At 62.1% G+C, this 94,625-nt stretch carries 83 protein-coding genes, 1 tRNA gene, 2 rRNA genes and 1 pseudogene (2 of these 87 running past the window's edge); 58 read left to right on the top strand and 29 right to left on the bottom strand.

Annotation, left to right across the window (positions count from 1 at the left end):
• The 5 genes from QA637_RS13210 to QA637_RS13190 form a co-directional block, all read left to right on the top strand.
• Positions 1-2,349, top strand: a 23S ribosomal RNA gene (locus QA637_RS13210) (it extends 546 nt beyond the left edge of the window).
• 227 nt (positions 2,350-2,576) lie between these two features.
• Positions 2,577-2,691: ribosomal RNA gene (gene rrf, locus QA637_RS13205) — 5S ribosomal RNA — on the top strand.
• Between the two features lie 81 nt (positions 2,692-2,772).
• A tRNA-Met gene (locus QA637_RS13200) sits at positions 2,773-2,849 on the top strand.
• Between the two features lie 493 nt (positions 2,850-3,342).
• Positions 3,343-4,047: a GntR family transcriptional regulator gene (locus tag QA637_RS13195; protein WP_283061679.1), complete on the top strand. Its 705-nt coding sequence runs from the start codon at positions 3,343-3,345 to the stop codon at positions 4,045-4,047.
• A gap of 120 nt (positions 4,048-4,167) precedes the next feature.
• The gene (locus tag QA637_RS13190) at positions 4,168-5,130 is read left to right on the top strand and encodes a dihydrodipicolinate synthase family protein (RefSeq protein WP_153441831.1); all 963 of its coding nucleotides are present in this window, start codon (positions 4,168-4,170) and stop codon (positions 5,128-5,130) included.
• A gap of 161 nt (positions 5,131-5,291) precedes the next feature.
• Here the strand turns inward: QA637_RS13190 and QA637_RS13185 are convergent, their stop codons facing one another.
• Entirely contained in the window at positions 5,292-6,329 is a 1,038-nt protein-coding gene (locus QA637_RS13185; RefSeq protein WP_153441830.1) for an Ldh family oxidoreductase, read from the bottom strand.
• Between the two features lie 134 nt (positions 6,330-6,463).
• Between QA637_RS13185 and QA637_RS13180 the strand changes: the two genes are divergently transcribed.
• The 8 genes from QA637_RS13180 to QA637_RS13145 all read left to right on the top strand — a co-directional run bounded on the left by QA637_RS13180 (position 6,464) and on the right by QA637_RS13145 (position 15,227).
• On the top strand, positions 6,464-7,981 hold the full coding sequence (locus QA637_RS13180) for an aldehyde dehydrogenase (NADP(+)) (protein WP_153441829.1): 1,518 nt from the start codon (positions 6,464-6,466) through the stop codon (positions 7,979-7,981).
• A 183-nt stretch (positions 7,982-8,164) separates the two neighbouring features.
• Positions 8,165-8,971: an ABC transporter substrate-binding protein gene (locus QA637_RS13175; protein WP_153441828.1), complete on the top strand. Its 807-nt coding sequence runs from the start codon at positions 8,165-8,167 to the stop codon at positions 8,969-8,971.
• Positions 8,972-9,144: 173 nt separating this feature from the next.
• Positions 9,145-9,810 (top strand): amino acid ABC transporter permease, encoded by a 666-nt coding sequence (locus QA637_RS13170; protein ID WP_153441827.1) that lies wholly within the window; start codon positions 9,145-9,147, stop codon positions 9,808-9,810.
• Between the two features lie 12 nt (positions 9,811-9,822).
• Complete coding sequence (locus QA637_RS13165; RefSeq protein ID WP_153441826.1) at positions 9,823-10,473, top strand: amino acid ABC transporter permease; 651 nt, start codon at positions 9,823-9,825, stop codon at positions 10,471-10,473.
• Entirely contained in the window at positions 10,466-11,188 is a 723-nt protein-coding gene (locus QA637_RS13160) for an amino acid ABC transporter ATP-binding protein (RefSeq protein ID WP_153441825.1), read from the top strand. The genes QA637_RS13165 and QA637_RS13160 overlap by 8 nt, the downstream gene beginning before the upstream one ends.
• Before the next feature lie 7 nt (positions 11,189-11,195).
• Positions 11,196-12,446, top strand: coding sequence for an NAD(P)/FAD-dependent oxidoreductase (locus tag QA637_RS13155; protein WP_153441824.1), 1,251 nt, complete (start codon positions 11,196-11,198; stop codon positions 12,444-12,446).
• A gap of 41 nt (positions 12,447-12,487) precedes the next feature.
• Positions 12,488-14,179 (top strand): cis-3-hydroxy-L-proline dehydratase, encoded by a 1,692-nt coding sequence (gene lhpI / locus QA637_RS13150; protein ID WP_153441823.1) that lies wholly within the window; start codon positions 12,488-12,490, stop codon positions 14,177-14,179.
• A 19-nt stretch (positions 14,180-14,198) separates the two neighbouring features.
• A complete protein-coding gene (locus tag QA637_RS13145; protein WP_153441822.1) occupies positions 14,199-15,227 on the top strand; it encodes a trans-3-hydroxy-L-proline dehydratase in 1,029 nt (342 codons plus the stop codon).
• Positions 15,228-15,248: 21 nt separating this feature from the next.
• On the opposite strand, the gene QA637_RS13140 is transcribed toward QA637_RS13145, so the two are convergent.
• On the bottom strand, positions 15,249-17,525 hold the full coding sequence (locus tag QA637_RS13140) for a CDC48 family AAA ATPase (RefSeq protein WP_153441821.1): 2,277 nt from the start codon (positions 17,523-17,525) through the stop codon (positions 15,249-15,251).
• Positions 17,526-17,831: 306 nt separating this feature from the next.
• Here QA637_RS13140 and QA637_RS13135 point away from each other — a divergent pair, with 306 nt between their 5' ends.
• From QA637_RS13135 to QA637_RS13110, 6 genes are all read left to right on the top strand, one after another.
• On the top strand, positions 17,832-18,473 hold the full coding sequence (locus tag QA637_RS13135; RefSeq protein ID WP_153441820.1) for a response regulator transcription factor: 642 nt from the start codon (positions 17,832-17,834) through the stop codon (positions 18,471-18,473).
• A 364-nt stretch (positions 18,474-18,837) separates the two neighbouring features.
• A complete protein-coding gene (locus QA637_RS13130) occupies positions 18,838-20,028 on the top strand; it encodes an aminotransferase class V-fold PLP-dependent enzyme (protein WP_153441819.1) in 1,191 nt (396 codons plus the stop codon).
• Positions 20,029-20,046: 18 nt separating this feature from the next.
• A complete protein-coding gene (locus QA637_RS13125) occupies positions 20,047-20,988 on the top strand; it encodes an HpcH/HpaI aldolase/citrate lyase family protein (RefSeq protein WP_153441818.1) in 942 nt (313 codons plus the stop codon).
• Positions 20,989-20,999: 11 nt separating this feature from the next.
• The gene (locus QA637_RS13120) at positions 21,000-22,184 is read left to right on the top strand and encodes a malate--CoA ligase subunit beta (protein ID WP_153441817.1); all 1,185 of its coding nucleotides are present in this window, start codon (positions 21,000-21,002) and stop codon (positions 22,182-22,184) included.
• Positions 22,185-22,197: 13 nt separating this feature from the next.
• Positions 22,198-23,097, top strand: coding sequence for a succinate--CoA ligase subunit alpha (sucD, locus tag QA637_RS13115; RefSeq protein ID WP_153441816.1), 900 nt, complete (start codon positions 22,198-22,200; stop codon positions 23,095-23,097).
• A gap of 319 nt (positions 23,098-23,416) precedes the next feature.
• Positions 23,417-25,009, top strand: coding sequence for a BCCT family transporter (locus tag QA637_RS13110; RefSeq protein ID WP_283061676.1), 1,593 nt, complete (start codon positions 23,417-23,419; stop codon positions 25,007-25,009).
• A 142-nt stretch (positions 25,010-25,151) separates the two neighbouring features.
• Here the strand turns inward: QA637_RS13110 and QA637_RS13105 are convergent, their stop codons facing one another.
• A complete protein-coding gene (locus QA637_RS13105; protein WP_153441814.1) occupies positions 25,152-26,177 on the bottom strand; it encodes a GlxA family transcriptional regulator in 1,026 nt (341 codons plus the stop codon).
• A 148-nt stretch (positions 26,178-26,325) separates the two neighbouring features.
• Between QA637_RS13105 and QA637_RS13100 the strand changes: the two genes are divergently transcribed.
• Together QA637_RS13100 and QA637_RS13095 are read left to right on the top strand one after the other, a co-directional pair.
• On the top strand, positions 26,326-27,333 hold the full coding sequence (locus tag QA637_RS13100) for a GlxA family transcriptional regulator (protein ID WP_283061674.1): 1,008 nt from the start codon (positions 26,326-26,328) through the stop codon (positions 27,331-27,333).
• Positions 27,334-27,553: 220 nt separating this feature from the next.
• A complete protein-coding gene (locus tag QA637_RS13095) occupies positions 27,554-30,529 on the top strand; it encodes an NAD(P)-dependent oxidoreductase (protein ID WP_153441813.1) in 2,976 nt (991 codons plus the stop codon).
• A 93-nt stretch (positions 30,530-30,622) separates the two neighbouring features.
• On the opposite strand, the gene QA637_RS13090 is transcribed toward QA637_RS13095, so the two are convergent.
• From QA637_RS13090 to QA637_RS13075, 4 genes are all read right to left on the bottom strand, one after another.
• The gene (locus QA637_RS13090; protein ID WP_153441812.1) at positions 30,623-31,099 is read right to left on the bottom strand and encodes a hypothetical protein; all 477 of its coding nucleotides are present in this window, start codon (positions 31,097-31,099) and stop codon (positions 30,623-30,625) included.
• Between the two features lie 343 nt (positions 31,100-31,442).
• A complete protein-coding gene (locus tag QA637_RS13085) occupies positions 31,443-32,114 on the bottom strand; it encodes a response regulator transcription factor (protein ID WP_153441811.1) in 672 nt (223 codons plus the stop codon).
• On the bottom strand, positions 32,075-33,709 hold the full coding sequence (locus QA637_RS13080) for a sensor histidine kinase (protein WP_234913259.1): 1,635 nt from the start codon (positions 33,707-33,709) through the stop codon (positions 32,075-32,077). Before QA637_RS13080 ends, QA637_RS13085 begins: the two co-directional genes overlap by 40 nt.
• Before the next feature lie 464 nt (positions 33,710-34,173).
• Entirely contained in the window at positions 34,174-34,392 is a 219-nt protein-coding gene (locus QA637_RS13075) for a hypothetical protein (RefSeq protein ID WP_153441809.1), read from the bottom strand.
• Positions 34,393-34,506: 114 nt separating this feature from the next.
• Here QA637_RS13075 and QA637_RS13070 point away from each other — a divergent pair, with 114 nt between their 5' ends.
• Genes QA637_RS13070 through QA637_RS13060 form a run of 3 tightly spaced genes read left to right on the top strand, consistent with a single transcriptional unit; the run spans position 34,507 to position 36,954 of the window.
• Positions 34,507-34,938, top strand: coding sequence for an SxtJ family membrane protein (locus QA637_RS13070; RefSeq protein ID WP_153441808.1), 432 nt, complete (start codon positions 34,507-34,509; stop codon positions 34,936-34,938).
• Positions 34,939-34,958: 20 nt separating this feature from the next.
• Positions 34,959-35,108: a DUF5989 family protein gene (locus QA637_RS13065; RefSeq protein ID WP_153441807.1), complete on the top strand. Its 150-nt coding sequence runs from the start codon at positions 34,959-34,961 to the stop codon at positions 35,106-35,108.
• A 13-nt stretch (positions 35,109-35,121) separates the two neighbouring features.
• A complete protein-coding gene (locus tag QA637_RS13060; RefSeq protein WP_184108984.1) occupies positions 35,122-36,954 on the top strand; it encodes a carbamoyltransferase family protein in 1,833 nt (610 codons plus the stop codon).
• Between the two features lie 55 nt (positions 36,955-37,009).
• Here QA637_RS13060 and QA637_RS13055 read toward each other — a convergent pair whose 3' ends face one another.
• Positions 37,010-38,029 (bottom strand): LacI family DNA-binding transcriptional regulator, encoded by a 1,020-nt coding sequence (locus QA637_RS13055; protein WP_283061668.1) that lies wholly within the window; start codon positions 38,027-38,029, stop codon positions 37,010-37,012.
• A gap of 326 nt (positions 38,030-38,355) precedes the next feature.
• Here QA637_RS13055 and QA637_RS13050 point away from each other — a divergent pair, with 326 nt between their 5' ends.
• The 5 genes from QA637_RS13050 to QA637_RS13030 all read left to right on the top strand — a co-directional run bounded on the left by QA637_RS13050 (position 38,356) and on the right by QA637_RS13030 (position 44,219).
• Positions 38,356-39,402, top strand: coding sequence for an ABC transporter substrate-binding protein (locus QA637_RS13050; RefSeq protein WP_283061666.1), 1,047 nt, complete (start codon positions 38,356-38,358; stop codon positions 39,400-39,402).
• A 280-nt stretch (positions 39,403-39,682) separates the two neighbouring features.
• A complete protein-coding gene (locus QA637_RS13045) occupies positions 39,683-40,504 on the top strand; it encodes an ATP-binding cassette domain-containing protein (protein WP_153441804.1) in 822 nt (273 codons plus the stop codon).
• Complete coding sequence (locus QA637_RS13040) at positions 40,501-41,763, top strand: sugar ABC transporter permease (RefSeq protein WP_153441803.1); 1,263 nt, start codon at positions 40,501-40,503, stop codon at positions 41,761-41,763. The genes QA637_RS13045 and QA637_RS13040 overlap by 4 nt, the downstream gene beginning before the upstream one ends.
• A gap of 28 nt (positions 41,764-41,791) precedes the next feature.
• The gene (locus tag QA637_RS13035) at positions 41,792-42,520 is read left to right on the top strand and encodes an SDR family oxidoreductase (RefSeq protein WP_153441802.1); all 729 of its coding nucleotides are present in this window, start codon (positions 41,792-41,794) and stop codon (positions 42,518-42,520) included.
• Positions 42,521-42,587: 67 nt separating this feature from the next.
• Positions 42,588-44,219 carry an FGGY-family carbohydrate kinase gene (locus QA637_RS13030; RefSeq protein ID WP_153441801.1) on the top strand — a complete coding sequence of 544 codons (1,632 nt, stop codon included), beginning with the start codon at positions 42,588-42,590 and terminating at the stop codon, positions 44,217-44,219.
• A 66-nt stretch (positions 44,220-44,285) separates the two neighbouring features.
• On the opposite strand, the gene QA637_RS13025 is transcribed toward QA637_RS13030, so the two are convergent.
• Positions 44,286-45,308 carry an LLM class flavin-dependent oxidoreductase gene (locus tag QA637_RS13025; RefSeq protein ID WP_153441800.1) on the bottom strand — a complete coding sequence of 341 codons (1,023 nt, stop codon included), beginning with the start codon at positions 45,306-45,308 and terminating at the stop codon, positions 44,286-44,288.
• Between the two features lie 119 nt (positions 45,309-45,427).
• Positions 45,428-46,486 (bottom strand): adenylate/guanylate cyclase domain-containing protein, encoded by a 1,059-nt coding sequence (locus QA637_RS13020; protein WP_153441799.1) that lies wholly within the window; start codon positions 46,484-46,486, stop codon positions 45,428-45,430.
• A gap of 250 nt (positions 46,487-46,736) precedes the next feature.
• Between QA637_RS13020 and QA637_RS13015 the strand changes: the two genes are divergently transcribed.
• From QA637_RS13015 to QA637_RS13005, 3 genes are all read left to right on the top strand, one after another.
• Entirely contained in the window at positions 46,737-47,186 is a 450-nt protein-coding gene (locus QA637_RS13015) for an SRPBCC family protein (RefSeq protein WP_153441798.1), read from the top strand.
• A 241-nt stretch (positions 47,187-47,427) separates the two neighbouring features.
• Positions 47,428-48,372 (top strand): glutathione synthase, encoded by a 945-nt coding sequence (gene gshB, locus QA637_RS13010; protein WP_153441797.1) that lies wholly within the window; start codon positions 47,428-47,430, stop codon positions 48,370-48,372.
• A gap of 343 nt (positions 48,373-48,715) precedes the next feature.
• Positions 48,716-49,723 (top strand): serine hydrolase domain-containing protein, encoded by a 1,008-nt coding sequence (locus tag QA637_RS13005; protein WP_283061662.1) that lies wholly within the window; start codon positions 48,716-48,718, stop codon positions 49,721-49,723.
• A 40-nt stretch (positions 49,724-49,763) separates the two neighbouring features.
• Here the strand turns inward: QA637_RS13005 and QA637_RS13000 are convergent, their stop codons facing one another.
• From QA637_RS13000 to QA637_RS12945, 12 genes are all read right to left on the bottom strand, one after another.
• Positions 49,764-50,108 carry a cytochrome C oxidase subunit IV family protein gene (locus QA637_RS13000; RefSeq protein ID WP_153441796.1) on the bottom strand — a complete coding sequence of 115 codons (345 nt, stop codon included), beginning with the start codon at positions 50,106-50,108 and terminating at the stop codon, positions 49,764-49,766.
• Positions 50,109-50,118: 10 nt separating this feature from the next.
• Positions 50,119-50,841 carry a heme-copper oxidase subunit III family protein gene (locus QA637_RS12995; RefSeq protein ID WP_153441795.1) on the bottom strand — a complete coding sequence of 241 codons (723 nt, stop codon included), beginning with the start codon at positions 50,839-50,841 and terminating at the stop codon, positions 50,119-50,121.
• A gap of 10 nt (positions 50,842-50,851) precedes the next feature.
• On the bottom strand, positions 50,852-51,550 hold the full coding sequence (locus tag QA637_RS12990; protein WP_153441794.1) for a cytochrome c oxidase subunit 3: 699 nt from the start codon (positions 51,548-51,550) through the stop codon (positions 50,852-50,854).
• Positions 51,547-53,328 carry a cytochrome c oxidase subunit I gene (gene ctaD / locus QA637_RS12985; RefSeq protein WP_153441793.1) on the bottom strand — a complete coding sequence of 594 codons (1,782 nt, stop codon included), beginning with the start codon at positions 53,326-53,328 and terminating at the stop codon, positions 51,547-51,549. The genes QA637_RS12990 and ctaD overlap by 4 nt, the downstream gene beginning before the upstream one ends.
• Before the next feature lie 34 nt (positions 53,329-53,362).
• Positions 53,363-54,205, bottom strand: a complete 843-nt coding sequence (locus QA637_RS12980) for a cytochrome c oxidase subunit II (protein WP_153441792.1) — start codon at positions 54,203-54,205, stop codon at positions 53,363-53,365.
• Between the two features lie 143 nt (positions 54,206-54,348).
• The gene (locus QA637_RS12975; protein WP_153441791.1) at positions 54,349-54,735 is read right to left on the bottom strand and encodes a c-type cytochrome; all 387 of its coding nucleotides are present in this window, start codon (positions 54,733-54,735) and stop codon (positions 54,349-54,351) included.
• Between the two features lie 231 nt (positions 54,736-54,966).
• Positions 54,967-56,034, bottom strand: a complete 1,068-nt coding sequence (locus QA637_RS12970) for an ABC transporter ATP-binding protein (RefSeq protein ID WP_153441790.1) — start codon at positions 56,032-56,034, stop codon at positions 54,967-54,969.
• Positions 56,035-56,040: 6 nt separating this feature from the next.
• Entirely contained in the window at positions 56,041-56,874 is an 834-nt protein-coding gene (locus tag QA637_RS12965) for a carbohydrate ABC transporter permease (RefSeq protein WP_153441789.1), read from the bottom strand.
• Positions 56,875-56,879: 5 nt separating this feature from the next.
• Entirely contained in the window at positions 56,880-57,815 is a 936-nt protein-coding gene (locus QA637_RS12960; protein ID WP_153441788.1) for a carbohydrate ABC transporter permease, read from the bottom strand.
• Positions 57,816-57,919: 104 nt separating this feature from the next.
• The gene (locus tag QA637_RS12955; RefSeq protein ID WP_283061656.1) at positions 57,920-59,182 is read right to left on the bottom strand and encodes an ABC transporter substrate-binding protein; all 1,263 of its coding nucleotides are present in this window, start codon (positions 59,180-59,182) and stop codon (positions 57,920-57,922) included.
• Between the two features lie 50 nt (positions 59,183-59,232).
• Positions 59,233-60,399 (bottom strand): PLP-dependent transferase, encoded by a 1,167-nt coding sequence (locus QA637_RS12950; RefSeq protein WP_153441786.1) that lies wholly within the window; start codon positions 60,397-60,399, stop codon positions 59,233-59,235.
• On the bottom strand, positions 60,396-61,112 hold the full coding sequence (locus QA637_RS12945; RefSeq protein WP_153441785.1) for a FadR/GntR family transcriptional regulator: 717 nt from the start codon (positions 61,110-61,112) through the stop codon (positions 60,396-60,398). The genes QA637_RS12950 and QA637_RS12945 overlap by 4 nt, the downstream gene beginning before the upstream one ends.
• A gap of 187 nt (positions 61,113-61,299) precedes the next feature.
• Between QA637_RS12945 and QA637_RS12940 the strand changes: the two genes are divergently transcribed.
• Complete coding sequence (locus QA637_RS12940) at positions 61,300-61,542, top strand: hypothetical protein (protein WP_153441784.1); 243 nt, start codon at positions 61,300-61,302, stop codon at positions 61,540-61,542.
• A 72-nt stretch (positions 61,543-61,614) separates the two neighbouring features.
• On the opposite strand, the gene QA637_RS12935 is transcribed toward QA637_RS12940, so the two are convergent.
• On the bottom strand, positions 61,615-62,589 hold the full coding sequence (locus QA637_RS12935) for a GlxA family transcriptional regulator (RefSeq protein WP_283061654.1): 975 nt from the start codon (positions 62,587-62,589) through the stop codon (positions 61,615-61,617).
• Positions 62,590-62,799: 210 nt separating this feature from the next.
• Between QA637_RS12935 and QA637_RS12930 the strand changes: the two genes are divergently transcribed.
• Together QA637_RS12930 and QA637_RS12925 are read left to right on the top strand one after the other, a co-directional pair.
• Positions 62,800-63,441, top strand: a complete 642-nt coding sequence (locus tag QA637_RS12930) for an HD domain-containing protein (protein WP_153441782.1) — start codon at positions 62,800-62,802, stop codon at positions 63,439-63,441.
• Positions 63,442-63,545: 104 nt separating this feature from the next.
• Positions 63,546-64,195: pseudogene (locus tag QA637_RS12925) on the top strand (HD domain-containing protein).
• A 128-nt stretch (positions 64,196-64,323) separates the two neighbouring features.
• Here the strand turns inward: QA637_RS12925 and QA637_RS12920 are convergent.
• A complete protein-coding gene (locus QA637_RS12920; protein ID WP_153441781.1) occupies positions 64,324-65,016 on the bottom strand; it encodes a GntR family transcriptional regulator in 693 nt (230 codons plus the stop codon).
• Between the two features lie 118 nt (positions 65,017-65,134).
• On the opposite strand from QA637_RS12920, the gene QA637_RS12915 reads away from it, so the two are divergent.
• The 6 genes from QA637_RS12915 to QA637_RS12890 all read left to right on the top strand — a co-directional run bounded on the left by QA637_RS12915 (position 65,135) and on the right by QA637_RS12890 (position 72,057).
• Complete coding sequence (locus QA637_RS12915; RefSeq protein ID WP_153441780.1) at positions 65,135-66,502, top strand: glutamine synthetase family protein; 1,368 nt, start codon at positions 65,135-65,137, stop codon at positions 66,500-66,502.
• Positions 66,499-67,812, top strand: a complete 1,314-nt coding sequence (locus tag QA637_RS12910) for an NAD(P)/FAD-dependent oxidoreductase (RefSeq protein ID WP_283061649.1) — start codon at positions 66,499-66,501, stop codon at positions 67,810-67,812. The genes QA637_RS12915 and QA637_RS12910 overlap by 4 nt, the downstream gene beginning before the upstream one ends.
• Before the next feature lie 292 nt (positions 67,813-68,104).
• Positions 68,105-69,019 carry a transglutaminase-like domain-containing protein gene (locus QA637_RS12905; protein ID WP_153440119.1) on the top strand — a complete coding sequence of 305 codons (915 nt, stop codon included), beginning with the start codon at positions 68,105-68,107 and terminating at the stop codon, positions 69,017-69,019.
• Between the two features lie 122 nt (positions 69,020-69,141).
• A complete protein-coding gene (locus QA637_RS12900) occupies positions 69,142-69,291 on the top strand; it encodes a hypothetical protein (protein ID WP_167528267.1) in 150 nt (49 codons plus the stop codon).
• Between the two features lie 282 nt (positions 69,292-69,573).
• The gene (locus QA637_RS12895) at positions 69,574-71,007 is read left to right on the top strand and encodes an aldehyde dehydrogenase family protein (protein ID WP_283061647.1); all 1,434 of its coding nucleotides are present in this window, start codon (positions 69,574-69,576) and stop codon (positions 71,005-71,007) included.
• Positions 71,008-71,169: 162 nt separating this feature from the next.
• Positions 71,170-72,057, top strand: a complete 888-nt coding sequence (locus QA637_RS12890; RefSeq protein ID WP_380784555.1) for a DMT family transporter — start codon at positions 71,170-71,172, stop codon at positions 72,055-72,057.
• 6 nt (positions 72,058-72,063) lie between these two features.
• Here the strand turns inward: QA637_RS12890 and QA637_RS12885 are convergent, their stop codons facing one another.
• Both QA637_RS12885 and QA637_RS12880 read right to left on the bottom strand, forming a co-directional pair.
• Positions 72,064-73,242 carry an aminotransferase gene (locus QA637_RS12885; protein WP_153440117.1) on the bottom strand — a complete coding sequence of 393 codons (1,179 nt, stop codon included), beginning with the start codon at positions 73,240-73,242 and terminating at the stop codon, positions 72,064-72,066.
• 66 nt (positions 73,243-73,308) lie between these two features.
• Complete coding sequence (locus QA637_RS12880) at positions 73,309-74,352, bottom strand: LysR substrate-binding domain-containing protein (RefSeq protein ID WP_153440116.1); 1,044 nt, start codon at positions 74,350-74,352, stop codon at positions 73,309-73,311.
• A 218-nt stretch (positions 74,353-74,570) separates the two neighbouring features.
• Here QA637_RS12880 and speB point away from each other — a divergent pair, with 218 nt between their 5' ends.
• The 11 genes from speB to QA637_RS12825 all read left to right on the top strand — a co-directional run bounded on the left by speB (position 74,571) and on the right by QA637_RS12825 (position 84,647).
• On the top strand, positions 74,571-75,632 hold the full coding sequence (gene speB, locus QA637_RS12875; RefSeq protein ID WP_153440115.1) for an agmatinase: 1,062 nt from the start codon (positions 74,571-74,573) through the stop codon (positions 75,630-75,632).
• Positions 75,633-75,719: 87 nt separating this feature from the next.
• Complete coding sequence (locus QA637_RS12870; RefSeq protein WP_153440114.1) at positions 75,720-76,514, top strand: transporter substrate-binding domain-containing protein; 795 nt, start codon at positions 75,720-75,722, stop codon at positions 76,512-76,514.
• 74 nt (positions 76,515-76,588) lie between these two features.
• Complete coding sequence (locus QA637_RS12865; RefSeq protein ID WP_153440113.1) at positions 76,589-77,257, top strand: amino acid ABC transporter permease; 669 nt, start codon at positions 76,589-76,591, stop codon at positions 77,255-77,257.
• A complete protein-coding gene (locus QA637_RS12860; protein ID WP_184108988.1) occupies positions 77,254-77,901 on the top strand; it encodes an amino acid ABC transporter permease in 648 nt (215 codons plus the stop codon). The genes QA637_RS12865 and QA637_RS12860 overlap by 4 nt, the downstream gene beginning before the upstream one ends.
• Positions 77,902-77,973: 72 nt before the next feature.
• Positions 77,974-79,053 carry an ABC transporter substrate-binding protein gene (locus tag QA637_RS12855; RefSeq protein ID WP_153440112.1) on the top strand — a complete coding sequence of 360 codons (1,080 nt, stop codon included), beginning with the start codon at positions 77,974-77,976 and terminating at the stop codon, positions 79,051-79,053.
• Between the two features lie 232 nt (positions 79,054-79,285).
• Positions 79,286-80,323 (top strand): ABC transporter ATP-binding protein, encoded by a 1,038-nt coding sequence (locus QA637_RS12850; protein ID WP_153440111.1) that lies wholly within the window; start codon positions 79,286-79,288, stop codon positions 80,321-80,323.
• On the top strand, positions 80,320-81,174 hold the full coding sequence (locus tag QA637_RS12845; protein ID WP_153440110.1) for an ABC transporter permease: 855 nt from the start codon (positions 80,320-80,322) through the stop codon (positions 81,172-81,174). The genes QA637_RS12850 and QA637_RS12845 overlap by 4 nt, the downstream gene beginning before the upstream one ends.
• Positions 81,171-81,971 carry an ABC transporter permease gene (locus tag QA637_RS12840; protein WP_153440109.1) on the top strand — a complete coding sequence of 267 codons (801 nt, stop codon included), beginning with the start codon at positions 81,171-81,173 and terminating at the stop codon, positions 81,969-81,971. The genes QA637_RS12845 and QA637_RS12840 overlap by 4 nt, the downstream gene beginning before the upstream one ends.
• On the top strand, positions 81,968-82,753 hold the full coding sequence (locus tag QA637_RS12835; protein WP_283061641.1) for a carbon-nitrogen hydrolase family protein: 786 nt from the start codon (positions 81,968-81,970) through the stop codon (positions 82,751-82,753). Before QA637_RS12840 ends, QA637_RS12835 begins: the two co-directional genes overlap by 4 nt.
• 258 nt (positions 82,754-83,011) lie before the next feature.
• Positions 83,012-83,965, top strand: a complete 954-nt coding sequence (locus QA637_RS12830) for a ring-cleaving dioxygenase (protein ID WP_153440107.1) — start codon at positions 83,012-83,014, stop codon at positions 83,963-83,965.
• 118 nt (positions 83,966-84,083) lie between these two features.
• Positions 84,084-84,647: an NADPH-dependent FMN reductase gene (locus tag QA637_RS12825; protein WP_153440106.1), complete on the top strand. Its 564-nt coding sequence runs from the start codon at positions 84,084-84,086 to the stop codon at positions 84,645-84,647.
• Positions 84,648-84,665: 18 nt separating this feature from the next.
• Here QA637_RS12825 and QA637_RS12820 read toward each other — a convergent pair whose 3' ends face one another.
• Entirely contained in the window at positions 84,666-86,222 is a 1,557-nt protein-coding gene (locus tag QA637_RS12820; RefSeq protein WP_184108855.1) for a VOC family protein, read from the bottom strand.
• Between the two features lie 92 nt (positions 86,223-86,314).
• Positions 86,315-87,172: an SDR family NAD(P)-dependent oxidoreductase gene (locus QA637_RS12815; protein ID WP_153440105.1), complete on the bottom strand. Its 858-nt coding sequence runs from the start codon at positions 87,170-87,172 to the stop codon at positions 86,315-86,317.
• 209 nt (positions 87,173-87,381) lie between these two features.
• Here QA637_RS12815 and QA637_RS12810 point away from each other — a divergent pair, with 209 nt between their 5' ends.
• Positions 87,382-88,137, top strand: coding sequence for a Crp/Fnr family transcriptional regulator (locus tag QA637_RS12810; protein WP_153440104.1), 756 nt, complete (start codon positions 87,382-87,384; stop codon positions 88,135-88,137).
• A gap of 107 nt (positions 88,138-88,244) precedes the next feature.
• Positions 88,245-88,631, top strand: a complete 387-nt coding sequence (locus QA637_RS12805; protein WP_184108857.1) for a response regulator — start codon at positions 88,245-88,247, stop codon at positions 88,629-88,631.
• An 11-nt stretch (positions 88,632-88,642) separates the two neighbouring features.
• Here the strand turns inward: QA637_RS12805 and cysQ are convergent, their stop codons facing one another.
• Positions 88,643-89,419 (bottom strand): 3'(2'),5'-bisphosphate nucleotidase CysQ, encoded by a 777-nt coding sequence (gene cysQ, locus QA637_RS12800; protein ID WP_153440103.1) that lies wholly within the window; start codon positions 89,417-89,419, stop codon positions 88,643-88,645.
• Positions 89,420-89,651: 232 nt separating this feature from the next.
• On the opposite strand from cysQ, the gene QA637_RS12795 reads away from it, so the two are divergent.
• The 4 genes from QA637_RS12795 to QA637_RS12780 all read left to right on the top strand — a co-directional run.
• The gene (locus QA637_RS12795) at positions 89,652-90,902 is read left to right on the top strand and encodes a sarcosine oxidase subunit beta family protein (RefSeq protein WP_153440102.1); all 1,251 of its coding nucleotides are present in this window, start codon (positions 89,652-89,654) and stop codon (positions 90,900-90,902) included.
• 77 nt (positions 90,903-90,979) lie between these two features.
• Positions 90,980-91,258: a sarcosine oxidase subunit delta gene (locus QA637_RS12790; protein ID WP_153440101.1), complete on the top strand. Its 279-nt coding sequence runs from the start codon at positions 90,980-90,982 to the stop codon at positions 91,256-91,258.
• On the top strand, positions 91,255-94,212 hold the full coding sequence (locus QA637_RS12785) for a sarcosine oxidase subunit alpha family protein (RefSeq protein ID WP_283061636.1): 2,958 nt from the start codon (positions 91,255-91,257) through the stop codon (positions 94,210-94,212). Before QA637_RS12790 ends, QA637_RS12785 begins: the two co-directional genes overlap by 4 nt.
• A gap of 10 nt (positions 94,213-94,222) precedes the next feature.
• Positions 94,223-94,625: the 5' portion of a sarcosine oxidase subunit gamma gene (locus tag QA637_RS12780; RefSeq protein ID WP_153440099.1), read on the top strand. It continues 152 nt past the right edge of the window; only the first 403 of its 555 coding nucleotides appear in the window; its start codon is at positions 94,223-94,225; its stop codon lies off the right edge, out of view.

The raw sequence follows: 94,625 nt of genomic DNA, 5'->3' as shown, positions 1-94,625 counted from the left end.
TGGGGAGACCACTCTCCAAGCCTAAGTACTCGTGCATGACCGATAGCGAACAAGTACCGTGAGGGAAAGGTGAAAAGCACCCCGACAAGGGGAGTGAAATAGAACCTGAAACCGGATGCCTACAAACAGTCGGAGCCCGCAAGGGTGACGGCGTACCTTTTGTATAATGGGTCAACGACTTAGTGTGACGAGCAAGCTTAAGCCGATAGGTGAAGGCGCAGCGAAAGCGAGTCTGAACAGGGCGTTCAGTTCGTCGCATTAGACCCGAAACCGAGTGATCTAGCCATGAGCAGGTTGAAGGTTGGGTAACACCAACTGGAGGACCGAACCCGCATCTGTTGCAATAGATTGGGATGACTTGTGGCTAGGGGTGAAAGGCCAATCAAACTCGGAAATAGCTGGTTCTCCGCGAAATCTATTTAGGTAGAGCGTCGACCGAATATTGGGGGTAGAGCACTGGATGGGCTATGGGGACTCACCGTCTTACTGATCCTAACCAAACTCCGAATACCGGGGAGTACTAGTCGGCAGACACACGGCGGGTGCTAACGTCCGTCGTGAAAAGGGCAACAACCCTGACCTCCAGCTAAGGTCCCCAAGTCATGGCTAAGTGGGAAAGGATGTGAGGATCCCAAAACAACCAGGATGTTGGCTTAGAAGCAGCCATCATTTAAAGAAAGCGTAACAGCTCACTGGTCTAAATAAGGGTCTTTGCGCCGAAAATGTAACGGGGCTAAAGCCATGCACCGAAGCTGAGGATGTGCCGCAAGGCACGTGGTAGCGGAGCGTTCCGTAAGCCTGTGAAGGGATACCCGTGAGGGGTCCTGGAGGTATCGGAAGTGCGAATGTTGACATGAGTAACGATAAAGAGGGTGAGAGACCCTCTCGCCGAAAGACCAAGGGTTCCTGCTTAAAGTTAATCTGAGCAGGGTTAGCCGGCCCCTAAGACGAGGCGGACACGCGTAGTCGATGGGAACCACGTTAATATTCGTGGGCCTGGTGGTAGTGACGGATCGCTTAACTTGTCTGGACTTATTGGATTGTCCAGGCCTGGACGCGGTCCCGGGAAATAGCTCCACCGTATAGACCGTACCCGAAACCGACACAGGTGGTCAGGTAGAGTATACCAAGGCGCTTGAGAGAACTGCGTTGAAGGAACTCGGCAAATTGCACGCGTAACTTCGGAAGAAGCGTGACCCTTTTGTACGCAAGTATGATGGGGTGGCACAGACCAGGGGTAGCGACTGTTTATCAAAAACACAGGGCTCTGCGAAGTCGCAAGACGACGTATAGGGTCTGACGCCTGCCCGGTGCTGGAAGGTTAAGAGGAGGGGTGCAAGCTCTGAATCGAAGCCCCAGTAAACGGCGGCCGTAACTATAACGGTCCTAAGGTAGCGAAATTCCTTGTCGGGTAAGTTCCGACCTGCACGAATGGCGTAACGACTTCCCCGCTGTCTCCAACGCAGACTCAGTGAAATTGAATTCCCCGTGAAGATGCGGGGTTCCTGCGGTCAGACGGAAAGACCCCGTGCACCTTTACTATAGCTTTACACTGGCATTCGTGTCGGCATGTGTAGGATAGGTGGTAGGCTTTGAAGCAGGGACGCCAGTTCCTGTGGAGCCGTCCTTGAAATACCACCCTTATCGTCATGGATGTCTAACCGCGGTCCGTCATCCGGATCCGGGACAGTGTATGGTGGGTAGTTTGACTGGGGCGGTCGCCTCCGAAAGAGTAACGGAGGCGCGCGATGGTGGGCTCAGAGCGGTCGGAAATCGCTCGTCGAGTGCAATGGCATAAGCCCGCCTGACTGCGAGACTGACAAGTCGAGCAGAGACGAAAGTCGGTCATAGTGATCCGGTGGTCCCGCGTGGAAGGGCCATCGCTCAACGGATAAAAGGTACGCCGGGGATAACAGGCTGATGACCCCCAAGAGTCCATATCGACGGGGTTGTTTGGCACCTCGATGTCGGCTCATCGCATCCTGGGGCTGGAGCAGGTCCCAAGGGTTTGGCTGTTCGCCAATTAAAGCGGTACGTGAGCTGGGTTCAGAACGTCGTGAGACAGTTCGGTCCCTATCTGCCGTGGGTGTAGGAATATTGACAGGATCTGTCCCTAGTACGAGAGGACCGGGATGGACATATCTCTGGTGGACCTGTTGTCCTGCCAAGGGCATAGCAGGGTAGCTATATATGGAAGGGATAACCGCTGAAGGCATCTAAGCGGGAAACCCACCTGAAAACGAGTATTCCCTTGAGAACCGTGGAAGACGACCACGTTGATAGGCCGGGTGTGGAAGTGCGGCAACGCATGAAGCTTACCGGTACTAATCGTTCGATCGGCTTGATCGTTCCCATTGCTTATGCTCATCATGGATGCGCATCGCAATTCTTTGTCCTCACGCTGTCGGCCTTCGGCCGACGCTGCGGACGGCGCGCCAGACGACTGGCGGCTCGGTCTCTGCCGGCTGCTGGAGTTGTTCGGATAAGACGCATGACGTGTTCAAAACGAAGCAATCGCTTCACCAGCTTCTCGACAATTTGCTCCCCTCCGGGGAGCAACGCTTGCGCTTTGCCGACCTGGTGGTTCTGGCGGGGTGGCTGCACCCGTTCCCATTCCGAACACGGCCGTGAAACGCCCCAGCGCCGATGGTACTTCGTCTTAAGACGCGGGAGAGTAGGTCGCTGCCAGGTCTGCAAATCGCAAGATAAAACATCTTCTCTCACAAACGCCGGCAAACGGCGAAAACAACACAAAACAAAAACGAAAGTTGACGCGGGGTGGAGCAGCCCGGTAGCTCGTCAGGCTCATAACCTGAAGGCCGCAGGTTCAAATCCTGCCCCCGCAACCAACAAAAACCCCCGGTGCCCAAACGCCCCGGGGGTTTTGTCGTTCCCCCGCAGCCACCGCGCAGACCTCCGCACAGACCGACCACATCGCGGTCGATGCGCTCTTGTGTTTGCCTCAGCACTCAACCCCAGCCTCTCTGCACGTTTCTCAGCCGCCGCAGGAAGCATCGCCCATCGATGCCATGATGCTGGCGATCGTCCGCCGAAGCGATGGCCGGCGTCTGGCGAACTCGCCAGATTTGTTCGTGGGATCGTTGAGGCTGGCTTGGCGGCTTCCGTTGTGTGATCCTTTCGATACGTCCTCCTTTTCCAGAACGGCGATCGCCGTGGCGCTCGTTGCTGAGATGCCCCGGAAATTTGCGGCCGCGAATGGCAGTGTTGAAGCAGGGCAGCAAGCCTAATACTTCCTGTTAAGCTGCCGCGCGGCGCGTCCCGAAATTGTTGATCCTGCTGTCGGGTCAAAGTATTCCTTTTGTCGACAAGAGGATTTGCCAAATGACCGACACCGACAACAATTCCCTTCCAGAACGAAAGCGCGGCTCCGGCGTGAAGATGGTCTACGACGTCCTCCGCGACGAGATCCTCGATCTGGTTCTGCCGCCCGGCAGCCCGATTGACGAGGTGCAACTGGCCGAGCGTTTCAAGCTCTCACGCACCCCGATCCGTGAGGCACTGGTGCGGCTGGCAGGGGAGGGGCTGATCGACACCCTGCCGAACCGATCGACGATGGTGTCGAACATCGATTTCCTCAACCTGCACACTTTCTTCGAGGCGCTGGTGCTGATGTATCGGGTGACGACCCGGCTTGCGGCGGAGAATCACCGTCCGGAAGACCTGCCGGTCATCCGCGGGTTCCACGAAGATTATGCGGCTGCCGTCCAGTCGCGTGACGCGCTGGCCATGATCGCCACCAATGCGGCATTTCACGCGGCAATCGCGGAGGCCGGCCGCAATCCCTATTTTACCGGCCTGTTTCGCCGTCTACTCGATGAAGGACGGCGGATTCTCCGCCTTTACTACCAATCCTATGAGGAACAGTTCCCACAGCGCTTCGTCGACGAGCACGCGGAACTCATCGCGGCGATTGAAACGCGCGACGTCGAGGCGGCAGATCGTCTCGGCAAGGCGCACGCCGAGCAGATCGTCGAACAGGTGCAGAAGCTGTTCACCCGAACCAACAAGCTCGACATCGCCCTGTAGTGGCCTTGTATGTTTCTTGTCGACAAATAAAATACAAGACGCTATTGTCAGTTTCGAAGGCACGGAAGCGGAGCCCGTAGGCTCGCCGGTGCCAGCGAGACAAGCCAAGAGGAGTTTCAAATGAAGGCGAAGATTTTCTCCGGCGTCATCCCTGCGCTGATGACCCCCTGCAAGGACGACCGCACCCCGGATTTCGACGCGCTCGTGCGCAAGGGCAAGGAGCTGATCGGCCAAGGCATGTCCGCCGTCGTCTATTGTGGCTCGATGGGTGACTGGCCGCTCCTGACGGACGCACAACGGATGGAAGGCGTCGAGCGTCTGGTCAAAGCCGGCATCCCGGTCATTGTCGGCACGGGCGCCGTCAACACCGCTTCGGCTGTTGCTCATGCGGCCCACGCCCAGAAGGTTGGTGCGAAGGGCCTGATGGTCATCCCGCGCGTGCTTTCGCGCGGCACGGTTGTCGCCGCGCAGAAGAACCACTTCAAGGCCATTCTCTCGGCTGCTCCGGATCTACCGGCGGTCATCTATAACAGCCCCTATTATGGCTTCGCCACCCGCGCCGACCTGTTCTTCGCACTGCGCGCCGAGCATCCGAACCTCGTCGGGTTCAAGGAATTCGGCGGCGCCGCCGACATGCGCTATGCGGCCGAGAACATTACCAGCCGTGACGACGGCGTCTCGCTGATGATCGGGGTCGACACCGCCGTGTTCCACGGCTTCGTCAACTGCGGTGCAACCGGCGCGATCACCGGCATCGGCTGCGTGCTGCCGAAAGAAGTCATCCATCTGTGCAACCTGTCTCAGGCAGCCGCCGAGGGCGACGTCGACGCACGCCAGCGGGCGCTGGAACTGGAGCAGGCGCTCGCCGTGCTTTCCTCCTTCGATGAAGGCCCGGATCTGGTTCTCTACTTCAAGCACATGATGGTGCTGAAGGGCGACAAGGAATACACGCTGCACTTCAACGAGACCGACGTGCTGTCGGAAAGCCAGCGAGGCTATGTCGAAGCCCAGTTCAAGCTCTTCAACACCTGGTACGCCGAGTGGTGCAAGCTTCCGGGCGCCGTACAGAAGTACAAAGCCTGATCGCCGCATCGGCCCTCAAAACAGAAGGCCCTCCAATCGGAGGGCCTTCTCGTTGGTGGCTTCGATTTCGAAATCGATCATCGTGCAGCAATTCAAAATGCCACAGCGACCTTTACGCGTCCGATGGACGCGCCCCGCAGTAGACGTGCAGACGCATTATCTTACGCGACGGCGTCCAGTCCAAGGGCGAGGAGTCGGTCGAGCTGGTCGATCTCGGCCTGTGTCAGGACGACGCCCTCTGCCTCGGACGTGGCGCGCGCCGCGAAGCGCCGCTGCGAGGGGAGGCGGGCCCCCTGGCCGGCGATCGCCTCGAACAGAACCTCCGCGCGTGCAAAGGGATTGCCCGGCCGCCCGGCCGCGAAGGCCTCCGGCGAGAAGGCGACGATGAGTTCGCCGTGGAACGGTGCCAAGGTGGTCGTGCCGAGGTAGTCGAGCACTTCGGGGCTCGTCAGGTCGCCGATCATGATGCCTGCGAGAAGCTCGATCATCGTTCCGATCGCCGAGCCCTTGTGGCCGCCGAACGGCAACATGGCGCCGGCGAGCGCCGCATCAGGATCGGTCGTCGGCTTGCCTTCCGCATCGATCGCCCAACCTTCGGGCAAGGGCTTGCCCGCCCGCCGGTGCAACTCGATCTCGCCGCGCGCTGCAACCGAGGTCGCGAAGTCGAAGACATAGGGCGGCTTGCCTTCGCGCGGCCAGCCGAAGGCGAAGGGATTGGTGCCGAGCAGCGGTTTGTTGCCGCCGGTGGGTGCCACGGTCGCATAGCTCGGGCACATGACGAGGCCGGCTAGTCCTTCTCCCGTCAGTCCTTCGACTTCGGGCCAAAGCGCCGAGAAATGCGTGCAATCATTGATGACGAGTGCGGCGAGGCCGAGCGCCCGGGCACGTTCGGCCAGCACCGGCAGGCCGAGTTCGAAGGCCGGATTGGCGAAGCCGCCCTTGGCGTTCACCTTGACAATGGCGGAGCCCTCATGCTTTTCCAGCTCCGGCACAGCTTCCGGCTTCACTTTGCCCGCCTTCACTGTCCGCAGAGCCCCTTCGATGCGATAGATACCGTGCGATTTGCAGGCATCGCGCTCACCGGCGACGATCACGCGAGCGAGCGCCCCGGCCTGAACGCTGTTGAGCCCCGCCCTGCGGAAGATCGCCTCGACGCGCTCGTGCAGTACACTGATCGAAAGGGTTGTGGTCTCGCTCATGATATTGCCTCTTGTCGCTACGCCGGCGGCGGTTGATATCATGCATACAAACAGTATACAAGGTTTCGACAGCTGCAATTCGTTCGCGGGTTGATCTTTGCGAAGCACCCGATTTTCTGAGAAAGGAACGTCAGATGGCCTTTACCCCAAAAGGAAAACACCTCGTCGCCGGCGAATGGCTCGAGGGGGCGGGCACCTTCGCCTCCGCCCCGGCCCACGGCCCGGTGCATCACTTTGCCGTTGGCACCGTCGAAATGGTGAACCGGGCCTGCGAGGCGGCCGAGGAAGCCTTCTGGAGCTTCGGCTATTCCTTGAGGGCGGAGCGCGCGGCCTTCCTGCGCGCCATTGCCGATGAGATCGAAGCCCGCGCCGATGCCATCACCGAGATCGGCAGCCAGGAGACCGGCCTGCCCGAGGCTCGTCTGCAGGGTGAACGGGGACGCACCACCGGGCAATTGCGGTTGTTTGCCGACCACATCGAAAAGGGCGAGCACCTGGACCGCCGCTTCGACGCGGCGATGCCGGACCGCCAGCCGGCGCCGCGTCCGGAGATCCGGCTCATCCAGCGGCCCATCGGTCCGGTCGCCGTCTTCGGCGCCTCGAACTTCCCGCTCGCATTCTCGACAGCCGGCGGCGACACCGCCGCGGCGCTTGCCGCAGGCTGCCCCGTGGTCGTGAAGGGCCATTCGGCGCATCCGGGCACCGGTGAAATCGTCGCCCAAGCCATCGAGGCGGCGATCCGCACGACCGGCGTTCATCCCGGCGTGTTCTCGCTGATCCAGGGCGGCAGCCGCGAAGTCGGCCACGGCCTGGTGCAGCACCCACTGATCAAGGCCGTCGGCTTCACCGGTTCGCTGGCTGGCGGCCGTGCGCTCTTCGACCTCTGCGCGGCGCGGCCCGAGCCGATCCCGTTCTTCGGCGAACTCGGCTCGGTCAACCCGATGTTCCTGCTGCCGGAAGCGCTGAACGCCCGGGCGGAGACGCTCGGCCAAGGCTGGGCCGGCTCGCTGACCATGGGCGCCGGCCAGTTCTGCACCAATCCCGGTATTGCCGTGGTCGTCGATGGTGCTGCCGCGAACCGCTTCACGACAGCCGCCGTAGAGGCGCTCGCCAAGGTCGCGCCGCAGACGATGCTCACCGACGGCATCGCGAAGGCCTATCAGGACGGGCAGGCGCGCTTCGCAAGCCGAAACGCCGTCAAGCCGCTACTCGTCACTCAGTCCTCCGGTCGTGCCGCATCGCCCAACCTTTTCGAGACGACCGGCGCGCGGTTCCTCTCGGATCATGCGCTCGGCGAGGAGGTCTTCGGACCGCTCGGTCTCGTGGTCCGGGTGGGCTCGCTCGACGAGATGGAGCAACTCGCGCGCGGTTTCGAGGGACAGCTGACCGCGACCATCCACATGGATTCCGCTGACCTGGACGCGGCCCGGCGCCTGCGCCCGGTGCTTGAGCGCAAGGCGGGGCGGGTGCTGGTCAACGGCTTCCCGACCGGGGTCGAAGTGGTCGATTCGATGGTGCACGGCGGACCCTATCCGGCCTCGACCAACTTCGGGGCAACCAGCGTCGGCACTCTGTCGATTCGACGTTTCCTGCGTCCGGTGGCCTACCAAAACATGCCGGAAGGCCTGCTGCCGGAGGACTTCCTCGGCTGATCCAAACGGCGCGCAAGCAATAAAAGGAGCTTTTCCACAAGGGAAAGCTCCCTTTAATTGCGTCTGGATGCCAGGCTATATACTTTTTGTATTTTTCTTGTATTTTTACAATTGATTTGTGCTCTCCAATGCGGAATAGTGCGCCGCCGTAAGACGGCACACCATTCCAGGGAGAGAGAGATAATGAAGACCTCGGTGCTTGCGTTCGGCCTCGTTGCGGCCACAGCTTTGACCAGCCCGGCCCATGCCGACAAACTTGACGACATCATTGGCTCGGGGACCCTGCGCTGTGCAGTTGTGCTCGACTTCCCGCCGATGGGTTCTCGCGACGAGAACAACAATCCGATCGGCTTCGACGTCGACTACTGCAACGACCTTGCCAAGGCACTCGGCGTAACGGCAGAGATCGTGGAAACCCCGTTCCCGGACCGAATCCCCGCTCTCATGTCCGACCGTGTCGACGTCGGCGTTGCCTCGACCTCGGACACGCTGGAGCGGGCCAAGACCGTCGGCATGACGATGCCGTACTTTGCCTTCGAAATGGCCGTCACCGCCAACGACAAGTCGGGCATCAAGTCCTTCGAAGACATGAAGGGCAAGGTCGTCGGTGCGACGGCAGGCACATTCGAAGCGATCGCGCTGGAAAACCAGGTCAAGGCGTGGGGCGCCGGTGAGTTCCGTCCGTACCAGACGCAGGCTGATGTCTTCCTGGCGCTGAGCCAGGGGCAGATCGATGCAACGGTCTCCACCTCGACGGTGGCGCAGGCCAATGTGAAGACCGGAAAGTTCCCGGGCATCTCCGTGGTCGGCAAGGCGCCGTTCGATACCGATTATGTGGCGCTCTTCACCAACCGTGAAGAATACGGCCTGATCAACTACCTCAACCTGTTCATCAATCAGCAGGTTCGCACTGGCCGCTACAAGGAACTCTACGAAAAGTGGGTTGGCGGCGAGGTGCCGGAGCTGACGGTCAACGGCGTTTATCGCTGATCTAGCCGCTTCTCTGGCGGCGCGAGGCCTGCTGCATGGTTCCTTGAATCGTAGCCGATTTAAGGAAAAAACATGCAGCAATTCAAAGTGCTACAGCGTCCTTTGCGCGTCTCATAAGACGCGCGGCGCTGTAGCCTCGCGCCGCTATTCGTTTCCGAAAAGGCGAGACGAAAATGTTCAGTTATACCTTCCATTGGAACCAGGCGCTGAAGGCCCTGCCGCAGATGCTCGACGGAGCGCTGATCACCTTGCAGGTGGCGCTGCTGTCGATGGCCATCGGCCTGGCACTGGCGCTCGCGCTGACGGCCTGCCGCCTGTCCGGGAACCGCGTACTCGGTGGCTTTGCCACCGCCTGGGTCGAGATCGCCCGCAACACCCCGGCACTGTTCCAGATCTACATGGCCCATTTCGGCCTCGGCAATTTCGGCATCCATCTCAGCCCCTATACGGCGCTGCTCGTCGGGATCGCCTTCAACAATGCCGGCTACCTTGCCGAGAACTTCCGCGGTGCGCTGAAAGCCATTCCGGACACCCAGACGCGCGCCAGTCGCTCGCTCGGGATGACCCCGGTGCAGGCCTTCCGCTACATCGTCCTGCCGCAGATGCTGCGCGTTGCATTCCTGCCCGTCACCAACCAGATGGTCTGGGCGATCCTGATGACGTCGCTCGGCGTCACCGTCGGCATGAATTCCGATCTCGCCGGTGTCACCCAGGAGCTGAACGCGCGGTCGTTCCGCACATTCGAATTCTTCGCCCTTGCTGCCGTGATCTACTATGTCATCGCCAAGGCCGTGACGCTGGCGGCGCGCGCGCTCGCCTCGCGCATGTTCCGCTACTGAGAAAGGTGAGAGATGTTCAATACCGCCCTCACCATAAGTGACCTCGGCTTTCTCGCGCAGGGTGCGTTGATGACGCTCGCGGTCACGGCCGTCTCGGTCGCGGCCGGCACCGTGCTCGGTGTCATCTTCGGCGTCGTGCGTAACCAGCTCGGCACCTACTGGTCGGCGCCGCTCACCTTCGTGCTCGACGTCTTCCGCTCTGTGCCGCTGCTGATCCAGCTCGTCCTTGGCAACGCGTTCCAGTCGATCGCCAAGCTCGGCTGGCCTCCGTTCACGACGTCCTGCGTGGTGCTGTCGCTCTATACGGCGGCCTATTGCACCGAGATCGTGCGCGGCGGTATCGCCTCGGTGCCGCCGACGACGCGGCGCGCCGCCCGGTCGCTCGGCATGACCTGGTGGCAGGACATGCGCTATATCGTGGCGCCGCTCGCCACCCGCGTTTCGCTGCCGTCCTGGATCGGACTGACGCTCGGTGTCATGAAGGACTCCGCGCTCGTGCTCTGGCTCGGTCTGATCGAGCTACTGCGCGCCTCGCAGGTGCTCGTCACCCGCCTGCAGGAACCGCTTCTCATCCTCATGATCTGCGGTGCGATCTACTTCCTCATCAGCTTCCCAATCGCCCGGCTCGGCGGTTATCTTGAAAAACGGTGGTCCAATGATTGAGATCCAAAACGTCCGCAAATCCTTCGGCTCGCTGGAGGTTCTCAAAGGCATCGACCTCACCGTCAAGAAGGGTGAAGTCGTGACGGTCATCGGCGGCTCCGGCTCCGGCAAATCGACGCTGCTCACCTGCATCAACGGCCTCGAGCCGATCGATGCGGGCCGCATCCTGGTCGATGGTACCGAGGTCCACGCCAAGACGACCGACCTCAACAAACTGCGCCGCAAGATTGGCATCGTCTTTCAGCAGTGGAACGCCTTCCCGCACCTGACCGTTCTCGAGAACGTCATGCTGGCGCCGCGCAAGGTGCTCGGCATTTCCAAGGAGAAGGCCGAGGAGATTGCCGTCAAGCAGCTCACCCATGTCGGCCTGGGCGAGAAGCTCTCGGTCTACCCGACCCGCATGTCGGGCGGCCAGCAGCAGCGCATGGCAATCGCCCGTGCGCTCGCCATGTCGCCGGAATACATGCTGTTCGACGAAGTGACCTCGGCGCTCGATCCCCAGCTCGTCGGCGAAGTGCTCGATACGCTGCGCATGCTCGCCTCCGAGGGCATGACGATGATCTGCGTCACGCACGAGATGAAGTTCGCCCGCGAGGTTTCCGACCGGGTGGCCTTCTTCCACAAGGGCGTCATGGCGGAAATCGCGCCGCCGGAAGCGCTCTTCGGTGCGCCGAAGGATCCCGAACTGCAGAAGTTCCTCGCGGCGACGCACTGAGGCGATCATGAAAGATGCTGCTCAGCCTGACGTCATCGTGATCGGCGCCGGCGTTGTCGGCCTTTCCGCTGCAATCGCGGGCCAGACACGGGGGCTTTCCGTCGCCGTGCTCGACCGGGAGGGCCCCGCCGCCGGAGCGTCGGCGGGCAACGCCGGGGCTTTTGCCTTCACCGACATCCTGCCGCTTGCCTCGCCCGGCATCCTCAAGAAGGCGCCGAAGTGGCTGCTCGACCCGCTCGGGCCGCTGACCGTTCCGCCCGCCTACGCCGCACAGATCGCGCCGTGGATGTTCCGCTTCTGGCGCGCCTGCGCGCCGAAGCGGGTGGCGCATTCCACTGCAGCACAAACGGCGATGATGGACTTGTCGAAGGCGGAGCTGGAGCCCTTCCTTGCGGCGACCGGAACCTTGCCGATGCTGCGCAAGGAAGGCAATCTTCAGGTCTATGAGAGCGAGGCTGAACTGAAGGCTTCGCTGCCCGGCTGGAAGGCGCGGGCGGAGCACGGCATCGAGTTCCGTCACCTTGACGCCTCCGCCATGCGCCAGATCCAGCCCGGTCTTGCGCCGCGCTTCACCCACGGCACCTTCACGCCCGGCTGGTACTCGATCGCCGATCCGAAGCTTTATACGCTGGCGCTTGCCGACCATTTCGGCGCCCAGGGCGGGACGATCGAGCGCACTGAGATTGTGGCATTGAGACCGGTCGAGGGCGGGGTCGAGCTGACGGCGGCGGACGGCAAGACGCGGCGCGCCCGCCACGTGGTGCTTGCGGCCGGCGCCTTCTCGCACCGCATCGCCCGTACCCTTGGCGAGCGCATTCCGCTCGAGACCGAGCGCGGCTACAACACCACGCTTCCCTCAAACGCCTTCGACCTGCGCACCCAGATCACCTTCGGCGGCCACGGCTTCGTCGTCACGCGGCTTTCAACCGGCGTCAGGGTCGGTGGTGCCGTGGAACTCGGTGGCTTGAAGCTGCCGCCGAACTATCGTCGCGCGGAAGCCATGCTGAAGAAGGCGCAGACCTTCCTGCCAGGGCTGAAAGGCGAAGGCGGTGTGCAGTGGATGGGCTTCCGTCCGTCGCTGCCAGACAGCCTGCCGGCGATCGGCCGCGCCCGCGCCACGCCGCAGGTGATCTACGCCTTCGGCCACGGTCACCTCGGCCTGACGCAGTCGGCGGGGACGGCCCGGCTTGTCGCCGATCTCTTGACCGGCCAGAGGCCGGCCATCGACATCCAATCCTTCTCGCCTCAACGATTCTGACAGGGCGCCGATCACCCCTTTGCTCATGGATTTGTCGTAAAATGACCCAGCCGATCTCCGCTCGCACCATTCTGGGCGGCACCGCCCGTGGCCCCATCGTCGCCACCGGGGAGGCGCTGAGCTTCTGGGGCGGGGTCGACCCGGCGACTGGCCGCGTAATTGATGTGCACCATCCGCTGCATGGCCGCTGTCTGACCGGCAGCATCCTGCTGATGCCGTCGAGCCGCGGCTCCTGCACCGGCTCCGGCGTGCTGCTCGATCTCGCGCTGACGGGGCGCGCCCCGGCCGCGGTGGTGTTCTGCGAGGCTGAGGACGTCCTGACCCTCGGCGCGCTGATCGCCGCTGAAATGTTTGGCAAGCCGCTGCCGGTATTGCGGGTTTCGCGCGAGGCCTTTGAAGCGCTTTCGCAAGCAAAGACAGCGCAGATCAGCGACACAGCAATCAGGGCCGATGGTCTGACGATCACGGTCGAACCACCGGCCACGGCCGCGCTCGATCTCTCCGAGACTGATCGCGCCATGCTGGATGGCCGCGACGGCGTCGCGGTCCAGCAGGCCATGCGCATCATCTGCGCCATGGCAGCGCAGCAGGGGGCAGAGACGCTCGTGGACGTGGTGCAGGGCCATATCGACGGCTGCATCTATGCGAGCCCCGCGAACCTGACCTTCGCCGAGAAGATGGCGGAGATGGGTGCTGAGGTCCGGGTGCCGACGACCATGAACGCCATTTCGGTCGACCGGGCCAATTGGCAGGTGCAGGGCGTGCCGGCTGCCTTCGGCGACCCGGCGGCGCGACTGGCCGACGCCTATGTCCGCATGGGCTGCCGTCCGACCTTCACCTGTTCGCCCTATCTGCTCGACAGCGCACCGCGCGCCGGCGAATCCATCGCCTGGGCGGAATCCAATGCCGTGATCTTCGCCAACAGCGTGCTCGGCGCACGGACGGCGAAGCATCCCGATTTTCTCGACCTTTGCATCGCGCTCACCGGCCGCGCGCCGCGCTCCGGCGTTTATCTGAACGAACACAGGAAGGCCCGACGCGTGATCGACGTGGAGCTGCCTGAAGACGTAGACGACGCGTTCTGGCCGCTGATCGGTTATCTCGCCGGTCGCGTCGCGCCGGATCGCATACCGCTCCTGCGCGGGCTCGCCTCCGCGCAGCCGACGGGCGACGACCTCAAGGCGCTCTGTGCCGCGTTCGGCACCACCTCCGCTGCACCGATGCTGCATGTGGAGGGCGTCACGCCCGAGGCGGATGGCGCGGCGGCCGAAGACGCCGACTTCGCGACCATCACCCGTGCCGACATGGTGGCCGCCTGGTCGAGCTTGAACGAGGGACCGGACGAGGTGGAACTCGTCGCCATCGGCAGCCCGCATGCCTCGCTCGGCGAATGTCGCGCGCTCGCCGATGCGCTCGGTGGACGCAAGCGGCATGCCGAGGTCGCGGTGATCGTCACGGCTGCGCATCAGGTCATCGCCGAGGCGCGCAGCGAAGGTACGCTCGCCCGGCTCGAGTCAAGCGGTGTGCAGGTCCTTCCGGATCTCTGCTGGTGCTCGATTTCCGAGCCGGTGTTCCCGACCAAGACCCGCGCGCTGATGACCAATTCGGGTAAATACGCCCATTATGGTCCCGGTCTCTCCGGCCGCATTGTGCGCTTCGGCAGCCTCGCCGACTGCGTCAACGCGGCTCTGACCGGGCGCGTCCCGGCACGGCTGCCGGACTGGTTATCCTGAAACCTGAAAGGAGTTCGCGATGCGCAGCACGAAAACCATTCATGTCATCTCAGCCCACGCCGAGGGCGAGGTGGGCGATGTGATCGTCGGCGGCGTCGCGCCTCCGCCGGGTGAGACGATCTGGGAGCAGAGCCGCTGGATCGCCCGCGACCAGACCTTGCGCAACTTCGTCCTCAACGAACCGCGCGGCGGCGTCTTTCGCCACGTCAACCTGCTGGTTCCGCCAAAGCACCCGGAGGCCGATGCCGCCTTCATCATCATGGAACCGGAAGACACGCCGCCCATGTCCGGTTCGAATTCGATCTGCGTCTCCACAGTGCTCCTCGACAGCGGCATCGTCCCGATGCGGGAGCCGGTGACGGAGATGACGCTCGAAGCACCGGGCGGCCTCGTGCGCGTCCGTGCCGAATGCCGCAACGGCAAGGCCGAACGCATCTTCGTGCAGAACCTGCCGAGCTTTGCGGAGCGGCTGGACTCGAAGCTTGAGGTCGAGGGCCTTGGCACGCTCACGGTCGACACCGCCTATGGCGGCGACAGCTTCGTTATCGTCGACGCCGCTGCGATGGGCTTCAGCCTCAAGCCGGACGAGGCCCATGATATAGCGCGCCTCGGCGTGAGGATCACCAATGCCGCCAATGCGCAGCTCGGCTTTCACCACCCCGAAAATCCCGATTGGCGGCATTTCTCCTTCTGCCTCTTCGCGGGCCCCGTGGTGCGTACGGCAGAGGGCCTGCGCGCCGGAGCGGCCGTCGCCATCCAGCCGGGCAAGGTCGATCGCTCGCCCACCGGCACGGCGCTTTCGGCACGCATGGCCGTTTTGCACGCCCGCGGCGAGATGGGCCCCGAGGACAGGCTGACGGCAGTATCGCTGATCGGTTCGACCTTCACAGGCCGTATCGTCGGCACCGCCGAGGTCGGCGGTCGGCCGGCGATCCTGCCGGAAATCTCGGGCCGCGCCTGGATCACAGGCGTTCACCAGCACATGCTCGACCCTTCCGATCCCTGGCCCGAGGGTTACCGGCTGACCGACACCTGGGGCGCTCGCTGAGCCGGTTCGACCGCGGCAGGTTCAGCCGCCTTTTCTGGGCAAGAATCCGATCTGTTGCCGCTGCGGGTCTTCCTGTTTCAGCGTGCGGAGCATCGACTCGTATTCCCGCTCGACTTCGGGCGTCACGGACGGGCGGATTTCATCGAACGCCTTGTTGAAATGCTCAGGCGTGACGTCCTCAGCGTCGAGATTTTCTCTGAGCGCGATAAGGCCCGCGCGCCTTGTGAGGTCTTCAAGGTCGGCACCCGTGAACCGCTCGGTCCTTTGCGCGAGATCGTCGAGGTCGACGTCCTTGGCGAGCGGCATCTTGCGCGTGTGAATGCCGAGAATCTTGCGCCGCCCTTTTTGGTCCGGAACCGGGACATAGACAAGCTCGTCAAAACGGCCCGGTCGAAGCAGGGCGGGGTCGAGGAGGTTCGGCCGATTGGTCGCCGCCATGACGACGACGCCTTGCATGTCTTCCAACCCGTCCATTTCCGCCAGCAGGGTGTTTACCACGCGTTCGGTCACGGCGGGCTCGCCGATGCCGCCACCCCGCGCCGGCGCAAGGGAATCGATCTCGTCAATAAAGATCACCGTCGGCGCGACCTGCCTCGCCCGTTCGAAGAGTTGCGATACCTGCTGCTCCGACTCGCCGTACCATTTCGAAAGCAGGTCTGACGACTTGGTCGCAACGAAATTCGCCTCCGCTTCCCGTGCGACGGCCTTTGCCAGCAAGGTTTTCCCGGTCCCCGGCGGGCCGAACAGAAGGAACCCCTTGGCCGGGCGAATGCCCATTCGCTTGAATGATTGCGGAGATCGCAACGGCAATTCGACGCCTTCGCGAAGGCGCATCTGCGCTTCGTCCAGCCCACCGATGTCATCCCAGCGAACGTCGGGGGCCTGGATCATGATTTCGCGGAGTGCCGAAGGCTGTATCCGCTTCAGGGCGCTCAGGAAGTCGGCCTGGTTGACGCTCAGGTTTTCGAGGACCTCGGTCGGGATGCCCTCTCTGAGATTGATGTCGGGCAAGATTCTGCGAAGCGCATCCATCGCCGCCTCGCGCGCGAGCGCGCCGACATCCGCGCCGACAAATCCGTAGGTGGTTCTTGCGATTTCGTCGAGGTCGACGTCTTCCGCCAGAGGCATGCCGCGCGTGTGGATGGCAAGGACCTCGCGCCGGCCTTTCTGATCCGGCACTCCGATGACGATCTCGCGATCGAAGCGGCCTGGACGTCTCAGCGCTTCGTCAATGGAATCACGGCGATTGGTGGCACCGATGACCACGATGTTCTGCCTGGGCTCGAGACCGTCCATCAAAGTCAAAAGCTGCGCGACGATCCGGCGTTCCACTTCGCCGGTCACTTTCTCCCGTTTCGGCGCGATCGAGTCGATCTCGTCGAGAAAGATGATGGAAGGAGCGTTCTTGGCCGCCTCCTCGAATACCTGCCGCAGCCGTTGTTCGGATTCGCCATATTGGCTCCCCATGATTTCCGGCCCGGCGATATGAAAGAAATGGGCTTCGGTTTCGTTTGCAACCGCCCGCGCCAGAAGTGTCTTGCCGGTTCCCGGAGGGCCGTGAAGCAGCACGCCTTTCGGCGGATCGATGCCAAGACGCTGGAACAGCTCGGGATGGCGAAGCGGCAGCTCCACCATTTCCCGTACCTGATCGACCGCGTTTCCGAGGCCGCCGATGTCATCATAGGTGACGTCGGCCCGTCTGGCCTCCTTAGGCTCTTCGTATTCCGGCCGCAGTTCGACGACGGTATTTTCTCCCATCATGACGATGCCGCGCGGCTGGGTCGACACGACGACCAGACGGATCTCCTGAAGCCCATAGGCCGGAAGCTCGACCAGGCCGCGCATGATGTCATGCTCCGTGCGCACGTTGCGACTAATGCGCTGCTGCACAGATGTCGAGATCACATCCCCGGCAGCCATCGGGCGGCGAAAGAACGTACGCTGAAGCGCTTCGCCGGATCCCTGCAGGCGCAGGTTTTTCTGGGCTGGAGCGAGAACGACCCGCTGGGCGGGTTTCGCCTCCACCTTGTGAACCTCCACATAGTCGCCGCTGGTTGCGCCGGCGTTCACGCGCTGCAGGCCGTCCAATCTGATGATGTTGAGGCCCTCGTCTTCGCCATAGCCGCGGAAAGCGATCGCACCCGTATGACGTTTCCCGACAATCTCGATTATGTCGCCTTCTTCGACTCCGAGCGCCGACATGATCCTCGGCGTAATTCTCGCGAATGGTCCTCCTGAGTCTTCGGGACGGGTGTTGGCGACCTGAAGCTTGACGGTGTTGTCTTGGGATTGTGCCATTGAACTCTCCGGGGTCGGACATGGTCTGAAGGAGGGACGAGTGCAGTGCAGATCAATTATACGACCAAACATATGGTTGAGGACAGGCATTTCCAGCTCGCCCGTCAGCGTTTCGGCATGGCCTCGAACAAGCTGATTTCACGTTGGGCACTGCAAATTGGTCAAGAGAGCCTGAAGTATACTGAGCGGTCTTCCCGGGGCGAATAAGCCAAGTTTCGTCGCTGGTCGAAAAAACCAAAACAGATGGGAGTGATAGGTTTCGGCCGCTGAAATCGGGGCTGTCAGCGTCAAATGAGGATATGGCGCATGGTGATACTGACACCGCAGGAAGCCGGAGGACGCGTGCTGATTGCAGAACGCAATCCACTTGTCATTGCGGCACTGCGCGGGCTCTTTTCGGAGAACACCAAGTTCTCGATCGTCGGCACCGCCAGCTCCTCTGCGGAATTATGTGAGAAGCTTGGGTCGGTCGAAGCGGATTGCGTGTTGCTTAGCTGGCAACTCATCGACGCGGAGGCGCCAGATGTGCTCGCCGACCTGGAACGGCTCGGTTTCGACCCGAGGATCGTGCTCTTCGCTGAAAGCCACAACCCGGCTGTCGTAAGCGAAACAATCCGGCTGGGCGTGAATGGGCTTTGTTATCAGTTCGAAGATCCGGAAATCCTTTTCGCCACGCTCACGGCCGTGATGAAAGGGCGCATTTGTATCCCTTATACCGTTCTCGCGAAGGTGCCGCATTCACCGTTTTCGCAACTCACGTCCCGTGAGAACGAGCTTTTGTCCATGCTGGCCGACGGCTGGAGCAATACGCAGATCGCAGCGCGGACCGGCATATCCGAAAACACCGTGAAATATCACCTCAAGAATCTCTACGACAAGCTCCAGGTCCGGAACCGGGCGATGGCGGTCGCGATCTACGCCAAGGAACGGCGTCGCATTCAAACATAAGCGCCCAATTTCCATCCCGGTCGTTTGGAGTCGACCTGGAGATCCGTGCGCTGTCAGGTGTCGATACACCCGGCGACGGGTGCCGACATTTCCTATGCGCTGCGCATACTCATGCGTCGTCGGCGAGAGCTTCGCCCGAACTGGTGGCGGGTCAGCCTCGTGTCGAGAGTAGGGCCATCATTCGCCAGGATTGGCTTTCCGGGTAGGGATTACCTACCCACCCTCCGAAACTGCCACCCGCCTGGGCCGACATTGCGCTGCCCGTCCGGCAATCCTTTCTGCCTGAGCGAGTGTTGTGCGGTGACCGCCCGAAAGGCAGCCTAAGCGCGGCAATCAAATCCCGTCCGCAGTCACTGGAGGATCCATGTCAGGCTACAATCATCTCTTCATTCCCGGCCCCACCAACATTCCCGAGCAGGTTCGCCAGGCCATGAACCTGCCGATGGAAGACATGCGCTCTCCGCGATTTCCCGAGCTGACGCTGCCGCTCTTCGCCGACTTGAAAAAGGTCTTCAAGAACCAAAATGGTCGCGTCTTCATCTTTCCTTCGTCGGGCACCGGCGCGTGGGAAGCAGCGATGACCAACGTGCTCTCCCCGGGCGACCGGGTACTGATGAGCCGCTTCGGTCAGTTCTCTCATCTCTGGGTCGACATGGCCGAGCGCCTCGGCTTCGAGGTCGATTGCCTCGACAGGGAATGGGGAACGGGCGTGCCAATCGAGCTCTATGCCGAGCGGCTCGCCGCCGACAAGGCGCACAGGATCAAGGCCGTCTTCGTCACGCATAACGAAACCGCGACCGGCGTGACCTCGGACGTCGCGGCCGTTCGCACGGCGCTCGACGCTTGCGGCCACCCGGCGCTGCTTTTTGTCGATGGCGTCTCCTCGATCGGCTCCATCGATTTTCGCCAGGACGAATGGGGCGTCGACTGCGCCGTTTCCGGCTCGCAGAAGGGCTTCATGCTGCCCGCCGGCCTCGGCTTCCTCTCGGTCAGCCAGAAGGCGCTGGAAGCGGCGAAGACGGCTCGTCACATGCGCTGCTACTTCTCCTTCGAGGACATGATCAAGACCAACGACACCGGCTACTTTCCCTATACGCCGCCGACACAACTCCTGCGGGGCTTGCGCGCCGCGCTCGACGTGATCTTCGAGGAAGGCCTCGAGAATATCTTCGCGCGTCACCACCATCTCGCCAATGGCGTGCGGGCCGCAGTCTCCGCCTGGGGGCTCAGGCTCTGCGCGACGGAGCCGAAGTGGCATTCCGACACGGTATCGGCGATCCGGCTGCCGGAAGGGATCGATGGCGCCGAGGTCATCCGCCACGCCTATCAAACCTACAGTACCTCGCTCGGTAGCGGGCTCAGCAAGGTGGCGGGCAAGGTCTTCCGGATCGGCCATCTGGGATCGCTGAACGAGGTGATGGTGCTCGGTGCGCTCTCGGCCGCCGAACTCACGCTGCTCGATTGCGGCGTGGCGATCGAGCCCGGTTCCGGCGTCGGTGCCGCGATCAAGCAGTTTCGTTCCGCTGCCACGACGGCAACCGCCAAGGCGGCCTGAACAGGAGAGGGAGCATTCATGAGTCATACGATAAACCACCTCCGCCGGCTCCGCCTGCAGCGCAGCGAACTCGCGGTTCCGGGCTCGAATCCGGAGATGATCGAGAAGGCGGCCAATTCGGAGGCCGATTATATTTTCCTCGACATCGAGGATGCCGTGGCGCCGCCGGACAAGGAGCGAGCCCGCGCCAACATCGTCGCCGCGCTCAATCAGATCGACTGGCGCGGCCGCGGCAAGACCATCTCCGTCCGCATCAACGGCCTCGATACGCACTACATGTACCGCGACGTCGTTGACCTCATGGAACAGGCGGGTGACCGGATCGACACGTTGCTTGTGCCGAAGGTCGGCGTGCCGGCCGATCTCTACATGGTCGAAGCCATGGTCAACCAGATCGAGATTGCCAAGGGCTACAAGACCCGCGTCGGTCTCGAAGCGCTGATCGAGACCGCGCTCGGCATGGCCAATGTCGAAGCCATCGCCTCCTTCGGCGGACGCCTCGAAGCGCTGCATTTCGGCGTCGCGGACTATGCCGCGAGCCTCAAGGCGCGCACGGTCAATATCGGCGGGCTCAACCCGGATTACCCCGGCGACCAGTGGCATTTCGGCCTGTCGCGCATGACGGTCGCATGCCGCGCCTATGGCCTGCGGGCGATCGACGGACCCTTCGGCGACTTCTCCGATCCCGAAGGCTACAGGGCTGCTGCGCGTCGTGCCGCCGCTCTTGGGATCGAGGGCAAATGGGCGATCCATCCGAGCCAGATCGCGCTCGCCAACGACATCTTCTCCCCGCCGGAGAAGGAAGTCGATCGCGCTCGCCGCATCATCGACGCGCTGAAGCTTGCCGAGAGCCAGGGCAAGGGTGCGGCATCGCTCGACGGCAAGATGATCGACGCCGCATCCGAGCGCATGGCACGCAACGTGCTCGCCACCCATGAAGCAATCATCGCCAGCCGCTGAGGGAGGCAGACATGGACATTCACGAATATCAGGCCAAGGAACTTCTGTCCCGCTACCAGATCCACATTCCACGCGGCGGGCTGGCCTACAGCCCGGAACAGGCGGCCTATCGCGCGAGCGAGATCGGCGGCGACCGCTGGGTCGTGAAAGCGCAGATCCATTCCGGCGCGCGCGGCAAGGCGGGCGGCATCAAGCTCTGCGCGTCCGACCACGAGATCGTCGCGGCTGCCGACGCCATGCTCGGTGCCAAGCTGGTGACGCACCAGACCGGCCCGCAGGGCAAGCTGGTGAGCCGTCTCTACGTCGAGGAGGCGATGGACATCGAGCGTGAGATCTATCTCGGCTTCGTGCTCGACCGCAAATCCGAGCGTATCATGATCGTCGCGTCGTCTTCGGGCGGTATGGAGATCGAAGAGATCGCCGAGGCCGAACCGGACTCAATCATCCGCGCCACGGTTGATCCCGGCGTCGGCATGCGGGATTTCCAGGCGCGCGAGATCGCATTCGGTCTGGGTATCGACAATGCCCTCGTCGGTCGCGCCACTCAGACGCTCATGGGCTGCTACCGCGCCTTCGTCGACTATGATGCGTCGATGCTGGAGATCAATCCGCTGGTCGTGACCCGCCGGGGCGACCTCGTGGCCCTCGACGCCAAGATGAGCTTCGACGAGAACGCACTCTTTCGCCGGCCTCAAATCGCGGAGATGCGCGACAAGAGCCAGGAGGACCCGCGCGAGACATACGCATCCGATCGCGGCCTCTCCTATGTCGGCCTCGACGGCAATATCGGCTGCATCATCAACGGTGCGGGCCTGGCGATGGCGACCATGGACATGATCAAGATCGCCGGCGGCGAGCCCGCGAACTTCCTCGACATCGGAGGTGGCGCTTCGCCCGAGCGCGTGGCGAAATCGTTCCGTGCAGTGCTCAGGGACAACAACGTCGAGACGATCCTCGTCAACATCTTTGCCGGCATCAACCGCTGCGACTGGGTGGCAGAGGGCGTGATCAAGGCATTGCGCGAGGTCGGCGTGCCGGTGCCGCTCGTTGTCCGCCTCTCCGGTACCAACATGGAAGAGGGCCGGCGCATCCTCGCCGAGTCAGGCGAGAACATCATCATCGCGGAGACGCTGGCGGAAGCCGCCGAAAAGGCGGTCGGCGCATGGCGTTCCTATACTGCCACCAAGGCTGCTTGAGGGAGTCCGATACATGTCCATTCTTCTCGACAGGAACACCCCCGTCATCGTGCAGGGCTTCACCGGCAAGATCGGCAGCTTCCACGCCGAAGACATGAAGCGCTACGGCACCAATGTCGTCGGCGGCGTGACCCCCGGAAAGGGGGGCCATACCCATCTCGGCTTGCCGGTCTTCAATACAGTGAAGGGCGCAGTGCAGGAGACCGGCGCGGAGGCTTCGATCGTGTTCGTGCCGCCGCCCTTTGCTGCCGACTCCATCATGGAGGCGGCGGACGCCGGTATTCGGCTCTGCGTCTGCATCACCGATGGCATTCCCTCCCAGGACATGACCAGGGTCAAACGATATATGAGGCGTTATCGCTTTGAGGATCGCATGACGCTGATCGGCCCGAACTGCGCCGGCATGATCACGCCCGGCGAGGCGCTCATGGGCATCATGCCGGGTTCGATCTACCTGCCGGGCCGCATCGGCATCGTCGGCCGATCCGGCACGCTCGGCTATGAGGCGGCAAGCCAGATGAAGGCGCTGGGCATCGGCGTGTCGACATCGGTCGGCATCGGCGGCGACCCGGTCAACGGATCCTCCTTCAAGGACATGCTGGAACTCTTCGAGAAAGATCCCGACACCGATGCGGTCCTGATGATCGGCGAGATCGGTGGCCCTCAGGAAGCGGAGGCAGCGCTTTGGGCGCGGGACCACATGAAGAAGCCGCTGATCGCCTATATCGCCGGCCTTTCAGCACCGAAGGGCCGCCGCATGGGCCATGCCGGCGCGATCATCTCCGCCTTCGGGGAATCGGCCCAGGAAAAGGTCGAGATCCTCAAGGGTGCGGGCGTCACGATCGTGCCGACGCCATCGTCGTTCGGCGAAACGGTGGCGGACGTATTGGCCGCCATGACCAAGGCTGCGTGATTGCAGAGACCCGGCATGCCGGTGACTCGTCCCTGACCGGGAGAGGTGGAGCGCGCGCTTGCCGTGCGCTTCGGGCAGGGACGCTCACCGGCTGCGGGTCCCCAGATGGATGTCAAAAACGTCGCGGTTCTGCCGCATATCGAGCCGCAATCCACGGCACGGGACCTTATGAATGGCGAATTCGCCATCGGTAGCCTGGAGGTTAACGACCGCATGTTTCGCTGAATCCTAACCGGTTCAGGAAAAACATGCAGCAATTCAAAGTGTTACGGCGCCCTGCGAACCTGACAGAACGTGCGGCGCTGTGGGAGGAGTAAAAATGGAGCGATCACGACCGAGTGGGATCGACCCGGCCGTATTCTGGCCGGCCATGTTCATCATCCTGGGATTTGTCGGCTGGGGGACGGTATTCCCTGAAAGCCTGTCCGCCGTCTCGAAGACGGTTCTCGATGCAATCATCGCCGACTTTGGCTGGAGCTTCGTCTTTTCTTCTGCCGGCTTCGTGGTTTTCGCCCTGTTTCTGGCGATGAGCCGCTTCGGCAAGATCCGGCTTGGACAGGACGACGAGCGCCCGGAATTCCGCACGGCCTCGTGGATCTGCATGATGTTCAGCGTCGGAATGGGCATCGGCCTGATGTTCTGGGGCGTCGCAGAACCAATCTACCATTTTGCAGATCCGCCCCACGGACAGGCCGAGCCAAGGACCCTCGAGGCGGCCCTTGTTGCGATGAAATATTCCTATTTCCATTGGGCGCTGCATCCCTGGGCCATTTACGCTGTCGTCGGCCTGGCGATCGCCTATTTCACCTTCCGCAAGGGAAAATCGAACCTGATTTCCGCTGCCTTCACGCCGATTCTCGGCGAGGCGGCGAGCGGGCCGATCGGCAAGGCGATCGACGTGCTTGCGCTGATTGCAACGCTGTTCGGGACCGCCACCTCGCTCGGTCTCGGCGCACAGCAGATCAACAGCGGCATGAACTTTCTCTGGGGCACGGGCGTTTCCAATGCCATCGCGCTTGCGATCATCGGTGTCATGACGGTGCTGTTCATACTCTCGGCCGTGTCTGGCGTCGGCAAGGGGATCCAGTTCCTCTCCAACATGAACATGATCATCGCGATGCTGCTGCTGGTATTCCTGGTGTGCATCGGGCCAACGATCTTCATGTTCAATACGTTCACTGAATCATTGGGCTTCTATCTGAGCGACCTCGTGTCCATGTCGTTGCGCACGGCCGCCTTCAGCGACGGCAAGTGGCTCGGCAACTGGACGATCTTCTATTGGGCCTGGTGGATATCCTGGGCGCCCTTCGTCGGCGTATTCATCGCGCGGATCTCGCGCGGCCGAACGATCAAGGAGTTCGTGATCGGCGTGATCCTGATCCCGAGCGGCGTGACCTTCATCTGGTTCACGATCATGGGCGGCACGGCACTCCATTCCGAACTCTTCGGCGCCGGCGGGATTGTCGAGGCCGTTACCAAGGAGGGCGCTGCAGTTTCGCTCTTTACCCTTCTGGCGCAGTATCCATTTGCATGGCTGACGTCGTTGACCGCAATTTTCCTGGTTGCGATCTTCTTCATCTCGGGCGCGGATGCAGGCGCGGTCGTAATGGGGATGCTCTCATCGCGCGGCACGCTGGAGCCAAAGCCTGGCGTTGTCGTCCTTTGGGGTGTCCTTGCCGGCGCCTCGGCCGCGGTGCTTCTCGTCATGGGCGGGCTTCAAGGCCTCCAGACCGCATCGATTATCGCTGCCGCACCTTTCCTGCTGGTGATGATCGGGCTCTGCTTTTCGCTATGGCACGCCCTTCTCGATGAGCCCGAGGAGGGAAGGGCGGGGCGCCCCGTGCCGACATCCGCGATGCCTGGCACGGGAGATGTCGAAGCGTCCGAGCTTGTACCTGAAGCAGCGTCGTGAATGAGATCGTCCAGTTGCACCGTCGGTCCGGAGGGGCCGACGGTAGAGAGGCGGACACTGCCCAAAACGGCGAAAGGGCCGTGGGGACTGTCAGGCCCGTCGCAATACTTGCCGTGAGGTGATCTGCGAGGTCAGGGATGCGTCACGCGGCCGACGCACATTCGTCTGGGCGCCCAGCAGGCATTCTCATGATGCGGCCCCGCGCTTCCTGCGGCGAACACCCAAACGTTTCGCGGTAGCACTTGGAGAAATGCGAAGCGGACACGAAGCCGCAGGCGATAGCGACTTCCACGACAGGCATCGTCGACTGTACCAGCAGCAATTGGGCGCGCTCGAGGCGGAGTTTCAAATAATACCGTGCCGGCGAACAGTGCAGCTCGTTGCGAAACAGCCGCTCGACCTGGCGCCGTGAAAGTCCAATTGAAGAGGTAAGCTCTTCCACTTGCATCGGTTCGGTCAGGCTCTTCTCCATCTTCTCGACCAGCTTCAGCACAATGGGATCTCGAACCCCAACGCGTTGGGCGAAGGGAAGGCGCTGCCGCTCCCCCGGGTCCCGCACGCGGTCGACAAGCGCGAGTTCGCATATGCCGCTCACAACGCTCTCGTCGAAATCGCGGCCGATGATGTGGAGCATCATGTCGAAGGAAGCAGCTCCGCCAGCGCAGGTATAGATGTTACCGTCGACCTCGTAGATTCCACTGCTGGCGTTTGCCGCGCCAAAGCGCTCGACAAATCCGGGTTGATTCTCCCAGTGGATCGCACATTTCCTCTCGTCGAGCAGTCCGGCTCTCGCCAGGATATGGGCGCCCGTGCACAGGCCCGCGACAGCGACGCCACGATTGCGACATTCGCGCAGCCACGCATCGGCCGCACGGTCGACGTGGCGCTCCACATGCTTTCCCCCGCAAATGACGGACACCGAGGGACGCAGGCGGCTGGTGAGATGCTGGCGTTCAACCGCGACCGAGTTGTCGGCTTCAAGCGTGAGCCCGCAGCTCGCGCGCACCTTGGCGCCGTCGGACGAGACCACGCGCCAGGAGTAGGCTTCGTAACCGACGACGGCGTTTGCCAGCCGCAAGGCCTCGACCGCGGAGGAGAACGCCAGCATCGTGAATTCCGGCACAAGGTAGAAGGCAAACAGACGCTGTTCAGCGCTCACTATTCTCATCCAAAATCCTCCCCCTCCGACGGCCGAATGGCTTGGGTATCCCCCAGCGTCGCACTGTGGCCAATCCGCGACCTATCCTGAAATATTGACTTGCGTCGGGGATCTGAAAAGAATGATTGCGTCATATCGGCAGTAGAAATGAGACAGTATGGCTGTAAACGACGTTTCACAGCGGAGTGTGCGGCGCGATCAGGATGCGCGCCTGACGGTGGGGTTTGTCCTGGTGCAGCGATTTACGCTCTGTGCCTTCGTCAACTTCGTGGACGTGTTGCGCCTCGCGGCGGATGAAGGCGACCGTAGTCGGCCAATTCAATGCCGATGGAAAGTCGTCGCCCCGGACATGAGGCCGATCACAGCTAGCTGCGGTGTCTCCGTTCAGCCTCACGAGGTTTTCGGCAATCCCAAACTCTTCGACTATATCGTGGTGGTCGGCGGCCTTATCGATGAAATGGACCGGCCCGACGAGCGGGTAGAGCGTTACCTGCGGCAGGCCGCGGCGGCCGGGGTGCCACTGGTCGGCCTCTGCACCGGCACGTTCATCCTCCATCGTGCCGGTTTAATGGAGGGCTATCGAGGCTGTGTGAGCTGGTTTCACCATCAGGATTTTCTCTCGCAGTTCGACGGGTTCAGGCCGATATCCGACCAGATCTTCGTGGTCGACCGCGATCGCCTCACTTGCTCGGGCGGAACGAGCACGGCCCACCTTGCGGCATTCCTGGTCGACAGGCACATCGGCAAGGCTCAATCCACGAAGAGCTTGAATATCATGATGATCAGCGAGGCGGAGGACGGGGGAACGCCGCAGCCCGGCCTGACGCTCAGCTTCCGGACCAAGGATCCAATTGTCAGGAAGGCGCTTTTGCTGATGCAGCAAAGCCTGGACACGCCTCTCTCCGTCTCCGAGATAGCAAGGAACCTGAAAGTCGGTAAGCGGTGTCTTGAACGGCATTTCAGGGAAGCGCTTGGAACTTCACCCCTGACTGCGTTCATCGAGATGAGGCTCTTGCTCGCGCGCCATATGCTTGAAAATACCGACAAGTCGATTGCGATGGTCGCGGCGGAAAGCGGCTTTTGTGATTCATCCCATCTCAGCCGGATGTTTCGCAGGCGGTTTTCCAACACACCGCAAAATTTCCGCGCATCCCTGGGGTCTTAGATGACCAGCGAGACTGAAGGCACGTGCTGATCCGGCGATAGGACGCAGCCGCCGCGGCGTCCGTCGATACGCTGTCAGCGCCAGCGCGGCAATAGTCCCTCGCCACCGGCGAAACCATGACGCATTCCGCGTGCTGTTCGACGCATATGAGGTCTTCTTTCTGACGTGTTCGATCCACTATCAGCGCCACCTCCCGGCCTCGAACACAGATAGGCAGATCATGATGAACATCGCGCAGATGCAGGAACAGCGACTGAAGGCACTTGAACTGACGAAGGGTGGCGCGCCGAAGCTGCCGTCCAATCCGTTCTTCGGCGTCGGCCCGATCACCGATGCGACCACCGACGAAGTGGACAGCCGCCTGCGACGCCTCGCCTTCGATGCCTGGATCGAGAAGACGTATCGCAAGTTCGACGACAGGGGCAACGACATCGGCGGCTTCACCACCGCCGAGATCTCGCGCAGCATGCATCGCGGCTATCCGGCAGACAAGATCCTGACCGACATGATGCGGGCGATCCATCGCTATTTCGGCTTTCCGAAGACGAACCGCATGGCGGTCGGGCTCGGTGGTGGCCACAGCGGCTTCACGGTCTGCGTCCAGCACCTGATGAACGCCAACGACGCCTCCCAACGCATCTATGTCGATACGCCGCGGCCGGAGAGCGATCCGTCGAAGGCCGCGGGCTTCTTCCGCCAGTCCTGGGCCACCCAACTGATCGAGATGCAGCGCTTCGCCGAAAAGGGCTGCGAGAGCCGCATCCACTTCGCCGCCTCCGAAGGCGTGATCCCGTCGGCAGAAGAGCTCTCGGCCCTCGGCGTCTCGATCTTCGTCGGTGTCGGCCACGAGACGACCGGGGCCAATGCCTATACCAGCCGCGAGATCCGCGAACTCTTGAGCTGGATCGACGGTGATCCGGCAAACCGCCATGCGGTGTTCGATGCCACCTCGATGCTCGGCGCCATGCCGTGGGAGCCCGAACTGGTCGCCGCCGTGATGGCGAAGTGCTGCCTTTTCATGCCGTTCCAGAAGGCGATCGGCGGGGTTTCGGGCTATTTTGTCGCCTCCTTCACGCCGTATGCCCTGGCATTGATCGAGAAGAACCAGCAGGACCCGGCCTGGGCGATCCCGCGTCAGCTGAAGATCGCGCCGCCGATCGATCCCAGACAGCCGTTTTCGGCCAAGCGCTCCGTCGATGCCGGCCCGTTCTACGATGCCGGCGAAGACCGCATGCTTGGCGGCGTCATCAACACCTACAGCGCGCTCGCCTTTGCCGAGACCACCTTCGGCCTTTTGCAGTCGGAGGCGCGTGTCGGCTCCGTCGTCGAGCTCAACCGCCGCTCTGCCGCCAACCGCAAGGTCATCGACGAATGGGTCGCATCGCATCCGCTGCTGTCGCTGACGGTCACCGATGCCGAACGGCGCGGCGCGGCGGTGACGCTGCTCAAGGTCGAAGACGACGGTATCACCGATCCCGCCATCCACGCCCGCATCATCGCCCGTTCGAAGCAACTGCTCGGCTATGAGGGAATTACCCATCCGAATGGCGAATACGAGCGCGGCCTCGATGCGGCCCGCTACGTCAATGCCTTCCCGGGCACGCCCGGCGACTACCGCGCCTGGGTCGGCGGGATCCGCGAGCCGGAAGATGTCGTCGCGTTGCTGGAAAACCTGCAATACGCCTATCTGCGCGCCAAGATCGTCGTTCTCGAAGAGGAACTGGCGAAGAACGGCGTCAGTTTCGAGGCCCCGGCCAAAGCCGACGGCGCCGTCCGCAAGGACGATCCTGCGCGCGCCTACACCGTGCTGATCGCCGATCTGGTCGGCCTGCGCTTCGGCGCCGACGGCCAGCCGGACCACAGCGAGATCAAGGCCTATATCGAGGAAAAGGGCGGCGTCTTCCATCTGGGTCCGCTCGGCGACCGCTCGGCGCTCGAGAAGGGCCGCATCCATTTCTTCTACCAGCCGAACCTCAGCACCGAGGCGGAGATCCTGCCCCAGACCGACAAGGGCCAATACGACGCACTGATCGCGGCCGCGACCTTCATTCCGAAGGCCTCGGTCTTCCCGCTCGGCGGCGTGCGCATCGGTGCCGGCACCGGCAACATGGGCTCGGCCTCCTGGGGCGGCGGCAACGGAGAGGGCGGTGAGGCGCCGCTCATGAACACGCCGGGCATCAACAGCCGCGCGACCGCGCAAATGGCGATGAAGGCGGTCCTGAAGGTCTTGCCCGATCTGCCGGTCGACAGGCTGCACCGGATGGTCGCCGAAGGCGACTTCGACACCGGCCGCCAGCTCAAGGATTTTCCGACCGCCAAGCTCGAGGGCCGCAAGATCGCCATTCTCGGCTACGGCAATATCGGCCGTGAAGTCGCCAAGCTCGCCAAGGCCTTCGGCATGAAGGTGGCGATCTATGCCCGCGAGCATCACAAGCACTGGATCGAGGCAGAAGGCTTCGACTACGCCGCAAGTCCGGTCGCAGCAGCGACCGGCGCCGACGTGCTTTCCGTCCATATCGGTCTCGGCCGCCTGGACGCGGCGACCGGCGTCTATTCCAACGCCGGAACCGTCAACGGCAAGGTACTCGGCGCGATGAAGGACGGCGCGGTGCTGGTCAACTACGATCGGGGCGAGGTTGTCGATGCCGCGGCGCTCGACGAGGCACTCTCGTCCGGCAAGATCGCGCATGCGGCCATTGATGCCGACCTTTTCAAGAACGCCGCGACCGGCAAGCTCAGCGGGCCGATGCTGCCCTATCTGCCGCTCGAAGAGCGCCACAAGGGCAAGCTCGAGCTGCTACCGCACGCGGCTGCCGACACCGACCATCCGTCGCGGGTGACCGGTGCGAAGCAGGCGGTCGACCAGATCTTCGACGTCATCCGCTTCAAAACGGTCACCAATCTCAAGGGCGACCTTCCGGAGGGTTACGTTTCAGCAGGAAGCCGCACGCCAGGCGGCATCGGTCGGGTGACCAAGCGGGCGGTCTCCGAGGTCGCCGGCAATGCGGAACTGCTGGAGGAACTGCGGCAGGCCTCGGAAAAGATCGCGGCGATCGTCGGCGCGCTCTCCGCCGTTTCCGATCCGGACCATCGCAGCCGGATCATCGATCGCTACACCGGCCTGCTGGTCGAAAATGCCGGCCGGCAGAAGGCGTTGCTCGACCGGCTCGGCCTCTACGGACCAGCGGAGGAGTGAGGCTTCTGCCGCTTCTCAGCAGCGTCCCCGCGCGTCTGATAAGACGCGCGGGATCTAGACAGAGCGGCCATCGTGAAAATGTTGCTCGGTGCGTCACGCGCGCGCGATTTCGCCGTCGCGTAGTCGCGTTCGACAGGCTCGATAAAGAACGGCTCTCGTTGGTGCCGGTCTCATGGGTGGGAGTCCGCGCGCTTCGCCAGAACTGGTGAGCCGCACCCGCTTCCTCGGCCAAAGTTCGGAAGTCAGGACGGAACGAATATTGCCGGGCGGGGCCCCGTAGCCGACTGCCAAATTGCGGAAAGCTTCCGTCGCGGCATAAACAGTTTCCGCGGAAGTCACGGCCTGGCAGACCCGGGCCTCGTCGGACATGTGCACATAGAGGACGCCGGGGATAGACAAGGGCATGGTACTGACGACCGGGTCCAGAATCACGTCAATTGCCGCCGGCGCCACGTCGTTCAGAACGAAGACCACAAGCCCGTACCGGCTCGCCCGATAAGCAGTAATGATCACAGCCGCTGGCAGCAGGCCGTCGGTCTGCGTAATCTCTATAACATTTTGTACATGCATAGTCGCTCCCCGAAAAAGAAGAACGCTTCACGTTTGGAACGCCTTGGGCATGGATCAAAAAAGCGGCGGCGTCGATTACCTAATCCAAATTTGTATCGTTCCGGGACCCGGATATTAAACCGAGGAACTCTAACCTATTGCCGGTTGTTCGAATATATTCCCATGGATATACACATCGCGTCTTTTTTCATTTTTCATGGGGCAAAATCGCGTTGGTGACACCCGGGCCGAGATGCCGAGAATGCGAAGCCCATTCCAGTTTATTCTCCGCCGCCTGGAGAGCATTCGTCCACGTCGAAGATCAATTCTCCGAAATCAGCGGTTTTGCTCAATGCGCTTCGGATCATTCAATATTGAGCTGCAGTCTCTTTGACAGATTGGCAAGTTCCACGCGCGTCGAAATGCCGAGCTTGCTGTAGATGCTGTGAAGGTGGAGCTTCACTGTGCCGGTTGAAATGCCGAGTTGCGTACCAATTTCCCTGCTGCGCATGCCCATCGCAGCAAGGCGAGACACCTCGATTTCGCGCTGCGTCAACGCTTCAAGAATTCGGGAGCGCTCGGTCTCTTGTTCACGGATTCGATCGAGTGCGTCTTTCAGCGCTGGATCGTGAAAATAAGTGCCTCCGGCCACGACCTTTCTGATGCAATCCAACAGCGCGACAGGCGCTTGTTCCTTCAGCACGATGCCGCTGACGCCTAGCTGCATTGCTTCCTCGAGTTGGCCGTCGCCGATATCCGCGGTGAGGATCACGATAGTCACGCCACGCCGCACGCGCCGCACGAACTCCAGGCCGCTCATCTCGGGCATTCGCAAGTCGAGAACGACGACGTCGACAGAACCGGAATTCAGGACATCAAGCGCCTGCACGGCGTTTTGACATGTCGCCACGACCTGCCACCCCGGCACGGTCTCGATCAAACGCCGTAATCCGTCAAGAACGATCAAATGATCGTCAACGACAATCACGCGGAGATTTATCGCGGCATCGGAAGCATGATCATCACTCTTGTCCATTCCGCAATCCTATCAATTGAAAGTCTTCCACCACGGGCGGCCGTTCGCTCGCGCAAGCTTCTTGGGCCCATTTTCTTGTGTTCAAGCTCGGCATGCTCGACACGGCCGCCGAAGCCAAAGCCGACCCCGTCGTCGTCCACAGTCAGTGTGATTGCTTCCCTGTCCGTCCGCAGTTTGATCCTGACCTTTTGCGCGTGCCCGTGCCGCACAGCGTTGGCTGTCGCCTCCGATGTCATGCGGGCCAATTCGTAAGTCAAACCCATCGGAAGCCTGACCTTGGCCGGATCGAGCGCGACATCAACATCGATCTGCCATTGCAGCATGAGCCGATCGGCCAATACTGCGAATTGATGCTCCAATTGTACTTCCGCAGCGTTTCCATGCTCGCGCCCGGGTTCAAGCGCCCGGATGAAGGTGCGAAGCTCGCGCTGCTCGTCGACAAGCATCGACTGGATTGCGGTCAAGCGCTCCTCCAAGTCGTCCGGCGGTTGCTGTCCCATCGGCCGCAGAGACTGAAGCTGCAAGGCGGTACCTGCCAGTGTTTGAAGAACACCATCATGAAGATCGCGGCCGATGCGAATGCGTTCCTCGACGGCCGCCTCGTCGCTGAGCCGACGAACCAGCATTGCTTGTTCGAAAAGCGCCTTGATGCGATCGGCTATGATTTCGGTGATTGCGACGTCGTCAAGCGTCAGCGCCGGCGGCTCGAGCAGAAAAAGGCGAGCCTGCAGGTCGCCGACCTCGAAATGTACGGAGACGGCGGAAGTCAACGAAAACGTATCGACAAGTGCAGGGGAGAGCGGCGGCCGCTCGCCGGTCCACCAGTCGAATCGACCGTCACCTTTGTGAACCAGAAGGCGGCCCCGTGCGGCGTCGGAAATCAACAGGCTGCGTTGCTGCAGAGTTTTGTCGGTCCAGAATTCAAAAGCGTCTGGAGGCATCTGCGTGACCTTGCAGACCCCGTTTTTCCATAATGCCACATATGTCCACGGCTCTTCGCCGTCGCTCCAGATCAGCAGAGCGCGCTTAACCAACATCACATGTGCGGCATACTCCAGCGCAGCGGCAGCGGGCCACTCACGGCCCTGAGGGAGGGCAGGGGTTCTTTGAACCAATCTCAACAGTTCGGCGCGCACCGCCTCCTGGTGAGCCCCAAGCCAGATGAGCAGTACCGCCGCGACGAAGATGAACAGAAGCCTCGAAACATTCGTCGTCGTATCAGCGTCCGGATCGAACAGATCACGTGTATCGAAGTATCCGAGATACAGCAGGATCAGCAGGCAGACGAGCCCGCTCCAGAACGCACCCCGCCATCTCCAATGCAAGGTCGCAGACAACAGCGTGAAAGGGATGAGCACGAAAAAGGGGCTCGACGCGCCGTCAGTCATCGACATGAACGCGGCGAATGCCAGGATATCGATCACGTGGCGTATGAAAGTCCCGCGTACTGTCGCAATCTCCGTTCGCCAGGCCAGAATGGCAACGATGACGGCGTAGCAGAAATATGCGACGAGCAGTGCGTACATGGGCTCGGGCGGCAACGGCGCCTGCATCGAGTCCAGCCATGCGATGCAGATGCTGCCGGCCGCCAGCATGATCCGGCCGATTGCGATCACCTTGTCCGATCGGGCACGAAAGGTGTTCGTCCAAACCATGCGACCCGGCGGGACATCCCGCTCGTTCGCGTGGCGATCGCGCTGCGACATGCTCGGGATCCGTTCGTCTGAGCGGCCATAGCCGATACGCAGCCGATCTGACAGATTGAACGTCCTGAGGATGGCCGTTGTACACCCCCTTAGAGCCGCTTCGATTGAAGCGCTTATGTTGGCCGAACTGTTCCGCATCAAAGCGGCCACCCAAGAATGAACTAATCCAGATATTTCCTGTCAAAAGAGGTATCTGCCGGCTGCGGCAGCAAAACTAGTCTTTTAAAATCGCCCCGTCTCTTGATGGCGCGAGCATGCATTAGGGCTGGGATAAGCTAAATTGGATGACTGCCAATATACCGCTGGTCATATGGATCCGTCGATCCGGTTTCCTTCTGGTGCGATTGAATTTTTCATTGGTCAGCAACCGGCCATGCAGGCTCAATGATGTTCAGCAATATCAGCGGCAAGAATTCTGTTGCGAATACCAAAAGTCTGGGGCGAACGTAACGCTGGCTGATATGTGAAAATCCAATTCTTTCTATGCTTTCATCGGTTGCAGATGTGCCGCCAAGGAGCATCGAATGATGCCCATCTTGCTGCTCGCAAGCCGCTTCTATATCCAACGGCATATTGACCGGCCCCAACTGCTGTTGCTGTAGTCGGCCATGAATTTAAAGCGATTGTGAGGGGTTATCGCCCTCGAATTCAGTTTGATGCCCGGCGCTTGATTGGGGTGAGTAGCAATGAGCGCGTCGCATGAACCGATCATAGAAAACATTCCGGAGGGACCGTCCAACCGTAGCTTCGGCTATACCGTCGGCGGAATTCTTTCCTGCCTTGCACTTTTAAGGTGGTGGCTGGCGGAGCAGGCCACCCTACTGACCATTGGGCTTGGCTCGGTGGGAATTGCGCTCGTCGTCCTGGCATACCTGGCTCCCGACACTTTGACCACCGCGAACCGGCTCTGGACCAAACTCGGCCTGCTCCTGTTCAAGGTGGTCAATCCGGTCGTGATGCTGCTCATCTACGTAACCACATTCATTCCGATCGGGATTCTGATGCGATTACGGGGCCACGACCCCTTGGCGCCGGCATTCGACCGCAGCGCGAGCACATACTGGAAACCGAGGTCCCCAAACGAGCCGGCGCCGGCGACGATGCGCAACCAATATTAATTTTCGAGAGGAAGGAAGAGATGGAATTCGTCCAGGAGCTTTTCGCCTATATGGGCAACCGAAAGAAGTTCTGGTTGCTTCCGATCCTGATCATGGTGACCGTTTTTGGAACGCTGGTGGTCCTCACGCAGGGCACCGCTGTTGCCCCGTTCATCTATACTCTGTTCTGATGCGGGGTCCCTCGTGCGCGTTCTGGGTATTTCCGCCTTTTATCACGACAGCGCGGCGGCTCTGGTTGAAGATGGCCGCGTTGTCGCGGCCGCGCAGGAGGAACGCTTCACTCGAAAGAAGCACGACCCGAGTTTTCCTGCGCGGGCGATAGAATACTGCCTGGCGGAAGCAGGCTGCGGCATGAACGATATCGATCATGTCGTGTTTTACGATAAGCCGTTCCTGAAATTCGAGCGGCTTCTCGAGACCTACCTTGCGACCAGCCCCAGAGGGTTTCGTTCATTCAAGCTTGCGATGCCGATATGGATCAAGGAGAAGCTGTTTCAAAAGAAGCTCCTTCGCAAGGATCTGGGCAGGCTTGCGGGTGTGAAGGAATGGGCGGGTTCGCTGCTCTTTACCGAGCATCACCTGGCGCACGCTGCGAGCGCGTACTTTCCTGCTCCTTTCCCAAGGGCCGCGGTATTGACCATGGATGGCGTCGGCGAGTGGTGCACGACATCCCTCGGTCATGGCTGCGACAATCACCTTGAAATATTGAAGGAAATCCATTTCCCCCATTCGCTCGGCCTGCTCTATTCCGCCTTCACCTATTACACCGGCTTCAAGGTGAACTCCGGCGAGTACAAGCTCATGGGGCTCGCGCCTTATGGCCGGCCACGCTTCACCCAGACCATCCTCGACCATCTCATCGACCTCAAGGAGGATGGCTCGTTCCGGCTCGATCAGCGCTACTTCGACTATTGCACCGGTCTCACGATGACGTCGCCGGCCTTCCATCGCCTGTTCGGCGGTGAACCGCGCAAGCCGGAATCCCCGCTTACACAGCGCGAAATGGACCTGGCGGCATCGATCCAGAGCGTCACGGAAGAGGTCGTCCTGCGGCTCGCGCGGTTCGCGAAGCGGGAGACCAATGAAAAGAACCTTTGCCTGGCGGGCGGTGTCGCGCTCAACTGCGTTGCCAATGGCAAGCTCCTCAAGGAAGGTCTTTTCGACGACATCTGGATACAGCCGGCCGCCGGCGACGCAGGCGGCGCCCTGGGTGCGGCGCTCGCCGTATGGCATGACTATCTCAGCAAGCCCCGCGCCACAAACGGCGGGGACAGCATGGCCGGGGCCTATCTCGGTCCGAGCTACGGACAGGGTGAGATCGAACAGCGCCTGACTGCCGCCGGCGCGGCCTACAGGGTCCTGTCCGACGACGAAATCACGGCAGACACGGTCGAGGCCCTCGTGGAGGAAAAGGCTGTCGGCTGGATGCAGGGGCGCATGGAGTTCGGTCCCCGCGCGCTCGGAGGGCGCTCGATCCTCGGTGATCCGCGCTCGCCGACGATGCAGAAGACGCTCAATCTGAAGGTCAAATACCGGGAGAGTTTTCGCCCCTTTGCTCCCTCGGTTCGCCGCGAGGACGTGGCGGACTGGTTCGATCTCGATGCCGACAGCCCCTATATGCTGCTCGTCGCCGACGTATTGGAGAGCCGCAGGCTGCATGCCAATCGTCCGCAGGAGCAGTTGTTCGGCATCGACTTGCTGAATGTGCCGAGATCAGAGATCCCTGCTGTCACCCACGTCGACTACTCGGCGCGCATCCAGACGGTGCATCGCGAAACCAACCCTCGCTACTGGGATCTGCTGACAGCCTTCAAGGCTCGCACCGGGTGCCCAGTCCTCGTCAACACCAGCTTCAACGTGCGCGGAGAGCCGATCGTCTGCACGCCGGAAGATGCGTTCCGATGCTTCATGGGCACGGAGATCGAACGGCTCGTCGTCGGGAACTGCATGCTGAAGAAGGAAGACCAGCCCGAGCGTCTGCGCAAGGACTACAAGGAACAGTTCGAGCTCGACTAGCGGGATCGAAACTGCAGGTCCTTCCAAAGGATTGGGGCGTCGAAAACTCCCGTGTTTACCCCGTCTGCTCGACGATCGGCGGAACCTGAATCACCTTCAGCTCCGATGCGCCGGAGTCGATGATCTCGAAGACCGCGTCGAGCATTTTCGGAACGTCCTGGCGAACCATTTCGATGTGGTCGCCGAGCATGGCCACGAAGGGATCCCAGTCGAAGCAGCCAAGGTGCGGCATCCGGTCGGCATAGTGGCCGGAGCGACGGATCCAGCGCATCACGCCTTCAAGTGAAATGGTGGAATTAACGAACATGCCGCGCGGCAGTGTTCCGACCTTTTCCGCGATCGCCTTCATGGCGTTCTCGGCCTTTTCAGGCGCGTAGCCGCAGGTGAGCACCAGCGCCTCGTCAACCGCCACGCCCGCTTCGGCATGGGCGACGCGAAATCCTCTTACGCGTTCCGATGTGTTGTGGTCGGTGCCGCGCCCGCCGACGAAGAGCAGCGGCGCCTTTTCACCGAACTCTCGCTCGCAGTTCTGAAGTACACGCCGCGTCAGTTCGAGCGCGCCGGCGAAATTGTCCGAGATGATCGACGGAACACGCGAACCCGGCAGGTCAAGGTTTACGGCGCGCACGCCGGCGGCCGAACAGATGTCGGCGATGCGATCCGGATCGGTCGCGCCGGTCGCGATCAGGCAGTCCACCTGATAGGAGAGCATGGCGCGCGCGGCTTCGATTTCCAGTGCGGGATCGCGCCGCGTGCAGGTGATGATTGGGAAAAGACCTCTCTCGCGGGCCATGGCCTCGAACTGTTCGACGATCGAGCCGAAGTAGCGGTTGTCGTACTTCGGGACGATCATGCCGATTATTTTCGATCGCTCGCGCCTGAGCACGCTCGCCTGCATGTTTAGCGCATACCCCTGTTCCTCGGCGAGCCGGGTGATCTTCTCGGCCAGTTGGCTGCTGATACGGCGCTTCTTCCAGTTCCCGTTCAGCACTGCACTCACCGCGCTCGCCGAGGTCCCGGCCAATTCGGCCAGGTCGTAGATCGTCGTCCTTTTCGTCGGAATGCTACGCTTCACGAATTTTGATCTCCCATTTTCGGAGGCCACCTTGACATCAAAGGCGTTAAGTGGCAATTGTGCTTCATCGATTGAGCAAGCGAGCGCAATCGATGAAGCCGCCAGTTTCAATAAAAGCTGGGCAGGGAGGAGTCAGACAGAAAATCAAAAAATCAAACGCCGCGGTGTTCGCTGCGGCGAGCGACCGGCTGCGCCCTGACGGGCCCACAAAAGCCGTCCGAATTTTATCGCCGGACGACTTCGCGATATCTTGGGCGCGATATCTTGGGGGTGTCGCCCTTCAAAAGCTTCAGGACGCCGGCGAAAATCAACCTTGGAGGAAACTTATGAAGACGATCTATTACTTGCTTGCCTCGACCGGCCTTGCCGTGTCGCTCAGCAGCGCCGCCGTTGCGCAGGAATCGGCCACTGTTGCCTTCCTGATGCCGGACCAGGCTTCGACCCGCTACGAGGAGCATGACTATCCAGGCTTCAAGGCGGAGATGGAGAAGCTCTGCCCCGACTGCACCGTCATCTACCAGAACGCCAATGCGGACGTGGCGCTTCAGCAGCAGCAGTTCAACTCCGCGGTCGCTCAGGGCGCCAAGGTTGTCGTGCTCGATCCGGTCGATTCCGCCGCGGCTGCCGCGCTCGTCGAAATCGCCCATTCCCAGGATGTCAAGGTGATCGCCTACGACCGTCCAATCCCGGACAAGCCGGCGGACTATTACGTTTCGTTCGACAATGAAGGCATCGGCCGCTCGATCGCGCAGTCGCTCGTCGACCACCTGAAGGCATCCGGCGTTCCGGAAGGTTCCGGCGTGCTGCAGATCAACGGTTCGCCGACCGACGCGGCCGCCGGCCTCATTCGCGACGGCATCGATTCCGCCCTCGACGCATCCGGCTACAAGACGCTCGCCGAGTACGATACGCCGGATTGGGCGCCGCCGAAGGCGCAGGAATGGACCGCCGGTCAGATCACCCGCTTCGGCGACCAGATCAAGGGCATCGTCGCCGCTAACGACGGAACCGGCGGTGGTGCGATCGCCGCTCTCAAGGCGGCAGGCGTCAAGCCGGTCCCCCCGGTCACTGGCAACGATGCGACGATTGCGGCCCTGCAACTGGTCATTTCCGGCGATCAGTACAACACGATCTCGAAGCCTTCAGAGATCGTAGCGGCGGCTGCCGCCAATGTCGCCGTGAAGCTGATCAAGGGCGAAACCCCGGAAGCGACCCACAAGCTGTATGAAACGCCCTCGCAGCTCTTCACTCCAGCGGTGGTCACGGCCGAAAACATCAAGGCCGAGATCTTCGACAAGAAGATCAACACGCCGGAAGAGATCTGCACTGGCGAATATGTTGAAGGTTGCCGCAAACTCGGCATCATGAACTGAGACTCTGACTGCTGTCGTGTTCGGTCGCGACGCGCGGCCGAACACATCTCCGAGATCACGATGATTTTGGTCGACCCAAGATCATGGCCGTGATGGATTCTAGCAACTTGGAGCGGGATGCGTGGCGGATCGCTCGTCGTTTCCTTGATCCCGCCCCACTGCATGTTTCCTTAGATCGCGTCCGATTTAAGGGTGGATACATGCAGCAATTCAGAGAGTTACAGCGTCATTTGCGCCTCTGACAAAACGCGCGGCGCTGTAGTCGAAAGGTCGAAAGGCGATGACACGCGATATCAAGAGTGCTCCCGTGAAAGGTGAGCCTGTGCTGCGTCTTCGCGGCATATCCAAGAATTTTGGCGCCGTATCCGCACTCACCGACATTGAACTTGACGTCAACGCCGGCGAAGTCGTCGCGCTGGTGGGAGACAACGGCGCCGGCAAGTCGACGCTCGTCAAGATCCTCGCCGGCGTGCATCAACCGTCCGCGGGCACGATCGAGTTCTGCGGCGAAGGCGTGACGCTCGACAATCCTGCAAAGGCGCTTGGCCTCGGGATAGCGACCGTCTTCCAGGACCTGGCGCTGTGCGAAAATCTCGATGTCGTCGCAAACCTGTTTCTCGGCCACGAACTGGCCCCCTGGCAACTCGACGAAGTCGCGATGGAAGTGCGCGCCTGGACGCTTCTGCGGGAGCTGGCCGCGCGTATCCCGTCCGTCCGCCAGCCGATCGCGTCGCTCTCCGGCGGTCAGCGCCAGACGGTGGCGATCGCGCGCTCGCTGCTCCTGGATCCAAAGCTCATCATGCTCGATGAGCCGACGGCGGCACTCGGCGTCGCCCAGACCGCCGAAGTCCTCAACCTGATCGAACGCGTCCGTGACCGCGGGCTCGGCGTGATCATCATCAGCCACAACATGGAAGACGTGCGCGCGGTGGCGGATCGCATCGTCGTGCTGCGGCTTGGACGCAACAACGGCGTCTTCCTGCCGGATGCGTCCAACCATGACCTCGTCACCGCGATCACCGGTGCCACGGAGAACGCCGTTTCGCGCCGGCTCGACCGCAAGACCGGCCTCGTCAATGAGCAGAGCGGAGGACCCGCATGAGCCAGAATCCTTCGAACGCCGCCGTCCAGACCCAGCCGAGGCTCGACCGCAGCGATGAACGTGTGCGCCATGACGAGGGGATCCTCGACATGGTGTGGGGGTTCATTGATCGCGTGCGGTCCGGCGATCTCGGCATGCTGCCGGTCGCGGTAGGCCTCATTGTGATCTCGGTCATCTTTTCGGCCCTCAATCCGGTCTTTCTTGCCCCCAACAACCTCGTGAACCTGCTCTTCGATTGCGCCACCGTAGGCGTGATTTCGCTCGGCATCATTTGCGTGCTGGTGTTGGGCGAAATCGATCTTTCGGTCGGCTCCATGAGCGGACTGGCCTCGGCGATGGTCGGGGTGTTGTGGGTGAACTCCGGCTGGCCGATCGCCGCGGCGATATTCGCGGCGCTTCTGGTCGGTGTCGTGGTCGGACTGATCTACGCAACCCTCTACAACCGGCTCGGGATGCCGAGCTTCATTGCGACGCTCGCTGGTCTTCTCGCGCTGCTCGGCATGCAGCTCTATATCCTGGGGCCGACCGGTTCGATCAACCTGCCATACGCTTCCCCGCTCGTCCGCTTCGGACAAATATTGATCATGCCGGACTGGCTTTCCCACGCGCTGGCGCTGGTGCCGGGTCTCGTGATGATCGGCAAGGGCATGCGCACGATGCGCCAACGGCAGGCGGCGAACCTCTCCTCCCAGCCGCTCGGCGCGCTCATCATCAAGGCGGTCGTACTCACGGTCGCGCTTGAAGTGGCAGTCTTCTACCTCAATCTCGGCCGCGGGGTACCGTGGATGTTCGGCCTGTTCGTCGCCCTTGCGGTGATCCTGAACTACGCGCTGACGCGTACGAAGTGGGGCCGGTCGATGTTCGCGGTCGGTGGGAACCGGGAGGCCGCGCGGCGGTCGGGCATCAACGTGCGCCGCATCTACATGAGCGCCTTCGTGCTCTGCTCCACACTTGCCACGCTCGGCGGCATCCTGTCGGCATCGCGCCTTGCCTCCTCGAGCCAGCAGGCCGGCACGGGCGACGTCAATCTCAACGCGATCGCGGCTGCGGTCATCGGCGGCACCAGCCTCTTCGGCGGGCGTGGCAGCGCCTATTCGGCTCTGCTTGGCATCATCGTCATCCAGGCAATCTCGAATGGTCTGACGCTGCTCAATCTGAGCTCGTCGCTCCGCTACATGATCACCGGCGGCGTTCTGGCAATCGCTGTCATCGTCGACTCGTTGGCCCGTCGTTCCCGTGTCAGCCACGGACGCGCGTGATCCAATCTATTGGAATGGAGTTTCAAAAATGGCTGACCTCATGAAAGGCAAAGTCGCCGCCATCACAGGCGCGGCATCGGGCATCGGTCTGGAATGCGCCCGCACGTTGCTTGCGGAAGGGGCGAAGGTCGTTCTCGTCGATCGTGCGCAGGACAAACTGGAACAGCTCTGCGCCGAACTCGGTGAAAACGCCCTGCCGCTGGTCGTCGATCTTCTCAAGCCCGCCGAAGTCTCCGGCATGCTGCCGCGAATCCTCGATATCGCCGGGAAGCTCGACGTCTTCCACGCGAATGCCGGCGCCTATATCGGTGGTCCGGTGGCTGAGGGGGATCCGGACGCTTGGGACCGGATGCTTAATCTCAACATCAATGCGGCGTTCCGCTCCGTGCATGCGGTGCTGCCCTACATGATCCAACAGAAATCGGGCGATATTCTCTTCACGAGCTCGATTGCGGGCGTCGTCCCCGTCGTCTGGGAGCCGATCTACACGGCATCGAAATTTGCCGTGCAGGCGTTCGTGCACAGCACGCGGCGACAGGTGGCGCCGCATGGCGTGCGCGTCGGGGCGGTGTTGCCCGGGCCGGTGGTAACTGCGCTGCTCGACGACTGGCCGAAGGCGAAGATGGAAGAAGCGCTTGCCAACGGCAGCCTCATGCAGCCGAAGGAAGTGGCGGATGCGGTGCTCTTCATGCTGACGCGTCCGCGCAACGTGACGATCCGCGATCTGGTGATCCTGCCCAACAGCGTTGATCTCTGATTACCTTCGACGGCGCGAGGCCCAGCCCTCCCGCCGATCCACGTTCCTGATTTGCAGGCGGTAGACCATGACCAACACTTCTCACGCACGCCCTGCGGGCGGCGAACGATATCTCATCGGCGTTGATGTCGGCACCGGAAGCGCCAGAGCCGGCCTTTTCGACCTCGCCGGCCGGCTGCTGGCATCGGGCAAGCGCGATATCACGCTCTTTCGTGAGGCCGGTTCCATCGTCGAGCAGTCGAGCACGGAAATCTGGTCCGCGGTCTGCGCGGCAGTGCGCGAGGCGGTCTCCGCAGCAGGCGTTGATCCTGCAAAAGTCGCGAGCATAGGCTTCGACGCGACCTGCTCGCTTGTCGTCCTTGGCGAGGACGGGCGGTCGCTTCCGGTGGGACCGTCGGAGGATCCTCAGCGAGATATCATCGTCTGGATGGACCACCGCGCCGTCGACCAGGCGGAGCGCATCAATGCCAAGGGCCACGATGTGCTGCGCTATGTCGGCGGACGCATATCGCCGGAGATGGAGACGCCGAAGCTCCTCTGGCTGCGCGAAAATCGTCCGCAGGTCTTCGACGCCGCCTGGCAATTCTTCGACCTTGCGGACTTCCTGACCTGGCGGGCAACGGGCGATCTTGCCCGTTCCACCTGCACCGTGACCTGCAAATGGACTTATCTCGCACACGAGAAGCGCTGGGATCCGGACTATTTCCGCGCGATCGGACTCGGTCAGCTCGCGGATGAAGACTTCGTGCGCATAGGCCAGCGTGTCGTGGAGCCGGGTACGCCGGTTGGAAACGGGCTGACGGAGAGGGCCGCCGAGGAACTTGGCCTTGCACCGGGCACGCCGATCGGAGCCGGCATGATCGATGCCCACGCCGGCGGCATCGGCACGGTCGGGGTTGACGGCCCTCCGGAGAGCAATCTCGCCTATGTCTTCGGAACCTCCTCCTGCACGATGACTTCCACAGCAGAGCCGGTTTTCGTGCCGGGCGTGTGGGGACCTTATTACTCGGCGATGGTACCCGGCATGTGGCTGAACGAGGGCGGGCAGTCCGCGGCGGGCGCTGCGATCGAGCAGCTTCTGTCCTTCCACCCCGCGGCCGGCGAGGCCCTGGAACTCGCAGGACGCCGCGGCCTCTCGCTGCCGGTCCTGCTGGCGGAACTCGCCGCGCAGAAGGTCCAGACGCTCTCTGAGTCGATCGAGCTGGCAGGCGGAATCCACGTCGTTCCGGAATTCCTCGGTAACCGCGCGCCGTTTGCCGACCCGCATGCCCGCGCGGTCGTCGCGGGGCTAGGGATGGAGAAAGATCTGGACAGTCTCGTGTCGCTCTACGTGGCCGGACTATGCGGCATCGGCTACGGCCTGCGGCAGATCATCGATACGCAGGCGTCATCCGGTGCTCTGATCGACAAGATCGTCATCAGCGGCGGCGCCGGTCAGCTTGATCTCGTCCGCCAGTTGCTTGCGGACGCGACGGGAAAGCCCGTTCTGGCGACGCGCTCGGAGGAACCTGTGCTTCTCGGCGCTGCCATCCTCGGAAGCGTGGCGGCTGGCGAATTCGCGGACGTTCGCTCGGCGATGGCAAGGCTTTCCGGCACGGATCGCACCTACGCGCCCGCCGGTGGTGAAACCGCAGCGCGTCATGCGCTGAGATACGAGGCCTTCAAGAAGCTTCAGTCGTTGGCGCGGGAGATCCGTTAGGCTCGTCTCAAGCCCGCTGCGGGTGAAACGAACGGAGGTCGTAGCTTCAGCTTCCGGGGTGGCGCCTTAGCGCCACCCAAGAGCGGGAGCGACATGCGTCAGGATCGCCTCGATGACATGCGCGTTGTACTCGACGCCAAGCTGGTTGGGGACGGTCAGGAGCAGCGTGTCGGCCTCCGCGATCGCCTCGTCCTTCGCCAGCTGCGCAATGAGGACGTCCGGCTCGGCGGCGTAGCTGCGACCGAAAATTGCCCGGGTCTTCTCGTCGATAAAGCCGATCTTGTCTTCATCCTGGCCGCCTCGTCCGAAGTAGGCGCGGTCGCGGTCGTCCACCAGGGCGAAGATGCTGCGGCTGACCGACACCCGTGGCTCGCGCTCGTGGCCTGCCGCCTCCCATGCCTCGCGGAATGCGCGGATCTGATCGGCCTGCTGCACGTGGAAGGGAAGTCCCGTCTCGTCGTCCTTGAGCGTGGAACTCTGCAGATTCATGCCCAGCTTCGCAGCCCAAACCGCAGTGGCGTTGGAGCTGGCGCCCCACCAGATCCGCTCCCGCAGCCCCTCGGCGTGCGGCTCGATACGCAGCAAGCCGGGAGGATTGGGAAACATCGGTCGCGGGTTGGGCTGAGCAAAGCCTTCGCCGCGCAGCACATCGAGCAGGACCTCCGCATGGCGCCGCGCCATGTCGGCGTCGGTACTGCCCTCGGCTGGCTGGTAGCCGAAGTAGCGCCATCCATCGATCACCTGCTCGGGCGATCCGCGGCTGATGCCGAGCTGCAGGCGCCCGCCGGCGATGATGTCGGCCGCGCCCGCGTCCTCGGCCATGTACATCGGGTTCTCGTACCGCATGTCGATGACCGCTGTGCCGATCTCGATGCGGCTGGTCTTCGCGCCGACGGCCGATAGCAGGGGGAAGGGCGAGCCGAGTTGGCGCGCAAAGTGATGCACGCGGAAATACGCCCCGTCCGCGCCGAGTTCCTCTGCAGCGACGGCGAGGTCGATGGACTGCAGCAGCGCGTCGGACGCCGATTGCGTTTGCGAGTGCGGCGAGGGCGACCAATGCCCGAACGAGAGAAAGCCGATCTTCTTCATGATGGTGTAGCCTGTGACGTTGCAGCCTGTGCTTCATGGCACAAATCCGGCCGGGGATATAGGCATACCATGCGTTGTCGCACTGAGCGGCGATCCGGGCACGTGCACTACCCGACCGCTCAAGCATCCGGCAGGGTGAATACGGAACAGGGCGCCGCGATGCCGCGCAGCGCGTGTTCGCCGAGCGGCACCAGCGGCGTTGTGATCTCGGCGGCGACCGTGCCCGAGATCAGCACAGACCGGCCAAGCGGCCGGCATAGCCCTTCCAGCCGGCTGACCAGGTTTACCGCTGGGCCGATGGCGGTGAAGTCCAGCCGGTCGGCCGCGCCGATATTGCCCCACAATATCTCGCCGACATGCAGCGCCACGCCGAAGGGCAGCGGCGGCAGCCCTTGCGCCTCGCGCGTGGTATCGAGATGGGCCATGCCGGCGCGGGCGGCGACGACCGCGCGCAATGCCGCTCCGCAGGCCTCTGCCGGCGTCCGGGAAACCGGGAAGATCGCCAGCAGGCCATCGCCCATGAACTTCAGCACTTCGCCCCCGAACGCATGTATTGCTCCGGCGACGCGGTCGAACCAGGCGTCGAGGGTAGCGATCATCGCCCCTGGCTCGGTCGCCTCGGACAGGGCGGTGAAGTTGCGGAGGTCAGTACAGAGCAGCACGGCACGGATGGTCTCTCCGGTGCCCCGGCTGAGCGCGCCCGCCTGCACGCGGGCGGCGCTGCGCCGGCCGAGATAGGCCTCGAGCAGCGTTGCAAGTGCCGCCCGCTCGGCCAAGGCGGCCAGGGGCGCGGCGGCAAAGCGTGCGGCCTGACGCAGTTGGGACGTCTCAGCAGGATCGAACGTCCGGCTGCCGGCCCAGCCCAGCAGCAGTCTCTCCGGCGTCGGGCCAACCGTGTCCTCCTCCACCGGCCCCAGCCCGGCAAGCCAGTCGCGGCCCGCCTGGTTGGATGGGCTGCCGGCAAAAGCCAGGGCTTCGATCACCGTCCCGGTCTCCGCCCGCCACAGCCAGGTGCGGCGGGCGACGATCGGGTGCGGTACTGCCAGCGTCAGGGCACCGCCGGTCAACGGAAGACCGTCGGCCAGCAGGCGGCGGCCGAGCTCGGCCAGAAAGCGATCCGGGCCGGGCGACGCGCCGGCCTCGTCGACCAGCCAGGCAAGGGGAGCGGGCAGATCCATGTAGCGATCATAGCGTCATGCTCGCTCACCTGTCATCCGCCCGCATAGCCGTTGCTTGCATCGGGGCCGATCCGGTGAAAAAACATCCAGCAAATTCAATGCGCTGTTGCGACTGCTGTGTGCCTGAAGAAACACGTAACACCATAAGCGGTGGCGTGGCCGGCCGGGTCAGGCTATCATCGGGGCCTGACCCGACGTTTCTCCGTTTGATCGCAGTCGGGCAGCACATCGCAATCACTGGGGGAGACCGATGCCAGAGGCCCTCGTCGTTCGCCGCGAAACACATATTTCAGCGCCGCCCGCCGCGGTGTTCGCCCTGCTGACCGATCCTGAGAAGATCCTGCGCTGGATGGGGACGGAGGCGGATGTCGAGCCGGAGCCCGGCGGGCTCTACCTCGTCAACGTCACCGGGGCGCGTTTCGCCCGCGGCGCCTTCCGCGAGGTCGTGCCGGTCCATCGCCTGGTATACAGCTTCGGCTGGGACGATAGCGACATCGTGCCGCCGGCGTCGAGTCTTGTCGAGATAGACCTCATCGAACAGCCGGACGGAACGCTGCTCAGGCTCACCCACAGCGGCCTGCCCAATGCCGAGCAGTGCGCAGGCCATGAGGAGGGCTGGACCCATTACCTCGATCGGCTGGCCGAGGTTGCGGCCGGGCGCGATCCGGGACCGGACCCCTGGCACGGCCGTACCGGCTGACAAACCGAATGCACTTCCAAAGCCGACCGAAACGCCCGCCTACAGGCCCGGTAGGCAGCAGCAAGCGCCACGGGCGTTCGCGACCGTTGCACGTAGGTCGAAGTCGTGCTTCAAGATGGCCACGTCACCGACATGCGCAATGGCGTTGGCAATGCCAGCCTGGATGCATGTCTCCTCAATGAGGCCGGCGAGCCCGCCAGCTGGCCCATCCACGTTTTGGCGGCGGTCCGAGAGACACTCCATGGCACTCAAAGTTGCGGTCCAGATGGACCATATTTCCTCAATCAACATCGCAGGCGATAGTGCCTTTGCCTTGATGCTGGAGGCGCAGGCGCGCGGACACGAGCTTTATCACTATACGCCCGACCGCCTGGCGATGATTGGCGACAGCGTCTTTTGTGCGATGGAACCGGTCGAAGTGCGTGACGAGAAAGGCAACCATTTCGTGCTCGGCGAGAAACAACGTGCGAACCTGGCCGATGTCGACGTGGTGCTCATGCGTCAGGATCCGCCATTCGACCTGTCCTACATCGCGGCGACGCATATCCTGGAAAAGATCCATCCCAAGACGCTCGTGGTCAATGATCCGGCTGAGGTGCGCAACGCGCCGGAGAAGCTCTTCGTCACCGAGTTCTCGGATCTTATGCCGCCGACGCTTATTACGCGCGACAAGGCGGAAATTGACCTGTTCCGCGCGGAATATGGCGACATCGTCATGAAGCCGCTGTTCGGCCATGGCGGCGCAGCGGTGGTGCGGCTGACCAAGGACGATCTCAACTACGGTTCGCTTTACGATATCTTTGCCACGACCTTCCGCGAGCCTTGGGTTATTCAGCAGTTCCTGCCGAACGTGAAGCATGGCGACAAGCGCATTCTTCTCGTTGACGGCGAGTTCGCGGGCGCGGTCAACCGTGTGCCTGCCGCGGGTGACCTGCGCTCCAATATGGTGCGCGGCGGGGCGCCGACCGTCGCGGACCTGACGAAGAAGGAGCGGGAAATTTGCGAGCGATTGGGTCCGTCTCTGCGTGAGAAGGGGCTCATTCTGGTCGGCATCGACGTCATCGATGACAAGCTCACCGAAATAAACGTCACGGCTCCGACCGGTATTCGCGCCGTGAGGAAGCTTGGTGGACCGGACGTGGCAGCGAAGGTGTGGGACGTGCTGGAGGCAAAGCGGGCGGGGTGATGGTCTTCCCGCCACAGTTCACGTGCAAGGGTGTCACAGTGTCCGGGCAAAACGCGCGGCGCTGTAGCGGGGCTTCACAATAAACTGGTTTCACATCGACGTGAGTTCCGACGCCGGCGTAATGATTTCGTCGAGCATCCACGTTAGACCATTGAAACATGAGATGGTCTAACTGATTTGAAATGACGCAATTCCGGACGGAGAACCGTTACTTTCCTCGAATTGCTCTAAAGCGCGTCACGTTCGATCGGACTTATGCGACGCGCTTTAGGTCATTGCTTTTAGGCATGTCGTTGTCCAAAACCGCTGCACAGTTTTAGGCGACATGCATTAGGTGATGCGGATGGTCAAGTTGATTGCCGCTCTTCTGTCGTTCTTCGCGTTCCTGCCGTTTGCGATCGCGCAGGAGGTCCCTTCCGTGCCTTCGCTGCTCGAGGGTCTTGGGGGCCGCCAGGACCTGACTTCGCTCAAGGCTGTCATCATTGCCCGCAACGGTGAGGTGGTCGCGGAACGCGGCTATCGCGGCCACACGCCCGAGGATTCGACCAACATCAAGTCGGCGTCGAAGTCCATCGTTTCGGCGCTTGTCGGCATTGCGATCGATAAGGGCCTGCTCGAAGGCCCGGACCAGAAAATCGCGCCCATCCTGAAAAGCGACCTGCCGGCTTCGCCAGACCCTCGGATCAACGATATCACGATCGGCCACCTGCTTTCGATGCAGGCGGGACTGGGCCGGATGTCGGGACCCAACTACGGGCGCTGGGTTTCGAGCAGCAATTGGGTCCGTTTCGCACTCGCCCAGCCTTTCGACGACGAGCCTGGAGGGCAGATGCTCTATTCCACGGCCTCTACCCATCTGCTTTCGGCAATTCTCACAAAGGTCAGCGGCAAGTCGACCCTGGCACTCGCGCGCGAGTGGCTCGGTCCGGTCGACGGTTTTAGGATCGGCGCCTGGGAACGCGATCCGCAGGGCATTTATCTCGGCGGCAACCAGATGGCGATGAGTGCCCGCTCGCTGCTTGCCTTCGGGGAGCTCTACCGCAATGGCGGCAGGACCGCCGAAGGCCGTCAGATCATTCCCGAAGATTGGATCGAGCTTTCATGGCAGGCGCGTACCAATTCGCGCTTCTCGGGCGACGCCTATGGCTATGGCTGGTTCGCTCGGCAGATCGGCGGCGAGGATGTCCATTTTGCCTGGGGCTATGGCGGCCAGATGCTCTATATCGTGCCGTCGCTGCAACTGACCGTCGTGATGACCTCGGAGGAAAGCGGTCCTTCGGCGCGCAACGGCTATCGCGACGCGCTGCATGGTGTCATGGCCGAAATCGTAAAGACGGTGCGAGCATCCTGAGCGTGGCATGCCCACGGTCGCGAACGCCGTGCGCGCGCCATCACGTTCCGGGCGCGGCGCCGAAGAACAGGAGCCGCGTCAAGAGCACGTAGGTCGATTCCGACACCATCATCCCGACGAAAACCAGGACGAGCAGGGGAGGCAGCAAAATCGCGTAGATCAGTGCGAGGCGCTCCCAGGCCATGTGCATGAATACCGCGACGATGAGGCCGGCCTTGAGCACCATGAAAATCAGGATCAGCGACCAGCGCAGATAACCCTGAAGGCCGACATAGTCGACCAGATAGGAAAAGGTGCTGAGGACGAAGAGCAGGCCCCAGACCAGAAGGTAGAGCTTGATCGGGTGGTGCTGCTGCTGCGCGGCATGCGCCTCTACCGGAGCCATGATGCCCTCCTCACCAAAGATAGAAGAATGCAAAGATGAAGACCCAGACCAGATCGACGAAGTGCCAGTAGAGCCCGGTGATCTCGACGATCTCGTAGTGTCCCTTGCGGCTTGTGAAAAAGCCGCGCCGCTCCGTGTCGAAGTCGCCGCGCCAGACCTTGCGGGCGATGATCAGCAGGAAAATCACGCCGATCGTGACGTGGGTGCCGTGAAAGCCGGTGATCATGAAGAAGGTCGAGCCGAACTGTGCGGCTCCCCAGGGATTGCCCCAAGGCCGCACTCCCTCTGCAATGAGTTTCGACCATTCGAAGGCCTGCATGCCGACGAAGGTGGCGCCGAACAGCGCGGTGATGAGCATCAGCGCGGCGGTCTTGCGGCGGTCGCGGCGATAGCCGTAGTTGACGGCCATCGCCATGGTGCCGCTGCTGGAGATCAGGACGAAGGTCATGATGGCGATCAGGATCAGCGGCACCTCGACGCCGCCGATCTCGAGTGCAAAGACCTCGCTCGGGTTCGGCCAGGGCACGGTGGTCGCCATGCGCGCCGACATGTAGGCGATGAGGAAGCAGCCGAAGATGAAGGTGTCGCTGAGGAGAAAGATCCACATCATGGCCTTTCCCCAGGAGACATTCTTGAATGCCCGCTGGTCCGAAGCCCAGTCGGCCGCCAAGCCAGCGAGACCGGATGGGCGGGGGAGCGTTTCCAAGGAGGACGGTTTGAGTGGAGCGGACATGTCAGCGTTCCTATGTCAGCAATTGACGGCAGAGATCGACAACGTCATTGGCCCAACCGGAAAAGAGGGCGAAGAGGACCAGCCAGACGGCCAGCATGAAATGCCAGTAGGTGGCGCAGAGCCCGATGGAGAGGCGTCTCCGGCGGTCGATCGGCGCATCCCACGTGCGCAGGATGACGCGTCCGAGGACCGCGAGCCCGCCGATGATATGCAGGCCGTGCATGCCGGTGAGCATGTAGAAAAAGCTGTTGGCGGGGCTGCTGGTCAGAAAATACCCGGCGGAAGCAAGCGCGCGCCAGGCGAAAAGCTGTCCGACGAGGAAGGCGAGGCCGGCGGCGAGCGCAACGAGCAGGCTGGTCCGGGCCGCTTCCTCGTTCCGCCGCTCGGCTTCGAGCTTTGCCCAGTGCAGGGTGATGCTGCTCAAGGCAAGAATGCCGGTGTTGGCCCAGAGAAAGCGCGGCAGCGGCAGCGGCGACCAGTCGGAAGAAGCCATGCGCATGAAATAGGCGCTGATGAAAAGCGTGAAGAGCGCGCCGACCACGGCGAGAAAGACAGCGAGGCCGATTTTGGCGGGCGGAACCGGCTCGCCACTCCGATGGTCGTGCGTATGCCCCACTTCCAGCCATGGTTTGGAGGCCAATCGCTGTTGTGCCAGCCACCACGCGATGATGGCGGCGATGACCGCCAGGAAGACCAGCACGACCGTCATGAGGCGGCCTCGTGGCTCACGCGTCCCGGCCCAGGCTGGTTCTGGGGGATGAAATCCTCCGGCGCGCCGGGGACGCTGTAGTCGTAGGCCCAGCGATAGACGACCGGCAGTTCCTTGCCCCAGTTGCCATGCGGAGGTGGTGTTTCAGGCGTTTGCCATTCGAGGGTTGTCGCGCGCCAGGGATTGCCACCGGCCTCCCTCCCGTGGCGCAGGCTCCAGACGAGATTGAAGAGAAAGACAATCTGGGCTGCGCCCACGATGAACGCCGCGATGGTGATGAAGGCGTTGAGGCTGTGCACCGATTCCGGCACGAATGCCGTTTCGCCGATTTCGTAATAGCGGCGCGGAACGCCGACGAGGCCGACATAGTGCATCGGGAAAAAGATCGCGTAGGAGCCGAGGAACGTGATCCAGAAATGCACCTGGCCGAGCGCCTCGTTAAGCATGCGCCCGGTGATCTTGGGATACCAGTGATAGATCGCCCCGAAGATGACCAGAATCGGCGCGACGCCCATGACCATGTGGAAATGCGCGACGACGAACATGGTGTCGGAAAGCGGCACGTCCACGACGACATTGCCGAGGAACAGCCCGGTCAGTCCGCCGTTGACGAAGGTGACGATGAAGGCAAGCGCGAAGAGCATCGGCAAGGTCAGGTGGATGTTGCCCCGCCAAAGCGTCAGCACCCAGTTGTAGACCTTGATTGCCGTCGGCACGGCGATGATCAGCGTTGTAGTGGCAAAGAAGAAGCCGAAATAGGGGTTCATGCCGCTGACATACATGTGATGCGCCCAGACGACCATGGACAGCGCGCCGATGATGACGATCGCCCAAACCATCATGCGATAGCCGAAGATGTTCTTGCGCGCATGGGTGCTGATGAGGTCGGAAACGATGCCAAAGGCCGGCAGGGCGACGATGTAGACCTCCGGATGGCCGAAGAACCAGAAGAGATGCTGGAACAGGATCGGACTGCCTCCGCCATATTGCAGTTGCTCGCCCATCTCGGCGATCGCCGGCATGAAGAAGCTGGTGCCGAGCAGCCGGTCAAAAAGCATCATGACGCAGGCGACGAACAGTGCCGGGAAGGCGAGCAGGGCCATGACCGTGGCGGTGACGATGCCCCAGACCGTCAGCGGCATGCGCATCAGCGTCATGCCACGGGCGCGGCCTTGCAGCACAGTGACGACGTAGTTGAGGCCGCCCATCGTGAAGCCGATGATGAAGATGATCAGAGAAGAGAGCATCAGGATGATGCCCCAATCCTTTCCGCCGGGCGTATTGGTCAGAATCGCCTGGGGCGGATAAAGGGTCCAGCCGGCCCCGGTCGGCCCGCCGGGAGCGAAGAAGCTGGCGACCAGCACCAGCACCGCGAGCAGGTAGATCCAATAGCTCAGCATGTTCGCGTAGGGGAAGACCATGTCGCGGGCGCCGACCATCAGCGGGATCAGGTAGTTGCCGAAGCCGCCGAGGAAGAGCGCTGTCAGCAGATAGATCACCATGATCATCCCGTGCATGGTGATGAACTGGTAGTAGCGATCGGCATCGATCCACGCGAAGGCACCGGGGAAGCCGAGTTGCAGACGCATCAGCCAGGAGAGCACAAGCGCGACCATGCCGATGGCGATCGCCGTCGTTGCGTATTGGATGGCGATGACTTTCGCGTCCTGGCTGAAAACGTATCGGGTCCACCAGCTGTGCGGATGATAAAGTTCAACATCCTCGACTTCGGCGGGCGGGATGGCCTCGCCAATACCGGACCGGACGTCGACCATCATGTTCCTCCCAGTTCCTGTGTTTACCCTGGCGCCGCTATTGCGCCGACGAGGCGTCGGCCGTGACCGCCCTCGGGCTATCGTCGGACGACGCCGTCAATTGCGAAAAGGTCTGTTGCTCGGCGAGCCACGTCTGGTAATCGGCCTCCGTATCGACCACCACCGTGCCGCGCATCTGCGGATGGCCGACGCCGCAGAGTTCGGCACAGAGAATCTCGAACGTGCCTGTCCGCGTCGGCGTGAACCAGAAATACGTCACCATGCCGGGCACCATATCCATCTTGGCGCGGAACTCGGGCACGTAGAAATCATGCAGGACATCGACCGAACGCAGGAGAACCTTGACGGGTTTTCCGACCGGCACGTGCAACTCGCCACCTTCGATGATCAAGTCGTCGAGGGTCGCTGCGTCATTGCGGTTAAGGCCGAGCGTGTTCTCGGGCGCGACGTCACGGGTTTCCGACGTTCCGAGCTTTCCGTCCTTGCCCGGCAGCCGGAAACTCCACAGCCATTGCTGGCCGACGACTTCGACTTCCGTTGCCGCCGCCGGAACAGTGATGAACTGGTTCCAGACGAAAAGACCCGGTGCCAGCATGGCGATGACGCCAACCGTCGTGCTTACGGCGAGCCAGCTTTCTAGGCGCTTGTTTTCGGGTTCATAGGCGGCCTGGTTTCCGGGCCGATAGCGGAACCGGAAAACGCAATAAGCCGTGAACAGGACAACCGCGACGAAGACGAAGCCGGTGATCCAGAAAGTTATGATGAGAGTATTGTCTATGTAATTCCAGTTGGAGGCGATTGGTGTCCACCACCAGGGACTCAACAAATGGAACAACACTGATCCGGCGGCCAACAAAACCAGAATCACCACCACGGCCATTTCTTGTCCCTCCTACCGCAATCGGCTGTGGGCATGAATACGCAATCCGTAGAGTTCCGATCGCGATTATTGCACGAACGGAAAATAGTCGCAAATCGCCCGAAAGGGTTGTCGTCCGGGTCCCCTTCGCGCTTTGGTATTGCTTATTGCGAATATTGTTTGAGGTAGGCGAGCAGATTGGAAATGTCAGTGTCGTCCTTCAGACCGGGAAAGGCCATTTTGGTTCCTTTCACCTTTGCCTTCGGATCGTGGAGGTATTCGCGCAGCGTCGCCTCGTCCCACTTGAGGCCTCCCTTGCCCGCCTCGACCATAGCCGGCGAGTAGCGGAAATTGGGATGTGTGCCGGCCGTCCTGCCAAGGACGTGATTGAGCGATGGACCAACCTTGTTGGTGTCCTTGTCGACGACGTGACAGGTCTGGCATTTCTTGAAGACGGTTGCGCCAGCCTCGGCGTCGCCCTCTTGGGCGAGGGCCGTCAGGGGACAGAGCACGAGTGCCGAAAAGGAAAGGACAACAACAGGAATTCGCATGACACTTCCTCAATTTCGCCGGGCGCGGGGGCAAGGAAGACGCTCGTCAAATCGTTGTATTGGCGGTGTTTGCTTCTCTCGCTGGTGGCGCGCCGAAGGCGGGTTGATAACTGCGACAAGAACAAAACTAAGGCCCACTTGGCAGAAGTCAATTGCCATGTCGGGGCGTGTCCAGCGCTGCCCAGCGCCTAGCCTTTGTGCAGTCCTGCCGCTTTCTGCGGCGCAGCCGGATCAGATGCGATTGCCCTCTGTGTCGAAGAAATGCAGGTAGTGCGTGGGAAAGCGGACAGGGACGGTGCCGGAGGCTGTCAGGAAGGACCGGTCGTTGGTGAAGGCCTTGAAGCTCGTCCGGCCGAGCGACAAATGCAGGATGATGCCGAATCCGGTCGGCTCGACGAGATCCACGGTCGCGAGCAGGCTGTCCGGCCCGTGACCCGCAAGGACGACGTGTTCCGGACGGATGCCGAGTGTCGCCGGAGCATTATCCGGGATCGACGGCGACGCGTCGAGCGGAATGCTGACACCTCCTTCCGTCTCGAAATTCGACCTGTCGCCGGCACGATAGGTGCCCTTGAAGAAATTCATGCCGGGAGAGCCGATGAAACCCGCCACGAAGAGGTTGGCGGGACGGTCGTAGAGCTCGAGCGGGCTTCCCACCTGCTGGACGACGCCGCCGTTCATCGCGACGATGCGGTCCGCCAGCGTCATCGCTTCGATCTGGTCGTGCGTCACGTAGATCGACGTGGCGCCGAGATCCTTGTGCAGTTTCTTGATTTCGGCGCGCATCTGCTCGCGAAGGCGCGCATCGAGGTTGGAAAGCGGTTCGTCGAAGAGAAAGGCCTTCGGCTGGCGGACGATCGCCCGCCCCATGGCGACGCGCTGGCGCTGGCCGCCGGAGAGCGCGCGCGGGCGGCGCTCCAGCAGTGGCTCAAGGCCAAGCTTAGCGGCGGCACCGGAAACGACGGTGGTGATCCTGTCCCTGGCGGTCTTGCGCAGCCGAAGGCTGTAGCTCATGTTCTTCTCGACCGACATGTGCGGATAAAGCGCATAGGACTGGAACACCATGGCGATGTCGCGGTCCTTCGGCGCGAGCTCGTTGACGCGCTTGCCGGCGATGCGGATTTCGCCGGCAGTCACGCTTTCGAGCCCCGCAATCATACGCAGAAGGGTGGACTTGCCGCAGCCCGACGGCCCGACGAGCACGACGAACTCGCCGTCGCGGATCTTGAGGTCCACGTCGTGCAGCACCGGATGGATGCCGTAGGACTTCTGGATGTTGGCGATATCGATGGAAGCCATGGGTAATCAGCCTTTGACCGCGCCGGCCGTGAGGCCCTGGACGAGATAGCGTTGAATGAGCAGGAAGAAGAGGCAGGCCGGGATCAACGCGAGCACGCCGGCCGCCATCATCTGCCCGAAATCGACCGAGAACTTCGACACGAAGGACAAGAGGCCGACAGGGAAGGTCGCCTGTTCGTTGCCGGAGATCAGCATCAGCGAGAACAGCAGTTCGCTCCAGGCTGCGGTGAAGACGAAGCCGAGCGTCGCGGCGATGCCGGGCAGCGTCAGCGGCAGGATGATCTGGCGGAAGGCGACGAACTGCGTGGCGCCGTCGATCATCGCCGCTTCTTCCAGATCCTTCGGAATGCCGTCGAAGAAGGACTGCATCAGGAAGGTGGCGAAGGGGACGTTGAACGCGGTGTAGACGATGACGAGGCCGGTGAGGCTGTTGGTGAGCCCCATCGGCGAGAGGATCTTGAAGATCGGCGCGACCAGCATCACCAGCGGGAACATCTGGGTAAGCAGCATCAGGGTCACCAGCCAGTACTTGCCGCGGAAGCGGAAGCGCGAGAGCGCGTAGCCCGAGAGTGAGGAAAGGATCGTCACGATCACCGCGGTCGAGCCCGAGACGATCAGGCTGTTGCGGAAGAAGACCGGGAAGGCGCTGTGCCTGAGCACGAAGTCGAAATGCTCGAAACTCGCCCGCGACGGCCAGAGCCGGACACCCTCGGTGTAGAGCAGATCGTTCGGCGTGACCGCAACCTTGAGCAGCCAGAACAGAGGGAAGAGCGCAAAGGCGATATATGCGAGGATCGCCAGGCGATGCGCAATGGTGAGGAAGGCAGATTTGGGGCGCATCGGTCTCAATCCTTGCTCAAGAGCCACTGTCTGAGGATGACGATCAGCAGCGAATAGGCGAGGAGCAGCGCCAGGAGCACGAGCGCGATCGCCGAGGCATAGCCGAAATCGAGCCGCTTGAACGCCTGGGTGAAGATGTAGCTCGCGACGATCTGCGTCCGGTCGGCCGGACCGCCATTGGTCATGACGATGATGAGGTCGGCGAAATTCGAGATCCAGACGGTGCGCAGGAGAATGGTGATCGCGATCGTCGGGGCGAGGAACGGAAGGGTGATCGAAAGGAAGCGCTGGACCGGTCCCGCCCCGTCGATGCTGGCGGCCTCGTAAAGATCGCGCGGGATCGCCTGCAGCGCGGCAAGCAAGGTGATCGCGAAGAAGGGGATGCCCCACCAGATATTGGCGACGATCGGCCCCCACATAGCGAGCTGCGGATCGGACAGGATATTGGCCGGCTGGCTCATGAGGCCGAGCCCGTAGAGCCAATGCGGCAATGGACCGACGACCGGATTGAACAGCCAGGCCCAGTTGAGACCGGCGAGGAAACTCGGCACGGCCCAGGGCAGGAAGACGAGCGCCTGGGCAATCGCACGGCCGCTGAAAGGCTTGTCGAGCAGGAGCGCTAGGATGAGGCCGAAGGTGAACTGCAGCAATACGGAAGCGCCGGTCCACCAGAGCGTGTTCCTGAGCGCGCGGAAAAACGCCTGGTCCTCAGACAGTGCCCTGAAGTGATCGAGACCGACAAAGGCGCCGGAGAACGGGTTGAGCAGCTGGATATCACGGAAGGCATAGGACACGCCGAGGACCAGCGGCACGAGCATGACCGCGACGATCAGGATCAGTGCCGGCGCGCTATAAAGATAGGGCGCGGAGGCGTCGGCGATACGCTTCATCAGCGGCGGACGAATTGCGTGCAGGCCGTCATGGCGTGCGGCATAGGCCATCGGTCAATATTCCCCTTCATGGCCGCCTATTCCGGGCATGCCTTGTTTCTTGTCATTTTTGTTGGGCGGCGGCAGGATGAAACCCGCCGCCGCGTATCTGCGTCTTACTTCTTGTTCGCCAGGTATTTCTGCTGCGCCTTGGTCAGGTAGTCCGCCCACTGATTGGCGAGCTCTTCCGGCGTGATGTCGCCGAGCAGCGCTTCCTGGGTCGTCTTGATCGCCAGCGAATCCTTGAAGAAGGCGAACTCTTCGAGGTAGGTCGGCATGACCGTCAGCACGACATCCTTGTCGGCGAGTTCATCGAACCAGCCCTTGAACTGCGGGCTCGCGTAGAAGGGGTCCTTCTCGGCCGACTTGTGAACCGGCAGCGCGCCGGTACGCTTGTTCCACTCGATGTTACCTTCCGGGCCCTCGAGCGTTTCGATCAGCTTCCAGGACAGATCCTTGTTCTGGCTTGCGGAAAGCATCGACCAGCCGGCAAAGCCGATCGTGGTGAACGCCTTGCCGCTTGGGCCCTTCGGCATTGTGGTGACGCCGAAATCATCCGGCTTCATGCGCTGGGCAATCGCGATCAGAGCATCCGGGTCCTGGTCGAGGAAGGCGCAGGTGCCGCTGTAGAAGCCGGCGACGATTTCGTTGAAACCCCAGTTGACGCTGTCCTTCGGCGCAAGGCCCTTCTTGTAGAGGTCGATGACCCAGGTCAGGCCCTTCACCCAGCCCTCGCTGTTCATCGTCGAGGTGCCGTCTTCGTTGAAGAACTTGTTGTCGCCGGCCATGGTCGCGCCGAACATCACCCAGCCGTTGAGGCCGCCCGGGCCGCCGCGCAGGCAGTAGCCGGATTTGCCGGGCAGCTTGGAGACTGCCTCGGATGCCTTGACGAAGTCGTCCATCGTCTTCGGCGGTTCGGCGACGCCCGCCTCGGAAAGCAGCTTCTTGTTGTAGAACATCGCCCGGAGATAGAAGCCGTAGGGCAGCATGTAGGCGGTGTCGTTGACGTCGCGGCCGAGTTCGAGCGCCCGTTCCGTGAGACCGGAAGTATGCTCCCACTTTTCGAGATAGGGTTCGAGGCTTTCGAGCATGCCGTTATTGGCGTAAAGCGAGAGCCAGGTGTCAGGCATTTCCATGACATCCGGCACTTCGCCGGCCGAGACCATGGTCGCGAATTTCTGGAAGGCTTCACCCCAGGGCAGCGAAATGATCTCGACGGTGGTGCCGGGGTTTGCGGCCTCGAACTTGGCGACGATCGACTTTAGCGTCTCGGTGCGCTCGGGGCTGGTGATGACCTCGACGAGCTTCAGCTTCGTGTCTGCAAGCGCGCTGCCGGCCATCAGAGTGGCGAGCAGGGTTGCGGTGATCAGTTTCCTCATTTTCAGTTCCCCTTTTCTTAGGTGTTCGGGTGCTGCTGTGTCGTCAGCCTTCATGAAGCGGCGGCGATCGCCGCTTCGAGATCGCTCCAGAGGGCCTCCGTTCCCTCCAGGCCGACATGGAGCCGTACCGACCGCGGAGAAATGCCGAAGGCGGCCGCGGAATTGGGCTGGGCTTTCTGCGCCAGAACGACTTCGCCCGGCACGATAAGGCTTTCGTGGCCGCCCCAGGAAACGCCGAGCTTGAAGAGTTCGAGGTGATCGGCGAAACGGCGCACATCGACGCCCTCGCGGAAGATGAACGAGAACAGGCCGGACGTGCCGGAAAGACCCGGCGGCAGGTGATTGCCGAGGCCGGGATGGCAAACCGTTTCGACCAGCGGGTGGCTCTGCAGGCGCTGAGCGACGGCGAGAGCCGAGCGTTCGTGCGCCTTCATCCGGATCGGCAGCGTGCGCAGCCCGCGGATCAGGAGCCAGGCATCGAACGGTGAAAGCTTGCCGCCGAGGTAGGGATAGGCTTCGGAGCGGATGCGGCCGATCAAATCCTTCGAGCCGGCAACGACGCCGGCGACGACATCGCTGTGGCCGCCGAGATATTTCGAAGCCGAGTGGATGACGAGATCGACGCCGAGCGAAATCGGCTGCTGGAAAACCGGGCTTGCCCAGCTGTTGTCGATGGCGGTGACAATGCCCTCGGCTTTGGCGAGCGCCGCAAGGGCGGCAATGTCGTGGGTGTCCATCACCCAGCTCGTAGGGCTTTCCATGTAGAAGAGTTTGGCGCCGGGCAGCGCCTTTGCCACCGCCTCCTCGTCGCGTCCGTCGACATAGGTCACTTCGACGCGCATGCGCTTCAGGTGCGTGCCGAACAGGCGGAAGGCGTCGGGATAGACATGCTTGACCGCGACGATGCGATCGCCCGGCTCGACGAAGGAAAGAACGGTCGACGAGATCGCCGACATGCCGCTCGCGAATCCGAGGGCGTCCTCGGCCCCCTCGAGCTTCGCCAGCATCTCCTCGAACATCCTGACGGTCGGGTTGAGGCCCCGGGTGTAGATCGGCCGAACCCGCTCGCCCCGGTAGGAGGCGACCATTTCGTCATAGTCCTTGAAGGTGAAAAGCGACGTCTGGACGATCGGCGGCACGACGGCGTCGAAGGCATTGCCTTCGTCATGTGCGACGATGAGGGACGCTGCGTCGAACGGATCGAAGCCGTTGTTCATTTAGACATTTCCTTGATGTCTTCCTCGACGATGGCGAGGATTTTCAGTGTTTCCAGGCGCGCTGCGTCGGAGTCCTGCGCCGCGATCGCGTTGAAGAGCATACGGTGGAACGGAAAGGAGCGCCGCGCAAAATCCGGCCGGTCGAAGGGCTTCTCCCAGAAGCGCTCGAAGGCCTCGCGCATCTGCTCGAGAAGCTGGCGGAAGAGCGGGTTGTGGGTGGCGTCGTAGATCGCGAGATGGAAGGCCAGGTCTTCCGGACCGGACGTGCCCTTGGCGAGATGCACGCGCTCCATCTCGTCAAGCTTTGTCTCGATGTTGATGAGATCCGCATCCGTGCGGCGGCGCGCGGCTACCATGCCGGCCTCGACTTCGATGCCGCGCCGGACTTCGAGCGTCTGCAGCAGTGCGTCGCGCAGGTGCTCTGTGTCGAGCGCCAGCGGCATGTGAATCGTCGCGCCGGAAATGGCGCGCAGCAGGTAGGTGCCGCTGCCTTTTCGCGCCTCGACGACGCCGAGTGCCTGGAAATGGCTGAGAACCTCACGGACCGTGGAGCGCCCGACGGCGAGCGCCGCCATCAACTCACGCTCGGCCGGTAGCCGATCGCCCGGCTTCAGGCCCGAGCGTTGAATGTAGTCGGCAAGCGCGGAGATCACCTGCTGCACCCGGTCGACGGGGGGCAGGGGCAGGAGCATCGCTTTGTCCTGCTGCGGCATGCGGGCTCTCCGAGACCAGAATTGGTCTGACATCCGAGCAATATGCGGCTCATGTCAGGCGCGGTCAAGCCGCAACTGCGTGCCGCGCGGCATGCCAACAGATCGGGGCGGAACGGCGTGGCGCCTTGGCGCACACGGGCTTGACGGCTCGTCTGAACCGGCGCGATATGGTTCGAGGAGCTGTCAGATGAGATATTTTGCCTGCATTGGCCTTGCCGTAGCCGCGATCGCTTCCGGTCCGCTGGTGCACGAGGCGAATGCGCAGATGCGGACAGGGAAGGGCGAATATTACACCGGCGTCCAGCGCAAACCCTGGCCGGGTTACCTCTTCTTCTGGATCACCGGCCGCGATCGCGCGGCTGCCCTTGCTGCGGCGGAAAGCAATGCCGCCGGCGACAGGCAGCCGCCGCGGAAGAGCAGGAAGTATTGATGCATATCGTCCAGACGTGTGCCGCGGTGTTGGACAGCGGCTACGTGCACCGTCTGAAAAGACCGGCGGCGCTCAGGTGGCTTCTGAGCGTCGGAAGCTCGAACGATACTGAGCCGGGGTCACGCCGAGGCGCTCACTGAAGACAATCCGCATCCTGTCGGTGCTCCCGAAACCGCAGTCATACGCTATGGTCTTCAATTGGCGGTCGCTCCCTTCGAGGAGATTGCGGGCTGCGTCGATGCGGGCGCGCTCGACGAACTCATGAGGCGTCATCCCGGTTACCTGCACAAAATGCCGGGCGAAGTTGCGTGCGCTCATTCCGACCTGGGCGGCAAGAGAGGCGAGCGTGTGGCGGTCCCGGATATTCGCCATCACATGGTCCTGGATTCTTGCCGCCGGCGAGGCCGGATCATTCGGCGCGGTGAGATAGGGACTGAACTGGGATTGTCCCCCCTGACGTTGAGCAACGACGACCAGTCGCTTGGCAACGAGCAGGGCAATCTCCGCTCCGTGCCGTTCCCCGACCAGCGCCAGCGCCAGGTCGATTCCTGCCGTCACACCGGCCGATGTGACAAGGCGGCCGTCGCGCATATAGATGGCATCGGGATCAACCTGTGCGGCAGGAAACGTGGCCGCGAGCTTCCCGGCATTTTGCCAATGCGTGGTAACGCGCCGCCCATCGAGCAATCCGGCATGCCCCAAGGCAAAGGCTCCGGTACAGATCGACCCGTAGGTGCTGGCGCGAGATGGAGCCAATGCCAACCATCCGATCAGGCGTTGATCGGGCTCTCCATGGACCAGGGCCGGGCCGCCGGTGACGAGCAGGATCTCAAAACCACCCGACGCGTCCTCGAATGCCAGATCGGCCATCATCAACATGTTGTTCGACGCCCGCAGCGGATTGCGATCAGCCGCAACCACAACCGTCTCATAGCGATTTTCCGGCGCGATATAGGCGTTAGCCTCGGCGAACACGTCGATCGGGCCGGCGACGTCGAGAGCCTGGACGCCTTCGTGAATAACGATTGCAACCTTTGTAACGACCATGTTTGCGCGATCGTGCTGGCGAGATTCGGCGTGTGCTTGTCCTGATCCGCCGAGTGCGTCGAGTTGCGGCCTCGACCCTCGGGCGGTTACAACCGGTGAGGATCGGCTGAGGCCAAAATACTTATGGCTCGATCCGAATAATTGCAACGAGAGCTCATCTTGCGTGTCGGTTCACGCCACGGCGGAGCTCTGTCTTGAGAGGTGTAAGCGATGACGGAGATTGTTGCCGGTGTCCGTGTTCCCGACAGCGCGATTGCTCGTGCTGCCACCCAACTCGTCCGCGACACAGAGGACGACCTTCTCTACAACCATAGTCGCCGGGTGTTCTTTTGGGCCGCGCTAACCGGCGAGCGTCGGGGCCTCGACTACGACGCCGAGCTGCTCTACCTCGGCGCCATGTTTCACGACATGGGGCTGACGGAACGCTACTCCAGCCCGAATTTGCGCTTCGAGGTCGACGGCGCGAATGCGGCTCGGGATTTCATGAAGAGCTACGGCGTTGCCGAACGCGATATCGAGGACGTCTGGACCGCCATCGCGCTTCACACCACCCCCGGCATACCCGAGCACATGCGTCCGACGATCGCGCTAGTCACCGCCGGTGTCGAAATGGATGTCCTTGGGATCAACTATCATGCTTTCTCGCACGAACATCGGCATGAAGTTTGCGCCTGCCATCCACGTGAGGCGAATTTCAAAGAGAACATCATCGACCACTTCGCTGAAGGCATCAAAAAGAAGCCGGAGACGACCTTTGGAAACGTCAAGGCTGACGTGCTGGCACTGAAGGACCCGAATTTCAAGCGTATCAACTTCTGCTCGATCATTCTCGGCTCCGCATGGCCGGCTTGATTGCGCGTTGATCGCCTTCTTCTTCCTGTCTGCCGGGCGCATTCCCCATGACATCGAAGCGCCCGGCATCTGAATGATCAAGCTGCACCGAAGGGCGCATCGTCATGAGCAAGATTTCTGGAGTGGAAATCCCCGACAGCAGGCTGGCGCGCGAGGCTACGGAATTCGTGCGCGATACCGAGAGCGAACTCTTGTTCCTCCACTCGACCCGCGTCTTCTTCTGGGGCGCCTTGGCCGGGAAAAGAAGGACCTCTGGTTCGATCCCGAACTGCTCTACGTGGCCGCGATGTTTCACGACATCGGGTTGACGACCGCATATCGTGAAAGTCAGCTTCGCTTCGAAGTGGACGGCGCCACCGCCGCTCGTGACTTCCTGCAGGCACACGGCATTTCCGAATCCGATGTCTGGAATGCAATTGCACTTCACACGACTCCCGGGATCCCCGAGCACATGCACCCGGAGATATTTCTCGTCCAATCCGGGGCTGGAATGGATGTCGTCGGGCGCGGCTTTGACGGTTTCAGCGAAAGCGAGCGACAATCCGTGGTATCCGCCTATCCTCGAGGCGCCGACTTCAAAAACGGGATCATCGATGCCTTCTACGAGGGCATGAAGCACCGACCGCAAAGCACCTTCGGCACGTTCAACGATGACGTCCTCGCATTCAAGGATCCTTCGTTCCGGCGCACCAATTTCTGTTGCCTGATCTTGCACTCCCATTGGGAGTCACTAGAGCGCCGTGCGTTCAAATGAACGCCCAAAGGACGCTCTAGCACTTTGATTCCAGAGCATCTTATTCGCTTTCAGTGATTCTACTTGAAAGCGGGATGCTCTAGAGGGGGACCCGTGTGACGTCAGGTGATCCGCCTGACTACAATTCCCTAGGCGGCAAGCGCGAGCAGCTTGGCGATCGCCTGCTGGTCAAAGCCGCCGATCCCCTCGCGGATATCGGCGGCAATGGCCTCGGCGACGGCGTCCTCGTCGCGGCGCCTCAACGCATCGATTGCCTCGCGATGACGATCGACGACGTAGAGTTCGGCGACATGTTCCATGGCGATGCCGAGAATGGGTCCGAGCTGCAGCCACACGCTTTCGATCAGCGGCATGGCGATCTGGTCGGGATTGGCCATGTAGATCTGCCGGTGGAATTGCTGGTTGGCGATCAGCGCCGCCGCCTTCTGGCCAGCGAGGATCGCGGCCTCGATGGCGTCGTCGGTCGCGACGATACGGTCAATCTGCCGGTCTGAAAGGTGGGCGACAGCCCTGCGCGCGGCGTGGCTTTCAAGCACGATCCGTAGCGAAATCAGCTCCTCGAACCGTGCCGGCGTGATACGCGGCACGACGATGCGCCGGTTTTCGAGGAAGTGCAGGGCGCCGATCGAGGTCAGCTGTCGCAGCGCTTCGCGCACCGGCGTCGGGCTGCTCTCCAACGCTTCGGCCAGTCCACGGATCGTAACCGATGTTCCCGGACGGAAAGCGCCGACCATGATTGCCTGCCTGAGGCGCGCAAAGGCGTAATCGTGCGTGGTCATGCCTTCCGGCCGTTCCAACGCCGGCAAAACAAGGGCTTTCAAGATTGCGATTCCTCCTGCCACGTCGGTTCGCGCGGCTGATAGCACCGGTCAAGCTTGACTTCAAATCGTGAACTATGTCAATTTTCTAAAAATGTGATCACAAAACAAGAATTGAGATATGTCTCTAGAGGCGGAAGATCCAAGCGCATTCAAGCTCTGGCTGGAACAGAACGGCCCGATCGAAAGCATCCAGGCGGTCATCTGTGACCTGAACGGCATCATGCGCGGCAAGCGTGTCCCGGTCGAACAGGCCTCCAAGGTCCTCGGCGGCGGCATCCGCATGCCGCTCTCCATCGTTGGCGTCGATGTCTGGGGAGAGGACATCATCGGCAGCGAACAGGTTTTCGCGACCGGCGACCGCGACGGCATATGCGGTGTCACCGGGCGAGGGGCGTTGCCGGTCAACTGGACGTCCCGGCCGAGCGCCCTGGTGCCGCTCTGGCTCTTCGTCGAGGACGGCAAGCCGTTTCTCGCCGACCCGCGTCAGGCACTTGCGGCAATCGTCAGGGAATACCGCGAACTCGGCTTGCGTCCCGTCGTCGCCACCGAGATGGAATTCTACCTGATCGACCCGGAGCCCGACAGCGCGGTGCCGCCGATCTCGCCCTATACCGGCAAGCGGCTCGATTCCGATGCGATCCTGTCGATCGACGAGCTTGATGATTTCGGCGAGTTCTTCTCCGACGTTTACAAGGAATGCGCGCGGCAGAACGTGCCGGCGGATGCGGCGATCGCCGAGAACGGTATCGGCCAGTTCGAGATCAACCTGCTGCACACCGACGATCCGCTGAAGGCGGCGGACGACGCGATCTTCTTCAAGCGTATCGTCAAGGGCGTCGCCCGCAAGCACGGGCTCGCCGCAACCTTCATGGCCAAGCCCTACGGCACGCGATCCGGCAATGGCATGCACATCCATTTCAGCTTGCTCGACGAGGAGGGCAACAATGTCTTCGACGACGGCAGCGACGAAGGGTCGTCCGTGCTGAAGCATGCGGTCGCCGGCCTGTTGCGGGGAATGGCGGAGACAACGCTGCTCTTCGCGCCGCACTTCAACTCCTACAGGCGGCTCAGGCCCGACACGCATGCACCGACCTCGATTTCCTGGGGATACGAGAACCGCACCTCGGCCATCCGCATTCCGGGCGGCAATCCGGCAGCGCGGCGCATCGAACATCGGGTCGCCGGTGCCGACGCCAATCCCTACCTCGTCATCGCCGCGATCCTCGGTGCCGCACTCGTCGGCATCCGCAACAAGTGGAAGCCAGCGGCCCCTGTTGAGGGGCGAGCCTATGACGCGGAGAAACTGCCCAAAATTCCTGCCGAGTGGGGGCAGGCGGTCGATGCCTTCGAGGCCGGACCGATTGCCGCCGAGATCTTCGATCCCGTGCTTCGCTCCATGCTGATCGCCTGCAAGCGCCAGGAGATCGCCGGCTTTGCCGAGCAGGTTACGGACTATGAGTTCAGCGCCTATCTGGAAATCGTATGATGGCAAGCGCAAAGAAATCCTACGCTGGCGACGGCAGTTACCCGACGAGCTATTACGCCGCCTCCCGCAACATCATCCGTACCCCGGTCAGGCTTCAGGGCCGCACCGATACCGACATCTGCGTCGTCGGCGCCGGCTATTCGGGCCTGTCGACGGCAATCCATCTCGCCGAAAAAGGCTACAAGGTCGCTGTGATCGAAGGCGCGCAGGTGGGGTGGGGCGCTTCGGGCCGCAATGGCGGCCAGGTGGTCAACGGCCTCAACGCCAGCCTGTCGACGATCCAGCGCCGCTACGGCGAGGACGCGGCCCGTTTCATCGGCGGCCTGGTGCAGGAGGGTGGGCGGATCATCCGCCGGCTCGTCAGCCAGTACCAGATCGACTGCGACCTGAAGCCCGGCAACATCTATGCCGCCTATACCGCCGCGCATATGAAGGAACTGGAGGCCAAGCAAGCGCTCTGGCGCAAATACGGAATGGACGACCATCAGCTTCTCGACCGCGAGGCGCTCAGAAAGCTCGTCAATTCCGATGCCTATTGCGGCGGCATGCTCGACACGACGGGCGGCCACATGCACCCGCTCAACCTCGTCCTCGGCGAGGCCCGTGCCTTCGAGGACCTGGGCGGCACGATCTACGAGATGTCGCCAGTTGTCCGCGTCGACCACGAGGCAGCACGGCCGACGGTCTACACGCAAGAAGGGGAGGTCAGCGCCCGCATCGTCGTACTCTGCGGCAACGCCTATCTCGGCGATGCCGTGCCGAAGCTCGTCTCGCGGGTCATGCCCGTCTCGACCCAAATGATCACAACGGCGCCGCTCGGTGAGGAGCTCGCCCATTCGCTGATCCCGAGTGACATGTGCGTCGAGGACGTGCGCTATATTCTCGACTATTTCAGGCTGTCGGCCGACAAGCGCATGATTTTCGGCGGCGGCACCGTCTATGGCGGCACGGATCCGGCGGATGTCGTAGCCAAGCTCAAACCCAATCTCGAAAAGGTTTTTCCGCGGCTCAAAGGCGTGAAGATCGACTACGCCTGGAGCGGCAATTTCGCGCTTTCCTTTACGCGCGTGCCGCAGATGGGGCGCATCGGCGCCAATACCTATTTCGCCCATGGCTATAGCGGCCATGGCGTCACCGGTTCCCACCTTTTCGGCCGCACGCTCGCCGAGGCGATCGATGGCGACACCGCGCGTTTCGACGTCTTCGAGAAGCTGCCGTGGTATCCGTTCCCGGGCGGGCGGATGTTCCGCGCGCAATATTCGACGATCGGTTCCTGGTGGTATTCCTTCAAGGATGTTGTTGGCTGGTGAATGGCCGAAGTTGCGACGGACGCGCGCTTCAAATCGATTCCTTCCCGGCCGGTGATGCGGTAGAATTTTTCGGCCGGACCGCCTGACCGGCGCATCCAGATTGGGGGCGATGTCCGGCGTGCCGCCACAGCGCCGCGCGTCTTATCAGACGCGCAAAGGACGCTGTAGCACTTTGAATTAATGCATGTTTTTATCCTCAAATCGGCGATGATTCGAGGAAACATGCAGTAGAGTGTGCCTCGGGCATTCACGCCCCTGTCCGCGGGCCTGCGGTTGATCAGGGAGGTCGGAGATGTTCATACGCTTCGGTTATGAGATCGGCGTTCGGTGCACGCAGCCGACGCCGATGATGACCTATCTTTCGGTTGTACCCGAACGGCGTGACGACATCGTCCGGGAGCGCGGCCCTGTCGCATCACCGATACTGGCGATGGAGGAAATCACTGACCCCCACGGAAACGCCTGCCTGCGGATGGTCTTGCATGCAGGCGAAACCAAGCTCGGCTATGACGCCGTGATCAAGGACGACGGCAGGCCTGATATCTCGGATCCGCTAGCGGAGGCCGCGCCCGTGGAAAGGCTGCCACCCGCATGGCTGCCTTATCTTTCCGCCAGCCGCTATTGCGAGACCGACCGCCTCGGCGCGCTCGCGTGGAAGCTTTTCGGCGATGTTCCCGCCGGATGGCAGCGCGTCCAGGCGATCTGCGACTATGTCCATGATCGGCTGGTTTTCAGCTATGGCTATGCGCAGGCAATGCGCACGGCCGTCGAGGCGCACGAAGGCCGCCTGGGCGTCAGCCGCGACTATGCTCATCTGGCCATCGCTCTTTGCCGCTGCATGAACATGCCGGCGCGCTACGTGAACGGCTACATGACCAATGTCGGCGTACCCGAGAGCCCGGCACCGATGGATTTCAATGCCTGGTTCGAGGTCTTTCTCGGCGATCGCTGGTATACGTTCGATGCCAAGAACAATGCGCGGCGCATCGGCCGCATTCCCGTCGCGCGCGGCCGCGACGCGGCGGACATCCCGTTGATCCAGACCTTCGGGAAGCATGAACTTACGGTCTTTACCGTGTGGACCTCGGTAGAAACCGATGTCTCGCTCACCCGGCCGCACAGCACGGCAGACGTTTCGCTATTGACGCCCTGGTTCAGCGAAACCTGGTCGCGACATCTCCGGGAGCGCGACCGCAATAGGCATTGAGCGTAGCCAAGACCCCCGTAAACGGATTTTTCACTTCCGGCGTGATCTGCGAAAAATATTATCTATATACTCAATGGATAATATAGGAGAACATAACTACTGCGAAACAGCGGAGAGGCAAGATGCACGCGATCAAGGCGACGACCCAATCCCGCTACACGATCTACTCTGCCCTACCGGCGCGACGCTCGCGGGGCAATCTCATTCCTCACACCGTTGCTATTGCGGCGGCATTCACTTTTCTCGCAGCGCTCATCATCGGGGCGATCTGACGCCGGTGCGGCGTCCTCTCGACCATGCCCCCTTTATCCCTTTCCTCCGCCCTTGTCGGCATGGCGCGTGCGGCGACAGACCGGACGCTCGTCGCGCATCGGCCGGTGTCGCCAATGACGCGATCGTTCCGCTTGCGGTCCGGGCTGCCAACGTCGTAGCCTGCCCGCCGCAAACGTGAACATGTGACATATGCGGCGGTTTGCTCCGGAAGACTGGCATGCGGTGAGCGTCTCGAGGATGACGTCACCTTCCATTCGGAGCCGTACGGGGAGGAGAAGGGAATGCTCGACAAGAGAAAATTCTACATCAACGGCGAATGGGTCGGTCCGGTCGAACCGAATGATCTGGAGGTCCTGAATCCGGCGACCGAGCAAGCGGTTGCCGTGATTTCCATGGGCAGTGCTGCAGATGTCGACCGCGCCGTCGCCGCGGCGAAGGAGGCCTTCGCAACCTATAGCCAGACCAGCGTCGAGGAGCGTCTGGCGCTGCTCGAAAAGCTGCTCTCGATCTACAAGCGCCGCTATGACGAAATGGCCGCGACAATAACGATGGAGTTGGGCGCCCCGGCGACGATGGCGCGGGAGCAACAGGCCGATGTCGGCGTCGGCCACCTGCAGGGTTTCATCGACGCGCTGAAACGCTTGAAGACGCGCGACCGGCTGCCGAACGGTGATGTCATGCTGCGTGAGCCGATCGGCGTTTGCGGGCTGATCACGCCCTGGAACTGGCCGATCAACCAGATCGCGCTGAAGGTGGTGCCGGCGCTTGCGACCGGCTGCACCTGCGTCCTGAAGCCGAGCGAATTCACGCCGCTCAACGCCATGCTCTATGCGGAGATGATCCATGAGGCAGGCTTCCCGGCGGGTGTCTTCAATCTCGTCAACGGCGACGGCATCAACGCCGGTGCCGCGCTGTCGAAGCACAAGGACATCGACATGATGTCGTTTACCGGTTCGACCCGGGCCGGCATCGCCGTCAGCAAGGATGCGGCCGAGACGGTCAAGCGCGTCACGCTGGAACTTGGCGGCAAGTCGCCGAACATCGTCTTTGCCGACGCCGACCTCGAGGAACGCGTCACCGGCAGCATTCTCGAATGCTTCAACAATTCCGGCCAGTCCTGCGACGCGCCGACGCGCATGCTGGTGGAGCGCGGCGTCTATGAGAGGGTGGTGCAGATGGCGAGACGCGTCGGCGCCGAAGCCAGGGTCGGCGATCCCACGAAGGAGGGCTCGCACATCGGGCCGCTCGTCAGCCACATCCAATATGGCCGCGTGCAGGCGCTGATCGAGGCGGGCATTGCCGAAGGTGCGAAATTGCTCGTCGGTGGCGTGGGCAAGCCGGAGGGCTTCGAGAGGGGCTATTTCGTCAAACCGACGATCTTTGCCGACGTCGACAACACCATGCGCATCGCACGTGAAGAGATCTTCGGTCCGGTGCTGGCGATCATTCCCTTCGATACGGAAGAGGAGGCGATCCGGATCGCCAACGATACCAATTACGGGCTCGCTGCCTACGTCCAGACGGGCCACCCGAAACGGGCCGAACGGGTCGCCGCAAGGCTGCGCGCGGGCATGGTCCACATTAACGGCGGCCCGCATCGCTATGGCAGCCCCTTCGGCGGCTACAAGCAGTCCGGCAATGGCCGCGAAGGCGGCCTGTTCGGCCTTGAGGATTTCCTCGAAGTGAAAACCGTCCACGTGCCGGACGCAGCCTGATCCTCGCCATGCCGAGATTCAGCCGGTGCTTGCCGCGCCGGCTGATTTTTGTCGCTAAATTAGCTGTTGTTGGCTGTTGTTGGCCGTCCGGTTCTGATAGCTGGCTTGCGGCGCCCCTGATCCCGCGGCGCTTGCCCTAAGTCGACTTCGCTGGACTTCGCCGTGACCCAAGCCGCTTCCGTTTCTTCCCGCAGCTCGATTGCGATGACAGCGCTGCTGCTCGGCGGTGCCGCCATCGGCGGATCGCCGATCTTCGTGCGGCTTTCCGAAGTAGGGCCGATGGCGACCGCCTTCTGGCGCGTCGCCCTGGCGCTGATCCCGCTTGTGGCCTGGTCGTGGTTGCGCAACGGGTCGGCGAGCGACAGGCGGCCGCAGCGATTTTCCGACTACGCCATGCTCATCCTGCCCGGCGTCTTTCTCGCAATCGACCTCGCCGCCTGGCACCTCTCGCTGACCATGACCTCCGTTGCCAATGCGACGCTGCTCGCAAACCTTGCGCCGGTCTTTGTCACACTCGCGGGCTGGGCGCTGTTTCGGGCGCCGGTCAGCGGCGTCTTTGTCGCGGGGCTCGCCACAGCCATCGTCGGCGTCGTGATCCTGAAGGGTGGGCCGGTCGCGCTTGCTGGCGGTGATGTCCTCGGCGATGGCATCGCGGTCATCGCCGCCATGTTCTACGCGGCCTATATCCTTGCGATCGGTAAATTGCGGAGCCGCTTCGACACCAACCGGATCATGATCTGGAGCACGGCCTCTGCCGCTGTCTGCATGCTGCCGATGACGCTTGTCGCCGAACCGTCGCTCTTTCCGGCAACTGCCTTCGGATGGGCGATGGTGTTCGGTCTCGCCTTCGTCAGCCATGCAGGCGGACAGGTGGCGATCACCTATGCGCTCGCCTATCTGCCGGCCGCCTTCTCGTCCTTGACGCTGCTCTTGCAGCCGGTTGTGGCGGCGATCCTCGCCTGGGTGCTGCTCAGCGAACCGGTTGGCCTCGCCCAGGCGATCGGCGGAGCGATCGTGCTCGTCGGGATCTTGATCGCCCGCCGTGGATAACCCTCTTCAGATGCCGGGCAGTTCGAAGCCCGCGAGCCGTTCTTCGAGCTTGCGTATCGTCGCCACATCGGCATTGGCGAAAGCAAAGCGCAGGTAGTTTTCCTGGCCCTCGCCGAAATAATCACCCGGCAGGCAGACTACGCCGGCAAGCTTCGCCAGTTTCTCGGCAACGAACTGCGAATCGATATCGGGGAAGGGGTGGCGGATATAGGCGAAATAGGCCCCGACCGCCTGCAGTTTCCATTTCGGCAGCCGGCTCATGACGTCCCTGAGCGCATCGGCGCGTGCGGCGATTTCAACACGGTTTGCAAGCCGCCAGGCTGCAAGCGCCGGAATGGCTTTCGCGACAGCCGCCTGCGCGGCGCGCGGAGCACAGATCTGCAGGTTGTCCATGATCTTGGTGATCTGTTCGACGAGCGCCGAACCGGCGGTGATCGCGCCGAGGCGGTGGCCGGGGATGCAGAAAGATTTCGAAAAACTGTAGAGGCCGATGAAGCTGTCCTGCCAGCCCCTTGCCCGAAGCAGGCCGTGCGGCGCGACATCCGCCGATGGCAGGAAGTCGCGATAGGTCTCGTCGAGGATCAGCCAGGTGTTGTTCCTGCGGCAGGCTTCGTGGATGCGCTCAAGCAATTCCGGCGGATAGACGGCGCCGGTGGGGTTGTTCGGCGAGACGAGAGCCAGCGCGCGAATGCCCGGCCGAAGCGCTGAGGCGATCTCTTCGACTTCCGGCAAGAATCCGGCGCCGGCGTCGCAAGGCGCCAGCTCGACATTGATGCCCAGCATCGCGAGCGTCGTTTCCTGATTGAAATAATAGGGGTTGGTCATCAACACCGTATCGCCGGCGCCGGCAATCGCCATGACGGCACACATGAAGGCCTGGTTGCAGCCGGAGGTGATGTGAATGTTGTCGGCCGTAACCGCCGCGCCATAGAGACCAGCGACATGGGCGGCATAGGCCGCGCGCAATTCCGCCTCGCCCTCGATGGCGCCGTACCCGGTATAGGCGGTCGAGGCGGATGCCTCGCCCAGCCATTTCAGCATGTCCGGGTGGGCGGGATAGCCCGGCACCGCCTGCGAGAGATCGATCAGCGGACCTCTTGCCCCGTCATAGGTCTTCGCCCAGGCGAGCACCGAGGGAACCGGCGGCGGCGAGAGCTTTTCGACGAGGGGATTGAAATGCGGCATTTGAACCTTCCTGTTGGTGATAAGCGTGGGCGAAGTGCTAGCAAGAACCGCTGCAGGCTTTTCGGTCTATGATTTGGCCTTGCGTTTCGGGGGCCGTTCCGGGCGCCGATTTCGCGTCGGCGACGAGATCGGCTGAAAGCTGTCCGCTTTCGATTTTTGCGCGGCTTCCGGTCTGGACATGCGGCTGCGGATGATCGTACGGGCCGAGACCTGGAGCTCCGGCATCGGATCGCTTTCGAGCGCAGCGAACAGCCAGTCGATGAAAACGCGGACGATCGGCGCGGCACGGATTTCGTTGCGGCAGGCGACGAAGAAGGCGTCATTGGCCGGCACCGTCAGATCGAAGGGCGCGATCAGCTCGCCGCGCGCGATCAGGCTTCCCGCCGTGATCGTGTCGCCGAGCGCCACGCCCTGGTTGTGCAATGCCGCCTCGGTCGAAAGCCGCGCGTCGCTCATGAAATGCTGGCGGCCGCGCTGCAGATCGATCGCGTCGGCTGCTGCCAGCCAGGTGTTCCACTCGCGGCCGTCGTCGCCGTGAAGCATCACGTGGTCGCGCAGATCTCGCACGGAGCGCAGCGGCCGCATGTTGAGGAGGGTGGGGCTGACGACCGGGAAAAGCTCAAGGCGGCTCCAAAGCTTCGCCCAGCAGTCGTTCCAGTTGCCGTCGCCATAGAGCAGGCAGATATCGACGTCGGGCGAATGGAGATGTGCCGCATCGTTGGAGGCGATCAGCGTCAGCCTGACGTCTGGGAACTGTTCGGTGAACAGATGCAGGCGCGGGATCATCCAGAAGGAGAGCAGCGCCGGGACGCAGGTGATCCTGAGCTCGCCACTTGTCGCGGGGCGTGTCATGGCGGCAGTGGCGGCGGCGATCTCCGCGAAGGCGTGGGTGACGGCCGGCAGCAGCAGGGCGCCCTGTGGCGTCAGCCTCAGCCGTTTGCCGCCGCGCTCAAAAAGCGTGGCGTTGAACGAGAGTTCGAGCGCCCGGATTTGATGGCTGATCGCACCGTGGGTGACGTTGAGCTCGCGCGCCGCAGCCGAAACGGAGCCGCGCCGGGCCGTCGCCTCGAAGGCACGCAGCGGATTGAGAGGAGGCAGGCGGCTCGACAAACAAGGCTCCGGAAGGCAGGACGAATATGTGAGTATTTCTCACACGAAACGCTATAACAATGTCAATTGATTTTCCAGCGGAATTGTCTCCTAATATGCGCCAACAAGGGCAAAAGCCTGGGGAACACGACGGCGCCAGTCCAACCGGCGAAATCCGCAGATCGAGATTTGCGGCGCGTCCCGCGCACCCCAGTGGCAAAACATGGAGGTTCGGGCGCATGGCCTGGGATGAACAGAAGCTCAGCGAATTGAAGGCGAAATATGGCGAAAGCCACGGCGGTGAGCTTTTCGATCCGACGTTTCGCAAGGTCGCCGACAAGATCTTCACCAAGAGCGGCACGCGGCTGGCGCCCTATTCCGGTATCCCTACCTTCCTGACCGCGCCCTATATGCCTGTCGACGCCGAAAATCCGGACTTCGGCAACTTGCAGGTGGCGATCGTCGGCATACCGATGGATCTTGGTGTCACCAACCGCCCGGGCTCCCGCTTCGGACCGCGCGCCTTGCGTGCCATCGAGCGCATCGGCCCTTATAACCATGTGCTCGGCTGTGCACCCGTCCACGATCTGCGTGTCGCCGATATCGGCGACGTTGCCTTCCAGAGCCGCTACCGGCTGGAACTCAGCCATGAAGACATCGAAAAGCGCATCAACCAGATCGTTGAAGCCGGCGTCGTGCCGCTGTCGGTCGGCGGCGATCATTCGATCACCCATCCGATTTTGAAGGCAGTCGGCAAGAAGCGCCCGGTCGGCATGATCCATATCGATGCCCATTGCGACACTGGCGGCGCCTACGATCTCACCAAGTTCCATCACGGCGGGCCGTTCCGCAACGCGGTTCTCGACGGCGTGCTCGACCCGACCCGCGTCGTGCAGATCGGCATCCGCGGCTCGGCCGAATATCTCTGGGAATTCTCCTACGAGTCCGGCATGACGGTCATCCATGCCGAGGAAGTTACGGGCCTAGGTATCCCGGCGATCATCGAAAAGGCGAAGAAGATCGTCGGCGATGGTCCGACCTATCTCTCCTTCGACATCGACAGCCTCGACCCGAGTTTCGCGCCAGGGACCGGCACGCCGGAAGTCGGTGGCCTGACGACTCGGGAGGTGCTCGAACTCATCCGCGGCTTGAAGGGAGTCAATCTCGTCGGCGGCGATGTCGTCGAGGTCGCCCCGCAATATGACGCGACGACCAATACCGCGCATGCCGGTGCGCAGGTGCTCTTCGAGATCCTGAGCCTGATGGTTTTCAGCCCGGCGATCACTGGCAAGGCCGGCTGACACCTTCGAGATGCCCGGCCGCCGAACTGGAAGCGGCGGCTAGGGCATCCTGACCCGACAGACAAACTTCCAGATTGGGGAACGAAAATGACAATCCAAACCAAGCTGAAAGCAGTATTTGCCGCCGCACTGATGGTTGGTGCCGCGGCTGGAATGGCTCATGCCGACGCGATCGACGATATCAAGGCGGCCGGCCAGATCAATGTCGGCATCTTCTCGGATTTCCCGCCGTTCTCGTCGGCCAGTGCCGACATGAGCATCAAGGGATATGATATCGACGTCGCGCAGCACATCGCCGACGCGCTCAGCGTGAAGCTTAATCTCGTCAGCGTTACCGGCCAGAACCGCATTCCCTATCTCAACGACAAGCGCGTCGACATCCTGATGAGCGTCGGCTACTCGAAGGAGCGTGCCGAGGTCATCGATTTCGCGGCCGCCTACGCGCCTTACTACATCGCCGTCATCGGTCCGGCCGAGCTCAAGGTCGCCGGCAAGGACGATCTCGCTGACAAGACGATCGCAGTCAATCGCGGGACGCTTGAGGACACGTCGCTGACCGAAGCCGCGCCGGCCTCGGCGGACATCCAGCGGTTCGATAACTACAATGCCGTGATCCAGGCCTTCATCTCGGGCCAGACGCAGTTGATGGTGGTTGGCAATGACGTCGGCGCGCAGGTACTGGCGCGACAGGAGGCATTGAAGCCAGAACAGAAGTTCCAGTTGCTGACGTCACCGTCGCATATCGGCCTCAACAAGAATGAGGAGCGCCTGAAGCAAACGGTCAACGACACGGTCGCCAAAATGCTCGCTGACGGCAAGTTGAATGAAAGCTCTGAGGCGTGGCTGAAGACGCCGCTCAACCCCGACAACCTCAAGGACTAGGCTGCTCCGGCTAAAAGGCGTGCGGCCTGCGGAATGCCTTTCTTCCGCAGGCCCGTCCGGGAAGGGTTGCGACGATGGGCTACAGCCTCGACTTTGGATGGCTTCGTGACGCCGCGGGGGCAATCGCCCACGGTGCGGCCATGACTTTGCTGCTGATCGCCTGCACGACGGTGCTCGGCATCCTCATCAGCATTCTCGGCGCGGCCGCGCGCCGCGGTCGCTATAGCCTGCTCCGCAAAGCAGTAGCAATCTACGTCGAGGTGATCCGCAATACCCCGTTTCTAGTGCAGCTCTTCTTCATTTTCTTCGGTTTGCCGACCATAGGCATCCGCCTCGATCCAATCGTCGCGGCGATCCTGGCGATGACCCTCAATATGGCCGCCTACACGACCGAGATCGTCGGCGCCGGTCTCGATGCAGTTCCGAGGGGGCAGAGCGAGGCCGCTCTTGCGCTCGGCCTGAGGCCGCGTCAGGTTTTCGTCAAGATCATCCTGCCGCAGGCCCTCAAGGTAATCTTCCCGGCACTGACCAGCCAAGTTGTCATCATGATGCTGGAGTCGGCGGTCGTATCGCAGATCGCGGTGCGCGAGCTCGCGCATGAGGCCGACCTGCTGCAGGCACGGACATTCCGGTCCTTCGAAACCTATCTCGTCGTCACGATGATCTATCTCGGCCTGTCGATGGCGATCAGGCGATCCCTTGTCGCCGGCGGCCGGCGTGTCTTAGGGGCGGGCGTGTCGTGATCGAATTCACTTTCTGGGATATTCTGCGCAATCTCATTTTCGCGACGCGCTGGACGCTTCTGCTTTCGATCGTCGCCTTCGGCGGCGGGGCTGTGGTCGGTTTGCTGATCCTGTTTGCGCGCATATCGAAGCACCCGTGGTTGCGCCGCTTCGGTGCCGGCTACATCGCGCTTTTCCAGGGAACACCGTTGCTTATGCAGCTCTTCCTGATGTTCTTCGGCCTGCCGATGCTGGGTTTCCGTATCGAGCCGTGGACGGCTGCGGCACTCGGGCTGACATTCTACGCCAGCGCCTATCTCGCAGAAATCTGGCGGGGCGGCGTGGAAGCGCTGCCGCGCGGTCAATGGGATGCCGGCGCAAGCCTCGGTCTGCACTATCTTCAGGAACTGCGTCTGGTCATCCTGCCGCAGGCCTTTGCGATCACGCGTCCGCCGGCTGTAGGCTTCCTCGTCCAGCTCATCAAGAGCACGGCGCTGACCTCGATCATTGGCTTCGAGGAGCTTCTCAGGACGGCCAATGCGATCAATAATGCGACTTTCGAACCTTTCACCGTCTATGGGCTGGTTGCGGTGATCTTCTTCGTGCTTTGCTACCCGTTGACGCAATATGCGCGGATGCTCGAGCGACGAATGCCAGCACATTGAGACCGAAAAGATGCAGGGAATCAACTACAACAGGGAACGCGGCGGCTGCCGCCAAAACAAAGGAGACATGCAATGAACATCAATTCCATCAAGCGCCGCACGCTGCTGGGGGCGGGGCTTGCCGGTGCATCGATGCTGGCGATGCCGGCGGTGCTGAGAGCGCAGGACAAGTCGTTGAAAGTCGGTGTCTACGGCGGCTACTTCAAGGATTCGTTCGACAAGAACATTTTCCCTGACTTCACCAAGGCGACGGGTATCGCGATCGAGTCGGTCGCCGAGCCGACCGGTGAGGCCTGGCTCGTGCAGTTGGAACAGGCCGCTCGTGCCGGCCAGGCTCCGGCGGATGTCTCGATGATGTCGCAGGTGGCGATGCTCAAGGGTCAGGCGACCGAGCTCTGGACGCCCATCGACATGGCGAAGATCAAGAACGCCTCGCATCTGCTCGACCGGTTCATCAACAAGTATCCGGACGGCCGCGTCGCCGGCATCGGAGCCGTTTCCTGGTACATCACACTCGTCACCAACACCGATGTCTACAAGGAAGCGCCGACGTCGTGGTCCGCCTTCTGGGATCCGGCAAATGCCGACAAGCTCGGACTGCTCGCGCTCGTCTCCAACTCCTTCCTGCTGGAGGTGACCGCCAAGACCTTCATGGGCGGCACCAATGCGCTCGACACGGAGGAGGGCATCCTCAAGGCATTCGAGAAGCTCGCGGAAGTGAAGCCGAATGTGCGGCTCTGGTACCGCGACGAGGCGCAGTTCGAACAGGCGCTGAAGTCGGGTGAAATTCCGATGGGTCAGTATTATCACGACGTGACCGGCCTCGCCGCCGCCGATGGCCATCCGGTACGCTCGACCTTCCCGAAGGAAGGCGGCATCCAGGATTCCGGTTGCTGGGCGCTGTCGCGCGCTTCGCAGAAAGCGGAGGAAGCGCACATCTTCATCGACTATATGTCCCAGCCGTCGATCCAGGCGACGCTGTCGCGCAAGGTCGGCACCTCGCCGACGGTCAAGCGTGAGTCGACTGATCTCACGGACAAGGAGTTTGCAGCCGTTTCGTCGGACATTGAGCCGATCATCCCGCGCTACGATCTCTACCAGACCAAGTCGGATTGGCTGAACCAGAAGTGGACGGAGCTGATCGTCGGCTGATCGCCCATGAGCATCGACCTCCCGTCAGGAGCGGGAGGTCGATGCTGAAACACTGAGCGGAATGCGGGCGGAAACCGTTCCTCATTTGCGCTCCATGAATCATCTGCGCATGAGGCGCTACTGCATGGTTCCTTGAGAACCGATTTTAAGGATAAGCCATGCAGCAATTCAAAGCGATGCAGCGACCTCTGTGCGCCTCACAAGACGCACGGCGCCGCAGGACGGGAAATATATGTCGGGACTAGCCCTTCAGAACGTCGTCAAGGAATTCGGCTCCTTCAGGGCCGTCAACAATGTCGAGCTCACGGTGCCGCACGGTACGTTCGTTTGCATGCTCGGCCCCTCGGGCTGCGGCAAGACGACGTTGCTGCGCATGATCGCCGGGCTTGACCTGCCAACGGGAGGTGCGATCCGGCTCGACGGCGAAGACATCACCCATGTGCCGACCCATAAGCGCAATCTCGGCATGGTGTTCCAGTCGCTGGCGCTCTTCCCGCACCTGACGGTCGGCGAAAACATCGCCTATCCCTTGCGCATCCGCAAGGCGCCGAAGGAGGACCAGAAGCGGCGAGTCGAGGAACTGCTGTCGATGATCCACCTTGCGGGCTATGCGGACCGTCCGGTCTCCAAGCTTTCCGGTGGTCAGCGCCAGCGTGTCGCAATCGCCCGCGCGCTGGCAATCTCACCGAAGCTTTTCCTGCTCGACGAGCCGCTTTCGGCGCTTGACGCGAAACTTAGGGAAGCGATGCAGGTGGAACTGCGCCAGTTGCAGCAGCAGCTCGGGATTACGACGATCGTCGTCACGCACGACCAGCGCGAAGCGATGACCATGGCCGATACGGTCGTTGTCATGAATGGCGGCGAAATCCGCCAGGCAGCCTCGCCGATTGAAATCTACCGCCGGCCGGCGGACAGTTTCGTCGCCGACTTCATCGGCCAGACCAACCTGATCGAAGCCGAAGCGGACACGCAGGGCCACGTTTCCGTGCTCGGCCAGCCGGTGCCGGGTCTCGCCTTGCCCGCCGGCGCGGCAAAGGCAACGCTTTCAATTCGCCCCGAGGACGTTCACCTGACTGCGCCGGGTGCCGGTGCGATTTCCGGCACGGTCACCTTCGTGCGTGATCTCGGCGGAACGATCGAGACGTTTGTCGATGTCGCCGGCCGCCAGATCGTCGCCGTTTCCACGCCGCGCGAGCGGCCGGACGTCACCGTCGGCCAGCAGGTCGGCGTCGCGCTCACTCCGGACGTTTGCGTGGTGCTCAGGAAATGAGACGCGAACCGCCCCAGACCATTGGCGACTACACGCCGCTCTTTTTCCCCGCAGCGATGCTCACCATCTTCTTCGTCGTGCCCTTCGGTACTATGATCGCCGTGAGCTTCTTCCAGCGCCAGCAGGGCGGCTTCTATACGCCGGCCTTCGTATTCGACAACTACGCCCGTTTCCTTTCGGCCTTCTTTGGCGGGGTGCTCGGCTTTTCCCTCATGATGGCGATCGCTGTCGCCATCTGCTGTGTCGTGCTGGCGCTGCCCTTCACCTACATGCTGACGCGGACGGCGCGCAGCGTGCAGATCGTCTGGCTCGTCGCGCTGCTCTCGGTGCTCTCGCTCTCGGAGGTCATCATCGGTTTCGCCTGGTCGACACTTTTCTCGCGCACGGCGGGCATCACCAACATTCTGGTTGCGCTCGGCCTCATGGGCGAGGCCAAGGCGCTGACCCCGAGCTTTGCGGCGGTGCTGACGGGCATGGTCTATCAGGCCTTCCCTTATACGGTGCTCGTATTGTTTCCGGCGCTTGTCCGTCTAGATCCGACCTTGACCGAGGCCGCGCGAACGCTCGGAGCCTCGCCGCTCAAGGCCTTCTTCACCGTCGTCGTTCCGGCGCTGAGGAACACGATCGTCGCGACGCTGATCATGGTCTTCATCTTTGCGCTCGGTTCCTACCTGCTGCCGCAGCTTCTCGGTCGGCCACAGCACTGGACGCTGTCGGTGCTGATCACCGACCAGGCGATCTACCAGTCGAACATGCCTTTCGCCGCGGCGATGGCGGTGTTCCTCGTGCTGGTGACGCTCGGGCTGGTCGCCTTGACAGTGCTTGCGGGACGAAAGGGAGAGGCGGCATGACGTCGATTTTCCGCAAGTTCTATTTCTTCCTGATCGCGCTCTTCCTTGCGCTGCCGCTGATCGTAGTTGCCGGCGTTTCGGTCAACCAAAAGCAGACGCTTGCCTTCCCGCCACAGGGCTTTTCGACATCCTGGTACGGCGAGATCTTCCTGAACCCCGAATGGCGAAACGCGCTGATCGCCTCGGTCACGCTTGCTGTGCTTTCGGCAGCGCTTGCCGTCGCCATTGCCTTGCCGCTTGCCTGGTTCCTGTGGCGGCGGATTGCGCCCTGGGCGAACATCTTCCAGCTTCTGGGCGTCGCACCCTTCACGCTGCCGCCGGTGATCACGGCGCTGGGGCTTCTCACCTTCTGGGCGACCGTAGGTTTCTACGGGCAGCCCTGGACCGCCGTCGTCAGCCACGCGATCTTCTTCGTGACCTTGCCGCTCGTCACTCTGTCCCTCGGCTTCACGTCGATCGATCGTTCGCTGGTCGAGGCGGCCTCGACCATGGGCGCGGACGAGCGCACGGTGTTCCGCACGGTGGTGCTGCCGCTGATCCTGCCCTATATCGTATCGGGCTATGCTTTCGCCTTCGTGCTCTCGCTCAATGAATATATCGTCGCCTACATGACCGTCGGCTTCACCATGGAGACGCTGCCGATCAAGATCTTCAACGCGCTGCGCTACGGCTACACGCCGACCATGGCCTCGGTGACGATCCTCTTCGTCACGACGGCAGCGGTCATCTTCGGCCTCGTCGCCCGCTTCGGAGACCTGCCGAAGCTGCTCGGCGCCATGTCATCGGATGGTAAATGATGAAGCTTGCCGCTCTGCAGATGAAATCCGTTGGCGGGGACACCGCCGCCAATCTCGGCCGGATCGGCGCAGCGGCGGCGGAGGCGTCCCGCCTGGGTGCGACGCTGCTGGTCACGCCCGAGCTCGGCATTACCGGCTATGGTGCCGGTGATGTGATCCGCGACATTACCGAGGGCGCCAACGGCCCGATCGTGCGGCGATTGCAGCAGATTTCGGCCGAGGCGGGTATCGCGATCATCGCCGGCTTCGCCGAGCGGGAGGGCGACGCCATCTACAACAGCGCCGTCCATGTCGACGGTGATGCTGTGCCGACGATCTATCGCAAGTCGCATCTTTATGGCGACTACGAGCGCTCGCTGTTCACGCCGGCGGAACCGTCGACGCGCCTCTTCGAACACGAGGGCATAAAGTGCGGCATGCTGATCTGCTACGACGTCGAGTTTCCGGAAAATGTCCGCCGGCTCGCGCTTGCCGGTGCTGATGTAGTGCTGGTGCCGACGGCGCTGCCGGCCGGCTGGTCGGGAACCTTCATCGCCGATCACATGATCCAGACAAGGGCGTTCGAAAACCAGCTTTTCGTCGCCTATATCAATCATTGTGGTTCCGACGCGATGTTTTCCTTCGCCGGCTTGTCGCGCATCGCTTCGCCCGACGGGCAGCTCCTGGCGAAAGCCAATTCCGCAGACGAGACCCTGATCTTTGCCGAAATCGACCCGGAGCTGTTTGCCATTTCGCGCGCGGAGAATACCTATCTCAGGGACCTGCAGCGTCCGCGCCGCTAAAGCATCCCGCTTTCAAGTGGAATTACTGAAAGCGGATAAGATGCTGCAGAATCAAAGTGCTAAAGCGTCCTTTGTGCGTTCGTTAAACGCACGGCGCTCTAGATCGTTCTCCTTTAGAGAACAATCTGTTCGCGTCGTTTCCCCTTTCGGGAGTGACCGGGCCGACCGATATTGTGCTCAACGAAATGCCCGCCCTACGGCGCCGGCGTCCTATCGGACGCGCAAAAGCCGCCGTAACGCATCAAGCTGGAGGCAATCATGAGCTTGCAACTGACCGGTATCCACCATCTCACGGCAATCACGGCCAACGCGCCAGAAAACCTGCGCTTCTACACAAAGACGCTCGGGCTGAGGCTGGTCAAGAAAACCGTCAATCAGGACGACACGGCCGCCTATCATCTTTTCTATGCCGACGGACAGGCAACGCCTGGCACTGATCTGACGTTCTTCGACTGGCCGGTTGGCCCAGAGGGACGCGGCACGCACAGCATTTCGCGCACCGGGTTCCGGGTCGGCAGCGCCGAAAGTGTGAGATGGTGGAAGCGCCGATTTACCGAGCTGAGTGTGTCCGCCGGTGAGGTCACGGAAATCGACGGCCGGACGTCGGTCGACTTCGAGGACGGCGAAGGCCAGCGCTTCCGGCTTCTGGACGATGGCGGACTTGCGCCGTCGCATCCCTGGGAGAAGAGCCCGGTTCCCGCCGAACATCAGATCAAAGGTCTCGGCCCGATCACGATCAGCGTGCCGGACATCACCAACACGGCGCTCGTGCTCACGCATGTCATGAACATGACCGATGTGCGCGCCTACGCCGCACCGGACGGCGTCGGTGAGGTGCATGTCTTCTCGATGGGCGAGGGCGGTCCTGCGGCCGAATTGCATGTCGCGGTCCAACCGGGCCTGCCACCGGCGCGCCAGGGCGCGGGCGGCGTGCACCATGTCGCGTTCCGCACGCCGGACGTGGATCAGCTGCATCAGTGGACGGAACGGCTGAACGGTTTCCGCTTGCCGTCGAGCGGTGAGGTCGAGCGCTTCTATTTTCGCTCGCTCTATTTCCGCGAGCCGAACGGAATCCTGTTCGAGATTGCGACCGACGGACCCGGCTTCGCCGTGGACGAACCGATGGAAACGCTCGGCGAAAGCCTGTCATTGCCGCCGTTCCTGGAACCGAAGCGGGCTCAGATCGAGGCAGGGTTGAAGCCCCTGGAGTAATCGCAAAGAAGCCGGGACATTGTTCCCGGCTTTCTTTTTGTCCTTTGACCTCTAGTTCTATTGTCGTGAGGAGGGCGGCGTTGGGCCGCCGATCCTGAAAAAGCGGAAACCATCATTCATGACGAAGATACTCGGCATATCGGGCAGTCTGCGGAAGGCCTCCTTCAATACGGCGTTGGCGAGGGCAGCGAAATCCGTCGCGCCCGGCGGTATCGCGTTCGAGACCGCGACGCTGCACGGCATTCCGCTTTACGATGGCGATGTCGAGGTTGAACGCGGCATCCCGGCACCCGTGGCCGATCTCAAGCAGAAGATCATCGCGGCGGACGGCGTGATCCTCTTCACGCCGGAATACAACAACTCGATGCCCGGCGTTTTCAAGAACGCCGTCGACTGGCTCAGCCGTCCGCCGGCAGACATCAAAAAGGTGTTCGGTGGCAGGCCCTTTGCATTGGCCGGTGCGTCCCCCGGGAATTTCGGCACCATTCTCAGCCAGAACGCCTGGCTTGCCGTGATGCGGACGCTCGGGGCGGATCTTTGGTCGGGCAAGCGGTTGATGTTGCCGAAGGCCGCCACCGTGTTCGACAGCGAGGGGAAATTGACCGACGAGGAGACCAGGGAGCGAGTACGCGGCTTTATCACGGCTTTCGCCGAGTATGTCGCGTCGACGAAGGCAAGATAACGCGCTCAGCCCACGGAATCAGAGACCGGTTTCCGCCATCCAGCTGCGAATGGCTTCGACATCGTCGTCACCGATGCCGTGATGGGTGTCTATGTCGAGTGCCTTGAGGTTTGCGCCGGTGTCGGCGAGGAGCTTTACCAGGGTCGGCGCATATTTGCCGTAGGGATCTTCCTTGCCCGTCAGCACCAGGATGTTTGCCCCGGCAAGGTCGGGTGTTGGCGCATCTTCGAGCGCGGCCATGGCCCGCATCATCACCACGTTCCTGATGAGGCCGGGATAAAGCAGCATCACGGCAGCCAGCATGTTGGCGCCGTTTGAATAGCCGATGAAGACCGTCTTGTCTGGGGCGAGGCCGTAGCCCTCGCGCGCGCCGTCGACGAAGGCGACGAATGCCTCTGCCTCCGAGCGGATGTCCTGCTGGTCGAAAGTCGTCATCGACAGGCGGCGGAACCAGCGGGGGAAACCCTCCTCGGTGCTTCGGCCGCGCACGCCAAGCAAGGTGGCGTGCGGATCGACCTGATGCCCGAAGGGGAGCATGTCCGTCTCGTTGCCGCCGCTGCCGTGCAGGAGCACGAAGGTGCGATCGTTCGGGTCATCCGGATGATAGAAGCGGTGGATGAAGGGCAGGTCGCGCTGGGTTAGCCGCGGCTCGCCAGGCAGGGCGAATTGCGGCAGCTTCACCATGGTCGCGGAAGGATTGGCTTCCATGTGCGCCGGCAGGAACAACCTGGACCCAAGCGTATCCGCCGGCTCGTCGACCGCAAACCCCGGACCGTCTGTCGCCAGCTCGTAGAGTGAGCCGCCCGGTTCACGCACATAAAGCGAGAAGAAATATTTCCGGTCGTGCGCGTTGGTGGCACCCGCGTGCTCCTGCTCGAGGTCGGCGCGTACCGCAAGAACAGTCGCCTCATCCGGCGCGCGAAAGGCGATGTGATCGATCGTGCCCGTACCGGGCGCCGATGTCCAGAAACCGGTGGCGTCGCGCACGTCGATGACGTCTCCGCATTTCGATGTCAACCGCCGGATCGTGGCTGTTGCTCCGGTTTCGGAATAGCCGAAATGATTTTGGAGGAAGTGAGCGGTTTCCTTGGGTTTCTCCGTGAGGAGGGTCGCGCCGCGCAGCCGCCGGATGGCGTCCGTCTCCGGAATATCCCGGCTCGCCCATGGAGCAGGCTCGGCAAGCGCGTTGGTTCCGACCAGTTTCACGATCACGCCGTCCGGATCCTTGAGACGCAGCACCGGCTCGCCGAACTCCTGCGCAGGGCCGGTCGCCTGAATGTTGAACTGCAATGCGCGCGTCAGCCAGAAGCCGGTGCTCTCCGGCGGGATGGCAAAGGCGATTTCGCTCGGCTGACCATGGCCGACGCGTCCGGGCGAGCCGTCCTCCCACATCAGAAAGGTGACGAGCGACCCCGGCGACCCGGCCGCATCCCCGTAAAAAAGATGCAACTGATTGGGGTCCTCGTAGCCGCCGGTTCGCTTGACAAGGCGCAGGCCGAGGAAGCCGAGGTAAAAATCGACATTCGCCTGCACCTTGCGGGCGATCAGGGTGATGTGGTGGATGCCGCTGGTCACCGTCTTGTCCTTCCGCACTTCAACTGCGCACCGCGCTTCAAGCCTGGGTACGGGGGGGCCGCCTACTGGGGCCCGGCTACGTCAGTGGGCGCTCAGTCGCTTTTGCCAGCGAGGAAGGCCTTGAAGGCTTCGCCATGGTCCGGATGCCAGCGCGAAAGCGGTGGCCGGTTTTCGACGATGTCGCCCGCCGCCCACAGGATGCGTTTCTCATCCGTCGAGCGGTCGACCTCGTTGTCCGGGCAGAGGATATAGAAGTCACCGCGTTCGAGGCTTTCCATCATGAAGTCAACGGTCTCATCCGCGGTCCATGCACCCGCCGGCTTCTCGGTGCGTCCGTGGGCGGTCAGCGACGTGTAAACGAAACCGGGAATCAACAGGTGCGCAGCGACCTTGCAGCCCTCGGTGTTGCGCAGTTCATGCTGCAGCGCCTCGGTGAAGACCTTCACCCCGGCCTTCGAGACATTGTAGGCCGGATCGCCGGGTGGCGTGGTGATGCCCTGTTTCGAGCCGGTATTGATGATCAGTGCCGGTTCGCCATGGGCAATCATCGCGGGCGCGAATATCCGTGAGCCGTTGATCACACCCCAGAGATTGACGGCGATCACGCCTTCCCAGTTTTCCAGCGGGCCGAACATCGAACTGCCCGGCTGGATGCCGGCATTGTTCATCAGCACATGTACGTGGCCGAAACGCTCGCTTGCCGAGCGCGCCAGCGCCACCAGATCGTCGGGCCGGGAGACGTCCGTGTCGATTGCGGCGACATCGCTTGCGCCGCCCGTGGCCACCCTTGCCACCTCGGCCGCAGCCGCCTGCAGGCGTTCGCCTGGAAGGTCGGCAAGGACAACCTTCAGACCAAGGCCGGCGAAGCGTTTGGCCGCGGCAAGGCCGATGCCCGAGGCAGCTCCTGTGATGACGGCGACATGGTTTTTTGCAATGGCGGCGTGGGACATGGCGTGGATCCCTTTTGGTGGCGGAAAGGTCCGAAAGAGATAGAGCGGCGGCGGCGCCAAGTCCATCGCAATCACCGTCGAACCGGCTCGTGAAACATCTGAAATGGCATTGCTTTCCAGCAGGCGTCCTTGTCCCAAGGCGCGTAGGCGCTACTTCACTGCTTGGGTCTTATGAATAAGTTCCTTTGCAGCCGGCCACGAGATGGTCCATGGCAAACCAAGCGAGCAAGAACAGCAAGCGCACACCCTGCGAGAATTGTCCCCTTCGCCGGCTCGCGATCTTTCGCGATTTCGCAGCCGAGGAACTTGCCTTCGTTTCGAACTTCAAGACGGGGGAACTGGCAGTCGATAGCGGCGCGACAATACTCCTTGAAGGCACGCACAGCGCTCATCTCTTCACCGTGCTTTCCGGTTGGGGCTTTCGGTACAAGATGCTCGACGACGGTCGCCGCCAGATCCTGAACTACGTGATGCCCGGCGACATCGTCGGGCTGCAAGGCAGTCTGATGGGAGAAATGCAGCATTCGATCGAGGCGCTTTCGCCGGTTACTCTCTGCGTATTCGAACGGGACAGACTCAATCAGCTTTTCACCGGGCACCCCGACCTTGCTTATGATCTGACCTGGATCGCGGCCCGGGAGGAACGGATTCTCGACGAGCATCTGCTGAGCATTGGCCGACGTTCCGCACTCGAGAGGGCCGCCTATCTCCTCTCCTTCCTTTATCAAAGAGCAAAAGTATTGGACCTCTTTCGGGGCAATCGAGTCGCGATCCCGATCCGCCAACAACACGTCGCCGACACGCTTGGCCTTTCGGTCGTCCACACCAACAAGACACTGAAGAAGCTTGCCGACCGCGGGCTCATTCGCTGGGTGGACGGGGGATGCAACGTGCGCGATATTGATGGGCTGCTTGCGATTGCCGAGTGGAAGGGTATCAGCGAGCACAAGCGGCCATTCATCTGATGCACCGGTCACATGTCATTTTTAAGTGCCGAACCGCTCTTTAGCGCCTAGGTTGGTTGCTCGAGATCGAACCTTGGTCTGGCAGAGCTTCTGAAAGGGCGCCGGGAGTGCAAAGCAACGAAATTCCGCCGACGATAAAGACGGTTCTCGTTTTGGAAGACAATTTCATCATTGCAATGGACGCCGAGGAAATCCTCACATCCCTGGGAGTGGCAGAGGTTCATGTTGCCACCAATGCCGAGCAGGCGATGGAAATCGCGAACGCGCATTCCATCGACTTTGCCCTCATCGACGTCAATCTCGATAACGATACAAGCTTCGTCGTCGCCGATGCCATGATCGCGCGCGGCATCATGGTCGGCTTTACCAGCGGATACGGCGAATCCTTTCCCTGGCCGGAGCATCTGCGCGATATTCCGAGGATCGACAAACCCTTCAGCGAAATGACGATCGGCAGCCTTATCGAGGCTGCGCATGGCCAGCGCGGTGGCTGATGCCACCGGCGTCACGGCCTGCCGCGGGCGACGAACCAAGGGTTTGCAAAATCGCTGTCGTGGTCCTGGTTGCGCTTGCCGTAGGTGAGGGGGCTTCCTTCCATGGTCAGCGTCTCGCCGCCGGCCGCGCGCAGGATGGCGTCGCCGGCCGCGGTATCCCATTCCATGGTGCGGCTGAAGCGCGGGTAGATGTCGGCAAGGCCTTCGGCCAGCAGGCAAAATTTCAGCGATGAACCGACAGCCTCATAGTCGGTAATGCCGTGATCGGCGAGATAGGCGATCGTCTCTGCGCTGTTGTGCCAGCGGCTGGTCAGTGCGAGCGGCCGATCGCCGCAGATGCGACAGCCGATAACCGCCTGAGGTCCGGCTATGTGATCATCCTCGATCAAGGCCTTCTTCGCCTTCTTGGAACTTGCCGAATAGAGGATGCCGAGCGCGGGCGCATAAACCACGCCGGCAACGGGCACGCCCTCCTCGATCAACGCGATGTTGACGGTGAAATCGCTGTTGCGCCCGACGAACTCCTTGGTGCCGTCCAGGGGATCAACAAGAAAGAAGCGCTTTCCCGAAATATCGGGGACATGTCCCGCCGCGACTGCTTCCTCAGCGATGACGGGAATGTCGGGAAAGCTCGCCGTGAGATCGGCGAGGATTATGCGTTCGGCACCATGATCCGCGTCGGTAACGGGTGAGGTGTCGGCTTTATAGCTGATGGCCGGTCCGGCGTTGTAAATGTCCAGGATCGCCCTTCCGGCTGCGAGCGCCGATCTTTCCAATGTTTCCAGCATCGCCATTCTTCTTTTCCGCGCCAGCGCCCCGATTCGCATGGGATTGGCGGAACACCGATAGCCTTCCTTCCTTCATACTCAAATCTGTCTCTTTGCCGCAATCGCGGAAGCTCCTGGCATTGCCGCGAGAAAAACCCGTTACAGCGGCATTTTGCGGCCGCAAGGCGTCTTGCATCTTTGCGTTGCGCCTTGCTTGTGCAAAGGTGGCCGCGCAAGTGAACTGGATGTCTTCATGCGTTATTCCGCATTCTCGATCGTCAAGAACGCTCTTTCCGGAAATCTGAAATGGAAGCCGCAATGGCGACAGGCCGAACCGAAATCGCATTATGATGTGATCATCATCGGCGGCGGCGGTCATGGCCTCGCCGCAGCCTACTATCTCGCCAAGGAATTCGGCGTCAAAAACGTCGCCGTACTGGAGAAGGGCTATCTTGGCTCAGGAAATGTCGGACGGAACACGACGATCGTGCGTTCCAACTACATGCTGCCGGGCAACGAACCGTTCTACGAATTCTCGATGAAGCTTTGGGAAGGGCTGGAGCGGGAGCTGAACTATAATGTGATGCTGTCGCAGCGCGGCGTCATCATGCTTTACCACAGCGACGGCCAGCGCGACGCTTACATCCGGCGCGGCAACGCCATGTGGATGGAGGGCGTGGCGGCCGAGCTGATCGAGCGCGACCAGTTGAAGAAGATGATCCCCTTCCTCAACTACGACCACGCCCGCTATCCGATCCTCGGCGGGCTCCTGCAGCGGCGCGCCGGTACGGCCCGGCACGATGCGGTCGCCTGGGGTTACGCGCGCGGCGCCGACCGCCATGGGGTCGATATCATCGAACATTGCGAGGTGACCGCGATTCGCCGCGAAAGTGGCGTCGTCACCGGGGTCGAGACGACCAAGGGCTTCATCGGCTGTGGGAAGCTGGCGCTGGCGGCCGCGGGCAACACCTCCCGCGTCGGCGAGATGGCGGAGCTGAAGCTGCCGATCGAGAGCCATGTGCTTCAGGCCTTCGTGACCGAAGCGCTGAAGCCCTGCATCGATCATGTGATCGTCTACGGCGGCGGGCATTTCTATATCTCGCAGTCCGACAAGGGCGGCCTTGTCTTCGGGGCGGAGATCGACGGTTACACCTCCTATGCCCAGCGCGGAAACCTCGCGACAGCCGAGCATGTGATGGAGGAGGGGGTGACGATGATCCCGGGCCTTTCGCGCGTCCGGGTCCTGCGCTCCTGGGCCGGCGTGATGGACATGAGCATGGACGGATCGCCGATCATCGACCGGACGCCGATCGACAATCTCTATCTGAACTGCGGCTGGTGCTACGGTGGTTTCAAGGCGACGCCCGCATCGGGCTACTGCTTCGCTCACCTGATCGCCAAGAACGACACGCATCCGGTCGCGCGTGCCCTGAGGCTCGACCGCTTTGCCCGCGGCTATGCGGTCGACGAGGCCGGTGCCGGTCCGCAACCCAATCTTCACTGACAGAAGCGGCGAACCGCTCTCTCCCTCGCGGTCGCATTTCGAACCAACTGGATCCGCGCGGGTCCAAGGACAAGACGATGGCAAGCCTGATCACCTGTCCCCATTGCGGGGTCCGCCCGAAGGAAGAGTTTGCGATCCGCGGCGACGCATCGCTCGTTCGCCCGGTGCCGACCGCATCGGACGAAGCCTGGCACGATTATGTCTATGTGCGCGCCAATCCGCGGGGGCGTACGCTTGAGCACTGGCAGCACGTGGCGGGCTGCCGCCGCTTCCTCGTGGTCGACCGCGACACGTTTACCCATGAGGTCCACTCCGTGACCGATGGTGCTGTCTTCGCCAGGGAGAACGGCCGATGACCGCCTATCGCCTGACGACGGGAGGACTGGTCGATCGCAGCCGTTCGCTGAGTTTCAGTTTCGACGGCCGCCCCTTGCGCGGCTTTGCCGGGGATACGCTTGCCTCGGCGCTCCTTGCCAATGACCAGCTGCTGGTCGGCCGCAGCTTCAAATATCACCGCCCGCGCGGGATCGTTAGCGCCGGCCCGTCAGAACCGAATGCGCTTGTCACGATCGGTTCCGGCGCGCGCAGCGATCCGAACACGAAAGCGACCGTTGCGGAGCTCTACGCCGGATTGACGGCACGCAGCCAGAACCGCTGGCCGTCGCTCGGCTTCGATATCGGCGCGGTGAGCAATCTTCTCTCGCCATTCATTGGCGCGGGCTTCTACTACAAGACCTTCATGTGGCCAGCGCAGCTTTGGGAAAAGTTTTACGAGCCGCTGATCCGTCGTGCTGCCGGTCTCGGGCGTGCGGTACTCGAGCGCGATCCGGAAAGTTATGAGAAATCCTGGGCACACTGCGACCTGCTCGTCGTTGGTGGCGGCCCGACCGGCCTGATGGCGGCGCTTACCGCGGCACGCGCCGGCCTTCGCGTCATTCTGGCCGACGAGGATTTCCGCCTCGGCGGGTCGCTCCTTTCGGAAACGCAGGCGATCGATGGTGCGCCCGCGCATGTCCTTGCCGATCGTGTCGCCGCCGAATTGCAGGCGCTGCCGAACGTGGCCCTGTTGCCGCGAACGACGGTCTTTGGGTGGTACGACGACAATGTATTCGGCGCCGTCGAACGGGTTCAGAAGCACGTGGCGGAGCCTGTCGCCAAGCTGCCGACGGAGCGGGTCTGGCGCATCGTCGCGAGGCGGGCGCTTCTCGCGACCGGTGCCGAGGAGCGTCCGCTGGTCTTCGGCGGCAATGACCGGCCGGGCGTGATGATGGCCGGGGCGCTCAGGATCTATACGAACCGCTACGGCGTGGCGGCCGGCAGATCGGTTGCGATCTTTACCAGTGGCAGCGCCGGATATCAGGCAGCCCGCGACCTCCACGCCAAGGGCATCGCCATCGCGGTGATCGTCGACAGTCGTGCAGCGGCAGAAGACGCCGCGCCTGAGGGCACGCGCGTGATTCGTTCGGCCTCTGTTGTCGATACCAAGGGACGCCGGCGGGTTTCGGGGATCGTCGTCGAGCGGTCGGGCTTCGAGGAACTCGTACCCTGTGACGCGATCGGCATGTCCGGCGGCTGGAGCCCCGTCATTCACCTCGCCTGCCAACGCGGGGCGAAACCGGTCTGGTCCGATCAACTGAGCGCCTTCATTGCGCCGGACGTTGGCAGCGGACTGCGGGTCGCCGGCGCGGCAAATGGGGTCTACACGCTTGCCGGTTGCCTCGGCGATGGCGTTGCCAAGGCGTCGGCGATCGCCGCCGAACTGGGATTCAGGCCCGCTCAGGACATTCTGCCGGAAACGGGCGAGGAAGCTGATCCGCACGTCACCGCGCTTTGGTATGTACCCGGAGCAAAGTCCAAGGCCTTTGTCGATTTCCAGAACGACGTGCACGCGAAGGATCTGGGGCTTGCTCTGCGCGAAGGCTTCGGCCACGTCGAACACGCCAAGCGCTATACGACCAGCGGCATGGCTACCGACCAGGGCAAGCTCTCGAATATCAACGCCGTTGGCATTCTTGCAGGCATGCGAGGAGTGAGCCCCGCGGACGTGGGGACGACGACATTCCGCCCGTTCTACACGCCCGTTTCCTTCGGCGCGCTTGCCGGCACCGCGCGTGACAAACACGCGGCACCCACGCGCAAATCACCGCTGCATGAATGGGCACGGAAAAGCGGCGCGACCTTCGTCGAGTCGGGTCATTGGTATCGGTCCGCCTGGTATCCCCGCGCTGGCGAAAAGGCCTGGCGCGAGAGCGTCGATCGCGAGGTGCTGAACGTACGGGCCAACGTCGGCATTTGCGACGTCTCGACACTCGGCAAGATCGAGCTTTTTGGCCCGGACGCGGCTGAATTTCTCAATCGGCTCTATTGCAACGCGCTGTTGAAGCTTCCGGTCGGCAAGGCTCGTTATGGCCTGATGCTTCGCGAGGACGGTTTCGTCTATGACGACGGCACCGTCAGCCGGCTCGCGGAAGAGCACTTCCTGGTCACGACGACGACCGCGATGGCGGGCGGCGTGATATCACACATGGAGTATTGCTCGCAGGTGCTCTGGCCCGAACTGAAAGTTCGTTTCTGCTCCGTATCCGACCAATGGGCGCAGATAGCGATTGCCGGCCCGAAGGCGCGCAGCGTGTTGCAGCAGCTTGTCGAGGATGACATCTCCGACGCGGCATTCCCGTTCCTCGCAGCCGGAGCAGTCACGCTCAAGGGCGGCCTGAAAGCGCGGCTTTTCCGCATCTCCTTCTCCGGCGAGTTGGCCTTCGAACTCGCCGTTCCGGCGGGATTTGGCGTGGCAGTTGCCGATCAGCTGATGGACGTGGGCCGCGCCTTCGATATCTGCGCCTATGGGGTGGAAGCCCTCAATGTGCTGCGGGTGGAAAAAGGCCTGCCGACACATGCCGAATTCGATGGTCGGGTGACGCCTGATGACGCCGGGCTGGGCCGCATGGTTTCCTCCCACAAGACGGACTTCATCGGCAAGCATCTCTCGTCGAGATATGGACTGACGGCCGCAGACCGCATGCAGCTTGTGGGACTGAAGCCAGTGGACAGGGAAAAGGACATTCGTGCGGGCGCGCATCTGCTGCGCGAGGGCATGAAGCCGTCGACCCTCAGCGACCAGGGCTGGGTCAGCTCCGCCTGCTTCTCGCCGGCACTCGGTCATCACATCGCGCTTGCCTTCCTCAAATCCGGCCGTGAACGCTACGGCGAACGGATTGTCGTGTGGGACAAGCTGCGCGATCAGGAAGTTGTCGCCGAAGTCTGCGACCCGGTCTTCGTCGATCCCGAGAACGCCAGAATGAAAGCCTGAGGACGCGCCGATGATCCGCGATTACTACAACCGCAATGCGCTCGATGAGAAGCTGCGCGGCACGCCCCAGTCGCCCGGCGCCAATCATCTCGCGATCGGCCACAGGCAGGCGGTGGCGTTGGTGCTTGCCATTGCCGGCGAGGAGGACGCGGTCGAAAAGCTGTTGTCGTCGGCAACTGAATTCGCGGTGCGCTTCAGCGCGCCGGGCGAATGGCTGGTCGTCTCTGAAAACGATACGCCGGAGGCGCTGCAACGTCGTCTCGATGCCCTGTGCAGCGGCCGGGCCCATATCGTCGATCAAAGCGACGCGCGCGTCTTGTTGCGGCTTTCCGGACCATCGGTGCGCCGGATCCTTGCAAAGGGCATCGGCCTCGACCTGCATCCCGCCGCCTTTGAGACCGGGACCAGCGCGA

Source organism: Sinorhizobium terangae, assembly GCF_029714365.1.
GTDB lineage: Bacteria > Pseudomonadota > Alphaproteobacteria > Rhizobiales > Rhizobiaceae > Sinorhizobium > Sinorhizobium terangae.
The sequence above is the reverse complement of the archived record's forward strand: the minus strand, read 5'-3'. Positions and strand labels throughout refer to the sequence as shown.

Excerpts from the sequence above, each read along its gene's own strand:
- QA637_RS13195 (WP_283061679.1), top strand. The coding sequence starts at position 3,343 with ATGACCGACACCGACAACAATTCCCTTCCAGAACGAAAGCGCGGCTCC.
- QA637_RS13190 (WP_153441831.1), top strand. The coding sequence starts at position 4,168 with ATGAAGGCGAAGATTTTCTCCGGCGTCATCCCTGCGCTGATGACCCCC.
- QA637_RS13185 (WP_153441830.1), bottom strand. The coding sequence starts at position 6,329 with ATGAGCGAGACCACAACCCTTTCGATCAGTGTACTGCACGAGCGCGTC.
- QA637_RS13180 (WP_153441829.1), top strand. The coding sequence starts at position 6,464 with ATGGCCTTTACCCCAAAAGGAAAACACCTCGTCGCCGGCGAATGGCTC.
- QA637_RS13175 (WP_153441828.1), top strand. The coding sequence starts at position 8,165 with ATGAAGACCTCGGTGCTTGCGTTCGGCCTCGTTGCGGCCACAGCTTTG.
- QA637_RS13170 (WP_153441827.1), top strand. The coding sequence starts at position 9,145 with ATGTTCAGTTATACCTTCCATTGGAACCAGGCGCTGAAGGCCCTGCCG.
- QA637_RS13165 (WP_153441826.1), top strand. The coding sequence starts at position 9,823 with ATGTTCAATACCGCCCTCACCATAAGTGACCTCGGCTTTCTCGCGCAG.
- QA637_RS13160 (WP_153441825.1), top strand. The coding sequence starts at position 10,466 with ATGATTGAGATCCAAAACGTCCGCAAATCCTTCGGCTCGCTGGAGGTT.
- QA637_RS13155 (WP_153441824.1), top strand. The coding sequence starts at position 11,196 with ATGAAAGATGCTGCTCAGCCTGACGTCATCGTGATCGGCGCCGGCGTT.
- lhpI (WP_153441823.1), top strand. The coding sequence starts at position 12,488 with ATGACCCAGCCGATCTCCGCTCGCACCATTCTGGGCGGCACCGCCCGT.
- QA637_RS13145 (WP_153441822.1), top strand. The coding sequence starts at position 14,199 with ATGCGCAGCACGAAAACCATTCATGTCATCTCAGCCCACGCCGAGGGC.
- QA637_RS13140 (WP_153441821.1), bottom strand. The coding sequence starts at position 17,525 with ATGGCACAATCCCAAGACAACACCGTCAAGCTTCAGGTCGCCAACACC.
- QA637_RS13135 (WP_153441820.1), top strand. The coding sequence starts at position 17,832 with ATGGTGATACTGACACCGCAGGAAGCCGGAGGACGCGTGCTGATTGCA.
- QA637_RS13130 (WP_153441819.1), top strand. The coding sequence starts at position 18,838 with ATGTCAGGCTACAATCATCTCTTCATTCCCGGCCCCACCAACATTCCC.
- QA637_RS13125 (WP_153441818.1), top strand. The coding sequence starts at position 20,047 with ATGAGTCATACGATAAACCACCTCCGCCGGCTCCGCCTGCAGCGCAGC.
- QA637_RS13120 (WP_153441817.1), top strand. The coding sequence starts at position 21,000 with ATGGACATTCACGAATATCAGGCCAAGGAACTTCTGTCCCGCTACCAG.
- sucD (WP_153441816.1), top strand. The coding sequence starts at position 22,198 with ATGTCCATTCTTCTCGACAGGAACACCCCCGTCATCGTGCAGGGCTTC.
- QA637_RS13110 (WP_283061676.1), top strand. The coding sequence starts at position 23,417 with ATGGAGCGATCACGACCGAGTGGGATCGACCCGGCCGTATTCTGGCCG.
- QA637_RS13105 (WP_153441814.1), bottom strand. The coding sequence starts at position 26,177 with ATGAGAATAGTGAGCGCTGAACAGCGTCTGTTTGCCTTCTACCTTGTG.
- QA637_RS13100 (WP_283061674.1), top strand. The coding sequence starts at position 26,326 with ATGGCTGTAAACGACGTTTCACAGCGGAGTGTGCGGCGCGATCAGGAT.
- QA637_RS13095 (WP_153441813.1), top strand. The coding sequence starts at position 27,554 with ATGATGAACATCGCGCAGATGCAGGAACAGCGACTGAAGGCACTTGAA.
- QA637_RS13090 (WP_153441812.1), bottom strand. The coding sequence starts at position 31,099 with ATGCATGTACAAAATGTTATAGAGATTACGCAGACCGACGGCCTGCTG.
- QA637_RS13085 (WP_153441811.1), bottom strand. The coding sequence starts at position 32,114 with ATGGACAAGAGTGATGATCATGCTTCCGATGCCGCGATAAATCTCCGC.
- QA637_RS13080 (WP_234913259.1), bottom strand. The coding sequence starts at position 33,709 with ATGCTGGCGGCCGGCAGCATCTGCATCGCATGGCTGGACTCGATGCAG.
- QA637_RS13075 (WP_153441809.1), bottom strand. The coding sequence starts at position 34,392 with ATGCCGTTGGATATAGAAGCGGCTTGCGAGCAGCAAGATGGGCATCAT.
- QA637_RS13070 (WP_153441808.1), top strand. The coding sequence starts at position 34,507 with ATGAGCGCGTCGCATGAACCGATCATAGAAAACATTCCGGAGGGACCG.
- QA637_RS13065 (WP_153441807.1), top strand. The coding sequence starts at position 34,959 with ATGGAATTCGTCCAGGAGCTTTTCGCCTATATGGGCAACCGAAAGAAG.
- QA637_RS13050 (WP_283061666.1), top strand. The coding sequence starts at position 38,356 with ATGAAGACGATCTATTACTTGCTTGCCTCGACCGGCCTTGCCGTGTCG.
- QA637_RS13045 (WP_153441804.1), top strand. The coding sequence starts at position 39,683 with ATGACACGCGATATCAAGAGTGCTCCCGTGAAAGGTGAGCCTGTGCTG.
- QA637_RS13040 (WP_153441803.1), top strand. The coding sequence starts at position 40,501 with ATGAGCCAGAATCCTTCGAACGCCGCCGTCCAGACCCAGCCGAGGCTC.
- QA637_RS13035 (WP_153441802.1), top strand. The coding sequence starts at position 41,792 with ATGGCTGACCTCATGAAAGGCAAAGTCGCCGCCATCACAGGCGCGGCA.
- QA637_RS13030 (WP_153441801.1), top strand. The coding sequence starts at position 42,588 with ATGACCAACACTTCTCACGCACGCCCTGCGGGCGGCGAACGATATCTC.
- QA637_RS13025 (WP_153441800.1), bottom strand. The coding sequence starts at position 45,308 with ATGAAGAAGATCGGCTTTCTCTCGTTCGGGCATTGGTCGCCCTCGCCG.
- QA637_RS13020 (WP_153441799.1), bottom strand. The coding sequence starts at position 46,486 with ATGGATCTGCCCGCTCCCCTTGCCTGGCTGGTCGACGAGGCCGGCGCG.
- QA637_RS13015 (WP_153441798.1), top strand. The coding sequence starts at position 46,737 with ATGCCAGAGGCCCTCGTCGTTCGCCGCGAAACACATATTTCAGCGCCG.
- gshB (WP_153441797.1), top strand. The coding sequence starts at position 47,428 with ATGGCACTCAAAGTTGCGGTCCAGATGGACCATATTTCCTCAATCAAC.
- QA637_RS13005 (WP_283061662.1), top strand. The coding sequence starts at position 48,716 with ATGGTCAAGTTGATTGCCGCTCTTCTGTCGTTCTTCGCGTTCCTGCCG.
- QA637_RS13000 (WP_153441796.1), bottom strand. The coding sequence starts at position 50,108 with ATGGCTCCGGTAGAGGCGCATGCCGCGCAGCAGCAGCACCACCCGATC.
- QA637_RS12995 (WP_153441795.1), bottom strand. The coding sequence starts at position 50,841 with ATGTCCGCTCCACTCAAACCGTCCTCCTTGGAAACGCTCCCCCGCCCA.
- QA637_RS12990 (WP_153441794.1), bottom strand. The coding sequence starts at position 51,550 with ATGACGGTCGTGCTGGTCTTCCTGGCGGTCATCGCCGCCATCATCGCG.
- ctaD (WP_153441793.1), bottom strand. The coding sequence starts at position 53,328 with ATGATGGTCGACGTCCGGTCCGGTATTGGCGAGGCCATCCCGCCCGCC.
- QA637_RS12980 (WP_153441792.1), bottom strand. The coding sequence starts at position 54,205 with ATGGCCGTGGTGGTGATTCTGGTTTTGTTGGCCGCCGGATCAGTGTTG.
- QA637_RS12975 (WP_153441791.1), bottom strand. The coding sequence starts at position 54,735 with ATGCGAATTCCTGTTGTTGTCCTTTCCTTTTCGGCACTCGTGCTCTGT.
- QA637_RS12970 (WP_153441790.1), bottom strand. The coding sequence starts at position 56,034 with ATGGCTTCCATCGATATCGCCAACATCCAGAAGTCCTACGGCATCCAT.
- QA637_RS12965 (WP_153441789.1), bottom strand. The coding sequence starts at position 56,874 with ATGCGCCCCAAATCTGCCTTCCTCACCATTGCGCATCGCCTGGCGATC.
- QA637_RS12960 (WP_153441788.1), bottom strand. The coding sequence starts at position 57,815 with ATGGCCTATGCCGCACGCCATGACGGCCTGCACGCAATTCGTCCGCCG.
- QA637_RS12955 (WP_283061656.1), bottom strand. The coding sequence starts at position 59,182 with ATGAGGAAACTGATCACCGCAACCCTGCTCGCCACTCTGATGGCCGGC.
- QA637_RS12950 (WP_153441786.1), bottom strand. The coding sequence starts at position 60,399 with ATGAACAACGGCTTCGATCCGTTCGACGCAGCGTCCCTCATCGTCGCA.
- QA637_RS12945 (WP_153441785.1), bottom strand. The coding sequence starts at position 61,112 with ATGCCGCAGCAGGACAAAGCGATGCTCCTGCCCCTGCCCCCCGTCGAC.
- QA637_RS12940 (WP_153441784.1), top strand. The coding sequence starts at position 61,300 with ATGAGATATTTTGCCTGCATTGGCCTTGCCGTAGCCGCGATCGCTTCC.
- QA637_RS12935 (WP_283061654.1), bottom strand. The coding sequence starts at position 62,589 with ATGGTCGTTACAAAGGTTGCAATCGTTATTCACGAAGGCGTCCAGGCT.
- QA637_RS12930 (WP_153441782.1), top strand. The coding sequence starts at position 62,800 with ATGACGGAGATTGTTGCCGGTGTCCGTGTTCCCGACAGCGCGATTGCT.
- QA637_RS12915 (WP_153441780.1), top strand. The coding sequence starts at position 65,135 with ATGTCTCTAGAGGCGGAAGATCCAAGCGCATTCAAGCTCTGGCTGGAA.
- QA637_RS12910 (WP_283061649.1), top strand. The coding sequence starts at position 66,499 with ATGATGGCAAGCGCAAAGAAATCCTACGCTGGCGACGGCAGTTACCCG.
- QA637_RS12905 (WP_153440119.1), top strand. The coding sequence starts at position 68,105 with ATGTTCATACGCTTCGGTTATGAGATCGGCGTTCGGTGCACGCAGCCG.
- QA637_RS12900 (WP_167528267.1), top strand. The coding sequence starts at position 69,142 with ATGCACGCGATCAAGGCGACGACCCAATCCCGCTACACGATCTACTCT.
- QA637_RS12895 (WP_283061647.1), top strand. The coding sequence starts at position 69,574 with ATGCTCGACAAGAGAAAATTCTACATCAACGGCGAATGGGTCGGTCCG.
- QA637_RS12885 (WP_153440117.1), bottom strand. The coding sequence starts at position 73,242 with ATGCCGCATTTCAATCCCCTCGTCGAAAAGCTCTCGCCGCCGCCGGTT.
- speB (WP_153440115.1), top strand. The coding sequence starts at position 74,571 with ATGGCCTGGGATGAACAGAAGCTCAGCGAATTGAAGGCGAAATATGGC.
- QA637_RS12870 (WP_153440114.1), top strand. The coding sequence starts at position 75,720 with ATGACAATCCAAACCAAGCTGAAAGCAGTATTTGCCGCCGCACTGATG.
- QA637_RS12865 (WP_153440113.1), top strand. The coding sequence starts at position 76,589 with ATGGGCTACAGCCTCGACTTTGGATGGCTTCGTGACGCCGCGGGGGCA.
- QA637_RS12855 (WP_153440112.1), top strand. The coding sequence starts at position 77,974 with ATGAACATCAATTCCATCAAGCGCCGCACGCTGCTGGGGGCGGGGCTT.
- QA637_RS12850 (WP_153440111.1), top strand. The coding sequence starts at position 79,286 with ATGTCGGGACTAGCCCTTCAGAACGTCGTCAAGGAATTCGGCTCCTTC.
- QA637_RS12845 (WP_153440110.1), top strand. The coding sequence starts at position 80,320 with ATGAGACGCGAACCGCCCCAGACCATTGGCGACTACACGCCGCTCTTT.
- QA637_RS12840 (WP_153440109.1), top strand. The coding sequence starts at position 81,171 with ATGACGTCGATTTTCCGCAAGTTCTATTTCTTCCTGATCGCGCTCTTC.
- QA637_RS12835 (WP_283061641.1), top strand. The coding sequence starts at position 81,968 with ATGATGAAGCTTGCCGCTCTGCAGATGAAATCCGTTGGCGGGGACACC.
- QA637_RS12830 (WP_153440107.1), top strand. The coding sequence starts at position 83,012 with ATGAGCTTGCAACTGACCGGTATCCACCATCTCACGGCAATCACGGCC.
- QA637_RS12825 (WP_153440106.1), top strand. The coding sequence starts at position 84,084 with ATGACGAAGATACTCGGCATATCGGGCAGTCTGCGGAAGGCCTCCTTC.
- QA637_RS12815 (WP_153440105.1), bottom strand. The coding sequence starts at position 87,172 with ATGTCCCACGCCGCCATTGCAAAAAACCATGTCGCCGTCATCACAGGA.
- QA637_RS12810 (WP_153440104.1), top strand. The coding sequence starts at position 87,382 with ATGGCAAACCAAGCGAGCAAGAACAGCAAGCGCACACCCTGCGAGAAT.
- cysQ (WP_153440103.1), bottom strand. The coding sequence starts at position 89,419 with ATGCTGGAAACATTGGAAAGATCGGCGCTCGCAGCCGGAAGGGCGATC.
- QA637_RS12795 (WP_153440102.1), top strand. The coding sequence starts at position 89,652 with ATGCGTTATTCCGCATTCTCGATCGTCAAGAACGCTCTTTCCGGAAAT.
- QA637_RS12790 (WP_153440101.1), top strand. The coding sequence starts at position 90,980 with ATGGCAAGCCTGATCACCTGTCCCCATTGCGGGGTCCGCCCGAAGGAA.
- QA637_RS12785 (WP_283061636.1), top strand. The coding sequence starts at position 91,255 with ATGACCGCCTATCGCCTGACGACGGGAGGACTGGTCGATCGCAGCCGT.